Origin of the sequence: Martinezella dioscoreae, from assembly GCF_009176305.1 — a bacterium.
Classification (GTDB): domain Bacteria; phylum Pseudomonadota; class Alphaproteobacteria; order Rhizobiales; family Rhizobiaceae; genus Rhizobium; species Rhizobium dioscoreae.
In genome coordinates this window covers 1-115,343 of sequence record NZ_BLAJ01000007.1, presented here as the reverse complement: position 1 = coordinate 115,343, position 115,343 = coordinate 1, and the positions used below count along the sequence as shown (strand labels likewise).

The window sequence follows — 115,343 nt, the reverse complement described above, 5'->3', positions numbered from 1 at the left end:
GGGCACGAAAACATCGTCCTTGAAACCGCCGGGAACCTTGAGGGCCGAGGTGTCGACGCCGCTGGCATCGAAGAGGCCGGTATCCTTCGCTTCATCGATGAGATTGGTATCGAGGCCGAGAACGACATCGGCCTTGGTGCCCGTCCCTTCCAGCTTCAGGCGGGAGAGAAGCGCCACGCCATCGGTGACGGCGACATAATTGACCGTGCAGCCGCAGGTCTTCTCGAAAGCGGCCTTGACCTTGGCGCCCGGCCCCCAGTCGGCGGTGAAGCTTTCATAGGTGTAGATGGTCAGCGTCTTGTCGGCTGCTTCGGCCGTCTGGGCAGCAAAAAACGACGTTCCGGCGGCAAAGGCCAGGCCTGCGAAGAATGACAATAGCGAACGGTGTTGCATGACAGCGCCTCCTTTTTGGTTTCGTCTTGAAGGGGAAAAGGGCGCTATGATTTCGTCACGCGTCTAATCCCTCCGCCGGTGTTAGCCGGATCAGGTTCCGCGGGTTGGCCGGTGAAAGCCTCTCAGCCGAAATGTCCGAAGGACATAAGGCACCCCGTTAGAGCGTCGGCAGATTTAGCCTTGTGACGAAGGGATGACAAGGGAAATGATGCCCTTGCCGATTGCAGCATGGAGGATTTACTCGGCAGCCTCCGCGACCGCCGGGCTTTCGAATTTCTTCGTCGCCCCCGGAAGCTGCACGTTCTTCAGCATCAGCGCGGTCAAAAGGCCGAGAAGGCAGATGCCGGCGGCGGTCACGAACAGCGGGCTGAAGGCGCTCGCATAGGCATTGGCGACCGCCTCGCGGGTTGCTTCCGGCAAAGCCGCCATCATCTTCGGCGTCAGCTGCTCGATATCGGATACGCCTGATATGGAGATACCAACATTGCCGAGTTTGGCGGCGATGATGGCGCCGTAGATGGAGATGGCGATGGAGGCGCCGCCCATGCGCGAGAGCGTGACGGCACCCGTTGCCGCGCCGACGTCACGGGAAGCCGCTGCATTCTGCACGCCGATGACGGGCACCTGCTGCGCAAGGCCGATGCCGATGCCGTGCAGCAGCATCAGGCCGCCGATGATGACGATGGGCGTACCGGCAGGCAGGAAGGCAAGTGAGCCGAACGCGATGGCGCTGCAGGCAGCACTCGCGACGGCGAAGGGCTTGTAGCGCCCTCTCGCGGCAATTAGCCGGCCGGCCGATAGTGAGCCGCAGACGATGCCGCCGGTCAGGAGAATGAACAGCAGCCCGGCCATCGATGGCGAAAGGCCCGTCGTCGTCTGCAGGAAGAGCGCAAAATAGTTGACCATGCCGATGGCCACGGCGCCGCTTGTGATCGAAATGATCAGCAGAAGGCCGAATGTCGGGTTACGGAACAACGTCATCGGCACGATGGGCTCCGGTGCGCGACGCTCGATGAAGACCCAGGCGATAGCGCAGATCACGCCGAAGGCGATGATACCGAGGCACTGCGGCGACAGCAGAGATCCGAAGAGTTCGCTGCCGTCGGCGGCAAGCACGATGCTCGTCGTCGTCAGCGCAAGAACGATTGCGCCGGCATAGTCGATCTTCGGGCGTCGGGCCGGTTTGCGATAGGGAAGCATGGTAGCAAGGCCGGCCAGCACGATAAAGCCGATCGGGACGTTGACGAGGAAGATCGAACGCCAGCCGAAGAGATCGCTCATCGTGCCGCCGAGAACCGGGCCGATGGCGCCGGAAGCCATGAGCACCAGGCTCGAGTAACTCTGGTAGCGAGCGCGTTCCCGCGGCTCGAAAAGATCGGCGTTGACAGCGAAGATCGAGACCATGATGCCGCCGCCGCCGAAGCCTTGAAGGACGCGGGCGGCGATCAGCGTATCCATCGAGACGGCCAGGCCGCAGACGGCGGAGCCGATCGTGAAGATCGCGATCGCCGTCATCATCACATATTTGCGGCCGAAGAGATCGCCGAGCTTGCCGTAGACGGGCATGACGGCGGAGAGCGAAAGAAGATAGGCTGATCCGATCCAGCCGAAGCGCTCCAGATGCCCGAATTCGCCGACGATCGTCGGCAGTGCCGTCGAGACGATCTGGTTATCCAGAGTTGCCATGAACATGGCGGTCATCAGAAACAGGAAAAGAATAAGCCGCCGCTTATGATCCGCCACGAGCGGCGTGAAGCTTGTCTGCATGTCCATGGGGCAGGAAATCCGAACTTGGCCGAAACGTTGCGCGGTCGATCGAATGCGCGGGACGCCCGGTTTTCACAGTTGAGATATATGTGCCATTAGCATATAAATGTCAACAACAGGTGAATGCTGTTTGCATGTTTTATTTCTTTACCGCCTCTGATATGGTGGAAAGATGACATCTGCGACGAATACACGTGAAATTGAAGCCCAGGCTCTGACCGACGACGAGAATCTCCTGCGTATCGGCCATGCGATGACGCGCATGCGCCTACTGACAGGTCGCCGCATGATCGGCAGGCTTGCCATTCAGAGCGTCGCGCCGGGACTCGAGCTGTCTCATCTTGACGTGCTCGATGTTGTGCGGCGGGCGGAAGAGACGGGCGAAGTCACCGTCGGCACGATTGCCGAGATGCTGCGGATCGATCCGTCGCGGGCGAGCCGCATCGTTGCCGACATGGTGACGCGCGGCGTGTTGCGACGCAAGGCGTCGCAGGCGGATGCGCGGCGCATCGTGGTGGTGTTGACCGCGCTCGGGCAGCGATTGCTGTCGGAGATCCAGGCGCAGAAATATTCCGTCATCGGCAGCATCTTCGCCGATTGGACGCCGGAGGAAATCGAGAATTTCTCGCTGCTGTTCGACCGCTACGTCAGCGGCTACGAGCGGGTTTTCCAGGCGCGCATCAAGGAAACGGACGACTGAGCGGTTGTCGCGGTTGTTCTTGAGCATGGCGCTCTTCCCTAGGGATACGACTTTGCGCTATGGGCTTGCCTCATGAGCCAGTCCACCACCTTCACCATCCTGCTTGGCGGCGAGCTTCGCCTGACGGAGCGATTGCGCGATGCGGTTTCCGGCAGCCGTTTCATCGCGGCCGATGGCGGCATGCGCCATGCGCTCGCGCTCGGGGCGGAGCCGGAGCTGTGGGTCGGCGATTTCGATTCCACGCCTGCCGATCTGCAGGGGGCCTTTCCGAATGTTCCAAGGCAACCCTATCCGGCGGCGAAGGCAGCGACTGATGGCGAGATCGCCGTTTCGGAAGCGATCGATCGCGGTGCCACGAGGCTGATCCTTGCCGGTGCCATGGGCGGCGAGCGGTCGGATCACGCGATCCAGCACCTGCTTTACGGCGTGCATCTGGCCGAAAAGGGCTTCGATATCTTCCTGACCTCCGGTGACGAGGAGGCGGTGCCGCTTCCGCCGGGTGAACTCACGCTGGCGCTGCCGGCTGGCTCGCTGTTTTCGGTCCTCGGATTCAGCGACCTGACAGGTCTCTTCATCGAGAATGCCCGTTACCCCTTGCACGATTTTCATTTGCCCTTCGGCGCGTCGCGCACCATTTCCAATGTGGCGGAAGGCGACGTGCGCTTCTCGCTCGGCAGCGGGAGGGCCATCGTTCTTGCCCGCCCTTATGACCTTTCCGGAGTCTGATCTTGGCCCCTCCCATTCTGAAACTCGACGACATCTTCCTGAGCTTTGGCGGTGCGCCATTGCTCGCCGGTGCCGACCTGCAGGTGGAGCCGGGTGACAAGATCTGCCTTGTCGGACGCAATGGTTCCGGCAAGTCGACGCTCCTGAAGATCGCCGCTGGTCTTGTCGAGGCGCAATCGGGCGAAGTCTTCCGTCATCCGTCATCGACCGTGCGCTATCTCGAGCAGGCACCGGATTTTGCCGGTTACAAGACGGTTGCCGCCTATGCCGAAGCCGGCCTCGGGCCTGGTGATGATCCCTATCGCGTCACCTATCTGCTCTCTCATCTTGGTCTGACCGGCGAAGAGGATCCGAAGAATCTTTCCGGCGGGGAAGCACGCCGTGCAGCGCTTGCCCGTGTTCTGGCGCCGGAGCCGGATATCCTGCTGCTCGACGAGCCGACGAACCATCTCGACCTGCCGACCATCGAGTGGCTGGAAGGCGAACTGCAGAAGAGCCGCAGCGCACTCGTGCTGATCTCGCACGACCGTCGCTTCCTTGAAAAAGTGTCGACCGCGACCGTTTGGCTGGACCGCGGCACCTCGCGCCGGCTGGATAAGGGATTTGCCCATTTCGAGGCCTGGCGCGATCAGGTGCTGGAAGCCGAGGAGCTGGAGCAGCACAAGCTCGGCAAACAGATCGAGCGCGAGGAGCACTGGCTGCGCTACGGCGTGACGGCGCGGCGCAAGCGCAACATGCGCCGCCTCGGCGAGCTTCAGGATATGCGTTCGCGCTACCGCGGCCATAGAGGTGCTTTGGGCACCGTACAGGCGGCTGCTTCCGATGCGCAGGAAAGCGGCAAGCTGGTGATCGAGGCGGACAAGATTACCAAGGCTTATAATGAGCGGGTCATCGTCGCGCCCTTTTCGATCCGTGTGCATCGCGGCGATTGCATCGGTCTCGTCGGCCCGAACGGCGCGGGCAAGACGACGCTTCTGAAGATGCTGACGGGTCAGCTGGAGCCTGATAGCGGCACGGTGAAGCTCGGCACCAATCTGGAGATCGCGACGCTCGACCAGAAGCGCGAGGAGCTGAACCCGGAAGATACGCTCGCCAACTATCTGACCGATGGTCGCGGCGAGAACCTGCTCGTCAATGGCGAGCAGCGGCATGTGACCGGCTATATGAAGGAATTCCTCTTCCAGCCCGAACAGGCGCGCACGCCGATCAAGAACCTCTCCGGCGGCGAGCGCGCCCGGCTGATGCTGGCGCGCATCCTGTCGCGGCCCACCAATCTCCTGATCCTCGACGAACCGACGAACGATCTCGATATCGAGACGCTCGACCTGCTGCAGGAAATCGTGTCCGGCTTTGCCGGCACGGTCATCCTCGTCAGCCACGATCGTGATTTCCTCGACCGTACCGTGACCTCGACGATTGCGCCCGCCGATCCCGAAGATCCGGACGGCCGCTGGATCGAATATGCCGGCGGCTATTCCGACATGCTTGCCCAGCGGAAGGGCGCTATCGAGGAACGCAGGCGGGCTGAAAAGGCGGCCGAAAAGCCGAAGTCGGCCGAAGCTTCGGCGTCGGCTTCCGAGGCTTCGAAGGGCAAGGGCAAGCTTTCCTACAAGCAGAAATTCGCGCTCGAAAACCTGCCGAAGGAAATGGCCAAGGCGGAAGCTGAGATTGCTGCTCGCGAGAAGAAAATGGCCGATCCGAACCTCTTTTCCAAGGATCCGGCAACCTTCAACCGCCTTGCTGCGGAGATGGAAAAGCTGCGCGAAAGCCTGACCAGGATGGAAGAAGAATGGCTGGAGCTCGAAATGCTGCGCGAGGAGCTGGAGGGCTAAGGCCCATATCCGCTCATCCTATGCGCGTCTTTACTATGCAGAAAAAACAATCGGTTGCGCTCGGTCGCAGCCGGTTCATTCCCTGTTGTCGAATCCGATAAACCGTTTATACATTAACGCATGCTGCCGGACGATGGGCCGGTTGATACCCCCGGGCCGACGTGGCCCGTGGCGCATGTTGGGGAAGTCCGAAGCGGCCTGATTGGATTGCGCCTGATGGCGACAGGTTCTTCGTAGAAAGTTGCAGACAAATTTCGTGAGCGCTTACCGTGATGACGGCGCCTGATGCCGCATGCGGTTTTTCGAGGGGGCCTTCATGCCGATGCTGCCGCGTGCCGTGTTATTCAGCTGTGTTCTTGCCGTTTTTTCGGGCGCCCAGGCGCTGGCGCAGGGTGCGCCGCCGGCTCCGCCCGTCACGGTTGCCAAGCCCATCGTCCGAGATGTTGTCGACAGCGACGAGTTCATTGGGCGCTTCCAGGCGGTCGATGAAGTTTCTGTGCGCTCGCGGGTCGGCGGCTATCTGCAGGAAGTGCATTTCAAGGATGGCGCCATGGTCAAGCAGGGCGACCTGCTTTTCGTCATCGACCAGCGGCCATTCGTGACCGCACTGAACGAATCGACGGCGTCGCTGGAAGTCGCGAAGTCGTCACTGACGCTCGCCGATGCACAATTCAAGCGCGCGCAATCGCTGTCGACAACGGGCAGCCAGTCGGCGTCGACCCTCGACGACCGCCGCCGCGATCTCGTTTCCGCCGAAGCGAATGTGCGTGGCGCGCAGGCCGCTGTCGATCGCGCCAATCTCGACATGGATTTCACCAAGATCACCGCACCGCTCAGCGGCCGCATCGACCGCCGGCTGATTTCCGTCGGCAATCTCGTGCAGGCCGATCAGACCGTGCTGACGACCATCGTGTCGCTCGATCCCATCGATTTCTATTTCGACGTCGACGAGCGCCGGCTGCTCTCCTATGCCGATGAGGCTCGTAAGAACGGCAGTGCCCTCCAGCAGGGCGGCGGCGGGCTGGATGTGACCGTGACCATCGCCGATTCCCGCCAGAAGCCGTTCAAAGGCAAGCTCGATTTCGCCGAAAACCGCGTCGACAACGAAACGGGCACGATCCGTGTCCGCGCCCGCTTCCCGAACCCTGATTTCATCCTGCAGCCCGGCCTGTTCGGACGCGTTCAGGTACAAGGCTCGAACAGCTACAAGGCGATCCTGATCCCCGACGAAGCTATCGGCTCGGACCAGAATCAGCGCGTCGTCTATGTCGCCGATACCGCCGGCAATATCACGCCGAAGCCGGTGCGCCTCGGGCCGAAGCTCTATGGCTATCGCGTCATCCGTGACGGCATGACCGGCGACGAGACGATCGTCGTCAACGGGCTGATGCGGATCCGGCCCGGCGTCAAGGTGACGCCGCAGCTGATCGAGCTGCCGCAGCAGGCGACGAACGACGAGCCGCCGGCCCAGGCCGATGCACAGGGGACCAGCCAATGAGGTTTTCCCACTTCTTCGTCGATCGGCCGATTTTCGCATCGGTCCTCTCCATCGTGCTGCTGATCGTCGGCGGCATCGCTTATTTCCAATTGCCGGTAGCGCAATATCCCGAGGTCGCGCCTCCTACCATCGTCATTCGCACCTCCTATCCCGGTGCCGACGCCCAGACTATCGCCGATACGGTGGCGACGCCGATCGAGCAGGAGGTCAACGGCGTTGAGGACATGCTCTACATGTCCTCCTATTCCAGTGCCGACGGCTCCATGTCGCTGACGGTAACCTTCAAGCTCGGCACCGATCTCGACAAGGCGCAGGTGCTGGTGCAGAACCGCGTCGCCATCGCAGAGCCGCGCCTGCCCGACGACGTCCGCCGCATCGGCATTACGACAGTCAAGAGCTCGCCCGACCTGATGATGGTCGTGCATCTCTTGTCGCCGAATAATCGTTACGACCAGCTCTATATTTCCAACTATGCGCGTACGCGCATCCGCGACATTCTCGTCCGTCTGGACGGTGTTGGCGACGTGCAGCTCTTCGGCGAACGGCAATATTCGCTGCGCATCTGGCTCGATCCGGAAAAGCTCGCGGCCTACGGCATGACCGCCGGCGATATCGTGCAGGCGCTGCGGGATCAGAACGTGCAGGTTTCGGGCGGCGCGATCGGCGGGCCGCCGGTTTCGGGCACCAACGCCTTCCAATACACCGTCACGACCCAGGGGCGCTTTTCCGACGCACGGCAATTCCGCTACGTCATCGTCAAGGCAACCGGCAACGGGCGTCTCGTGCAGTTGCAGGATGTTGCGCGCATCGAGCTCGGCGCCCAGGATTACGTCACCAACAGCTATCTGAACGGCAGCCCGGCGGTGGCGCTCGGCGTCTTTGCCCGGCCCGGCACCAATGCGCTCGCCGCCGCCGCCGATATCCAGAAGACCATGGAGGACTTGTCGCAGGATTTTCCGCAGGGGCTGGAATACCGCATCATCTACAACCCGACGGAGTTCATCGCCGAGTCGATCCACGAGGTCTACAAGACGATCTTCGAGGCGGCGGTTCTCGTCGCCATCGTTGTGCTGGTTTTCCTGCAATCCTGGCGAACGGCGATCATTCCGATTGTCGCAATCCCCGTTTCGCTGATCGGCACTTTCGCCTTCCTGCTCGCCTTCGGCTTCTCGCTGAACATGCTGACACTGTTCGGCCTGGTGCTCGCCATCGGTATCGTCGTCGACGATGCGATCGTGGTGGTGGAGAATGTCGAGCGCAACCTCGCACTCGGCATGACGCCGAAAGAGGCGTCACATGTGACCATGAACGAGGTCGGTACGGCCGTGCTGGCAATCTCGCTGGTGCTGATTGCGGTCTTCGTGCCGACAGCCTTCATTCCCGGCATTTCCGGGCAGTTCTACCGGCAGTTCGCGGTGACGATCTCGGTCGCGACGGCGATTTCCTGCTTGAACTCGCTGACGCTCTCGCCGGCGATCGCCGCGATCGTCCTTCGTCCGCACAGCCACGAGAAATCCAACAATATCTTCGCGCGCTTCGGCCGTGCCCTGGGTGACGGGTTCAATCGGGGTTTCGAGCGAATGAGCCGCGGCTATTCCTGGATCGTCCGCCACCTCGTCACGACGTGGGCGGCTCTCGCCTGCGCGCTTCTCGTCTTTGCCGGGCTGCTCGCCGGCACATGGTATATGGGCCGGATCGTGCCACAGGGCTTCGTTCCCACCATGGACCAGGGCTATGCCATCGTCGTCGTGCAGCTGCCTGATGGAGCCTCGCTGGCCCGCACCAACGCCGTCATCCAGAAGGCGACCGATATCATCAATAAGACGCCCGGCATCGCCAATGCGGTTGCCTTTGCCGGCTTCAACGGTGCAACCTTCACCAATGCCTCGAATTCGGGTGTCATCTTCACGCCGTTCAAGCCATTCGAGGAGCGGTTGAAGAGCGGCGACACGGCCACCAAGATCATCGGCCAGCTCTTCGGTAGCCTGCAAGGCATCGAGGAGGCTTTCATCATCGCCATTCCGCCGCCGTCGATCCGTGGCATCGGCAATTCCGGCGGCTTCAAGATGCAGATCATGGACCGGGAAAATGCTGACATGCGCCGCATCCTGCCGCTCGCCTATCAGATGATGGGTGTTGCCGCGCAGAATAAGGGCGTCAGCGGCGTCTTCACCACCTTCTCGGCCAACAGCCCGCAATATTTCCTGGCGATCGACCGCGACAAGGCGCGGGCGCTCAACGTGCCGATCCCGAATATCTTCGAGACGCTGTCGATCAATCTCGGCACGTCCTATGTCAACGACTTCAATGCCTTCGGCCGCGTTTATCAGGTGCGGGCGCAGGCCGATCAGCAATATCGCATGGACCGCGAGGATATTCTGGCGCTGAAGGTGCGTTCGGCGACCGGAGCGCTCGTACCGCTCGGCACGCTGGTCGATATCCGGGATACGACCGGGCCGACGCTGGTGCAGCGCTATAACATGTATGTCTCGGTCCCCCTTCAAGGTAATCCGGGGCCGGGTGTCTCTACCGGCTCGGCCCTCGATATCATGGAAGGGCTGGCGAAGAACCTCCTGCCTTCGGGCACGACTTTCGAATGGACGGAGCTTGCCTATCAGGAAAAGCATACCGGCAATACCGCGATCTATATCTTCGCCCTGTCGGTCATCTTCGTCTTCCTGGCGCTGTCGGCGCAATATGAAAGCTGGATCCTGCCGCTTGCGATCATTCTCATCGTGCCGCTGGCGGTTCTGGCGGCGCTGATCGGCGTGCATCTGAGGGGGATGGACAACAATATCCTCACGCAGATCGGGCTTATCGTGCTGATAGGCCTTGCGGCCAAGAACGCGATCCTGATCGTGGAGTTTGCCCGACAAGCGCAGGCTGAGGGAAAGAGCGCCGTCGAGGCGGCCATCGAGGCCAGCCACCTGCGTCTGCGTCCGATCTTGATGACGGCCTTCGCCTTTATCTTCGGCGTCGTGCCGCTGATGATTGCCACAGGCCCCGGCGCGGAAATGCGGCAATCGCTCGGTACGGCCGTCTTTTCGGGCATGCTCGGCGTGACGCTGTTCGGTCTGTTCCTGACGCCGGTTTTCTATGTCGTTCTGCGCCGGCGGCGCAAGCAGGCGGAAGCCGCGCAGGAGCCCTCGGCCACCGATGCCGCGGCACAATGATGCCTGACCAAGCGGCTGGGTGTTTCACGGGAAACGCTCAACCGCCCTATCCCATTGTTTTTACGGGTTTCAGGCAGGAAGCTGCTGCGAGCTTTCGGGGGGGGCCTGAGAGCGTTTCAGTTTTTCACGGAATCTCTGAGCCGCTCTATCTCTTTGGCTGTACGCAATCCCGGACGGAAGACCGCTGCGCACTTTTCCTAGAATTGCTTTAGAGATGCGGGTTGCGAGGCCGGTATTTCTTGACCAGCTGCTGGTTGGTTTCCTTGGCGCCCGGCATGTTGGCGCTGAGGTAGACGGGCGGATTGCCATCCTTGCAGAGTTCGGCAGCGACATCGGCGAAGATGGCGTTCAGGACCGTCGTACCGACTGCTGTCGAGGCCGGCCCGACCTTCAGCTCCGTGCCCGGCAGATCGATCATGGCATCGCCCGGCGGCAAGCCGTTGTCCAGCACGATATCGGCGATGTCGGCCAATCTCCGGCGTCCATTGGCGATGGCGGCCGAATAGGCGAGCGATGTGATGGCGATGACCGTCGCGCCGATTTCGCGGCCATAATCGGCCGCCTCGATCGGCGCGGCGTTGACGCCGGAATTGGAGGCGATAATCAGCACGTCGCCCGGCTGCATGCCATAGCGTTCGAAGACCGGGCGGATAAGCCCTTCGGTGCGCTCATAGACCGAGCTGATAACGGCGCCTTCATGCAGCATGGCAGAGCCCACCAGCACGGGGATGGTGAAGGCGAGGCCGCCGGCGCGATAATGCACCTCCTCGGCCAGCATGTGCGAGTGGCCGGTGCCGAAGACATAGACGCGGCGATCGGCGCGTGCGGCCGCGCAAATGGCGGCCGAAGCCCTCGACATCGGCTCGGCCAGCGTTTCACGCAAGGTTTCCAGCCGGCCGATGAGGGCGGTGAAATAGCTGTCCGTGACTGCGGTCATGCCGAGCCTCCTTTTCAAATTTTAGGCCGAAGGCTGGCCGGAGATCCATGTTTCGGTGACTTCGATGGCGTCGTTGATGTGGACGAGATCGGCGCGGGTTCCCGGCGTCAGATGGCCGCGGTCGGCGAGCCGCAGGAAGCGGGCGGGATAGGACGTCGCCATGCGCAGGGCCTCAGCCAGCGGCAGCTCGAGAATATTGACGCCGTAGCGGATGGTGGAGGCCATATCGACATCGGAGCCCGCCAGCGTGCCGTCATCGAGCGTCAGCTTGGAGCAATAGCCGCCCTTGGTGCGATAGACCGTGCGGCCGTTCAGCGTAAAGCTCGGAAGATCGGTGCCGACGAGCGACATGGCATCCGTGACGAAGAACAGCCGGCCTTCACCGCGCTTTGCACGCAGCGCGACGCGTAGTGCTATCGGATCGACATGATGGCCGTCGGCGATGATGCCGCACCAGGGGGCAGGGTGATCGATCGCCGCACCGACGAGACCGGGTGCGCGATGGCCCATCTGGCTCATGGCGTTGAAAAGATGGGTAACGCCGCGCGCACCGGCATCGAAACGCGCATCGGCGGCTTCCGCCGTGCAATCGCTATGGCCGATGCTGACGATGACGCCGCCTTCGGCGAGTGCCTGCACCTGCCGCTCGGTGACCTGCTCGGCGGCAATCGTCACCAGCAAGGTGCCGATCGCCTCACGGGCGCGGATGAAGGTCCGGACGTCGTTGTCTTCGACCGGGCGCATCAGCTCGGCAAGATGCGCGCCCTTGCGGGCCGGCGCCAGATGGGGGCCTTCCAGATGCAGTCCGGCGACGCCGCGATTGGCTTTCACCGCCTCGATCGCGCCCTCGATCGCCGCCGCGCTCGCGGCCGCGACATCGGTGATCAGCGTCGGCAGTAGCGATGTCGTACCGTAGGGGCGGTGTCCTGCGGCGATCATAAACATGGAGTCGGCCGAGGGCTCGTCATTCAACATGCGGCCGCCGCCACCATTGACCTGCGCGTCGATGAAGCCGGGAGCAAGCACACCGCCGTTCAACGCGATCGTTTCGGCATTGTCGGGCACATCATTGGCACCGGTAATGGCATGGATACGGCCATTACCGATCACCAATGCGCTATCCTCGTGAAACCGATCGCCATCGAAGATGCGGGCGCCGGTAAAGACCTTGTAGTCCATCACATGGTCTCCGTTACCTTGAGGAGATTAGCCGGCTTGTCCGGGTCGAAACCCTTGCGACGCGTCACCGACTCGATGAGACGATAGTAGCACAGCAGCGACACGAGCGGATCGAGCAGGCCGTTGCCCGTCGTCGGCATGCGCAGGTTTATGCCGGCAAGCGGTGCGGTCGAGAAGGAGACGGCTGTGGCGCCGAGCTTCTGCAGGCGTTCGAGCGCCTGAGCATTGTTGGCAAAGGCAGCATCGTCGGGCGAGAAGGCGACAATCGGGAAGCCCGGCTGCACGAGGCGCATCGGGCCGTGCATGAGTTCGGCCAGCGAGAAGGCTTCGGCATGAAGGCTGGCTGTTTCCTTGGCCTTTAGAGCTGCTTCCAGCGCGATAGCGAAGGCGGGGCCGCGGCCGCCGGTATAGAGCGAGGAGGCATTGAAAAGCACATCCTCGGCAGCCTTGCCGTCGATGCCCGAGGTGGCGGCAAGCGCTTCCGGCAGTTTCGCAAGGCCGTCGATCAGGGCCTTATCCTGCGAAATCGCTGCCGTCACGCCGGCAAGGGCGGCAACCGAGGCGATGAAGGATTTTGTCGCAGCGACGCTCTGTTCCTTGCCAGCATTGAGGCCGAGCACGATGTCGGCTTCCTTGGCGAGCGGGCTGTCGGTGACGTTGACTACGGCGATCGTGGTGGCGCCGCCCTTCTTGGCAGCGGCTTGCAGGGCGATAATGTCAGGGCTGCCGCCGGACTGGGAGACGGTGAAGTGGATGCCGCCCTTCAGATGCAGTGGTGCGCCATAGACGGAGGCGATCGACGGGCCGACAGAAGCGACGGGGACGCCGCAGGAGATTTCGAAGAGATACTTGAAGAAGGTGGCGGCATGGTCCGAAGAGCCGCGCGCGGCCGTCGTGATCAGCGATGGACGACCGGTCGAGAAGAGCTTCGCGATCTCGGCGAAAGCTGGCTTTTCCTTTTCAAGCAGCGTCGCAACCACCTCGGGCGATTGGCCGGCTTCCGTCAGCATCAGGGATTGGGTTTCGCTCATAGGTCATCTCCAATTCTCAATTCAGCAACAAAATCATAGGCATCGCCGCGATAATGCGAGCGGGTATATTCAACGACGCGCTGGTCGGCCAGGCGGGAGACGCGTTCGATCAGAAGCGCCGGCGCGCCGGCCTTCACAGTTAGGATCGAGGCGGAGGTCGGGTCGAGCGTCACTGCGGTCAGCCTTTGCTGGGCACGCACCGGTTTGAAACCCTTGGCAGCAAGGGCGTCATATAGCGATCCTTCGGATATGGCATCTTCGCCCAGAAACTTGATGGGAACGACGGCGCGCTCGATAGCGAGTGGCTGGCCATCCGCCAGGCGCAGTCGGTCGAGCCGCAATACGGGCTCATCAAGGCTGAGGCCAAGCAGGAACGATTCCTCCGGCGCCGGTGCGCTGACGGTGCGTGACAGGATGCGCGCCGCCGGTTCGCGGCCGCGCGAGCGCATGTCGGCGGAGAAGGAGGAGAGGCGCCAGAGCGGTTGCTCGATGCGCTCGACATGCTGCGAGACGAAGGTGCCGCTGCCGTGGCGGGATTCGATGACGCCCGAGGCGAGGAGATCGCGATAGGCGGTACGCACCGTGACGCGGCCGATTTCCAACGCTCCGGCTAGGTCTCGCTCGCCCGGCAACGCCGTGCCCGGCTTCAGCAAACCTTCCTGGATGAGGCCGGTCAGCGCCTGCGCCAGGCGCTTGTAAAGCGGTCCGCTCGCGGTCTCGTCGCTCAAACCGCGATTATTCAATTCGAGGATCAAACTGGTTCTATCCATGGTGTTTATGTAGAACCTATTTAGAACCAATCCACAAGGTGAATCTGGTCGCATCGCAAAAAAGAATCGGCCGGGCGCTTTGGACGCCCGGCCGACTTTCAAATGAGCAGGCCATGCCCAACTCAGTTCTTGGTGAAGATGTAATCCGTTTCCTGCCGCAATACCTCGCCCGGGCGGAGCACGGCATTGGGGAAGCCTTGGTGGTTGATGGCGTCGGGCCAGACCTGCGTTTCCAGGCAGAAACCGGCAAACGGGCCGATCTTGCGGCCGTCATGGCCGGGAACCGGCACGTCCAGCTTGAAACCGGTATAAAACTGCACGCCGGGCTCGGTGGTGCGCACCTCGAGCGAGACGCCGGAATTGACGCTGCGGGCAAGGACCACGGACCGCTTGGCGGTACGCTCGGTAGAGAGGCAGAAATTGTGGTCGTAAAGCGCCTGCTCGCTTCCTTCGAAGCGCTTCATCGGCGCCATCTCGCGGAAATCGAAGGCGGTGCCTTCGACGGAGCGGATCTCACCGGTCGGCACCTGTTTGTCGTCCGTTGGCGTATAGTGATCGGCGGCGATCATGATGTCGTGGCCGAGGGCATCGTCGCGGCCGTCGAGATTGAAATAGGCGTGCTGGCAGACATTGGCGAGCGTCGGCTGGTCGGTTGTGGATTCGTAGGTGACCGACAATTCGCCGTTGCCATGGACCCAATAGGTCGCCTGTATCGTGCAATTGCCGGGATAGCCGGCGCGGCCATCGGGATCGACGATCTTCAGGACGACGCGGTCGGTACTATGCTCGACGATGGTCCAGTTGCGCTTGGCGATATTGTCCTTGCCGCCGTGCAGGTGGGTGACGCCTTTTTCATTGAGCTCCAGCTGATACTGCTTACCATCAAGCGTGAAGCGACCGGCGCCGATGCGGTTGGCGCAGCGGCCGGGCGTGGCGCCGAAATAGGAGGAATGGAGGGGATAATCGGCAAAATTGTCGAAGCCGAGCAGGAGCGAGGGCTCGTGGCCATCAAGGCGAAGGTCCTGGATGACCGCGCCCCATGACATGATATGAGCCGTCAGGCCGCCACCGACGATCTTGGCGCGATAAACGGTATCCCCATCGGCCGTCGTCCCAAAATGTTCCCGCTGCAAAGTGCTTTCCGTCATATCAGCTCATCCATTGCTTTTGAGTATGCGAGGTCAGACCCTGCCTCCATTCGCGCCGTTCCGCAACCAGTTCGATGGCGAAATTTAGGGGTAAGCAGAGGGGGATCAAGGCTCCGTCCGGCTTTCTTTCGAGACGCTACGCTGCGCCCGAAGTATGCAATGCCTATGACAGAGCGGGCGGTTTCTGTAACGGCCCCTCACCCTAACCCTCTCCCCGCTTGCGGGGAGAGGGGACGACAGAGGCAGACAGTTGCCTCTGGTTCTAGAGGATCCTTGTAGAGCCCCTCTCCCCGTCAAAACGGGGAGAGGGCCGGGGTGAGGGCTAAGCGCGGAGGAAGCCTGATGTTAGCGCGACAATTCCCTTGTCGCCTTCTCCAACCCGCCGAGCGTCAGGGGATACATGCGGTCGCTCATCAGCCGGCGGATCATCGAGATCGAGGTCGTATGGCCCCAATAGCTTTCCGGCACGGGATTGATCCAGACGCATTTGCGGAAATGACCGGTCATTCGCGCGAGCCAGGTCTCGCCGGCCTCCTTGTTCCAGTGCTCCACCGAGCCGCCTGGCTGAGTGATCTCATAGGGGCTCATGGATGCGTCGCCGACGAAGACGACGCGGTAGTCTGGACCGAAGGTGCGGATGAGATCCGTCGTCGCGGTGATATCGACGCGCCGGCGGCGATTGTCCTTCCACACGCCTTCGTAGAGGCAATTGTGGAAATAGAAATACTCCATGTGGCGGAACTCGGATCGCGCGGCGGAGAAGAGTTCCTCGACGACGCGGATATGGTCATCCATCGAGCCGCCGACATCGAAGAACATCAGAAGCTTCACCGCGTTGCGGCGTTCCGGCCGTGTCCGGACATCGAGATAGCCATGCTCCGCGGTGGAGCGGATCGTGCCGGAAAGATCAAGTTCCTCGGCTGCCCCCTCGCGAACCCAGCGGCGCAGGCGCTTCAGCGCTACCTTGATGTTGCGAGTGCCGAGCTCGACGCCGTCGTCGAGATTCCTGAAGTCGCGCCGATCCCAGACTTTTACCGCCCGGCGATGGCGCGAGGTTTCCTGGCCGATGCGCACGCCTTCCGGATTGTAGCCGTAGGCGCCGAAGGGCGAGGTGCCTGCCGTGCCGATCCATTTCGAGCCGCCCTGATGCCGGCCCTTCTGCTCGGCCAGCCGTTCGCGCAGCGTCTCCATCAGCTTGTCGAAGCCGCCGAGCGCCCCGATCTGCCGTCTTTCGTCTTCGGTCAGATGCCGCTCGGCAAGTTTGCGCAGCCATTCCTCGGGAATGGCGGTCCGCTCCATTGCTTCTCCATCGGCATTGCCGCCGATCGCCTCGACGCCGCGAAAGTAATCGGCGAAGACCTGATCGAAGCGATCGATGAAGCGTTCGTCCTTAATCAGCGTCGCGCGGGCCAAATAGTAGAAGGCCTCCACGTCGTAATCGGCAATCCCTTCTTCCATTCCCTCAAGCAGCGACAGGAATTCCCGGAGCGTCACCGGAACTTTCGCTTGCCTCAGCTTCAGGAAGAAGGGAATGAACAAGCCTCACGTCCTTTCCTGGCCAATCTCCTCCAGATCATACGGCGTGGTCTGGTAGATCTCATTGATCCAGTTGCCGAAGAACAGATGCGCATGGCTGCGCCACCGGTTCTGCGGAGGAATTTCCGGGTCGTTATGCGGGAAGTAGTTGTGCGGCATCTTGATCGGCACGCCCGCATTCACATCGCGGAAATACTCATCCGCCAGCGACGTGGAATCATACTCCACGTGATTGAACATGTAGAGCCGGTTGCAGGCTTGTTCGTGCACGAGACAGACGCCCATCTCGCTCGAGTCCATCAGTATTTCCAGGCCGGGCACTTTTTCGATGTCTGCCCGGCGCACTTCGGTCCAGCGGGACACCGGAATGGCGAAATCGTCGGAGAAGCCGTTGAGATAGACCGAAGAGGGCTTCAGGTTCTGGTGGCGATAGACGCCAAAAGCCTTCTCCGTAAGCGTATATTTCGGCACCTTGTGGAAATGGTAGATCGCCGCCATCGCCCCCCAGCAGACGTTCATCGTCGAATGGACGTTGGTGGTCGTCCAGTCTAAGATCTCCCGCATCTCGTTCCAGTAGGTGACGTCCTCATATTCCAGCAGCTCGATCGGTGCGCCGGTTATGATGAAGCCGTCGAACTTGCGGTGCTTCACTTCTTCCCACGTCTCGTAGAAAGCAAGCAGATGCTCCTGCGAGGTGTTCTTGGCCTTGTGACCGCCAACGCGCACCAGCGAAAACTCCACCTGCAGCGGCGATGCGCCGACCAGGCGCGCCATCTGGATCTCGGTCTTGATCTTGTTCGGCATGAGGTTCAGAAGCCCGATTTGAAGGGGGCGGATATCCTGTCGGAACGCCACCGTTTCGGTCATCACCCGCACACCCTCGTTCTGGAGGGTTTCAAACGCGGGGAGCGTATCGGGAATCTTGATGGGCATCGTTTCACTCGCCAAATACAAAAAAACCGGCCGCGATAAGAATCGCTACCGGTCCGCACGCGGCCCTTTAGCGACTTATTTAACGTGGCTGCAAGCCGGCCGGCCAAATCACCACGAGGGAAATTTCATAAACCCGACATCTCCGCGGGTCAATGGGGCAAGCGTCGGGGAAAGTCTGGGGTTGAGCTTGGAGGCGCGATGTGGCCTACAGATATTCAAGGAGGGCTTCCATGCCGTAACCCAGGCGATGCCTGGCAGCTTCGATCGGTAGCCAGAAGAAGCGGAAGCCGATCGGGTCGCCACCGTCGAAAGGCGTCATTTCGTAGTGAAGCCAAGTGGCAGGCGCTCGTTCGGAGATATGGCAGCGGAAATAGTGCCGTTGGTGATGGTAATCGCGGCCGTTCTTTTCGAAATGGTAGTCGTGAACGCCCAGCGAATAGAGTTCGTGTGGCGCAAAACCGGTCTCCTCCTCGAATTCGCGCGCCGCGGCCGCTACGATGTCCTCACCGGATTCGACCGTGCCGCCAGGAACCTGGATCTGGACGGCGGGAAAATCTGGCTCACCGAAAACAAGCAGATGCCCATCCCGAACGGCATAGATTAAGACCTTGACGGCATCGGGTTGCATTATCTTCCCTGCCCTCGCGCCATGAAGGCCAGCCGTTCGAAGAGATGGACATCCTGCTCGTTCTTCAGCAGTGCGCCATGCAGCTTCGGCAACGCGTTCTTCGCATCGGCGCGTAGCGTTTCGGGATCGATATCGTCTGTAACAAGCAGGCGAATCCAGTCGAGCGCTTCGGAGGTCGAAGGCTTCTTCTTCAGGCCAGGCACGTCGCGGATTTCGAAGAATTGCGTCAGTGCCGCATGAACGAGCGCCTGCTTGATGCCGGGATAATGCACCTCGACGATGCGCTTCAGCGTCTCCATGTCGGGAAAGCGGATATAGTGAAAGAAACAGCGGCGCAGGAAGGCGTCCGGCAGTTCCTTCTCGTTGTTCGAGGTGATGATGACGATCGGGCGGATCGCGGCCCGAATGGTCTCCCCGGTCTCGTAGACATGGAATTCCATGCGGTCGAGTTCCTGCAGGAGATCGTTCGGAAATTCGATATCCGCCTTGTCGATCTCGTCGATCAGCAGCACGCACTTCTTCGGCGAGGTGAAGGCCTGCCAGAGCTTGCCTTGGCGGATATAATTCCTGACATCATGAACTCTGACGTCGCCGAGTTGGCTGTCGCGCAGGCGTGAAACCGCGTCATATTCGTAGAGACCCTGCTGGGCCTTCGTCGTCGATTTGACATTCCACTCGATCAGGTCGAGACCGAGCGCGGCCGCCACCTGGCGTGCAAGTTCGGTCTTGCCCGTACCGGGTTCGCCCTTTACGAGAAGCGGACGCTCCAACCTTATGGCGGCATTGACTGCGACCATCAGATCCTTGTCGGCGATATAGTCGGCGGTTCCCTGGAATTGCATCGGAAGGCTTTCTCAATCTTTCGAGCGCAAGCTAATTGCTGACCTTATTCGGTTCAAGACGCGAAACCGTGTATATAGGAATGTGATCCCACCGATCTATTGCAAGGGTGGACATGAGGGCGGGTCATGATTAACTGACGGGACGCGTCGCAGGGAAGTGCTGATGGCAGTTGAAAAGCAAGCCAAGCCGAATATCCAGGGAAATGAACAGGTCGGATACGATTTGAGCCTTTTCTTTCGGCTGAGGATGATGTTCTCCGCTTTCTGGAATTCGGCTGTTCGCATCAAGATCATTTCCCTGACCATCGCGCTTTTCGTGATCATTCTGGTCACGGCTTATGTCCAGGTGCTGCTCAACAGCTGGAATGCGCCCTTCTACGATTCGCTGGCAAGGCGCGATATTTCCGCTTTCTTCCATCAACTCGGCGTCTTCGGCATCATCGCCGGCTCGCTGCTGGTCCTCAATGTCGTTCAGGCCTGGCTCAACCAGATGACCGCGCTCTACATGCGTGAGGGGCTGGCGCGCGATCTGGTCGATCAATGGCTGCAGGCCAAGCGTGCGCTTCGTCTTGCCTCCTCCGGCCTGATCGGCGTCAATCCCGACCAGCGGTTGCATGAGGACGCCCGCAATCTTGCCGAAAGCTCGACGGGGCTTGCCATTGGACTGGTACAGGCGACGATCCTGCTTTTGAGCTTCATCGGCGTGCTCTGGGAGCTCTCCAGCGGCATGGTCTTTCACCTCCGGGGCATGAGCTTCTCCATTCCCGGCTACATGGTCTGGGCGGCAATCCTCTATGCCGGATCCGCCTCTTTCCTCAGCCAATTTGTTGGCCGGCGTCTGGTGAGATTGAATGCAGACCGCTATTCGAAGGAAGCCGAGCTGCGCTTCGCGCTCATGCATGCCAATGAGCATATGCCGGCAATCACCATCGCCGGAGGCGAGGAGAACGAGCGCCGGCGGATCAATCTCGACATATCGGCCGTGCTTGCTGTCATCCGTCAGCTTGCCATCGCCAATACCAATCTCACCTGGGTTTCGGCCGGCTATGGCTGGCTGGTGCTGATCATTCCCATCCTCGTTGCCGCGCCCGCCTATTTCTCCGGCGGCCTGACCTTCGGTCAGCTGATGGTGGCCGTCGGCGCCTTCAATCAGGTCAATTCCGCGCTGCGCTGGTATGTCGCCAATTTCGGCCCGATTGCCGAATGGCGTGCGACGCTGATGCGCGTGACCGATTTCCGCAAGGCACTGACGGAAATGGACGATAAAATGCCGATGCCGCACACCCTCGTCTTCGAAAAGGCGGCGCCGGGCACGATGGTCTGGACCGATCTGGAGATTTCGACGAAGACCAGCGACGAGGCGACGGAAAACGGCTTCCGGATCGCGGAGGGTACGGTCACGATCAATGCCGGCGAGCATGTGATGATCAACGGCGATCACGGCGTGAATCGCAGGCTGCTGTTCGAGGTGCTGGCGCATCAATGGTATAGCGGTTCCGGCACGGTCAGCCTGCCGCCGATGGACGACATGCTGTTCGTGCCGCACACGCCCTATGTGCCGACCGGCACCCTCAGGGAGGCAATCTGTTTTCCGGACGATCGGGACGCCTATGACGATGCCGCCGTCGATGCCGTCATCGACAAGGTAGGGCTTGGCCGTCTGAAGAGCCGTCTCGATACGCAGGCTCGCTGGGATCGATTGCTCGATACCGAAGAGCAGAAAGCCGTCGGTTTTGCGCATCTGCTGCTTGCAAAGCCGAAATGGGTCGTCTTCGATGATGCCCTGGAAGGGCTGGAGGCCGAGGTTCAGGCGAAGGCCTTTGCTCTGCTGGCCGAGCTGGAAGATGCAACCTTGATCTATATCGGCCGCTCCGACGCCTTCATGCACGCCATGTCGCCGCGCGTCCTGCATCTGCAGTCTCTGGCTCCGCATGAGCACAGCACCGATATGCAAACGCCTTCCGAAACTACCGGTACGGCGCAGGTGGATGAGAAAAAGGCCAGTGCGCCGTAACCAGGTGCGCCGCAACTAGGGCGGCACGGTAAGTCTTCGCGCAGTCACTGCCCCTCCGGCTTCAATTTTCCCAAAACGCAAAACGCCCCGTCACCAGGACGAGGCGTTCTTCATGCAAGCAGGTGGCCGAGGCTCAGTCCTTGGCGCGCTCGACGTAGGAATTGTCTTCCGTTGCGATGACGACGCGGGTGCCGGCGTTGATGTGCGGCGGAACCATAGTGCGCACGCCGTTCGAGAGCATGGCGGGCTTGTAGGACGAGGACGCCGTCTGGCCCTTGACGACCGGCTCGGTCTCGGTGATCTCGAGCGTAACGTGGCGCGGCAGTTCGAGCGCCAGCGGAACGCCTTCATGGATCGACAGGATGCAGGTCATGCCTTCCTGAAGGTAGGCCTTCTGGTCGCCCATGGTTTCGGCATCGACGACGACCTGGTCGTAGGTGGCCGGGTTCATGAAGTGGAAGCCTTCGCCGTCTTCATAGAGGTACTGGAAGTTCACGTCTTCGACGAAGGCGCGCTCGACCTGCTCGGTGGTGCGCCAACGCTCGGACACCTTCACGCCGTCGACGATGCGGCGCATGTCGACCTGCGTGACCGGCGTACCCTTGCCCGGATGAAAGTTCTGTGCGGTGAGAACGACGTAGAGCTTGCCGTCGACGTCGAGAACGTTGCCCTTGCGGACCGAAGAGGCGATGACCTTGACCATAAGACTTCCTTGTAACGCTGCCTTTTGCGTCGTAGAGGGACTGTCGAAATGCTCTCCGAGACGCAGCTTTTGTTTGCTTGGGGGCGCAACTACCCTAAATCAACGGAAATAGCCACCCCCAAGGCGGCCGGTGCCCTGAAGAAAGCTAGGAATGAAGCCAAAGACGAGCAAAGCGTCCCCCTGGTGGACCCGCAATGTCCATGCGGACCGGCGGCCGTTCCTGATCGGCCGCAATGCCATCCAGGCGGCGCTGCGGACTTTCTTCACGCGCAACGACTTCATCGAGGTGGATACGGCGACGCTGCAGGTGTCGCCCGGCAACGAGGCTCATCTGCATGCTTTCGAGACCGAGGCGCTGACGACCGACGGCAAGGCATCGCCTCTTTATCTGCATACATCACCCGAATTTGCCTGCAAGAAGCTGCTTGCGGCGGGTGAAGAACGCATTGCCTGCTTTGCCCATGTCTATCGCAATCGCGAGCGTGGGCCGCTGCACCATCCGGAATTCACCATGCTGGAATGGTATCGGGCAGGAGAGAGCTACGAAATCCTGATGGTGGATTGTGCCGCGCTGCTGGCGCTGGCGGCCGAGACGGTCGGGGCGAAGAAACTCAGCTACCGCGGCGCGGAGATCGATCCATTTCTCCCGCCCGAGCGAATCAGCGTCGCGGCCGCCTTCGAACGATATGCCGGTATCGATCTCTTCGCCTCCATCGGTCTCGACGGATCGACGGATCGCGAGCGCCTGGCGGCGGATATGCGCAAGGCGGGCATTCGCGTTGCCGACGACGATCTGTGGCAGGATCTTTTCAGCCGCGTATTGGTGGAGAAGATCGAGCCGAATCTGGGCTTCGGACGCGCCACCATTCTCGACGAATATCCCGTTTCTGAGGCGGCGCTTGCGCGGCCATCGGCCAGGGATCATCGCGTTGCCGAGCGTTTCGAGCTCTATGCCTGCGGCGTCGAGCTGGCCAATGCTTTCGGCGAACTCACCAATGCCGAAGAGCAGCGTCGTCGCTTCGAGATCGAGATGGCGGAAAAGCAGCGTGTCTATGGCGAGACCTATCCGCTGGACGAGGAGTTTCTGGAGGCGCTTGCCGTCATGCCCGAGGCGAGCGGCATCGCGCTGGGCTTCGACCGGCTCGTGATGTTGGCAACCGGCGCCTCACGGATCGAGCAGGTGCTGTGGGCACCGGTCGCGGAGTATGACGCATGAATGTGGTGCGCCCGATCCGGACCATCGGAGAGCTTGAGCGCGCCAGGTTGATCAATGGCGATCAGGCGATCGCGCTCGAGGCGGTGGCGGAGCGGTATGCCGTTGCCCTGACGCCGACCGTGACGCGCCTGATCGACCCCGCAAACCCTGCCGACCCCATTGCCCGGCAGTTCGTGCCGGATGCCGCCGAACTTACCGTCACTTCGGAGGAACGCGCCGATCCGATCGGCGATCACGCGCATAGCCCGGTCGAAGGCATCGTACACCGCTATCCGGATCGCGTCTTGCTGAAAGCCGTGCATGTCTGCCCGGTCTATTGCCGCTTCTGTTTCCGCCGCGAGATGGTCGGGCCGCAGGGACTTGGGACGCTGGATGGGGATGCGTTGGACGGCGCCTTTGCCTATATCCGCGAGCACAAGGAGATCTGGGAGGTCATCCTGACCGGTGGCGATCCGCTCATTCTCTCGCCGCGCCGGCTGGAAGAGATTCTCGGGCAGCTTGCCGAGATCGACCATGTGAAGATCGTCCGCTTCCATACCCGCATCCCCGTCGTTGACCCGTCAAGGATCGATGCGGCGCTGATTGCGGCTTTGAAGGCGAGCGGCAAGACCATCTATGTGGCGCTGCATGCCAACCATCCACGCGAGCTGACGGAGGAGGCGCGCGCCGCCTGCGCCCGGCTGGTCGATGCCGGAATCGTGCTTATCAGCCAGTCGGTCCTTCTGAAGGGCGTCAACGACGATCCGGAGGTGCTGGCGGCGCTGATGAAGGCTTTCGTGGAGACGCGGGTGAAGCCCTATTACCTGCATCATCCGGACCTTGCGCCCGGAACCAGCCACTTCCGCCTTGGCATCGCCGAAGGACAGGCAATCGTTGCGGCGCTACGTGGCCGCATTTCCGGCCTTTGCCAGCCCACTTACATTCTCGATATCCCCGGTGGCTACGGCAAGGCCGATATCGGCCAGAGCTCCGTCCGTGAGCTGGGTGAAGGTTGCTACTCGATTTCAGACTACCGCGGCGGCGAGCATATCTATCCGTCGCAAAGCTAAAGTGCGTACTTATGGTCTTATATTGAACTGACGCTCTGATTGTGATTGTTATTTTCGAATAAAACGTAGTGGCGAATTTTGGTGCGTTAACCTTTTTTGATACCTCGCTCTTCCAAAAATCGACATGGCATAATATTAGAAAAATATAATATTTTTGCGGAAGTCATCCTTTATATGGCTTACGGAAGGTAAATTTTAATCAGACAAGTGTTGAATATAGCAATTTTCCACGAAGTATAAGTTGTTTGTATTTACCACGTCGCTTAGCGGAATGTTCTATTTTGCCTGTTACTTCTTGGTGAAGGATAAGACGGCGTAACTGCGGTTATGCTTACCATTGCCAGAAGGGACTAGATTATGAACAAGACGATTCGCGATTTGCTGGCCAAGTTCGGCGCGCTTCCCGTTGCTATCGATCAAATCGAAGACGATGCCGATCTTTATGCGACCGGCCTGTCTTCTTTCGCTTCCGTCCAGTTGATGCTCGGCATCGAGGAAGCCTTCGACATCGAGTTTCCCGACAACCTGCTGAACCGCAAGTCCTTCGCCAGCATTGCCGCGATCGAAAGAACCGTCGGCATGATCCTCGATAGTAGAAAGGTCGCATAATGACTGCGGCGGTCGCTTTACTCGAGGTTGGGTCGGGCGAAGGAGCGGCGGTGCGCGCCGCCCGCGTCGCAGCGATCGCCAGCCAGCACGCCGATGCCGTCGATGCCGAAGGTCGGTTCCCACGCGAAGCCGTCGACGCGATGCGCGCCGAGAAGCTGCTCTCCATTCAGATCCCCGCCGATCTCGGCGGTGAAGGCGCGTCGGTGACCGAAATCGCCGAGCTCTGCTCGATCCTTGGTCAGGCTTGCGCTGCAAGCGCCATGGTCTTCGCCATGCACCAGATCAAGCTGTCGAGCCTGGTCGAGCACGGCGTCGATAGCGATTGGCACCGTGACTTCATGCGCCGCATCGCCAGGGAACAGCTGCTGCTCGCTTCGGCGACGACCGAGGGCGGGATCGGCGGCAATCTGCGCAACAGCATCTGCGCCATCAAAGTCGAAGGCGATACCTGCACCCTCGAAAAGGATGCGACCGTCATCTCCTATGGCGCCCATGCCGACGCCATTCTGATCACCTCGCGCAGCCATGCCGAGGCGGCGTCTTCCGATCAGGTGCTGACCTGCTTTCTTAGGGATCAATACGAGATTAAGCGCACGGTCGAGTGGAACACGCTCGGCATGCGCGGCACTTGCTCCGACGGCTTCCTGTTCAAGGGCGTGGCGCCGGCCAAGCAGATCCTGCCGAAGCCGTTTGCCGAGATCGCCGCGCAATCGATGCTGGCAAGCTCGCACCTGCTCTGGAGCGGTGTGTGGTATGGCATTGCCGCCGATGCGGTTTCGCGCGCACAAGCTTTCGTTCGTGCCGCTGCCCGCAAGTCTCCCGGCGCACCGCCGCCCGGTGCGCTGCGTCTCGCCGAAGCCTCCAGCATGCTGCAGATGGTGAAATCCAATGTGGTTGCCGGGCTGAAGGCCTATGAGGAGGCGAAGCTCGATGCGGACCGCCTGTCGTCGATGGCTTTCGCCGTGGCGATGAACAACGTCAAGATCGCATCCTCGGAGATGATCCTGCCGATCATCAATCATGCGATGCTGATCTGCGGCATCATGGGCTACAAGAACGGTACGCCCTACAGCCTCGGCCGCCACCTGCGCGACGCGCACTCGGCGCAATTGATGATTTCGAATGACCGCATTCTCGGCAATACGTCGACCATGCTGCTCGTCCACAAACAAGATACCAGCCTGTTGGGGTAACCGTCATGGATATGCAAACATCGTTTCTCGACCGTCTTTTCGAATCCGGCCTGCTGATCGACACCGGCGTTGATGGCCTCTACGGGCGCAGCGGCCAGTTCGAAGATGTGATTTCCGCCTTCGAGCGGCTGATCGACAGATTCGGCGGCGCCGATGGCGCCGAAGCCATCCGCTTTCCGCCGGGCATGAACCGCGCCTTCTTTGAGACGAGCGGCTATATGAAGAGCTTCCCGCAGCTGGCCGGCACCGTGCATAGCTTCTGCGGTAACGAGCTCGACCATATGAGCTTGCTGAAGTGCATGGAAGTCGGCGACGACTGGACGAAAGACCAGCAGGCGACCGATATCGTGCTGACACCTGCCGCGTGCTATCCGCTCTATCCGACGGTTGCCAAGCGCGGCGCCATTCCGGAAGACGGCGCGCTTTACGATCTGCAATCCTATTGCTTCCGCCACGAGCCTTCCAAGGACCCGGCCCGCCAGCAGCTCTTCCGCATGCGCGAATATGTCTGCATGGGCAGCGAAAAGCATGTGACGGATTTCCGCCAGAGCTGGATGGATCGCGGTGTCGAGATGATGAAGGCCGTCGGCCTCGACGTCACCATCGATGTCGCCAACGACCCGTTCTTCGGCCGGGCCGGCAAGATGCTCGCCAACAACCAGCGCGACCAGAACCTGAAGTTCGAGCTGCTGATCCCAATCACCTCGACCGCCAAGCCGACCGCCTGCATGAGCTTCAACTACCATCAGGATGCCTTCGGCACGAAATGGGGCCTGAACTTTGCCGATGGCCGCGTCGTGCACACGGCCTGCGTGGGCTTCGGCCTGGAGCGCATCGCGCTGGCGCTGTTCCACACCCATGGTCTCGACACCAAGGAATGGCCCGAGAGCGTGCGCAAGGCACTGTGGGGCTGATCGCACCCATGGCTTCCGTGTTTCAGGGACTGGACCCCGCCGCCTACAAGCCACATGCGCTGCACGACAGTGAGCGCATGTGGCCTGAGACCAACTGCTACATCGATCTCTGGATCGAGGTGCTTTCGAGCCTGAAGCTGCCGCCCGAAGCCATGCTCGGCTTCACGGTGACACAGGATTTCGAGGGCGATCAGTTCACCTTCTTCAAGGTGCCGCTCGAGGATCTGGAAGCGCTCTATGGCGTGCGCTGCACCGAGCTTGCGATTTACGACAAGGTTGAGAACCATGTCGCCGAGCAGATCGGCCGCGGCCGGCTCTGCCTGGTGGAGATGGATTCCTTCTTCATGCCGGACACGCAAGGCGTCGGCTATCGCCGCGAACACGGCAAGACGACGGTCGCGATCAACCGGCTCGATATGGAAGGCCGCACGCTCGATTATTTCCACAATGGCGGCTTCTTCCAGCTGTCGGGCGAGGATTTCGACGGACTGTTCCAGCTGCATCTGACGGACGAGGACCTGCCCTTCCTGCCCTATACGGAATTTGCGAAATTTCCGGAGAAGGTACCCGCTGACGCTGGAATCCGCGAGACGGCGCGGCAGCTTCTGTCCTTCCATTTCCGCCGTCGCCCCAAGGCCAATCCGATCCGCGCCTTCGCCGAGGTCTTCCCGGCGCAGGTGGAGGCGATCGCCGAACGGCCTTTCGGCTTCTTCCATAAATATGCCTTCAACACGCTGCGTCAGCTCGGCGCCAATTTCGAACTGGCCGGCAGCCATTTCGATTGGCTCGCGGCTGATTTGGGTAACGCGGCTGGCGAAGCGCGGAAAATTTCCGAGACGGCAAAATCGGTGCAGTTCCAGCTTGCCCGCGCCATCACGCGCAAGAAATTCGAGCCGCTGCGCACGGCGCTTGATCCCGCCGCCGATGCGTGGGATTCCATGATGAGCGAACTTGAACGGAAGCTTTGACGGGCTTCCGTTTGATCCGCGATACGGCTGGGTTATTTCTGAACATATTGGGGCGGGGGTAATCCCCCGAAGATGTCATGGGCGGGCGCTTGGCGGATCTCGGCGGCGGAATGCGGCTGAGCGAAGGTTGGAATCTGGTACTGACGGAGGCAGGCACCTGCCTCTTACCGTCCGATGTGCCGCTGACCTCAGGTTTCATTCCCGCGCCCGTGCCGGGCACCGTGGCGGAGGCGCTGGAAAAGGCCGGGCGTTTCGACCGGACAAGGCCGCAGCCGCTTCATGATCGCGATGCCTGGTACATCTGCCGTCTGGTGGATGTGGAGGCGGGCGAGGCGGTCCTGCGACTGGAGGGGCTGGCGACGCTTTGCGAAGTCTTCCTCAACGGCCAGCAAATCCTTGTGTCCGAAAGCATGTTCGAGGCCCATGACCTTGACGTCACCCTGCTTGGCGGTGACGAGCTGGCGCTCTGCTTCCGTGCGCTGGAGCCGAAGCTTTCCGAGCCCGGGCCACGCGCCCGCTGGCGGCCGCAGATGATCACGCCCCAGGGCCTGCGCATGGTGCGCACGACATTGCTCGGCCATATGCCAGGCTGGTGTCCGGATGTTCAGGCCGTCGGTCCGTGGCGGCCGATCTCGCTGCTGCGGCCGAGCGCGCCTGTCATTCGTGATCTCTCCTTGCGGCCGGACCTGCTTGAGAATGGCGAGGGTAGGCTCTATGCCTCGCTCTCGATCGAGGGCACGGTTGAGGAGCTGCTTTTGCGCTGCGGAGAGACGGAGCAGGCCTTCGAAAAGGATAGCGCCGGCCGTTATACCGCAATCCTCAAAATTCCCGATGTGGTGCCCTGGTGGCCGCATACGCATGGCGTGCCGCAGCTCCATGATATCTCGCTCGTCGTCGATGGCGTGGAGCATGCGCTCGGAAAGACCGGTTTCCGTCGGCTGTCGGTCGATCGCGGCGCCGATGGCCAGGATTTCGCTCTTGTCGTGAATGGCGAGCGGATTTTCTGCCGCGGCGCGGTCTGGACCACTGCCGATATCGTACGCCTGCCTGATGGCCGCGACGATTATGAACCCTGGCTACGGCTGGCGGCTGAAGCCGGCATGAACATGATCCGTATCGGCGGCACCATGGCATATGAAACGCCGGAATTCTTCCGCCTGTGCGACGGACTTGGCCTGCTGGTCTGGCAGGATTTCATGTTCGCCAATTTCGACTATCCGAAGAATGACAAGGCGTTCAACGCCCATGTCGAGGCGGAGGCTTCGCAGTTCCTGAGCGGCACTCGGCTGTCGCCTTCGCTGGCCATCCTTTGCGGCGGCAGCGAGATCCATCAGCAGGCAGCCATGATGGGCCTGCCCGAACAGTTCTGGAAAAGCCCTGTTGTCGAGGAGATCATCCCGCCACTGGTGCAATCGTTGCGGCCGGATGTGCCCTATGTCGTCAACTCGCCCTCGGGCGGGCCGATGCCGTTTTCGCCAAATGCCGGCGTCACGCATTATTATGGCGTCGGGGCGTATATGCGGCCGCTTGCCGATGCGCGCCGCGCCGACGTCCGCTTCGCCGCAGAGAGCCTGGCTTTCGCGCATGTGCCGCAAGCCCGTACTCTGGGGCAGCATCTGCCGGTTCCGGCAGTCCATAGTCCGCTATGGAAAGAGCGGGTACCGCGCGATCGCGGCGCATCCTGGGATTTCGAGGATGTGCGTGATCATTATCTTCAGGAGCTTTACGGTTTCGAGCCCAACCGATTGCGGCGGGAAGACCCGGATCTCTATCTCAACCTCTCGCGGGCGGTGACCGGTGAAGTGGCCGAGGAGACCTATGCGGAGTGGCGCCGCCGAGGTTCCGGCTGCAATGGCGCGCTTGTCTGGACGCTGCAGGATCTGCTTCCCGGCGCCGGCTGGGGCGTGATCGATTCGACCGGAGAGCCGAAGCCGGTCTGGTATGGGCTGCGCCGTGCCTTCCGGCCAGTACAGGTGCTTCTGATGGATGAAGGTACGAACGGTCTCGACGTACACGTCATGAATGAGAGCGATGCAGCGCTTGACCTCACCGTCGAAGTCTCCTGCCTGCGTGACGGGCGTCAGATCGTCGTCGGTGGCGGCCGCGATCTGGTGCTCGAAGCCCGCGCCAAGCAAAAGATAGCCTGCACTGATCTGTTTGGCGCCTTCTTTGACACGACCTATGCTTTCCGTTTCGGTCCGCCATCACATGATGTCGTAGTGGCTCGGCTGACGAACTCGGTAACCGGCGCGGTGATCGCTGAGGCCTTCTACTTCCCGCTTGGCAGAACGAAAGCTTTTCACGATGCCGAGATCACTGCATCGGTTCTTCAGGAAGGTGAGGATTGGTATTTGGAGCTGATCAGCGACCGGCTGGCACAATCGGTGCAGATCGATCTAGAAGCCTATCGGGCCGAGGACGACTGGTTCCATCTTGCGCCGGGCAGCCGGCGGATTCGCCTGTACCGGCGGGAGGGCGTTCCGGCTGATGTCATTCCATCCGGTCAGATCCGCGCCATCGGCAGCCGGCGGATCGTCGAGGTGTAGTTGATGGCGGCACGAGGAGTTATCTCGCCCGCCAGGGGCGAGATAACTCTTCACACCAGCTCTCCTACAACGTCATCCCATCTGGCCCGAACAGGTGGCAGCGCTCGGGATCGATATGAATGCTAACCGTCTCGCCGGCGCGGATGGCTTGCTGATCTTCCAGCGCGACCGTCAGCGCCTGGCCGCCATGTAGCGTGACGTAGAGGATCGTCTGGCCGCCGAGATGTTCGACGAGATCGACGCGGGCATTGCCGAGCGCCAGGCCGCGATCGCCGACATTCAGGTGCTCCGGGCGGGCGCCGAGGGTTACCGGCTGTCCCGGCTGGAGGCTGCCTAGCCGGCGCGGCAGGCGCACCGTCTGGCCGGCGAGATCGATGACGGCGGAGCCGTCGTCGGAGGCGACGATTTTCGCATCGAGAAAATTCATCTTTGGCGAGCCGATAAAGCCGGCGACGAACTTGTTCTTTGGCTTGTTGTAGAGGTCGAGCGGCGCGCCGACCTGCTCGATCTTGCCGCCGTTCAGCACCACGATCTTGTCGGCCATGGTCATGGCTTCGGTCTGGTCGTGGGTGACGTAAATCATAGTGTTGCCGAGGCGCTGGTGCAGGCGGGCGATCTCGACGCGCATCTGCACGCGCAGTTCCGCGTCGAGGTTCGAAAGCGGCTCGTCGAAGAGGAAGATGTTGGGCTCGCGCACGATGGCGCGGCCAATCGCGACGCGCTGGCGCTGGCCGCCGGAAAGCTGCTTCGGCTTGCGCTGCAGCAGCTGCTTGATCTGCAGGATCTCGGCCGCCTTTTCGACGCGCGGCTGGATGTCCTGCTTCTTCATGCCGGCCGTTTCCAGGCCGAAGGCGAGATTCTTGTAAACGGTCATATGCGGATAGAGCGCATAGGACTGGAAGACCATGGCGATGCCGCGCTTGGAGGCGGGGACATCGTTCATGCGGCTGCCGTCGAGATAGAGGCCACCGCCGGAAATCGGCTCGAGGCCGGCGATCATGCGCAGGAGCGTGGACTTGCCGCAGCCGGAGGGCCCGACGAAAACGGTGAACTCCCCCGGCTCGATCTCCAGGTCGATCCCGTGAACCACCTGAAGCTCGCCGTAGCGCTTGATAACCTTCTGCAGCGATACGCTTGTCGCCATAGGCGCTCCCTCCTTGTTAGTCCTGATGGCTCGCGGGGCAACGTTCATGACGGCCTCCAACTCTTGTATTTCTTGGCTTCCGGCCCGACGGGGAAGCGGACTTCGGTGCGCGTTTCCGACGATTCATAGAATGCCGTGACCAGTTCCAGTGCCTGGCGGGCATCGGCCGTCGTCACCGGCAGCGGTCCGCCGGACACTAGCGCGTCGTGGAACAGCCTCATCTGCGTGTTGAAACGGTTGGGAATAGGCGACCAGTCGGCGAGCAGCGCATCGATCTTCGCGCCGATCTCGTCATTGGCGGGGACGATCTTCCAGGGGTCCTGGCCGGGGCTGTAGGGCTCGTGATTGCTTTCGATCAGGACGTTTTCGAAGGCGAGGCGCAGGCGGCTGATCTGCTCCTGCGAGCCGAGCGTTGCGCTGATGGTGGCGAGCGCGCCGTTTTCCATCAACAGGCTGGCGCTGGCGCAGTCCTCCACCTCAATATCGTTGACGCGGGTGGCGACGCGGCCGAAGAGGCCCGCGATCGGCCCCATCAGATAGGTCAGCATGTCGTGCAGATGGATAGAGTGCGTCATCAGCACGCCGCCGAGTTCGGTATCCCACTTGCCGCGCCAGGGAACCGCATAATAATCGGCGCCGCGCACCCAATGCGTCTCCGACGTGGCGACATAGGGCTTGCCGGCAATACCCGAAGCGATGATGCGCTTGGCCTTCTGGATGCCGTCGCCATAGCGATACTGGAATATCGGCATCAGCCGGCCCTTGGCGGTCTTTTCGGCCGCGATGACCGCATCGACATCGGCGAGCGATCCCACAAGCGGCTTTTCGCAGACCACGTGTTTGCCGGCGGCAAGCGCCTGCATGATGAGCTGGAAATGCGAACCGGGCGGGGTGCAGATGTCGATGATGTCGATAGCGGGCATGTTGAGGACTTCCGAGAAGTCCTTGAGGCGTCTCGCGATGCCGAATTCGTCGCCGACGGCGTTCAGGCGTTCCTCGTTGAGATCGCAGAGGACGGCGACTTCGAAGCGATCCGGATGCGGCAGATAACCTTCGACGATGTGGGAGCGGCCGATGCCGAGGCCGATGATCGCGACTTTCTTGATGTCGGACATGACGCAGTTACCTCTGAGCGTTCTTGAGCGATGTAGCCTCGGCAAGCGCCTGCGCCTTCAGCGCCAGCTCCATGGCCTTGAAGCAATGTTCCTGGCCCATAGCCGTCTCGGTACGGTCTCTGATGTCGGCTACAAGCTGGCGGCCATAGGGCAGCTCCACTCCGCTGCAGTCGATATGCTGCATGCCCTTGCGATCGGTGAGGAAGAGGTGATCGGTGCCGGGCCGGCCGGCGACGTCGATATATTTGCGCAGCTCGATTGTCCCTTCCGTGCCGACGATGAAGAGGCGGCCGTCGCCCCATGTCGACAGACCATCCGGCGTGAACCAGTCGACGCGGACATAGCCCGTGACGTCAGGCGTCCTCACATGGAAATCGCCATAATCCTGCAGGCCCGGCGTTTCCGGATTGGCGCGGTTGGACACCGTCGCCGACAGCACCTCGGCTTCCAGCGAGTCCGCGAAGAACAGAAACTGCTCGCACTGATGCGAGGCGATGTCGGCGATGATGCCGCCATAGCGCTTACGGTCGAAGAACCAGTCCGGCCGGGTGGGTTTGCGGAGCCGATGGGGGCCGAGGCCGGTCGTGTGGATGACCTTGCCGATGGCGCCCGCCTTGACCAATTCGCCGGCCTTGACCGTCGATGCCGTCTCGAAATGTTCGGAATAGAGGATGGAGACGATGCGCTTGGTCTCGGCCTGCACTTTTCGCACTTCAGCGAGCTGATCCAGCGTCACCATGCCGGGCTTGTCGAGCATCACGTCCTTGCCGTGGCGCATGGCCTCGATAGCGAGATCGGCGCGCTCACTGGAAATCGCGGCGCTAACGATCAGCGCGATGGAGTGGTCCTCCAGGATTTCGCGCTTGTCAGCGATGCGTTTCGCTTGCGGGAAGCGTTCGGCAAAGGTGGCGGCGAGATCGTTCTCCACCGCATGGAAGGCGACGAGTTCGGCGCCGGCCCGCAGCATGACGTTGACCTGGCCGTAGATATGATCGTGATTAAGGCCGATGGCGGCGAAGCGCAGCGCGCTCATGCGACATTTCCTTTCGTGGTTTTGTTGGTTCGCAGTCCCAAACCTTGGGTATTCGGGACTGCGGGGTTCATAATCAGCGTTTGAGGCCGGCGGTCGCGATGCCGTCGATCAGCAGCCTCTGAAAGAAGAGGAAGATCAGGAAGACCGGGATCAGCGACAGGCTCGACATGGCAAACAGGCTGCTCCAGTCGGAACTTCCGGTGGAGTCGACGAAGGAGCGCAGGCCGAGCTGTACCGTGTAGGTGTTGATGTCCGAGAGGTAGATCAGCGGCCCGAAGAAATCATCCCAGGTCCAGATGAAGGAGAAGATGGCGGCCGTCGCCAGAACGGGAAGCGACAGCGGCAGCATGATCCGCCAGTAGATGCGCCATGGGCTGCAGCCGTCCATCATGGCGGCCTCGTCCAGCTCGCGTGGAATGCCGCGGAAGAACTGCACCATCAGGAAGATGAAGAAGGCATCGACGGCCAGGAATTTCGGTACGACGAGCGGCAGCATGGTCTTCACCCAGCCGAGCTTGAGGAAGAGGATATATTGCGGGATCAGCGTGACGTGATAGGGCAGCATCAGCGTGCCCAGCATCAGCGCGAACCAGAAATTCTTGCCCCAGAAGTTCAGCCGCGCGAAGGCGTAAGCCGCCAGCGAGCAGGAAATGACGTTGCCGATGACCGAAAGCACGGCGATGACGGCCGAATTCCAGACGAATTTGCCGAAGGTGACCTGGCCGCCGAACCAGCCGCGGGCATAGGAGCTGAAATCGAATTGCGAGGGGATCAGCGAGGCCGTGCCGAAGATCTCGTTCTGGTCCTTGATCGAGCCGGACAGCATCCACAGCAGCGGATAGAGCATCACGATCGACGCGGCGATGAGAGCGACATGGATGAGGACGGAGAGGAACCACGGGCGCTCGCGCGGCGGCTTCATGTCCTCGGCAAAATGGGTGAGCTTCGCGTCAGTCATCGTAGTGGACCCAATAACGAGCGGAGAGGAAGGAGAAGGCGGTGAAGATCGCGATGATGATCACCAGGATCCAGGCGAGTGCGGCGGCATAGCCCATGCGGAAATAGCCGAAGGCTTCCTGGTAGAGATAGAGCGTGTAGAACAGCGTCGAATCGATCGGCCCGCCGGTGCCGGAGGAAATGACGTAGGCCGGCGTGAAGGCTTTGAAGGCATCAATCGTCTGGACGACGGCGTTGAAGAAGATCACGGGCGTCAGAAGCGGCAGGGTGATCTTGAAGAAAATCCGTGCCTTGGAGGCGCCGTCGAGGCTGGCGGCTTCATAAAGATCGGTCGGGATCTGGCGCAGGCCTGCGAGGAAGATGATCATCGGCGAACCGAACTGCCAGATGGCGAGAATGACGAGCGTATAGAGCGAGTAATCGGGATTGGAGATCCAGCTCGGCCCGTTGATGCCGAAGGCGTACCAGAGCAGGGTATTGACGATACCGTCAGCATCGAAGATCTGCCGCCACAGCACGGCGATGGCGACGCTGGAGCCGAGCAGTGACGGCAGATAGAAGATGGCGCGATAGACCGGCAGGCCCTTGATGCCGCGGTTGAGCAGCAGCGCCACCAGCAGCGCGAAGGCGAGCTTCAGCGGCACGGAGCAGACGACATAAAACAGCGTCACCTTCATCGACGACAGGAATTTGTCGTCCGCCGTCGCGATCCGCACATAGTTGTCTATGCCGACGAGATTGGGAGACTGCAGCAGATTGTAGTCGGTAAAGGATAGATAGAGCGAGGCGATCGCCGGTCCGAGGGTTAGTCCGAAGAAGCCGATGAACCACGGCAGAAGAAAGAGATAGCCGGGTGCGTTGCGCGCGAATGCGCTCGGCGCCTTGTAGGAGGTCTCCACGCGCAACGGCGCGCGCGCGCCGACGGCCAAGCCGCCGGCAACGCTCTTGCTGTTTGTACCCACGGTATCAGCCTCGCGTAATGTTTGCTGCTGCCTGTTCGGTGAACTTCGTTCCAGCGTCCTGTGCGCTGGTTTTGCCGAAGGCCACCTCCTCGGCGATCTTCTTCAACAGGAATGCATTCTCGCCGGCGCCGTTCGGTGGGGATGGCGGCAGCGCTCCGACGTGCGGCGTCAGCCGGCCGATATAGTCGACCACCTGCTTGCTGACGGGATCCAGATCCGGCGTCAGGAGGTCGCGGATCTTTTTTGAAGGCGGAACGCCGCGCTCGACTCCGAGTGCCTTCGTGCCTTCTGGGTCTTCGACCAGATAATTGACGAAGGCGACGGCGGCATCCTTGTTTGCTGACGTCGCCGAAACCGACATCAGCATCGACGGCTTCAGATACTGGCCGGGCTTGCTGTCGGCATTGGCCGGATAGGAGACGATATCGAGCTTTTCCTTGTTCAGACCTTGAATGGCAACGAACTGGTTGGAATGGGCGAAGCTCATCGCTGCTTTTTTGGTGACAAGCATATCGGTTTCGAGCGTCTGCTGATCGAGCGCCTGCACGTCGGCCGGAACACAGGCGCCAATCTTGCGCATGTGACCCCACAGATCGAACCATTCGGTCGCGTCCTTCGCTTCGAAGGCGAGCTTGCCGTCCGTCGTATACAGCGCCTTGCCGCGCTGGCGCAGCCAGCATTCGAGCGCCGGCTCCCCGCCGCTTGCGTCGGCCGTGCCGTAGAAACCGCGACGCTTCTTGGCAGCCGTGACCTTGGCGCAGGCATCGCCGATCTGCTCCCATGTCATGGCGTCATGTGGCGGTTCGACGCCGGCCTCGGTCCAGGCGGCCGTGTTGACGACGACCATGAAGGAGTTCACGCCGAGGCTGACACCGTAGATCTTGTTGTCGACCTTGCCGGAATCGATGTTGGCCGGGCCGAAATCCTCGATCGCCAAGCTCTTGCCGAGATAGGGCGTCATGTCGAGCAGCGCGCCGCGGCGGGCATATTCGAAGATGTAACGATAATCCATCTGGATGAGGTCGGGCGCGTTGCCGCCGCCGGTCTGGGTGGCCAAGCGCGTCCAATAGCTGTCCCAACCGAAGGATTCGCCGGCGATGGTGATATCCGGGTTCTTGGCCTGATAGGCCTTTACCGCCGCAAATGTCCGGTCGCTACGCTCCTTCGATCCCCACCAAAGAAGGCGCATCGCGGTTGCCGCATTGGCGCGTGAAAGTCCCATACCGCTGAATGCAAGCGTGGCTGCCATGCCGGCTAGCAACTGCCGGCGATCGATCGTCAACGTCATCCTGGTCTCCTCCCCAGTGAACCGATGATTTACGAACTGCTTTGCATGATATAACTATTTGGTTACAAGTTGGATAGAAACGCGACCGCTGTCAAGCGCCAATCGTGCGGCAATCAAAACGATGCATGCCGGAACCGGCAGCATCCGTCGCTAATGCTACCGTTCGGAAGGAGATCGTCCATGGCGGTCAGGGCGAGACAAGAGCCTGAAAATAAAGCGCAAGCGGATGCCGGCAAGACCTTGGGCAAGCGGTCGAGAAAAGCGTCTCGCAATCCGCAGCGCACCCATGCCACGATCCTGGACGCGGCGACGGAGGAATTTGCCGCGCATGGCTTCGGTGGCGCCAGGGTGGATGCGATTGCAGCGCGGGCACAAACGAACAAGCGGATGCTCTATCATTATTTCGGCGACAAGGAGGGGCTCTATCTCGCCGTGCTGGAGGCGACATATGCGACGATCCGTAATGCAGAAAAGCAGCTGGATCTGGCGCATCGTCATCCGGAAGAGGGGATGCGGGAGCTGGCCTTGTTCACCTGGCGGCATTTTCTAGCGCATCCTGAGTTTCTGAGCCTGCTTGCCACCGAAAACCTGCATCATGCGCATTATCTGCAGCGCTCCGACAAAGTCTCGGCCATGCATTCGCATCTGATCGACGAACTTGCAGACGTGCTGCGCCGTGGGGAGGCGCTTGGCATTTTCCGGCCGGCGGTCGATCCCATATCAGTCTATCTCACGATCGCGGCACTCGGCTTTTTCTATCTGTCGAACCGGCACACCTTGTCGACGATTTTCGCGCGGAAGCTGATGGCACCGGATGCGCTAAATGAGTGGGGTGAGCATATCGTTGCCGTCACGCTCGCTTCGATCCGCGCGTAGTGTTCGGCAGTGCGGCGGTTCGAGAAATTTTCAAAAGGTGATTGACAACGCCGGAGGTAACGCGCGATCTTGTAACCATATGGTTACATTGCTTGGGCGACTAAGCATTTGCTTTCCTGGTTCTGGAGGGAATCGGGCATGGAGGAGATAGCGTGTGCCTGTCGTTACAATGCGGCGTGGCCGGAGATTTGAAGAACCGCTTCTGCAATGAACTGAATAGCCCCTCACCCCAGCCCTCTCCCCGTTGAGGCGGAGAGAGGGGGCGACAGAGCAAACCAGCTGGCCGTTACTGGTTTCGTGCTGGTCATGGGCTTGAAAACTCCTTCTCCCCGCAGGCGGGGAGAGGGCTGGGTGAGGGGCCACGCATATTGGTGCCCTATGCAAATAGACTTGCCTGACCATCACAGGAGCCGACCAGCATCATGACCGAACCATTGACCATCAGGCTTGTCGAGGCCGAGACATTCGAGCGGCCGGTCAAGCTGCGGCTTCCTTTCCGTTTCGGTGCAGCAACCTTGCGCGAGGCGCGGCAGATCTTTCTGCGCGTGCGAATCGTGGATGTGCAAGGGCGCTCGGCCGAGGGTATGGCCGCCGAGTTGATGGTGCCGAAATGGTTCGATAAATCGCCCGATCTTTCCAATGCCGACAATGAAAACCAGCTGCGGCGTTCGCTGGTCCTGGCGCTTAATTCCTTAAGAGGTGCTGGTGCGGGAACGGCTTTCGGCCTGCATGCCGCCGTCGAGGCCTCACATCATGCCCAAGCGGCGGCGGAGAAGCTGAACGGGCTTGTCGCATCATTCGGCCTGGCACTTGCCAACCGGGCTATTCTCGATGCGCTCTGCCGGCTGGAGGGATTGACCGTCGCGGAAGCGATCAAGGCGAACCGCCCCGGCATCGATACCTCCACAGCACGTGATCTCTCGGGCTTCGATCTCTCCGGTTTCCTCTCGACATTGGAGCCTTCGGCAAGCCTTGCCGCGCGCCACACTGTCGGTCTGGTGGATGCGATCGTGCGCGCCGATATCCCGGCAAGCGAGCGGCTGAACGACGGCCTGCCGGAAAGTTTCGAAGAGGCGATCGACGCCTATGGGCTGACGTTCTTCAAAGTGAAGGTGTCGGGCGTTCCCGACGCGGATATCGACCGCCTTTGCCGCGTCGCTGCCGTCATCGATGCCAAGGTGCCGAACTATTCTGTGACGCTCGACGGCAACGAGCAATTTGCCTCTGCAGAGGCTGTTGCCGATCTGCTTTCCCGGGTGAAGGAAGAGCCGAGGCTGGCAAGATTTGCCTCTTCGATCCTATTCGTTGAGCAGCCGATCGCCCGCGCCCATGCCTTCGAGAAGCCGGTGAAGGCGCTTGCTGCCTTCAAGCCGGTGGAGATCGACGAATCCGATGCCGATATCGATGCCTTCGTCACGGCGAGGGGGCTTGGCTATACCGGCATCTCCTCGAAATCCTGCAAAGGCTTCTATCGCTCGCTATTGAACCGCGCGCGCGTCGCCAAATGGAGTGCCGAGGACGGCATTCCCTATTTCATGTCGGCCGAGGATCTGACGACGCAAGGAGGCCTTGCCGTGCAGCAGGATCTGGCGCTCGCATCGCTCATCGGCATGACGCATATCGAGCGCAACGGTCATCATTATGTCGACGGCATGGCCGGCGCGCCGGAGGCGGAGCAGGCCGCTTTCGCCGACGTGCATTCCGATCTCTACCGCATCAGCAATGGCCGCACGCGGTTGCGGATCGAAGCGGGGCAGCTTGCGATCGGCTCCGTCATCGGTGCCGTCGGCCTTGGCTCGTCGGTCGAGCCGGATTGGGCGGCGATGGAAAGGTCGTTGACATAGGATTTTGCGTCCGACGCCTTGTCGCGCTTGGCCCCTCACCCCAACCCTCTCCCCGCTAGCGGGGAGAGGGTTGGGGTGAGGGGCACGCCGCCGAAATGAATTCAGGCCGCCGAGGCCTCATTATCGCTATTTGCAGATTGTGGAGGAGCAGATGCAGTCATCGAAGAAACGCTATGTTCTGGTCGGGACGGGTCATCGCGGCACGACTATGTGGGGCAAGGATCTGGTCGAGCGTTGGAGCAACGAGGTCGAGCTCGTGGCGGTCTGCGATCTCAATGCCATGCGGGCAAAGCGGGCTCTGGAGTATATCGGCGCATCGGTGCCCATCTATACCGACTTCGACGAATTGCTGCGGACGGAAAAGCCGGATCTTGTCATCGTCTGCACCCGCGATTCCACCCATGACGATCTGATCGTCAAGGCGATGGAGGCTGGCGCCGATGTCATCAGCGAGAAGCCGATGACGACGACCGTCGACAAGATCAAGCGCATTCTCAATGCCGAGGCGCGTACCGGCAAACGGCTTGATATTTCCTTCAATTACCGCTTCGCGCCGACCGCTGCAAAGATCAAGGAGCTGATCAATTCAGGCATCATCGGCGATGTCACCTCGGTCGACTTCCATTGGTATCTCGACACCAGCCATGGCGCCGATTACTTCCGCCGCTGGCATGCTTATGTCGAAAATTCCGGCAGCCTTTTCGTTCATAAGGCGACGCATCATTTCGACCTTCTGAATTGGTATCTGGATTCCGATCCGGAAACGGTCGCCGCCTTTGCCGATCTCAAGCATTACGGCCGCAAAGGCCCGTTCCGCGGCGAGCGCTGTCGCACCTGTCGTTACAAGGGCGAGTGCGACTATTATCTCGACATCAGCGCAACGCCGCTGCTCGAGAGCCTCTATGAAGACCCCTCATCCGTCGATGGGTATGTGCGCGACGCCTGCGTCTTCCGCGAGGATATTGACATCCCCGATACGATGGTCGCCTCCATCCGCTATCGCAGTGGTGTCAACGTCTCCTATTCCCTGAATACCTATATGCCGATCGAAGGTCATCACATCGCCTTCAACGGACACAAGGGCCGCATCGAGCTGCGCCAATACGAGAAGCAGAACTGGACAACGCCGCCGGCCGACGAGATCGTCGTGATGAAGAATTTCGGCGATGTCGAGCGCATATGGGTGCCGCACTCCTCCGGCGGGCACTATGGCGGCGACGACCGGCTGCGTAACATGCTGCTGCGCTCCGGCCCGAATGACGAACTCAAGCAGCGAGCAGGTTCGCGGGCAGGGGCGATGTCGGTCCTCTGTGGCATTGCCGCGCTACAGAGCAGCCAGACCGGCCAGCAGGTGTCGGTTGCCGATATCTGGGGCGAAGATGGCGGGTTGAATTTGCTGGAGCCGCGGCCTTAGGGCCGCGGTATTGAGCTTTCGGGTTTCGAGATCAGCTGCAGCTCGGCAGCTGCTGCGCGTAGATCCGCGTCATGCCGTTGAAGCGCTTGGCGCCGGCAAGAGCGGTTCCATTGCCGCGCCACGCTCCCTGCAGATAACCCTTGGCGCCGGAATAATAGGCGAGATAGAGATCGTAGGAATCGTTCAGGGCAATGCCGGTCTGCAGGTGCGTCTGGTAGTGATACCAGCCGACGAAGTCGATGGCGTCGGCGAAATTGGTGCGGCTTGCCGTCCAATTGCCGGTTTCGCGCTTGTATTTGTCCCAAGTACCGTCGAGCGCCTGCGAATAGCCGTAAGCCGTCGTCGGGCGTTTCCAGGGAATGAAGCCGAGCAAATAGCGCCGCGGCGGGCGGGCGCGCGGCCGGAAGCCGGATTCGGTATAGATCGTCGCCATCAGGATCGGCACCGGCACGCCGTATTTGCGTTCCGTGCGTTCGGCAGCGCGCTGCCAATTGTTGAACCAGCCATCGCGCTGATCGAAGATCGCGCAGATGTTGCGGGTATGGCGGGGTGCGGTGGCGCAGCCCGCCAGCACGCCGAGCAGCATTACGGCCAGAATGGAAAGAACGCGGGTACGCATTACTAGAACCTCTTCATTGCTGCGCCGTGCGTCTTTCAAAAGCACGAGATATGCAGCAACAACCTACCGGCGCATGATCCTTTCCAAAAGTTCGAGGCAGAGCTTTTGGCGGACCGACGCTCATGAGATTGCTAGCGCGGAATGATTAAAAACGGGTTGTTTGCCTGTGCCGAAATGGGGCGATTTCAGGGTGTTTTCATGGATTTGCTGCGCCGCATCATGCCATCAGCGCCATATCCTCGCGGCGGATTTCATAGAGGAGCGGCTTGCCCTCGATAAAGCGGATGGCTTCATCCACCGCCATCTCACCGAGGCGGGTCCGCTCCAGCCCGACGGCACCGGCAATATGCGGCGTCAGGAAGACGTTCGGCAGCTCGTAAAACGCCGAGGCGGCTTCTGGAATTTCCGGATCGGTGACGTCGATGATCGCGTCGATATGGCCAGTTTTCAGCACGGCGATCAGGGCCGCTTCATCGACCAGTGCGCCGCGCGCCGTATTGATGAACGTTGCGCCCTTCTTCATCAGCGATAGGCGTTGCGCATTAATCATATGGCGTGTGGCGGGCAGCGAGGGTGCATGCAGCGAGACGATGTCGGCCGATGCCATCAGTGCATCCAGCTCGGCTTTTTCAACACCGAGGCGCGTCGCTTCGGCCGCATTGACCATCGGGTCATAGAGCAGGACGCGGTAGTTGAAGGGCGCCAGAAGTTCGATCACCCGCCGGCCGATCCGCGAGGCGCCGATGATGCCGATGGTGCGGCCGTAATTGCCGATGGCGTCGGCCTGCATTGGTACCGTCCGGTTGCGGTTGCGGTCGGCGACGTAGAAATCGCGAAAGCGGAAGACCTTCTTGCCGGCGAAGATGATGGCGGCAAGCGTGAATTCGGCAACCGGCAGGGCATTGGCCTGTGCCGCGTGGCTCACCAGGATACCGCGATCGAATAGGCTGTCGCCCACTAGTCCTTTCACCGTGCCTGCGGCATGAACCACCAGCTTGAGATGCGGCGCCTGTGCGAGCGCGGCACCATCGATCGTCGGCGCCCCCCAGCCGGTGATCAGAATTTCGGTTTCCGCGAGCAGCTTGGCCGCACGCGAATCGTCGAAGCTTTGCATCGGTGCGGCATCGAGTACGCGGCCGATAGAATCGAGGCGCTGAATGAGCGCCTCGGGCAGGACGTGCTGTGTGCGCGACGGTAGCATGGCGAATGATATCGCGGGGCGGCCGGAGAGGGATGGCGTCATGGCAGGCGGCCCGGCGCCTCAATGGCGCTGACCGTAACGCCCTTGTCTCTGATGAGGGCGCGCAGTGCGTCGATATCGGGTTTGGCTGGCGGCCTGCTCCAGGCGTGATCGACGGCAGCTGGGTCTTTCTCCGCAAGTACGGCTGAGACGAGAATGGTCTCGCCAGCAGGAATCGTGCCCCGCAATTGCGGCACCAGCGTTTTGGAAACGATGAGGTTGGTGTTTGGGGGCGCTTTCTGCGCGATGCCTTCACGTGTGATCGTCGAGCCGAGGTCGAGAATGCCGCTGAAATCCTCTTCGCCGACGGCATAAGCGGCACCGGTTGCGGAGGAAAGCGTGTCGGCTTCGAAGTCGCGCCGGGCACTGGCAAAGCCGCCTTCTGCCGTCTGTAGCGGCCGCGGCGTAGTGATCCTGTGCAGGCGGATGTGCCAGGGCGTTGCGGGGATAAGCCAGGTCTCCACCGTCACATCCAGATAGGGCGACCACTTGGCGTAAAGCGTATCGTCGGCGAGCTTCGCCTCTTCATTGGTTTCGCGCACGCGGTAGTGCAGGCCATCGTCGCTGAAGGCGAGCATGCTGTCGAAGGCGCCGCCGGCAAAGATGCGCTCATCGCTTTCGACGCTAAAGCCGTAGCGGGCGGAATAGGCGAATTTCGAGTATTTCTCGGCGCCGAAGCGCATCTGCTGGTTTTCCTGTCCGGAGGAGAGTGCAACGACATTATTCTTGCCGCGCATCAGGACCATGCCGGGGTGTCTTTGTGGGATGATAGCCGGCTCACTCTCTGGTGGCTTTTCTTCCGCAGTCCAGAACGGATGCGTTTCGGGAAGTGCCAGCGGCAGGAAGGCCTTGAAGGCCCAATAGGGTGAGCCGGCGGAATTGTAATTCTCCGACATCAGCAGGTTGGGATAGGCAAAGCCGATCGGCAGGGTGCCGTCGCGATGGGCGATCGGCTTGTCGGACCACCAACGCAGGTGCCGGAGGCACAGGCCCTTGATTTCGCCCCAAGGCAGCGCCTCGACATCAGCAAAAGCGAGCGCCGACCAGAAGCCGGCACATGCGAAGCGATAGGTCAGGCTGCGGCCGAAGGGGATCGTAGCACCATCGGGCGCGAACCAATGGCGGAAATCCCTCGCGAACAGGATGGCGCGCTCGCGGTAGCGCTCGGAGCGGTCGTCATTGACGAGCTTAGAATAGATCAGCCCGTAAAAGTGCATGGCGAAGGGAATGTAATGATCGATACGGCGGACATTGCCGTCGCGATACCAGCCGTCACCGATGTAGAAACCGTCGAGCTCGTTGAGGTAGCTTTCCGTCAGGCTGCGGTCGAAGGTGGCGCCGAGCCGGTCGAGCGCGATATCGACGAAGATGCGGAAGAACTTCCAATTGTTGTCGGCGTAGTCGAAGGTGCGGGCGTGCTTAAGGTAGGCGATCAAATTGTCACGAGCACGTTGGTCGAGCGGCTCCCAAATCTTCTCCGGCACGAGCGCCAGCGCGAAGCCGAGGGCGGCCAGTTCGACCATGCGCTGGTCGCGGCCGTTGACCGTGCCCCAATATTCCGGATGCTTCGGGTCGACGCCATTGGCGAGGCCTTCAGCGTAGCGGCCCCAGTGGCTGAAGTCGCCACTACCGGCGCCGAGCGGCGCCAACCCCCAGAGAGGGCGGGCGAAACCTTCGAGATCGGCGGCTGCCCGGTCGAAATGGGCGCCTGCGCCATCGATGCGGACGCGGGCATTGCCCTCGGAAAAATAAGGCAGCAACGGATCGAACAGGTCGGTCAGCGCGCGGCGCATGTCCGTAAGGGTCTTCAGCGGGTTGCCGGCAAGCGGATTGGCGCTGGCGGGGTCATAGATCATCGGTTCGGCCTTCTCGATCGTTTCCGCGGCGGGATTGAGTTTCAGGTTTCGGGTGGCAGCGTGCCGCCGGCGATCGGCGGGACGCCGTGGCAGATGTGGCGGGCCGGCGCATCGCGGTCGCGGAAGCGTGCGATCATTAGGCCGATGGCTTCCCGGCCGAGGGCTGCGCGATCGACGCGCATGGTTGCCAGCCGCGGATTGGTCATCAGGGCACAGGGAAGATCGTCGAAGCCCACAATGGCGAAATCCTCCGGCACCCGCAGGCCGGCTTCGGTGACGGCGTCCAGCACGCCGACGGCGATGAAATCGTTCATACAGAAGGCGGCGGTATAGCCTTCGCCTGCGGCAAGGATCTCGGCGGTTTTGTCATGGGCTTCCTGGCTGGAGCTGCCGCGAAAATTCATCGGCACGATGCGGCCTTCAGCGCCTTCCACCGAAGCGATCGCCGCCTCGAAGCCGCGGATGCGCTCGCGGATCGTCTGGCGATGCGAGCCGGTCAGATGCAGGATGCGGCGGTGGCCGGCATCGAGGAGGCGCCGGGTGGCGTTGTAGGCGCCGAAGAAATTCGAGGGTGAAACGCCGTCGAAGCGCAGCTTCGGGTCGGTGCCGTTGACGAGCACGGTCGGCGTGCCGCTGGTCTCGAGCCACCGGCAGAGCTCTTCCGAGGGGTCGATGCCGACGAGAAAGAGGCCCTCGGCACCGGCGGTCTGCAGATATTCCTTCACCAGTTCCGGTTCCGTCCTTGCCTCCCGAATGAGACGGATGTCGAAGCGCATGCCGCGCTCGGCAGCGCACGCCCTCAGGCCCTCCAGAATACCCTCATAGAAGACGCTCAAGCCGCCGGTGACGCTGTCGCTGGCGATCAATGCAAGGCCGCCGGCCGCCGTCTCGGCTGCGGTCTTCAGCGGGTAGCCGAGATCGCTTGCCACCTTGAAGATGTGCTGGCGGATCGTCTCGCTGATGCCGGGTTCATTGGTGAGGACCCGCGACACCGTCGAGACGGAGACGCCGGCGGCAGTGGCGATGTCGGCCTGCCTGATGCGTTTGGAGCGAATATCGTTCATGTCGCAAACGCTATGCAAACTTATGCAAATTTGCAATAGAAAGATTTTTTATTGCACAGTGCAATGAAGTTGCATATCGTCGCGTTGACTTGTCCGCTGAAGGCGTCGGGGAGATCGCCGCGGATGACAACGCAAGAGAAGGAGGAATCTCATGCGCATGAATCGTCGTTCTTTCATGATCGGAGCTGCCGGAACCGCAGCTGGCCTTGCCCTTGGGGGAAGCGCAATGCCCGCCTTTGCCGACGCGACGCAGCTCCGGGCGATGTGGTGGGGTTCGCCCGATCGCGGCAAGCGCACGGTCGCTGTTGCCGAACTGTTTCACAGCAAGAACCCCGATCTGTCCGTCATCGGCGAGAGCATCAGCGGCGACGGCTATTGGGCGAAGCTTGCCACCGGCATGGCCAGCCAGAACATCGCCGATGTCTTCCAGCTCGAGCCAAGCACGATCTCCGACTATTCCAAGCGCGGCGCCTGCATGCCGCTCGACCAATTCGTGCCCTCGACACTGAATGTCGACAGTTTCGGCAAGGACGTGCTGAAGCTGACCACGGTCGACAACAAGCTTTATGGTGTCGGTCTCGGGCTGAATTCCTTCGCAATGTTCTATGACGAGGACATGTTCAAGAAGACGGGGCTCACGCCGCCCGGTCCGACGACGACATGGGCCGAATATGCCGATCTCGCCGTGGAAATGACCAAGGCTGCCGGCAAGCGCGGCTATTGGGGCGGTCCTTATGGCGCACGCTATAATTATGTGCTCGATGTCTGGCTGCGCCAGCGCGGCAAGAGCCTCTTTACGGAAGAGGGCGGGCTCGGCTTCGGTGTCGACGATGCCAAGGAATGGTACAGCTACTGGGAAGAGCTGCGCAAACGCGGCGGTACGGTCTCCGCCGATGTCCAGACGCTCGACCAGAACGTTATCGAGAGCAATTGCCTGGCGCTCGGCAAATCGGCCATCGGCATGGCTTATTCCAACCAGCTCGTCGGCTATCAGCTTGTTGTCAAGAGCAAGCTCGCCGTCACCATGCTGCCACGCGAGAAGAAAGATGGTCCCTCCGGCCATTATTACCGTCCGGCGCTGATCTGGAGCGTCGGTGCCACCAGCAAGAATGGCGAAGCGGCCGCCAAGTTCATCAATTTCTTCGTCAATGATGTCGATGCTGGCAAGATCCTCGGCGTCGAACGCGGCGTGCCGATGTCGCCCGCCGTACGCGCCGCCATCCTGCCGACGCTCAATCCGGTGGAGCAGCAGACGGTGCACTATATCGAGCTGTTGAAGGATCAGGTCGGCACCTATCCCGTGCCGGCGCCGCTCGGCTCCCAGGAATTCGACGCGAACGTCGCCCGCCCCGTCGCCGACCAGCTCGCCTTCGGTAAGATCACGGTCGCCGAGGCGGCGAAGCGGCTGGTGGAAGAAGGTGCGGCGAAATTGAAGCGGAAGGGTTGATTGAAGCTCATCGGAGGCTTTCCTGTAACGGGAGAGGCTGTACCCCCCTCTGTCGCTATCGCGACATCTCCCCCACAAGGGGGGGAGATTGTTTGGAGTTTGCCGCCGCTTTTATCCAAGCAGTTCATTTCGATTTCAGCGGGCGTGATATTAGCTTGAGGCAGGTTAGAATTCCGCGCGACCAATCTCCCTCCTTGTGGGGGAGATGTCACGAAGTGACAGAGGGGGGTGCGGACCCTCCTCAACCTCCACTGCCAATGTTTACTTCCCATCCCAGGGCTTCAGTGCATCCTGCTTCATCCTGCGCTGTTCTTCCGGCGCAAGCTTGTAATCCCCCTTATAGGGTGCGCTTTCGAACGAGCCATAGGTCGGATTGGCGATGGCTATCCAGTCGTGGCCGAAATGCGCGGCATTGGCCTCGAAGACCTTCTGGCGCTCTTCGACCGTACCCTTGTAGTCGTCAGTGAAGTCGCCGAAATTGTCGCCGAACATCAGGAGAATGCGATAGTTCTTGGCGATGAAGGCGCGGCGCGTGCCCTTGGCAGAACCCCAGTCCGGCTGCTCCTTGGCGCTCAGGAAAGTGTCGACATTGTCGCCCATCGGAAAACCGAAGCGCTTCATTTCTTCAACGGTCGGACCTTCCTCATCGGCGGTGCGGTTGGTGACGTAGAAGACCTTTACGCCTTTTGATGCTGCATATTGGGTGAATTCCACCGCGCCGGGAATCGGCTTGTCCTGTTGGGCATTCACATACTGCGTCCAGGTTTCCGGCTTGAAGCTCGTACCCGCCGTGACATTACGCGCCTGATAAGGCGACGTATTGAGCACGGTATCATCGACATCGAGGATGATGGCGGGCGGAAAGTCCTGGAAATTACCTGTTTGCTCGACCGGAGCTGCGGTCCAGTTCTTGTCGGCCAGCGCTTCGTCGAGCCTGATACGGCCGAGCGCATAGGCACCAAGCGCGTTGGCCTGCGCCTCCACCGACGTCTGATCCCAAAGAACGGCATTGAGATTGTCGTCGGGCATGGCGGCCGGCAGATCGGCGGCCAAAGCCGGCAAGGCAGACGCGAGGCCGATCACGAATGTCAGGCGCCCTAGATATCTATTTTCCACTCCGTTCTCCTTTATGAAATTCCGGAAATCAACTCGTCGCATTAACGATTTTAAACAGGCATCAAAGTCTTGACCCGGGTAAGGATAGTTTGCGCGTAGACGGAATGTGTCAAGTATATGACAGCTGGCGGATCGGGTTCAGTTGATTTTGATTTGCGGTCCCTGCCTGTGCCAAGCGCCTCCATGCGGCGGCGTTTTTGACAAAGGTCATGCTGGAGCTCTGAAACGATAAAATGCCGGGATCCTTTCAGACCCCGGCACCGCCGCATCTCCAAGTGCGGTTGCTTATTTCTTCGCGTCGGCCCAGCTCTTGACCAGTTCGTCATAATTGACGGTGATCGGCTTTTCCTTTTCGTTGGCGATCTTCAGCTGCGGAGCGAGATGGCCGTTCTTGACGGCATCGGCGTTCCAGTAGGCAAGATCGTGCTCTTCGGCGAGCTTCGGTCCGATGTCGCCCTGAACGCCTGCGCGTTCCAGGCGCTGCATGACACGTTCCTGATCGGCGCAAAGTGCATCCATGGCTCCTTGCGCATCCTTGGCGCCGGAAGCGGCATCGCCGATCGCCTGCCACCAGAGCTGTGCGAGCTTCGGATAGTCAGGAACGTTCGTGCCGGTCGGTGACCATTGCACGCGGGCCGGCGAGCGGTAGAACTCGATCAGGCCGCCGAGCTCCGGCGCGCGCTTGGTGAAGCTCTTATCGCGGATGGTGGATTCGCGGATAAAGGTGAGGCCGACATGGCTCTTCTTCACGTCCACCGTCTTCGAGGTGACGAACTGCGCATAGAGCCATGCGGCCTTGGCGCGGTCGACCGGGGTCGACTTCATCAGCGTCCAGGAGCCGACGTCCTGATAGCCGAGCTTCATGCCGTCCTTCCAGTAGACGCCATGCGGCGACGGCGCCATGCGCCACTTCGGCGTGCCATCCGAATTCATGACCGGCAGGCCGGGCTTGACCATGTCGGCGGTGAAGGCCGTGTACCAGAAGATCTGCTGGGCGATATTGCCCTGTGCTGGAACCGGGCCGGATTCCGAGAAGGTCATGCCTTGGGCTTCCGCCGGAGCGTATGCCTTCAGCCAATCGAGATATTTCTGGATCGAGTAGACGGCGGCCGGTCCGTTGGTATCGCCGCCGCGGGCAACGCAGGAGCCGACAGGACGGGAATTGGCATCGACCTTGATGCCCCATTCGTCAACCGGCAGACCGTTCGGCAGGCCCTTGTCGCCGTTGCCGGCCATGGAGAGCCAGGCGTCGGTGAAGCGCCAGCCGAGCGACGGGTCCTTCTTGCCATAGTCCATATGGCCGAAGACCTTCTTGCCGTCGACATCGCGACCGGTGAAGAACTGGGCGATATCCTCATAGGCCGACCAGTTGACCGGTACGCCGAGCTCATAGCCATACTTGGCCTTGAAATCGGCCTTGTTCTTCGGGTCGTTGAACCAGTCGTAACGGAACCAGTAGAGGTTGGCGAACTGCTGGTCGGGGAGCTGATAAAGCTTCTTGTCGGGAGCAGTCGTAAAGCTGGTGCCGATGAAATCGGCGATATCGATGCCCGGATTGGTGACGTCCTTGCCCTCGCCAGCCATCCAGTCGGTCAGGTTGCGAACCTGCTTGTAGCGCCAATGCGTGCCGATCAGGTCGGAATCGTTCACCCAGCCGTCATAGAGGTTCTGGCCGGTCTGCATCTGCGTCTGGATCTTTTCGACGACGTCGCCTTCCTGGATGACGTCGTGGGTGACCTTGATGCCTGTTATGGCGGTGAAGGCCGGGGCCAGAACCTGCGATTCATACTGGTGTGTCGTCAGGGTTTCCGACACGACCTTGATTTCCATGCCCTGGAAAGGCTTGGCCGCATCGATGAACCACTGCATTTCCTTTTCCTGGTCGGCGCGCGAGAGCGTCGAGAGATCGCCGATCTCCTTGTCCAGGAATGCCTTGGCTTCGTTCATGCCGGCATGCGCCGTGCCGGCGAGCGCCAGCAAGGCAACTGCCGTTGTCGTCAAGAGATGCCGTCGCATATATTCCTCCCTACAGGTTGCGAGTGCATTGTCAGCCAGCCGGATTTCCGGCCATCTGTATCGATTTGCCTTACTGCTCCGCATGACCGGATGGGCAACGGGGCGGTAACGGTTTGAATTTCCGCGTCAGACCAGACGGAAGACGCCGATGGCGTAGATCACGGAAAGAGCAAGAGCCCACCACAGGCTTGGGCCTCCCAGACCCAGCCAGGCGAGATGGATGAAGGCGGCGCCGAGCAGCGAAATGAACAGCCGGTCGCCACGCGTCGTTTCGAAGCGCAGGATGCCGAGGCGCGGATGGCCGCCGGGCGAAACATACTCCCACACAGCCATGCCGATCAGCAGCAGCAGGATCGTCGCGAAAAACAGCGCCGTCGGCAGCGTCCAGGCCATCCAGGAAAAGTCTGTATTCATGGCGGTTTTCCTTTAGACGCGGCCGAGCGCGAAGCCCTTGGCGATGTAGTTGCGGACGAAATAGATGACGAGCGCGCCGGGAACCAAGGTCAGGACACCGGCGGCGGCAAGCAGGCCCCAATCCATGCCGGCGGCCGAGACGGTGCGCGTCATGATGGCGGCGATCGGCTTGGCGTCGGTCGTGGTCAAGGTGCGGGCGATCAGCAGTTCCACCCAGGAGAACATGAAGCAGAAGAAGGCGGCGACGCCGATGCCGCTTGCGATCAGGGGAATGAAGATCTTGATGAAGAAGCGCGGGAACGAATAGCCGTCGATATAGGCCGTCTCGTCGATTTCCTTCGGCACGCCGGACATGAAGCCTTCGAGGATCCAGACCGCCAGCGGCACGTTGAAGAGGCAGTGCGCCAGCGCGACGGCGATATGGGTATCGATCAATCCGAAGGCCGAATAGAGCTGGAAGAAGGGCAGTGCAAAGACCGCCGGCGGCGCCATGCGGTTCGTCAGCAGCCAGAAGAAGACGTGCTTGTCGCCGAGGAAGCGGTAGCGCGAGAAGGCATAGGCTGCGGGAAGGGCGCAGGCGACCGAGATCACCATGTTCATGACGACATAGGTGATCGAGTTGATGTAGCCCTTGTACCAGGACGGATCGGTGAAGATGATCGTGTAGTTGCGCAGCGTCGGCTGGTGCGGATAGAGCGTTAGGCCGCTGACGATCTCCTCATTGGTCTTGAAGCTCATATTGACGAGCCAGTAGATCGGTAACAGCAGGAAGACGATATAAAGCGTCGGCACAAGCCACGCCCACCGCCCCTTTTCGCCGTGACGGCGGGCAACCCGCGCGCTTGTCGCAGCAGTCGCGTTCGCGGCGGCGTCGGAAGCGGCCATCTTGTGCATCGCGGCGTTATCGGCCGTGGTGGAGAGGGGTTTGCCGCTCATCGGCTTTCTCCCGCATCGTAATTGGTCATGACGGTGTAGAAGACCCAGGACAGTAGGAGCACGATCAGGAAATAGATCAGCGACATGGCCGCGGCCGGGCCGAGGTCGAACTGGCCGAGCGCCATCTTCACGAGATCGATCGACAGGAAGGTCGTGGAATTGCCGGGGCCGCCGCCCGTCACGACGAAGGGTTCGGTGTAGATCATGAAACTATCCATGAAGCGCAGCAGCACGGCGATCAGCAACACGCGGTTCATCTTCGGCAGCTGAATGTAGCGGAAGACGGACCAGCGCGAGGCGCCGTCGATCTTGGCCGCCTGGTAGAAGGCATCCGGAATGGAGGCGAGGCCGGCATAGCAAAGCAGCACGACGAGGCTCGTCCAGTGCCAGACGTCCATGATGATGATCGTCGCCCAGGCGTCCGCCGGATCGGAGACGTAATTGTAGTCGATGCCGAGATTGACGAGGACATAGCCCATCAAGCCAATGTCGCTGCGGCCGAAGACCTGCCAGATCGTGCCGACGACGTTCCAGGGGATCAGCAGCGGCAAGGCCATCAGCACGAGGCAGACGGGAACGCCGATGCCCTTCTTCGGCATGTTGAGCGCGATGAAGATGCCGAGCGGCACCTCGATCGCCAGGATGACGAAGGAGAAGATCAGGTTGCGGATCATCGAATCCCAGAAACGACCGGAATGGAGGATCTCTTCGAACCACTGTGTGCCCGCCCAGAAGAATTGATTGTTTCCGAAGGTGTCCTGCACCGAATAGTTAACGACGGTCATCAGCGGAATGACGGCGGAAAAGCCGACGAGCAGCAGAACCGGAATGAGCATGAACCAGGCTTTGTTGTTCCAGGTCTTGTCCATCGTCAGGCTCCCATCTCGATGCGCCAGGAGTCGGCGTAGATATTGATGCCGGCGGGATCGAAGGCGATGTGCGGCTCGGCCGGCACCGTCTGGTCCTCGCCGATGACCGCCACGATCTCCTGGCCGTCGAGTTTGGCGCGGACCACCTTGCGGCGGCCGAGATCCTCGACCTTGGTAACTGTGGCGGGCATGCCCTCGCGGCCGATGCGGACGAATTCGGGGCGAATGCCGAGTTCGGAACGGCCGGCCCGCTTTTCTTTCGGCGCGCCGGGCAGCGCGATCATACGGTTGCCGATACGCGCGCTATTGCCTTCGATTTCGACAGGCATGACGTTCATGCCGGGCGAACCGATGAAATAACCGACGAAAGTATGGCGCGGGCGCTCGAAGAGATCGTTTGGCGTGCCGATCTGCACCACTTCGCCATTGTACATGACCACGACCTTGTCGGCGAAGGTCAGCGCTTCCGTCTGGTCATGGGTGACATAGACCATCGTGAAGCCGAAGCGGCGGTGAAGCTGCTTCAGCTGCGAGCGCAGCACCCACTTCATATGCGGGTCGATGACGGTCAGCGGCTCGTCGAACAGGATGGCGTTGACATCCGAGCGCACTAGACCGCGGCCGAGCGAGATCTTCTGCTTGGCATCGGCCGTCAGGCCGCGCGCCTTGCGGTGGGCGCTGTCGGAAAGGCCGATCATCTCGATGATCTCATCGACCTTGCGCTTGACCTCTGTCTCCGGGACATGCCGGTTGCGCAGCGGGAAGGCAAGATTGTCGTAGACCGTCATCGTGTCGTAGACGACCGGGAACTGGAAGACCTGCGCAATGTTGCGCTCCTGGGTCGACAGCCGCGTCACATCCTTGCCGTCGAAGAGGATGCGGCCTTCGGAAGCCTGCACCAGGCCCGAAACAATGTTGAGAAGCGTGGTCTTGCCGCAGCCGGAAGGGCCGAGCAGCGCATAGGCGCTGCCGTCCTCCCAACTGTGGTTCACTTCCTTCAGCGCATAGTCGGCGTCGGATTTAGGATGATCGTTGTAGGCGTGCCTGATGTGGTCAAGATCGATGCGGGCCATAGTCTCTCCTCAGGCGGCTTGTTGCAGGGCGGGGGTGACGGCGGCGCCATCGGTGTCGAAGACCATGATGTGGCGCGGATCGATGTAGACATCGATCGCATCGTCGACATCGATATCTTGCACGCCCTGTGTCAGCATCACCCAGCGCTGACCGGCAAAATCGATATGAATGAAGCTCTCCGAGCCGGTGATTTCGGTCACCATGACACGCGCCGGGGCGGCGACGGCTTCCGGCGTCTGCGGCGCGAGCGCGAGATGATGCGGCTGAAAGGCGATTGTGTAGCGGCCATCCGGCCGATCCTCCAAGCCCCTTGGTACGGGCAGGCGAATATTGCTGTCGAGCAGGAATTCCCGGCCGCGTTTATCGAGCGCGATTGTATTTAGCGGCGGATCAGCAAAGGTGGTGGCGGTAATCAGGTCGCGAGGATTGCGGAAGACATCGATCGTCGGCCCGAATTGCGTGATGCGGCCTTCCGCCAGGGTCGCCGTATTGCCGCCAAGGAGCAACGCTTCGGAGGGTTCAGTGGTGGCGTAGACGAAGATGGCACCGGATTCGGCGAAGATTTTCGGCAATTCGGCGCGCAGCTCCTCACGCAGCTTGTAGTCGAGATTGGCGAGCGGCTCGTCGAGCAGCACGAGGCCGGCATTCTTGACGATGGCGCGGGCAAGTGCCGTACGCTGTTGCTGGCCGCCGGAAAGGCTCAAGGGGAGGCGATCAAGGAAGGGGCCGAGGCGCAAAAGATCGGCTGCCTTTTTTACTTCCTTGTCGATGGACGCCGCGCTCTTGCCGCTCAACCGCATCGGCGAGGCGATGTTGTCATAAACGGTCATGGCGGGATAGTTGATGAATTGCTGGTAGACCATGGCGACGTTGCGGCGCTGCACCGGCTGGCCGGTGACATCCTTGCCATCGACGTGGATCGTGCCAGTGGTCGGCTTATCGAGGCCGGCCATCAGCCGCATCAGCGACGTTTTGCCAGACAGCGTTGGCCCCAGAAGCACGTTCAACGTGCCGCGCTGCAGCGTCAGATTTGTTTCGGCAATATGGGTTTCGCCGCCGACAGACTTCGATACGCCCCTGAGTTCAAGCACGATAGATTCCTTCCATGCGCCGCATATCGATGCTGCCGCGAGGATCGCGAAGAGACTGATCCGTCCGGAAATGCCGTCGCCGGGCGGTGTCTATTGCTGAGATTATGGTTGTCGGGAGGTGGATTGTGCCGATCTGCCTGCGGAAACATCGCATCGACTTGAATGGTGCCGCGCGAGGTCAATGGAGGTGCGGCCGATGCCGCAAACCAAGCCGTTTTCCGTATTGATCTGATTTTCGGACAATTATTCCTCCCCTTGTTTCGATTTGCATCCCTCACGCGAAAACCGAAACAAGAATGACGATAAATGAAGATAAAGGAATGTCAAACGAAAACTGACCGCGTTTCAGTTTCGCTTCATGAATCTCATCTCTGGCGTGCTTTAGCGATTTATTCTCAATCCGGTAAGCAATTGATTGGAATTGCAAATGGAGGCTGCTGTCCCTTTCGATGCGTCCACTCGCATCATGGCCGGCCGGAGCCTGATCGCCCGTCCGAACAGTCGTGCGTTTCGGAGCCTGGCACTGAGTGCGAGGCAGGATCTGCAATATCCGGCGGTGAATAGGGAAGGTGATCGATGGCAGGATGCGGGATGGAGCTCATGCCCAAGCTCCATTCACGGGCGTCTGCCCTGCCTGCTTATCATTTGCTCGAAGCGATGAAATCTGCCATGTGCGCGCTCGCGCCGTCATCGTTTACCGACGCAGAACCGCCCCTCAAGCATTATGAGGAGCGGCAGTTTTCGAAATGGACGGGACTTAGCGCGCCGCCCAGTTGGCGCCGCGGCGGAAGATGGTCTTCATCTGCGGGACGTCGAATTCCTTGGCCTGATGGCCGAGCGAGGAATAGAAAGCGCGGCCCTGGCCGTATTTGCGCTTCCATGCGACCGGCATGACGACGCCGTCGATCCAGTAGGCATGATCGCCGGTGAAGGTGGTGGTCGCCAGCACCTCGTTCGAGGGGTCGACATGCATGTAATATTGCTCCGACGTGTAGGGGAAATCGGTAATCCCCTCCATGATCGGATCGTCCGGGCGGGTGATATTGACCGTATAGTCGATGATATTGCCGGGATGGGCGACCCATTGGCCGCCGATGATGAACTGGTACTCGACGCTCTCGCGGAAACTATCGCCAGCACCGCCATGATAGCCGGCTATGCCGACGCCGCTTTCGATCGCAGCGGCGAGGTTCTTCACCTCCTCCTTCTCGATCTTCGACATGGTGACGATCGGCACGATCAGGCTAAGATCATGGATCGAAGGGTCGGCAAAGGCCTCGGTGCTGTTTTCGAGATAGACCTTGAAACCGTCCTCTTCCAGCATGTCGCGGATGATGTGGGCGCATTCCTGCGGTTCGTGGCCGCTCCAGCCGCCCCAGACGATAAGTGCTTCACGCATGATAATCCTCCTGAAATTACTTGGTTAGCGGCCGATCTGCCCATCCACCAGGGATTCGGACAGAGGGGCGGGACGCTCCGTTTGCGTCGTGATGGCGACCGTGCGACCCGTATCGGAAGCCGTCTGGAAGGCTTCCATGACCTCGAGCACATGCAGCGCGAGGCTGCCATTGGCGCGGTGGGGACGGTTCGAGCGGATGGCGTGCGCCAGATCGGCGACGCCGAGCGAACGGTAATTGCCGTCGGCATAGGGCGCGGTGATCTCGCGCTCGGCAAATTCGCCGCCCTTCTTCAAAAACTCCACCGGGCCGCCGAAGCGGTTGGGATCGGGCACGATTAGCGTGCCTTCGGTGCCGTAGACTTCGAGTGGAACATGCTTGTGGCCGGCGACATCGAAGCTCATGCCGATCTGGACGACCGCGCCATTGGCAAAGGCCATGACACCGGCGACGTGTGTCGGCACATGCACGGGGATGCGTTCCCCATTACGAGGTTCGCTGGTGATGATGCGTTCCTTGCGCGGCGTGACGGCAAAGCCTGCGACTTGGGAAACGGGACCGAGCAGATTGACGAGATCGGTGATGTAATAGGGACCCATATCGAGCATCGGGCCGCCACCGACTTCATAATAGAAAGCCGGATTCGGATGCCAGCGCTCATGGCCGGGGCACATGAAGGTGGCGGTGCCACCGACCGGGATGCCGATCGCGCCCTCGTCGATGATGGCGCGCGCCGCCTGGTGACCGCCGCCGAGGAAGGTATCGGGGGCAGCGCCGATGCGCAGCCCCTTGGCGGCAGCGGCATCCGCCAGCTTCTTGCCTTCGGCGAAATTGATGCCGAGCGGCTTTTCCGAATAGGTGTGTTTGCCGGCTTCGAGCGCCTGCAGGCCGACGGCGACATGCGCCTTCGGAATAGTCAGGTTGACGATGATCTCGATCGATGGGTCCGCCAGCAACGTGGCGATGTCGACCGCTTTCAAGCTGAATTCAGCGGCCTTTGCCTCGGCGAGCTCGCGATTGAGGTCGGCGACACCTTTGATGTCGAGAATGGGAAAGGATTTCATGGCGGTGAGATAGGCGCCGGAAATGTTCCCGCAGCCGATGATGCCGATGCCGACCTTGTTCATAAGATTCCTCCAGATGAATTGTCTTTGCTGTCTTGCGAAATCACAGGGCCGGTGCCGGCCCCGTCGTTCCCCAGGGCGATTCGTAGAGTTCGCGCAGTGCCACGACGGCGGCGCCCTGCGCCCAGGTCTCGTCGGTCGACTGGTCGAAAACCAGTTCGGTCACACCCCTGATCGACGGTGGAATAGCCAGTGAATAGGCCTCCCGCAGGCTGTCGAGGAAGGGCTGGCCGAGCGCCAGGCTCGAACCCACGAGAATGACGCGCGGCGGGGCAAACAGCGTGACGATGTTGGCGAGCGCCATGCCGCAGGCCTCGCCGGCACGAATGGCCGCGCTGATGAGCGAGACATCCTCGGCATCGATCAGCGTCTTGGCATGCGCCATTCCGCGTCCGAGGCGGATGGCTTCGGCAAAACGGCCGCTCGGCTGATCGCCGAGAATGGCGCTCTCGCCGGCAAGGCTTGCCAAACGAATGATGCCCTGTGGTCCCATGCCGAGAACGAGGTCGCCAAGGTTATGGCTGAGGCCGCCGGCGCCGCGAAAGAGCTGGCCGCCATGCAGAACACCCAGGCCCAGCGTCTGCTCTAGCGATACCAGTACCATGTCGTCCAGGTCTCTCGCCTTGCCGAACCAGTGGTGCGCGAGCGTGATGGCATGTGCATCGCTTTCGACGATGGTGGTCACGCCCAGCCGCTCCGACATTTCCTTGGCGAAATCGACGCCGGCTTCTCGGAAGATCGGGCTGGTGCGGACATGGCCGGTGCGGTGCTCGACGACACCGGGCAGGCCGAGGCAGACGGAATCGATCTCGTCCAGCGCCAGATTGGCGTCAACGACGCAGCGGCGCACGCCATCCTCGAGGAGATCGGCGATAACGCCGATCGGTTGGCGGTCGACGCGCAGCGCCAGTGTCAGCGTCGAGAGAACCTCGCCGCAAAAGTCCGTCACGACGAAGACCATGCGATTGGCGGCGATTTTCGCACCGACGACGCGCGCGGCATCCGGGTTGAGCTCCAGCATGACGCGGGGCCGGCCGCGGCTGGCCGCCTCGCGCAGGTCGCCTTCGGTGCGGGCCAGGATCAGCCCGTCATCCAGCAGCGAGGCCGTGATTGCCGAGACTGTGGTCGTGGAAAGCTGGGTGCGGTCGCTGATTTCGATACGTGCGATGGAGCCCGCCCGCCGGATCGTATCCAGCACATTGAAGCGGTTTATCGCCCGCATAAGCTCGGGATCTGCTGTTTTCATGAGAATGGCGCCGAATGACGGACCCGCTCGGCTGCGGCCTGATATTTTTAACGGAATGCGAATTAAATAGCCTATGGCCATTGCCCAATGTCAAGCCATTTTGCAGACGGTCTGCCGAAAATTTAGCGTTGGCGGTTGACATTTCAGCAAAGCTCCGTTGAATTATTCCGCATAAGGGAAAAAATATCTGAGGCTCTTGGTTCCCTTGGGAGGAGAAAATCATGATCCATCTACGCGGGGCCAAAGCCCTTCGCATCGCGGCTGTCGCCGCCACGACTGGACTGGCGATTCTCGCCGGCGCGACGGGCGCTGCTGCCGATACCGTCGTCAAATGGCTGCATCTGGAAACCGATCCGAATTATGTCGCCGTCTGGCGCAAGATCGCGGATCAGTATGAGGCCAAGCATCCCGGCACAAAGATAGAGATGCAGTTCCTGGCCAATGAGGCGTTCAAGGCGAAGCTGCCGACATTGCTGCAATCGAAGGACGCGCCCGATTTCTTCTTCAGCTGGGGCGGTGGTGTCTTGAAGCAGCAGCAGCAGACCGGCGCGCTGCTGGATCTGACTTCGGCAATGAACGCCAAGGATGGCGCTTGGCTCAAGAGCTACAATCAGGCGGCCATCAAGGGCCTGACCTTCGACGGCAAAATCAGCGCCGTTCCGTATAAGCTCGGCACGGTTTCCTTCTTCTATAACAAGGCGCTGTTCGCCAAGGCTGGCGTCGATGCGAGCTCTATCAAGACCTGGGACGATTATCTGGCCGCAGTCAAGAAGATCAAGGCTGCCGGTATTGCGCCGATCGCCGGCGGCGGCGGAGAGAAATGGCCGATCCATTTCTACTGGAGCTATCTGGTGATGCGCGACGGCGGTCAGCAGGTCTTCAACGACGCCAAGAACGGCAAGGGCAACGGCTTCAACGATCCGGCTATCATCAAGGCCGGCGAACAGCTTGCAGAGCTCGGCAAGCTCGAACCTTTCCAGCCCGGCTATCTCGGCACCACCTGGCCGCAGGCGCTCGGCGTCTTCGGCGACGGCAAGGCTGCAATGATCCTCGGCTTCGAAAATACCGTTGCCAACCAGCGCACCAATTCCGGTGACGGCAAGGGTCTGGCGGATGACAATATCGGCCGCTTCGCCTTCCCGGCCGTGACCGGCGGTGCCGGCCTTCCGACTGATACGCTCGGCGGGCTGAACGGCTGGGCTGTCACCAAGAAAGCCCCGCCCGAGGCGCTCGATTTCCTCGCTTATCTCACCAATGCCGAAAACGAGCGCACCATGGCGCAAGCCGGCATGATCATCCCGGTTGCCGTCGGTGCGGAAGATGGCGTCAAGGGTCCGCTGATGCACGAGGCTGCCGACCAGCTGGCGCATTCGACTTGGCATCAGAACTTCTTCGACCAGGATCTCGGCCCCTCGGTCGGCCGCGTCGTCAACGATGTGGCCGTCGGCATCGTCTCCGGCCAGATTTCGCCGAAGGATGGCGCGCAGCAGGTCCAGGATGCCTTCGAGCAGGACCAGCTCTAGCGCCCTCCGGCGCCGGCCTCTCCCTTGTGCCGGCGCCGGTTCTTCTTTGAATTGCAACTGTCGAGACTGCCCATGACCGATGTCAGCGCCACGACCGCCATGCCTTCCGTCGCAAGAGTAAGACCCGCAGCGAAACGAAAGTCGCCGGCGGCGCGTGGCCGCCTGCCCGTCATTCTGCTGTTCCTGCCACCGGCGCTGCTGCTTTTCACCATTTTCGTCATCCTGCCGATGGGTGAAGCTGCCTGGTACAGCCTCTATCGCTGGAACGGCTACGGCCCGCCGACCGAGTTCGTCGGGCTGCGCAATTTCCAGGTTCTCTTCAAGAATGGCGCCTTTCTGACGTCGCTCAAGAACAATGCGCTGATCATCGTCGTGTCGATCGCCATCCAGGTGCCGCTTGCCATTTGGCTCGCGACGATGCTGGCGCACCGCATTCGCGGCGTAGTGCTTTTCCGGCTGATCTTCTTTCTGCCTTACGTGCTGGCCGAAGTGGCTGCCGGTCTGATCTGGCGCTTCGTCTATGACGGCGACTACGGCCTGTTCGCCGCGATCGCGCATTTCCTCGGCACGCCGACGCCCTACGTGCTCGCCGATAAGGATCTCGCGATGTATGCCGTGCTCGGCGTGATCGTGTGGAAATATTTCGGTTTTCACATGATGCTCTTCATCGCCGGTATGCAGTCGCTGGACAAGAGCGTGCTCGAGGCGGCCGAGATCGACGGCGCTACCGGCTGGCAGAAATTCCGCTACGTGACGCTGCCGCTGCTCGGCTCGACGCTGCGTCTTTCTGTCTTCTTCGCTGTCGTAGGATCGCTGCAGCTCTTCGACATGATCATGCCGCTCACCGGCGGCGGCCCGTTCAACTCGACCCAGACGATGGTGACCTTCCTCTACAATTTCGGCGTCACCCGCATGCAGGTCGGACTCGGCAGCGCCGTCGGCGTCGTTCTGTTCGTGATCTGCGTCACCCTCGCCTTCGGCTATAAACGGATATTTATGCGCAATGACTGATCTGGCCTCATCCGTTCGACTGACCACCGGCACAAAGATCTATCTCTATGTGTCGCTGACCATCATTGCCGCGATCGTGCTGATCCCGCTGCTGACGACGGCGCTCGGCGGCTTCAAGACGCTCGGCGATCTCCGCACCAACCCGTTTGGTCTGCCGGCCGAGTGGCATTTCGAGAATTATACCGGCATTCTGTTCGGCGACCGCTACTGGCGGCAGATGATGAATTCTCTGATCATCGCCGTGCTGACAGTGTTCCTGACGCTGTCGGTCTCGGCCATGGCCGCCTTCGCTTTCGCGCATGTGAAATTCTTCGGCTCGAATTTCCTGCTGAACTATTTCCTCATTGGCCTGATGTTTCCGGCCGCCACCGCCATCCTGCCGCTCTTCATCCGCATCCGCGATCTCGGCCTGCTCAACACCTATTGGGGCGTCGTGCTGCCGCAGGTGGCGTTCGGCCTCGGTATGAGCATCCTGCTCTTCCGGAATTATTTTCGAAACCTTCCGGAAGAATTGTTCCAGGCGGCCTTTGTCGACGGTTGCGGCTATATCCGTTTCTTCTGGCATATCTCGCTGCCGCTTTCGCGGCCGATCATCGCGACCGTCAGCATCATCTCCTTCGTCGGCAGCTGGAACAGCTATATCCTGCCGCTGATCATGCTGAACTCGGATTCGATCTATCCCTGGCCGCTCGGCATGATGGTCTATAGCGGCGAATTCGGCACGGAATGGGAGCTGGTGCTCGCCTTCATCACGCTGACCATCCTGCCCACGGTCATCGTCTTCTTCCTGGCGCAGAAGCACATCATTGCCGGTCTGACTGCCGGCGCCGTGAAATCCTGAGCCTTACTGGAGCGCAAACAACATGGCATCCGTCGAACTGCATAACATCCACAAGGCCTATGGGGCGCTGACCGTCATCCACGATATCTCGCTTTCGATCGAGGACGGAGAGTTCATCGCGCTCGTCGGCCCCTCCGGTTGCGGCAAATCCACGCTTCTGCGGATGATCGCCGGATTGGAGGAAATCACCGATGGCGATGTGTCGATCGGCGGGCAGGTGGTCAACTCGATGACGCCGCGCGAGCGTAACATCGCCATGGTCTTTCAATCCTACGCGCTTTATCCGCATATGACGGTCGCCGAGAATATGGGCTTCAACCTGAAGCTTTCGGGCGAGACCAAGCAGGTGATCGAACAGCGGGTCAATGAAGCCGCACGCATGCTCGATCTCACCAAGCTGCTCGACCGCAAGCCGGCGCAGCTTTCCGGTGGTCAACGCCAGCGCGTCGCCATGGGCCGCGCCATCGTGCGCAATCCCGCCGTCTTCCTGTTCGACGAGCCGCTCTCCAACCTCGATGCGAAGCTGCGCGTGCAGATGCGCTCCGAGATCAAGGCACTGCATCAGAAGGTGCAGACGACCTCGATCTACGTCACCCATGACCAGATCGAGGCGATGACGCTGGCCGACCGGATCGTGGTGTTGAACCAGGGCCGCATCGAGCAGCAAGGCACGCCAATCGAACTTTATCGCAAGCCGGCCAATCTCTTCGTCGCCGGCTTCATCGGCTCGCCGGCCATGAATTTTCTCGATGGCGTGGTCGAAGGCGTCGAGGGCGTTCCTGCCGTGCGGCTGAAGGACAGCACGCCGATCCGCATCGCTGGGGAACGCAAGGTGAAGGCGGGCCAGAGCGTGAAGGTTGGTTTGAGGCCCGAGCATCTGAGCCTTGCAAGTGCCGGTTCGCCCCTTACCGGTCAGACGCTGTTGGTCGAGCCGACCGGCGCCCAGACACACGTGCTCTTCGACCTTGCCGGCGAACAGGTGACGGCTGTTGTCGATGGCGAGGCGCCGGTGCGCTATGGGCAGCCGCTGAATGTCTCGGTGAGCCCGGAGCAGGTCTATGTCTTCGACGCCGCGAGCGGCCTGGCTCTTTAGGTTCTCACATCGATGGAATCGACGCGATCGGCATAGAAGGCCATGTAATCCTTGATCCGGCTGACGGATGGATAGGGGTTTTCATAGCTCCATATGGCATTAACCGAGCGCTCGCCGCCGGCCGGAATGCTGTAATAGGAGCATTCGCCCTTGTAGGGGCAGTAGGTTTCGTGGCTGGTCTTTTCCAGCGAGGACATGTCGACATCCCTGCGCGGGATATAGATGACGGCTGGATAGGATGCTTCCTTGAGCGAAAGGGCCTCATGCGTATCGGCGATCACCTTGCCGGCGACGGAGACGATGACATGGGCCTGCTTTTCCTCGATCGTGATTGGATGATCGGGACCGGGGATCTTGACTGCTCTTTCGGACATTCTGGCTCTCCTCAACTTTGGTGAATGTCAGATGAGTTTGGTTCTGCTGCCGCTTATGTGGTCTACCCCTCACCCTAGCCCTCTCCCCGCGATGCGGGGCCATGCACGAAACTGCAGCAGAACCAAACTCGCCTGACAATCTCAGTTCAAAGGGATATAGGAAGCATCCTGCCGATTATCAGGTCCCTTGCGACCCCGGCGTTTTCAAGGCCCCCCAGCGTAGGCCATCCATGAGGAGGCGTACGAGGCGGCGGGATCGGTCATACCATTCCGGTGAATCGGGCATGGAATAGGTGCCGGAAAGTGCCTGCAGCACGTCGGTACTGTCGACGTCGGTGCGGATCGCGCCGGCGGCGACTGCGCGGTCGATGAGACTTGCGAGCGCGACCGGCACCTTGCCGTAACTGTCGGCGAAGAGCTTGGAATTGCTGTTGAAAAGGATGCGCAGACTGTCGGCCATGCCCCGCTTCGTCGCGATGTAACCGACGAAGCGATGCATCCATTCCTCCAGAGCTTCATCCGGTGGGCGCTCGCGTGAAAGTTCTTCGGCGGCATCGCACAGTGCTTCGACTTCGTGATGATAAACCGCTTCCACCAGGTGTTCCCGGCTCGGAAAATGGCGATAGAGCGTGCCAATGCCGACATCCGCGCGGCGAGCTATGTCTTCCAGGGAGGCGGCGGTGCCATGGCTGGCGAAAGCTTGTGCTGCAACTTCGATCAACTTGCCATAGTTGCGTCGCGCATCTGCGCGCAGACGCCTGCTTTCATTCGGCAGCATGGGTTTTGGTTCCGGCAACGGCTTGCGCGCCAATTTCTGCTCCTTGCAGGTTACCATGTGAGGATATCCGGCATCGCGTCAGATGGCGCGCGGCGATATCTTCTCCATGGCGAAATACAGAAGGATTGTTATCGCATTCGTCATCGAGGCGCCATTGCCGCCCGCGGGAATCGGGTTTGCAAGGATCGGGAAGGACGTTCGTGCGGATTTCTGGCTGGCTTATGGAGACGGCGCGCCGAAATGGCTCGGCCCAAAGCCCGGTCCCAAATTCGGTCCGAAATCCGATCCTGAATTTGGCCCGAAGCTCGGCCCCTGCTCGAAGTTGGCGAAGGGGGCGGAGGGATTGCCGCGAGCCGGCGGAACGTCGAGGTAGCTCATGATGTTCTCGACGTGGTTGACCTGTGAGCGCAGGCTGTCGAGCGACTTGCCGGTCAGATTGGTGCCGGCGGGCAATTGCGCTGTCAGCGGATTTTCGTAACGGCCGTTGACGCGCAGTTCGTAATAGAGATGCGGGCCGGTGGAGTAGCCCGTCGAGCCGACATAGGCGATGACCTGGCCCTGGGTGACGCGCTGGCCGACACGAAGATCCGACGGCGTTGCTGAAATATGGGCATAGGTGGTCTCGTAGCCGCCGTCGTGGCGGATGCGGACATATTTGCCGTAGCCGGTTTCCCAGGAGATCTTTTCGACGACGCCGTCGCCGGCGGCCTGGATGGGGCTTCCCATCGGCGCACGGAAATCGACGCCGTTGTGGAATTTCTTCACACCGAGAATGGGATGGATGCGCCAGGCAAAGCCGTCACCAAGCGTGCCATTCGGCACGGGCCGGTGCACAAGCGACTTCGCGATCGAGTGGCCGCTCTCGTCGTAGAATTCCGAGGGGCCTTCGCCTTCATTCTTATGCAGATAGAAACGATGCGTGTCGCCGTCGGCATGGAATTCGATGAACATCAGTTCGGTGCGGCCATCTTCCGCCTTGCGGAAGAGCAGGTCGACGCTGTCGGGAGCATCGTCGATGCTGGTGAGCGAAATGCCCTTGGCCTTGGCGAGCTTGATGAGCTGCGAGGCATATTCCTTGGTGAGGCCGGCTCTTTCGAGCTTGTCGCTGACTGCCCGCTCGTCGCTCTCGTCGACACCCTTCAAATCGACCGCGGCGACCTCCGTCGAGGATGGAGCTTCGGCCTGGCTTTCGCTGTAGAGCGTGGAAAACAGCCTGTCATTGGCCATCGGAACAAAGCCATTGGCATCATCGCGGGCAACGACGCGCTCTGGCGTCTTGTCGCCGCTGAGGCGCGCCATGATCAGCTTCGGGCGGGCATTGGGGCCTTTTTTCTCAAGCAGCAGTTCCAGGCTGTCGCCGGGGGAAACGGTATCGGTCTCCAGGGCGCGCTGCAGCTCGTCGCCGGCGTCGCTGCCGAGGCCGGCAGACGCCAGGATATCCTGAAGATCCTGCTTGTCCTTCGGCATGGATACGAGCCTGTGGAACTCGCGCCCGGCTTCGCCGGTCGTCGCGCGCGCTACGCTGACGTTCAGCGGCACGCCGCGAACCGGAAAGCGAGAGCGGCGCACGGCATCGTAATGCGTGGTCTGCGGATAGATGCCGTGGCGGATATCGGAAAGCGAAGGCGGCGAAAATGCCACATTGTCGGCGCGTTCGTCGCCATAGGAGGCACTCATGGCGCCCCCGCCGTCACGTGCCAGGGCGGTTTCGTCGGATTTGAAGACCAGCGTCGTGCGATGATAGGTGAAAATGCGGGTTTCGCCGCTGGATAATTTTTCGGCCACCTGCGCAAAGCGGGCGCCGTCGAAGCGCTGTTTTGCAGCCAGCCGGCTGGCTTTGCGCATGGCTGGTTGAGAGCGCGCGAGCTGGGCCGTGCGCACCGGCGTCGCCCGTTCGATCGTGTGACGCGCCAGCAGGGGATAGAGCACGGTGGCGAGCAGGCCGAAGGAGGCAGTGCCTGCGAGACCGATGACGATCAGGTGGCGAAGATGGGCAGAGCGCGGCAGAAAGGGAATATGAAAATCGTGATGCGGCCGCGCCTGGATCGCAGCCTCTGCAGGAAATTGAACGCGCAATGGACTTTCGGCCATGAAGTGAGGAACCCTGCAGATTGCGGTGGGCCCAAACTAGGGCAAATCATGGCAAAATCTAGGCAAATATTACGAGTCGGTTAACTGCCGTGATCATCCACAGGGCGAGATTTGCGCGTTCAAGATGATTCGTCAACCGAAGATGGTGTCGTAGAGCAGTTTGAAGTTCAGTGCCAGGATGATCGCGGCAACTATCCACGAGAGAACCGCGACGCTTCTGGGGATGACGAAACTGCCCATTTTCTCGCGATTCGTGGCAAATTGGACCAGTGGAATGACGGCAAAGGGCAATTGCATTGATAGCACGACCTGGCTCAGCACGAGCAGGTTCGCAGTGCCCTTTTCACCATAAATGGCGGTCACGCACACAACCGGAATAATTGCGAGGCCGCGGGTCAAAAGTCGCCTTGCCCAGTGCGGAATCCTGAGCCGGAGAAAGCCTTCCATCACGATCTGGCCGGCAAGCGTCGCCGTTACGGTCGAGTTGAGGCCGGATGCGAGCAACGCGATCGCAAAAAGGGTGGAGGCGATACCGAGGCCGAGCAGCGGCGACAACAGCTCGTAGGCCTGACCGATCTCGGCGACGTCGGAATGGCCGCTGGTGTGGAAGGCGGCAGCTGCGACGATCAGGATCGCGGCATTGACGAAGAGCGCCAGCATGAGGGCGACGGTGCTGTCGATGGTTGCCCATTTGATCGCATCGCGACGGCCCTCTTCAGTGCGTTTGTAGGCGCGGGTCTGGACGATGGAGGAATGCAGATAGAGATTGTGCGGCATGACCGTCGCGCCGATGATGCCCATGGCGATATAGAGCATCTCGTGATTGGTGACGATTTCGGGCGAGGGGATGAAGCCTTGGAGGATCGCGGCCACCGGCGGTGCGGCCGCGGCGATCTGGATGGCAAAACAGATGGCGATGACGGTCAGCAGCGCGATGACGAAAGCTTCGAGGTAGCGGAAGCCCTTGCTCATCAGCAGCAGCAACAAAAATGCGTCGAGCGCGGTGATCAGCGCGCCGCCGATCAGCGGAATTCCGAAGAGCAGCTGCAATGCGATCGCCGTACCGATGACTTCGGCAAGATCGCAGGCAATGATGGCGAGCTCGCAGGCGAACCACAGTGCCAGATTGACCGGCCGTGGATAGTGATCGCGACAGGCTTGGGCGAGATCACGGCCGGTGGCGATGCCGAGCCTTGCGGAAAGCGCTTGCAGCAGGATCGCCATCAGGTTCGACAGCATGATGACGGTGAGAAGCGTATAACCGAACTGCGCGCCGCCGGCGAGATCGGTCGCCCAATTGCCGGGGTCCATATAGCCGACGGAGATCATGTAACCGGGGCCGACGAAAGCAATCAGGCGCCGAATCCAGCTGCCGCCATGAGGAACCTTAACCGTGGCATTGACTTCGGGAAGGCTCGGACGATCGTCCTCGTCGCGGCTGGCAAACTGCCATGCGCGCCCCTGTACTGCAGCTTCCTGAACTTGCGTCATGCGGGGCTCCGGGAGGATCGTGCTATGAGACCACTAAATAAATATGACCGATAACAAAATTATGCAATAGGCTATATTTCAATGGTCATTGCATCGCTTCCAGCCGAGGCTGTGGCCTGCCGGTCGTTTGCCTAAAGCATGTCGCGCAAAAGTGTGCAGCGGTTTTGCGACAACGACATGCACAAAATCAAAAACCTAAAGCGCGGGAAACGACTCTGAAAGATCGCGACGCGCTTTAGGAGACGGGTGTCGGGGTGGGCGGCGCTGGTAATGCCTGCGTCTGTGAAGGGAAGGTTGGATCAACCAGGAGGTTGCGAGCGGCGAGACGGTGTCTTTTGCCCATGGCGGGCCGATGCGTCTTAGAGCGTGAGTGCTGAGGCTTGGCGCAGCTCGCTTAATCTTGTCCGGGCGGCCCTCCGCCACCGAAGCGGCGGAAGACGGTCGCCGGTCAGAACCTATTCGGCCGCGTCGTGCTTGGAAATGGAATCGCGGACGACGCCATATTGGCCACCCCAGCGATCGGTCATTTCGTGGCGAATATCCCACAGATCGGGGAAGAAGCGATGGCGCGTGCCGGCCTGTAGCAGCTCCACGGGACGACCTTTCAACGATTTAGAGCCGAGGCCGATGGAGCGCTGAATCAGATAGATGTGATTGGCGCGGAATTTCTGGAACAGTTCGTCATACTCGACCAGCGCTTCGGCCACCACGTAGCTGTCGCCGTGATCGTATTTATCGTCATAGATATCCGCGACCGTCAGGCCGGCGGCATCGAGATAGTTCGCCTTGAAGGCGTGCCAGAGATCCGGTGGCATGCGCAGCAGAAACCCGAAGCCGGGCGATTCCTGGCCGCTGCCATTGCCGAGCTGCAGGCGGATCTGCTGATATTCCTTCGGGGACATGGTTTCCAGAAGATCGAGCTGGGTCGTCATCATGCGCATGATCCGGTGCACGCGGCCCATAAGGGTCACGACGCGATGCGTGTTGCGCTCCTCCATGAAGCCGATGACATCGACCAGCGTATAGGCCATCAGCTTCATCCAGAGTTCTTCGACCTGATGGACGATCTGGAACTGCAGTTCGTCGCCGTTGACCATGCCGTTCAACGGCTTTTGACAGGCGAGCAGCTTGTCGCACTGTAGGTAGACGCCGTAGTCGCGCATTTCGGGCGCCTCGATGCGCGCGTAATAGTCTTTCTTCTGCATCTTCGTCCCCTTTGTTCCGGCCTTCGGCCGTCCAGCATATTTGCTCGCTTTCAAGGATACGAAATTCAGCTTGAACATTGTTCCTATTTGTCATCCATTTTGGAAAAAATAGAGTACGATCGATCATCTTTGTGGCTATGGAGAGAACGATGGAGTTGGATGCCGTAGATCGTAAGATCATTACCGCGCTGGAGGCTGATGCCCGCCTCTCCTTTGCTGCGCTTGCCGATCTGGCCGGTCTCAGCAAGACGCCATGCTGGAAGCGCGTAAAAGCGCTGGAGGAAGCGGGTATGATCCGGGGATACAGGACGCTTCTCGACCCGGCCAAGCTCGGCTTCGGGCTGGAGGCTTTCGTGCAGGTGTCGATCGATGTCGAGCGCTTCGATGCCTTCGAAGCCGCCGTACGCCGCCATCCGCTGATCTGGCGCTGTCATGCGACAACGGGCGAGGCGGATTATCTCCTGCATATTCTGGCGACCGATATGGCGGCGCTCGACCGGTTGCTTCGGCAGGAGCTCAACCGGCTGCCGGGCGTCCGGCATACCGTGACGTCGATGTCGACGCGGGAGATCAAGTCGGACATTTCGTTGGCCGAGGCCATGCTGCATGTCGGCGAATAACTATCGGCCGTCGTCATATGGCGTCGAGCCGACGACACGGCGTATCAGTCGTTCGCCGACATCGACAAGGGAAAAGGAGTTACTGGATCGGAGCGATCACATCGGCGGCACGGTGCCGTTGAGGCCGACGGCAACCCGGTCGGCGGAGACGGTGGTTTCGCCGGTTTGCTCGCCGGTGATGAAGACGCCGGCACCGGGCTTCAGATCTGCTTTCGTTGCCGATGTCAGTGTTACTACGGGCGTGCCATCCGGAATCTTGATCTTGCGTTCGCCGCCCTTGTAGGTGAGGGTCAATGTCGGGCCGCTGACGGACGTTACGGCATTGGCGACCGTGGCGTTGGTCATCGAGCTGTTCGGCGCTGAATCCCAGGGGCGATCGCCTTCGCCGGTTCCCTTCATCGAGGCCGGGAAGATGACGACTTCGATCGCGCCATTGATGCCGCTGTCGGTCGGCTGCGAGGCGATGCCGACGAAGTCGCCGGGCTTGATGTCGCTGACGGCGGCCTTGACGACGCCGCCGACGTTCCAGCCGGATCTCAGCGCGACTGTCACGTCCTTGCCGTCGCGGGACTTGACCTTGAGCGTGTCGCCATCGAGGCTTTCCACGGTGCCACGCACCCTTACACGCTCGGCAGCCTCGGCGCTTTGCAACGCGGCAAGCATGGGGACGGAGAGCATCAGCGCAGCCGCGATCAGACGTTTGCGATCCATGGGTGGGGTCTCCCTTGAAATATCGGCCGCGCGATGCGCCGGTCGTGCTTGGTAAGAAGGTTGGAATTGGTCGACGGAAGCCGCGGGGCGGCTTCGAAGCCATCTACATCGCGATCCTATGCGCCGCTTCCATCACCCGCCATTCAAACAAGCGTGAGATTGCTATCCCGTTCGGCGCGGGCAGAAATTCCTGGAAAAAGCCCATTTTTTCGCAGAACATCAAGCATTGCTTAACGTTTACCGTTAGACTGCGCTGGTTATCTCGAATTCCCTATCGCGCTTGTCGCTGGGCTGGGGAGATTGGAGAACGAAATGACCGCGATTCGTCCGCTTTTGATCGGAATCCTCCTGATTCTGGCACTGGTTCTGATTGCGCTCAGTATCCTGCTGGTCGATCCTGCCCAGCCTGTCCGGCAATCCGATAGCCTCATTCCGCCGCCGACAGAGTCGCCGCAGCGCCCCTAAGTTGGCGCCGGGAATGGTCAGCTTGCGGGCGTAAAGCGCGCCACAAGGCTGTGACGATCACCGGGATAGGTGAGGCGGACATGGGTTATCGGACCGGCGGCGCTCCAGGTGCGCCGTTCGACGACGAGGCATGCCGCACCCTTCTGGATATCGAGATTGGCGGCGGCGTCGCCTTCGGCCGATATGGCACGGATCTGATGTTCGGCGGTGCTCCACGGCACCTGGTTGAGGAGCCAGGGGCCTGGCGGCAGCGTTTCGAAGTCTGCCTTCGCCGCTTCCGGCACCGCGTCGAGATTGATGACGCGATTTTCCAGGCAGAAGGGGCGCGGACCGGCATAGTGGATGCAGGTGATCTCTATCACCGGGATAGAGCCGACGAACTGCAGCCTGCGCGCGTCCTCCGGCCGCCCACGCCGCTCGGCACGCTTTATCAGCCTGTGCGAGTAGGGCAGATTGAGTGACAGGACCTCGGACTTGATGTCGTGAATCTCAAGCACGGCGGATTGTGCCTGCGGATGCGTGACGAAGCTGCCCGAGCGCTTTCGCCGCTCGATCAAGCCGGCACGCGCAAGCTGGGTCAGCACCTTGTTTACCGTCATGCGCGAGCAGTCATACTGCTCCGCCAGGTCCATCTCGAACGGGATGCGATGCCCTGGAGGCCAGGCGCCGGAAACGATCCGGCCTTCGATATCGCTCAAGATGCGCTGATGGAGGGTCGCCTCTTTGCTCGTGGTCATGCCACCCATCTGTTCCGTGTGAGACATGGGATTTCCCGCAAGTTATTTAGGGGTCAATCGATGGGAGGAAAAGCGGTTTTTAACCGATAAGTTCAGCCATCGCCTTGCGGAATCGCGTGGTGATTGCCTCTCTCCTCAGATGTCGGCCCTCGTCCACCTGCTTTTTACCCAGGGCCCACACGCCGTCCACGGTGACGCCGCCGGCGAAGGTCCAGTGATCGAGAATACGGTCGCCGGAGAGATAGGGTACCGCACTTACATCGAGCGAAACGATATCGGCGTGATTACCGACGGCGAGGCCGGCCGGTGCCTTGAGAGCCGCGCCACCGCCCGCCAGAGTGCCGTCGAACAGCATGCGGGCGGTCGAACCGCCCGTCGTGGCAATGACGTTGCGGGCGCGTAGCGCCAGGCGCTGCGAATATTCGAGCTGCCGCAACTCCTCCGGCACGGAGATGAGAATATTGGAATCGGAACCGACGCCGTAGTGGCCGCCTTCCTCCAAGAATAGCGGTGCCGGGAACACGCCATCGCCGAGATTGGCTTCGGTGATCGGGCAAAGGCCGGCGATCGCGCCGCTTCTAGCCATGCGCCGCGTCTCATCCTCGGTCATGTGCGTGGCATGGATCAGGCACCAGCGCTCATTGACGGGCGCATTGTCGAGCAGCCATTGCACCGGCCGGGCACCCGACCAGGCGATGCAATCCTCCACTTCTTTCACCTGCTCGGCGACATGGATGTGGATCGGCCCATCGCCGGCGATCGGCACGAGCTTTGCCAGCTCTTCCGGTGTCACGGCCCGCAGGCTGTGCGGCGCGATGCCGAGTTCGGCGCCAGGCAGGCGGCTCGTGACCGGGCGGCAGCCGGCCATAAGGGCTTCGAAGCTCTCGATCGAATTGATAAAGCGGCGCTGGCCGTCGATGGGAGCGGCACCGCCGAAGCCGGAATGAGCGTAGAAGACGGGCAGCAGCGTCAGCGCAATGCCGGTTTCGGAGCTGGCGGCGCCAATGCGCTCGGCCAGCTCGGCGATATTGGCATAATGGCTGCCATCCTTGTCATGATGCAAATAGTGGAATTCACCGACGCGGGAGAAGCCGGCTTCGAGCATTTCCATATAGAGCTGTGCGGCGACGGCCTCGACATGGTCCGGCGTCATCGACAAAGCGAATCTGTACATGACGGTGCGCCAGCTCCAGAAGCTGTCATTGGCCGGGCCGCGGACTTCGGCAAGGCCGGCCATGGCGCGCTGGAAGGCGTGGCTGTGCAGGTTCGGCATCGCCGGAACCAGAACATCCTGCCTGTCGTCGCCGGCTTCGGGAGCGACATCGGTCGCGATCTCGGCGATGCGGCCGCCTTCGAGGGTCAGCCTTACATCCTCGTGCCATCCGTCGCCAAGCAGTGCCGAGCGTGCATGAAGTCTCGTCATGGTCTCACCCTTTCCTTTCGGACATGGAGTCCAAAATCCCTCTTGTCAGCCTTTCGATTATGTATATACATTATGAGCCAACGAGGAAAGGCGTAAAGCTGATGGGTGGGAATAATTTTTCCGAAGATGGCAAGGACGGCGATACGGCAAGCCGCGTCTGGCGCAACGCTCGCCTTGCAACCTTGAAAGAGGGCGAGGCCCGGCTCGGTACTATCGAGAAGGGCGCGATCCTGACCAAGGGCGGCCGTATCGTCTTTGCCGGCAGCGAAGCCGATCTGCCCGATACATCGGGCGCCGAAAGCATCGACCTCGAAGGGCGCTGGGTGACACCCGGGCTCGTGGATTGCCATACGCATATCGTTTATGGCGGCAATCGCGCCCGCGAATTCGAAATGCGGTTGGAAGGCGCGAGCTACGAAGAAATCGCCCGTGCCGGCGGCGGTATCGTCTCCTCCGTCAATGCAACGCGGGCGCTGTCGGTGGATGAGCTTGTCGCTGTGGCCTTGCCGCGCCTCGATACGCTGCTATCCGAAGGCCTAACGACAATCGAAGTAAAGTCAGGTTACGGCCTCAACATTGAATCCGAACTGAAGATGCTGCGGGCCGCGCGCAAGCTGGAGACAGTCCGCCCGGTTCGCGTCGTCACCTCGTATCTCGGCGCGCATGCGGCGCCAGCGGAGTATAAAGGTCGTAATGGCGACTATATCACTGACGTCGTGCTGCCGGGCCTCAGCCAGGCCCATGCCGAAGGTCTTGTCGATGCCGTCGACGGCTTCTGCGAAGGCATCGCCTTTTCGACGGCGGAAATCGCGCGCGTCTTCGATCTTGCCAAGTCGCTCGGTATTCCGGTGAAGCTGCATGCCGAACAGCTTTCCAATCTCGGCGGTGCCAAGCTTGCCGCCTCCTATGGTGCTTTATCAGCCGATCACGTCGAATATCTCGATGAGGATGGCGTCAAGGCGATGGCTGCGGCGGGTACGGTTGCCGTGCTGCTGCCCGGCGCCTTCTATGCCATCAACGAGAAACAGAAGCCGCCGGTTCAGGCCCTGCGTGAAGCGGGCGTCTCGATCGCCATTGCGACCGACTCCAATCCCGGCACTTCGCCGCTGACCTCGCTGCTGCTGACCATGAACATGGCGGCCACCCTTTTCCGCCTGACGGTCGAGGAATGCATCGCCGGCGCCACCCGCGAAGGCGCGCGTGCCCTTGGTCTTCTGAGCGAAACGGGGACGCTCGAGGCCGGCAAGTCGGCCGATTTTGCCATCTGGGATGTCGAAAGCCTGGCGGAGCTGGTCTACCGCATCGGCTTCAATCCCCTCCATGCACATGTCTTTAAGGGAAAGAGGTTCAACCGATGACTGTCGTTCTCCATCCGGGTTCCGTCTCGCTGCAGCAGCTGGCGACGATCTATTGGAGCGGTGAGCCGGCTAAGCTCGATGCGTCCTTCGATGCCGGCATCGCCAAGGCGGCCGCCCGTATTGCCGAAATCGCTGCCGGCAATGCGCCGGTTTACGGCATCAACACTGGCTTCGGCAAACTGGCATCGATCAAGATCGACAGCGCCGATGTCGCGACGCTCCAGCGCAATCTCATCCTCTCGCATTGCTGCGGCGTCGGTCAGCCGCTGCCTGAAAACGTCGTTCGCCTCATCATGGCGCTGAAGCTCATTTCGCTCGGGCGCGGTGCCTCCGGCGTGCGGCTGGAGTTGGTGCGGCTGATCGAAGGCATGCTCGAAAAGGGCGTCGTCCCCGTCATTCCCGAAAAGGGTTCCGTCGGTGCTTCGGGCGATCTCGCGCCGCTCGCGCATATGACCGCCGTCATGATGGGGCATGGGGAAGCCTTTTATGCCGGCGAGCGGCTTTCCGGCGCGGCGGCGCTCGAAAAGGCCGGCCTGACGCCGGTCGTGCTCGCCGCCAAGGAAGGGCTGGCGCTGATCAACGGTACGCAAGTCTCGACCGGTCTTGCGCTTGCGGGTCTCTTCCGCGCCCATCGTGCCGCCCAGGCCGCCCTCATCACCGGCGCGATGTCGACGGATGCTGCGATGGGCTCCTCCGCCCCATTCCATCCCGATATTCATACGCTGCGCGGCCATAAGGGTCAGATCGATACCGCCGCAGCCCTTCGCGGGCTGCTGGCCGGTTCCGTGATCCGCGAAAGCCATATCGAAGGCGACGAGCGTGTGCAGGATCCCTATTGCATCCGCTGCCAGCCTCAGGTCGATGGCGCCTGCCTCGACCTCCTGCGCTCTGTCGGCCGCACGCTTGAAGTCGAGGCCAATGCCGTCACCGACAATCCGCTTGTCCTGTCTGACAATTCTGTCGTTTCCGGCGGCAATTTCCATGCCGAGCCGGTTGCCTTTGCTGCCGACCAGATTGCGATCGCCGTTTGCGAAATCGGCGCGATCGCACAGCGCCGCATTGCGCTGCTCGTCGATCCCGCGCTCAGCTACGGCCTGCCGGCCTTCCTCGCCAAGAAGCCAGGCCTGAACTCGGGCCTGATGATTGCCGAAGTGACCTCGGCGGCGCTGATGTCCGAAAACAAGCAGATGTCGCATCCGGCCTCCGTCGACTCGACCCCGACCTCCGCCAACCAGGAAGACCATGTTTCCATGGCCTGTCATGGCGCGCGCCGCCTGCTGCAAATGACCGAAAACCTCTTCGGCATCATCGGCATCGAGGCGCTGACCGCCGCCCAAGGCGTCGAGCTGCGCGCGCCGCTGACGACCAGCCCGGAACTGACCCTTGCCATTGCTTCGATCCGCGCCGCCGTGCCGTCGCTGGAAGAGGACCGCTACATGGCGAACGACCTGAAAGCCGCCAGCGAGCTTATCGGCTCCGGCGTGCTCAATGCCTCGATTTCAACCAACATCCTGCCCTCCTTGGAGATGTGACATGACCAACCCACGCCATAATATCCGCGAAATCCGCGCGCCTCGTGGTCCGGAGCTCAACGCCAAGAGCTGGCTGACCGAAGCGCCGCTGCGCATGCTGATGAACAATCTCGATCCGGACGTTGCGGAAAACCCGAACGAGCTGGTCGTCTACGGCGGCATCGGCCGCGCCGCCCGCACCTGGGACGACTTCGACCGTATCGCCGCGACGCTGAAGACGCTCAACGAAGACGAGACGCTGCTGGTGCAGTCCGGCAAGCCGGTTGCCGTGTTCCGCACCCACAAGGATGCGCCGCGCGTGCTGATCGCCAACTCCAACCTCGTGCCGCATTGGGCGACCTGGGATCACTTCAACGAGCTGGATAAGAAGGGCCTTGCCATGTATGGCCAGATGACGGCCGGCTCGTGGATCTATATCGGCACGCAGGGCATCGTGCAGGGCACTTACGAAACCTTCGTCGAAGCCGGTCGCCAGCACTATAACGGCAATCTCAAGGGCAAGTGGATCCTGACGGGTGGTCTCGGCGGCATGGGCGGGGCACAGCCGCTGGCGGCCGTCATGGCCGGCGCCTGCTGCCTTGCCGTCGAATCAGACGAAACCCGCATCGATTTCCGCCTGCGCACCCGTTATGTCGACGAGAAGGCAAAGACGCTCGACGAAGCGCTTGCTTTGATCGACAAGTGGACGAAGGCTGGTGAAGCCAAGTCCGTCGGCCTGCTCGGCAATGCCGCCGAGATCTTCCCTGAGTTGGTGAAGCGCATGAAGGCCGGTGGCCCGCGCCCGGATATCGTCACCGACCAGACCTCCGCTCACGACCCGCTGAACGGCTATCTGCCGATCGGCTGGACGGTCGCCGAACACAAGGCCAAGCGCGAGAGCGATCCGAAGGCCGTCGAAGCTGCCGCCCGTGCCTCTATGAAGGTGCATGTCGAAGCCATGGTCGCCTTCTGGGATGCCGGCGTGCCGACGCTCGACTACGGCAACAACATCCGCCAGGTCGCCAAGGAAGAGGGTTTCGAAAACGCCTTCGCTTTCCCGGGCTTCGTGCCGGCCTATATCCGCCCGCTTTTCTGCCGCGGCATCGGCCCCTTCCGCTGGGCTGCCCTTTCGGGTGATCCGGAAGATATCTACAAGACTGATGCCAAGGTGAAGGAGCTGCTGCCCGACAACAAACATCTGCACAATTGGCTCGACATGGCGCGCGAGCGCATTTCCTTCCAGGGTCTGCCGGCGCGCATTTGCTGGGTCGGTCTCGGCGATCGCCACCGCCTCGGACTTGCCTTCAACGAAATGGTCAGGAACGGCGAGCTGAAGGCGCCCGTCGTCATCGGCCGCGACCATCTCGACTCCGGCTCGGTCGCCTCGCCGAACCGCGAAACGGAAGCCATGAAGGACGGCTCGGATGCCGTTTCCGACTGGCCGCTCCTGAACGCCCTGCTCAACACCGCGTCCGGCGCCACCTGGGTATCGCTGCATCATGGCGGCGGCGTCGGCATGGGCTTTTCCCAGCACTCCGGCATGGTCATCTGCGCCGACGGCACGGATGATGCGGCCAAGCGCCTGGAGCGCGTTCTCTGGAACGACCCGGCGACCGGCGTCATGCGCCACGCCGATGCCGGTTACGACATCGCGCTCGACTGGGCCAAGAAGCAGGGCCTGCGCCTGCCGGCCATCCTGGGGAACTAAGATGAAGCTGCTGCGCGCCAGTGACCACAAGCGCATGCCCTGGAAAAACGGCGGCGGCGAAACGGTGGAGATCGCCGTTTCGCCCGACGGCGCCGGGCTTGCCGACTTCGACTGGCGCGTCAGCATGGCGACTGTTGCCACAGATGGGCCGTTCTCGGTCTTTCCCGGCATTGATCGCACACTATCCATTCTCGAGGGTGAGGGCATGACACTCTTCATTGAGGGGCGCGCGCCCGAGCGTCTGACGCAGGCGAGCGAGCCGCTGCCCTTTGCTGCCGATGCGCCGACTTCGGCGACGCTGATCGACGGCACGATTACCGATCTCAATGTGATGACGCGGCGGGGCCGTTTTACGCATTCCGTGCGGCGGGTTGCTATAGATGAACATAGGGAGGTCGCTTTCGAGACCGGGACCAATCTGGTTCTTTGCCATCGCGGCAATGCCGAAATCGATGGCATGGCGCTTGATGCTGGCGATTGCCTTTTGATTTCCAACGACAGCGCCGGGGGGCACTCGATCTCGGGTAAGGCGCAGCTGTTCCATATCGCCATCGCGGCAATATAGTCAGCTATCTGCCGTTCCTTGACTTGACACCTGTCCAGCTCGGTCATCCTATTTCTATCTAGTAGAAAGAGGATAGCTGCATGAGCGACGATCAGATCCCCGCCGATAGCAAGCTTACGACTTCCAAGCGCCGCTGGGCGGCGGAGGGCAAGTTTCTGACGGGGCGTATCAGCCGGCCGGAGACGGAGCGGCTGCCGCCGGGGCAGCATCTCGTGAAGAACTGGCCGGTGCTGGATCTCGGCGTGCAGCCGCAAATTTCTCTGTCGAGTTGGCGGCTCGATGTAATCGGCTTCGTGGAAAATCGACTCAGCCTCGATTGGGCCGCTTTCCAGGCGATAGAGCAAAGCACCCGTGTCAGCGATATCCACTGCGTGACGACCTGGTCACGCTACGACAATCGCTGGGAAGGGGTTTCTACACGCGATCTCCTCGATCTCGCCATGCCGACGGCGGAGGCGCAGCATGTGCTGCTGACGAGCTATGACGGCTATACTACTAATCTGCCGCTTGCGGATTTCGCGGCTGAGGATGCGATTCTGGCCACCGCCTGGGAGGGCCAGCCGCTGACCGGCGAGCATGGCGGCCCGATGCGTCTCGTCGTGCCGCATCTTTACTTCTGGAAGAGCGCCAAGTGGCTGAACCGCATCGAGCTCATCGGTGCCGACAGGGCCGGCTTCTGGGAGAAGAACGGCTATCACATGTATGGCGATCCCTGGCGGGAGCAGCGTTACTCGGACGATTGACGCTCTCGGCGCTTTGCGGGTGAGTACCCTGCACTGGCCCTCCCGAATCGCGGTTCTTATGTCACCGTGGCAATTTTTGATGGCGACGTCTGGGTTTGTGGCTTTGCAAGCCGCCATGATGGGCGTATTCAATGATCGTATGATTGTTGCCGGGAGTACTCGGCTTCCTTGAACGCCAATATCCGAAATTTCATCTCATGACCGTTGCCAGGACCATAGAAGAGCCTTCCGAAGCAAGTTTCGGCCGGCAGTCCCGCATCATCGCCTTCGTCGTCGCCGTCTCCTTCTTCATGCAGATCCTGGACGGCACCATTGTCACCACCTCGCTGCCGCAGATGGCGACAACTTTTGGAGTCGAGCCGGTGTCGATGAGCATCGGCATCACGGTCTATCTTCTCACCATGGCCGCCTTCGTGCCGCTGGCCGGCTGGGCCGGCGATCGCTATGGTGCACGGCGGGTGTTCCTGGCGTCAATCACCATCTTCACCGTGGCATCGCTGTTCTGCGGTCTTTCGGGGAATTTGACCGAGTTCATCATTGCCCGCGCCGTGCAGGGTGTCGGCAGCGCGCTGATGACGCCGGTCGGCCGCATCATCGTGCTGAAAAACGCGCGCAAGTCCGATCTGGTGCATGCGATGTCGATGATCACCTGGCCGGCGCTGACGGCGCCTGTCATCGGCCCCGTCCTCGGCAGCTTCATCACCACCTATCTCAGCTGGCATTGGAACTTCCTGATCAATATCCCCATCGGCATTATCGGTCTGGGTCTCGTCCTGCGCTTCGTGCCGGATCAGCGGGAGGAAAAGGTCGCCCGCCTCGATTTCGTCGGCTTCCTGCAATCGGCGGCAGGGCTGACATTCTTGCTTGCCGGCCTTGAATTCGTGGTGCAGGGCACGACGGGGCTGGCGCCCAGCATAGGGTTGATCGCTGCAGGCGTGGTGTTTTCCATCATCGCCACCCGGCATTTTATGACGGTTGATGCGCCCTTGCTCGATCTCTCCGCCTTCAAGGTGCAGACCTTCGCCATGTCGACGCTTTCGGCCGGCACGGCGAGCCGTGTGGCGATCAACGCCACGCCGTTCCTGATCCCGCTGCTCTTCCAGGTCGGCTTCGGGCGCACGGCGATCGATGCCGGCACCTATCTGCTCTTCTATTTCGCCGGCAATCTCGGCATGAAGGCGATCACCACGCAGATGTTGAGAATCTTCGGCTTCCGCAACGTGCTCGTGGTCAACGGTCTGATCTCGTCGGCCAGCATTGCCGGATGCGCGTTTCTGTCTCCGTCGACGCCGGAGTTATTGATATATTGTCTGCTATTCATCGCCGGGCTTTCGCGGTCGATGAATTTCACGGCGCTGAATACGCTGGGGTTTGCCGATATCCATGCCGCGCAGCGCAGCTCCGCCTCCACATTGTCGAGCATGCTGCAGCAGGTTTCACTGCTGCTTGGCGTTGCCGTCGCTGCTGCGGTTCTCAATCTCTCGCGCACGATTCATGGTGGGGAAACGCTTTCGCTTGTCGATTTTCGCTGGGCTTTCCTCATCGTTGGCCTTATCGGTGGCATCTCCGCATTGCGTTTTATCAGCCTGCCGCACGATGCCGGTGCAGAGGTATCCCGCCATAAAGTGAAGACCTGATCAAAACCTTCAAATTCTTAACGATATTGACAGGCAAGCCGCTGTAATGTGGGCTGCCAGTTCCCATATGCAATCCGCGTCAACTCCCACAGGAGGCAGTCCCATGCTGCTCAGAACCCTCGCCATCTCCGCTCTCGTCCTCGGCATGTCCAGCGCCGCCATGGCGGAGCAGGCTCACAAGCATCATCCCAAGCGCGTCAATGTCGAGGCGTTCCAGGCCGATGTTGGCAATGTCGACCATTCCAAGGACGCAATTCTCCCGGACGGCACCATCAACACCGATCCGTCGGTGACAGGTCCGATCCGCGCCGGCGACTCCATTTCCCGCCTGCAATGCGCTGCTGCCCCTAACTCCGTCGGCGCTCGTTCGAGCACCTATAGTGCAGGCTCCGCTTCGCTTTGCCCGTAACGGCGTGATGGCTCGAGCTGGTCTTAAGCCAGCTCGATATCCGTCTGCTTGAACCGGTCGCTTTTCGACAATAGCGGCTGGCGATAATAGCGAGCGCAGGCATAGGTCATGCAATCGTCAAGGCTGAGGCGCGCCATATGGTCGCCTTGGCCATAGCGCTCGTAGGCTTCCGTCGCCAAGGTGGCGGCGCGGGGCGGCACAGCAAGCAGCTGAACGTTCATAAGCTGCAGAAACGTGCGGACAGCTTCGCCGGCCTCGGTCGGCGACAATCCCAAAGTATCGGAGACAAGGATTGCGGCATTCGCCGCGACAAGCGGCGAAGTCATTCGCGCTGTTGCCGGCTGCATGCGGATGGCGAAGGCACGCGCCTCCTCCTCGTCGGTCATCATCGCCGACAGCACTGAAGCGTCGATAAACATCAAATCTCTTCCGCTATGCCGGCGCTTTCGCTTTTGGCGATGGCCTTCTGTTTGAGATTGCGGCAGAAAGTGACCGCGACGTCGGCAAGCGCCGGCTTGGTCAGCTCCTCATCCAGCGCCTTCTGCAAGGCAAGCCGCACGGCTTCCGTCTTGGTCGTGGCCTTGGTCAGCGCCTGATAGCGCCGCGCCAATCGATCAATGGCATCGTCCTTGATGTAAAGCGGCATGGAATATCCCTTTAAATTCTACGGATATCCTTAAGCTCTCTGCGCGAGGAAGGCAATCATGTGCGCCGTTGGCTGTATCCTATTTTCTGCGATATTTAGATGACGATCATCATCTAACGTGATAGGAATGGTCCGAAGATATGGTTTGCTGTCCGTGAGGAGATGTCATGTCCGCTACCGATCCCATCGTCATCGTTTCCGCTACCCGCACGCCGCTGGGCCGTTTCCAGGGAGATCTCTCGCCCTTGCAGGCGCACGAGCTTGGCGCGCATGTCATCCGCGCGGCGCTGACGCGTGCCGGTCTTTCGGCGGAGAAAGTGGATGAAGTTCTGTTTGGCTGCGTCCTGCCTGCGGGGCAGGGACAGGCGCCGGCCCGACAGGCTGCGCGCGGGGCCGGCCTGCCGAATGCCGTCGGCGCCACCACGATCAACAAGGTCTGCGGTTCCGGCATGAAGGCCACCATGCTGGCGCATGACCTACTTCTCGCTGGTTCGGCCTCGATCGCCGTTGCCGGCGGCATGGAATCCATGTCGAATGCGCCGTATCTGCTGGCCAAGGCTCGCGGCGGCTATCGCATGGGCCATGACCGCATCTTCGATCACATGATGCTCGACGGGCTCGAGGACGCCTACGAGAAGGGCCGTTCCATGGGCGATTTCGGCGAACTGGCGGTTGAGGCCTATCAGTTCAGCCGCGACGATCAGGATGCCTATGCGGTCGAGACCTTATCGCGCGCCCGTGCCGCAACGGAGAACGGCGCCTTCGAAGCCGAAATCACCCCGGTTTCCATCATGGCGAAGGGCGGCCCCATTACCATTGCCAAGGACGAGCATCCGCAAAAGGTCTCGCCGGAAAAAATCCCGACACTGAAGCCCGCCTTCCGCAAGGATGGCACGATTACGGCGGCCAGCGCCTCAGCCAATGCCGATGGTGCGGCCGCGCTTATCCTGACACGCCGCTCGGTTGCCGAGCGCGAGGGATTGCCCATTCTTGCCGAGATCAAGGCGCATGCGACGCATTCCCAGGAGCCGGCCTGGTACACCACCGCGCCGATCCCGGCGATCCGCAAGCTGCTCGATAAGACCGGATGGAAGATCGGCGATGTCGATCTCTTCGAGATCAACGAGGCCTTCGCCGTTGTCGCCATGGCAGCTGCCAAGGAGCTCGGCATTGCTCGCGATCGTCTCAATGTCAACGGTGGCGCCTGCGCGCTCGGCCATCCCATCGGTGCCACCGGTGCGCGGCTGATCGTGACGCTGCTGCATGCGCTCGAGCGTCAGGGTGCAAGGAAGGGCGTCGCAGCCCTTTGCATCGGCGGCGGCGAGGCAACGGCGATTGCTGTGGAGCGGGTTGGGTAAGCGAATTCGGGCAAGTCAGGTGCATCTGCCGATGCCGCGCCTGCGAGTATGCCCCTCATCCTAGCCTTCTCCCCGCTTGGCGGGGAGAAGGGACGACCGCGCCAGACGGCGAATTTGCAGGCAGATCGTAGGCTATTAGATCAAAGCCCCCTCTCCCCGCTGGCGGGGAGAGGGCAGGGGTGAGGGGCCGCGTGGGTGCGGAGAAGGCGAACAAACGCGGTCGATGTCCTCATTTCACCAACCGCAGCCGGAGTGCGTTGGCGATTACCGAGACCGAGGACAGGCTCATCGCCGCTGCAGCGATCATCGGCGACAGAAGCAGGCCGAAGACCGGATAGAGCACGCCGGCTGCGAGCGGCACGCCGAGCGCATTGTAGCCAAAGGCGAAGGCAAGGTTCTGCTTGATGTTGCGGATGGTCGCTTCCGAGAGGTGGCGCGCCCGCACGATGCCGTTGAGATCGCCCTTCACCAGCGTGATGCCGGCGCTTTCCATGGCGACGTCGGCGCCCGTGCCCATGGCGATGCCAACATCGGCTGATGCAAGCGCGGGAGCGTCGTTGACGCCGTCGCCGGCCATGGCAACGATGCGGCCTTTGGCGCGTAGTTCGTCGATCAGTGCCTTCTTGCCTTCCGGCAGCATGTCGGCGCGTACTTCGTCGATGCCGAGCTGCTTCGCGACGGCAGCGGCGGTCTTGCCGTTGTCGCCGGTTGCCATGACGATGGTCAAGCCGCTCTCATGCAGCGCCTTGATGGCGGCGGCAGTGGTCGGCTTGATCCGGTCGGCGACGGCGACGAGGCCGGCAAGCTTCCTGTCGACGGCGACGAACATGACGGTCTTGCCTTCGCCGCGCAAGCGCTCCGTCTCGGCCTTCAAGGCCTCGATCGAGACGCCAAGATCGGACATCATCGCCGCGTTGCCGAGGGCGATCGCGGCTTCGCCGGTGTGGCCCTCGACGCCTTTGCCTGTCACCGCCGCAAAGCCGGAGATCTCGACGAATCGCGCCTTGCGCTCCTCGGCGCCGGCGACGATCGCTTCGGCAAGCGGGTGTTCTGAGCCGCGCTCCAGGCTGGCAGCAAGCGAGAGCAGGCGGGCCTCGTCTGTGCCTGTCGCGGGGACGATGTCGGTCAGATTCGGCTTGCCCTCGGTCAGCGTGCCTGTCTTGTCGACGATCAGCGTGTCCACCTTGGCGAAGCGTTCCAGCGCCTCGGCATCGCGCACCAGTACGCCCTCATGTGCGCCTCGGCCCGTGGCGATCATGATCGACATAGGCGTTGCCAGCCCCAGCGCACAGGGGCAGGCGATGATCAGCACGGCGACGGCGGCAAGCAGCGCATGCGCCAGCCTCGGCTCCGGCCCGACAAAGGCCCAGACGGCGAAGGCGATAATGGCGGCCGCGACCACAGCCGGCACGAAAACGGCGGAGACGCGATCGACCATCGTCTGGATTGGCGCGCGCGAGCGCTGCGCCTTGGCGACAAGCTCGACGATGCGCGAGAGGGTGGTCTCGGCGCCGACCTTTTCGGCTTGCATGATGAGTCCGCCGTTCCTGTTGATGGTGCCGCCGGTCACGGCGTCGCCCTTGGCCTTTTCGACTGGCAGAGGTTCGCCCGTAATCATCGATTCGTCGACAGTTGATTGCCCTTCGATGACGGAGCCATCCACAGGGACGCGCTCGCCTGGGCGCACGCGTAGCCGGTCGCCGGCCTGGATTTCGTCGACAGGCACATCGGTTTCGCTGCCATCGGCGCCGATGCGCCGTGCTGTTTTCGGGGCGAGATCGAGAAGCGCGCGAATGGCCGAGCCGGTGCGTTCGCGGGCCTTCAGCTCGAGTACCTGGCCGACGAAGACCAATGCGACGATGACGGAAGCCGCCTCGAAATAGACGGGGACGCTCTCACCATGGCCTCGGAAGCTCATGGGAAACAGGCCGGGGGCGAGCGTGGCGATGACGCTATAGAGATAGGCGGTGCCGACGCCGAGACCGATCAGCGTCCACATATTGGGGCTGCGATTGACGAGCGAATTCCAGGCGCGGCGGAAGAAGGGCAGCGCCGCCCAAAGCACGACCGGCGTCGCGAGCAGAAGTTCGACCCATGTGGCAAGAGGTTCGCCGATCCAGTCGCGAATGGGCAAGCCGATCATCGGACCCATGCTGATAACAAGCAGCGGCAGTGATAGGGCAGCGCTGATCCAGAACCGGCGAGTGAAATCGGCAAGCTCCGGGTTCGGGCCGTGATCGGCGGCGGGAACACCCATCGGCTCCAGCGCCATGCCGCATTTCGGGCAGTCGCCGGGATGGTCGCTGATGACCTCGGGGTGCATCGGGCAGGTATAGAGCGTGCCCTTCGGCACCGGCTTTGGCGCCGGTTTGTTACCGTCGAGATAGGAGGCTGGATTTGCCTCGAACTTTGCCTTGCAACTGGCCGAGCAGAAATAGAATTTTTCGCCCTCGTGCTTTAGGAAGTGGCGGGCGGTGGCACGGTCCACCGGCATGCCGCAGACCGGGTCTTTCGCCGTGAGGTAGTTTTCCGGTGCAGCCTGGAACTTTGTACGGCAGCCGTCACTGCAGAAGTGGAAAGTACGGCCGCGATAATCCAGCGATGGCTTGCCAGCATCGGGATCGACGGTCATGCCGCAGACGGGATCGCGGATCACCACATCCTGAATGTCGGCATCATGATGATGGTGATGACCGTGGCCATGATGGCCGTGATCGTGCTCGTTGTGCTGTGCCATGTCTTACTCCTTTGCCCGAAAGGGCGTCGGAAAGCCTTATGAACCTTCCCATCGCTGGAAGGTCAAGACGGAAAATAGTAATTGCCATCCACAGTTCACAGGGTTGCCTTCCTATCTCGCCGCGGACGGCGATGATAAGTTCCGTTAGATCGATGCAATGATGTGATTCCAATGCGATATGATCTGACCACGCTGCAACTTGCCACGCTTCTGCCTGCCATCGTCAAGGCGGAGGATATGTTGGCGCGGCTGGATGAGCGTGTCTTGAGGCATGCGGTGGCGGATGGTTTTCGCGAGCGGGGGCACTTTTTCGATGCCGCTGGTGCGCTCTGGGTCGGCGGCGAACTCGTGCATGTGGAGGATCTCGTCCTGCATGATGCGCGCATGGATACGCGCACACCGACGCACGAGTTGACCATCGCCCATGCGGTGCTGCGTAGCAGGCGCCGCCTTTGGACCGCCGATCCTTCCTGGGGCCTGGAGGCGGCGGGTCTTGCCGTCCTGCGCGGTGACGTCGGCGAAACCGAAGACATCATTGCGCCGCGTTCGACGCCTGCCCCGGCCATGGAGCCGGACGAGCCGGTGGATGGGGAAGACGATTTCGGCGTTGATTTCGCCGAGATCGACGCGATCCTCGCCCGATCCGACAAGATCCTGAATGGCGGCGTTCCGGAAGCTCGGCAGCCGACCGTTGACGTTGACGATCCCCTTGCACTCATCCGTGATGAGGATTGGGATGAGGATGAACGGCTGGAGAGCTGGCGCGCTGTCATTCGCGAGGCGGATCTGCTGCCGCCCGCTCTCGGCGCGGCGGTGCTTTTCGATGCCTGGGAGCGAATAGAGCCACTGCGGCGGCAGCATTGGCTCGGCGGCTTGCTGGTCAGCGCCTATCTGCGCAGCCGGGGCAAGGTCACATCCCATCTCTTTTGCCTGAATGTCGGCCTGAAAGCCGTCCGTCACGACCGCCGGCGTGCGCCGGATCGCACCACGCGGCTGACAGCCTTTCTCGAAGCCATGGCACTTTCGGCCGATTCAGGTCTGAAGGAGCTCGATCGCCTTTCGCTTGCCCGGCTGCAGATGGAGCTCCGGCTCAAGGATCGGCGGTCCAACAGCAGCTTGCCCGAAGTCATCGATATCGTGCTGTCGCGGCCCATCGTTTCGGCGAAGATGATCGCGCGTCATGTCGGCGTCACCTCCAGAGGTGCGCTCAATCTGGTGGCCGAACTCGGCCTGCGCGAGATGACAGGCCGTGGTCGCTACCGTGGCTGGGGCGTGCTTTGAGGCGCTGCAGCGGCTTGTGCGGGTAGATGCATCCACCTTGCAACCACAACCCTAGTTTTTCGTCCAATGTTACAGTTTGTTACGCTAAGTGGCGCTAAAATGGACAAAATTTAATGGCCATACCAAATTCCTAAGCGGCGCGATGCAAGCTAAGGTCGCGCCATGAATATCGGGGGATCGTCGATCACCCCGAGCTTTGAAGGAAGGTGCGTGAATGGCTCGGACGTTTCGGGTCGTCGTGTGGTTGGCTGTGATTGGCGTGGTTGGGTACGGCGCCTATGCGATCCGCGATCGTTGGCTTGGGCCGGCAGAGAAGCTGCTCGGCTATCAGAGCGCGGCTGCGCCAGGCGAGCAAGCCCAGGGTGAGCGCCGCGGCGGCCAGGGGCAGGGCGGCGGCAGCGGCAGACGGCGCGGCATGTCGCAGTTCGGCGGACCGGTTCCCGTACTTGCTGCCGATGCGACGACCGCCGATGTCCCCGTCTACATCAACGGCGTTGGGTCGGTGAAGGCGCTGAATACAGTGACAGTGCGCCCGCAGGTCAGCGGACGAATTGTCGAAATCAATTTCGTCGAGGGCCAGGACATCAAGAAGGGCGACGTCATCGCCCGCATCGACGATTCCGTCTATAAGGCACAGCTCGATCAGGCAATCGCCAAGAAGGCGCAGGACGAAGCTTTGCTCGCGGGTGCGCAGCGCGATCTAGCCCGCTACCAGATGATGGTGAAGAGCGCATCCGGTACGCAGCAACAGGTCGATACGCAGACTTCGCTGGTGGCCCAATATACCGCACAGGTCCAGGCGGATGTGGCTGCTATCGAGAGTGCGCAAGCAACGCTCGATTATACGACGATCAGGGCAGCCTTCGATGGGCGCACCGGCATCCGCAACGTCGATGTCGGCAATCTCGTCAGTTCGTCCGATGCGACCGGCATCGTAACGCTCTCGCAGATCAAGCCGATCTCCGTGCTGTTTTCCATTCCGCAGCAACAGCTTGCCCGCGTCAATGCGGCCAGTGCGGCCGGAACGCTTTCCGTTCAGGCTTTGGGCAACGATGGCGAGACGGTAGTCGACAATGGTTCGCTTGGAGTGGTCGACAATCAGGTCGATCCCACCACCGGCACGGTCAAGCTGAAGGCGAATTTCCCCAACGACAAGCTGGCGTTGTGGCCCGGTGCCTTCGTCAATGCCCGCCTGCTTGTGGAGACGCTGAAGGGCGTTACCGTCATTCCGAGCGGCGCCGTGCAGCGCGGACCGAACGGAACCTTCGTCTATATCATCGGCCAGGATCAGACTGTTGCGATGAAGCCGGTGAAAGTGCGCCAGCAGGACGATACGCTTGCGGTCATCGCCGATGGCGTGACGCGCGGCGACAAGGTGGTGACGACCGGTTTCGCGCGGCTTCAGAATGGGTCGAAGGTGCAGATTTCGGCCAATCCGGATCAGGCGTCGCCGGCTGCTCCGTCAACCGACAATAGCGGGCAGCCTGTTGCAGAGAACGACCAACAGAATGCTGCTCCAGGCACCGCAAACGCGGGCGAACGTCCGCATCGCCGCCACAATGGCCAGGGTGGTCAAGGTGGGCAGGGCGGTGCCGGCGGTAATAATGGCCATCGCGGCCAGGATGGTCAGCCTGGCGCCGCTGGCGAACAGGGTGCGGATACGGGCGGCGGCTCGGCCTCCAACAATTCCTCCGCTACGCCGACGCAGCAACAATGAACGTCTCGTCGCTCTTCATCTCCCGACCGATCGCCACCTCGCTCCTCGGGGTGGCGGTGCTGTTGGGCGGCATTCTCGGCTTTCTCTTCCTGCCGGTCGCGCCCTTACCGCAAGTGGATTTTCCGACGATACAGGTGACGACGCAGCTTCCAGGTGCCGATCCCGATACGATGGCGGCGCTTGTGACGGCGCCGCTGGAGCGGCCGCTCGGCCAAATCCCGTCGCTGGCTTCGATGACCTCGTCGAGCGCCTTTGGCATCAGCCAGATCACGCTCCAGTTCGATCTCGGCCGCGATATCGATGGCGCGGCGCAGGATGTTCAGGCGGCCATCAATGCCGCCGGATCGACCTTGCCGCGCACGCTTCCCTATCCGCCGACCTATTCGAAGGTGAACCCCGCCGATACGCCGATCGTGACACTGGCTCTGCGCTCCAACAGCTATTCGATCCGCGAGCTCAGCGATTTTGCCGATACCATGATGGCGCAGCGCCTGAGCGAAGTGTCGGGGGTCGGCGACGTCAATATCCAGGGTGGCGTCAAGCCTGCCATCCGCATCCAGGCGGATCTGCCGCGTCTTGCCTCCTATGGACTTGCCCTGGAGGACATCCGTACGGCGATCACCAATGCCAGCGTTGCCGGTGCGAAGGGTTCGCTCGACGGCACGCAGCAAAGCTTCACGCTTGCCGCCAACGACCAGATCGTCGATCCGAACGTCTATAAATCGGTCATCGTTGCCTACCGCAACAGCGCGCCGGTGCAATTGAAGGACGTCGCAACCGTCGTCGAAGGACTGGAAAACAACCGTGTCGGCGCCTGGTATCAGGGCCAGCCCGCCGTCATTCTCGATATCATGCGCCAGCCGGGCGCCAACGTTATCCAGACGGTCGAGAATGTGCTGAAGCAGATCCCGAAGCTGAAGCAGGCGATGCCGGCCGGCGTCTCCCTTGATATCGTCAATGATCGCACCGAGACCATCCGCGCTTCGATCCATGATGTGCAATGGACGCTGGTCATCAGTATCGGTCTCGTCATCCTCGTCGTCCTGCTCTTCCTGCGGACGATGACGGCGACCTTCATTGCCGGCGTCGCGCTGCCGCTGTCGCTGATTGCCACTTTCGGCGTCATGTGGTTCGCCGGCTTCAGTCTCGACAATCTCTCGCTGATGGCACTGACCATCGGCACCGGCTTCGTCGTCGACGACGCCATCGTGATGATCGAGAACATCGCGCGCCATATCGAAGAGGGCGAAAATCCGATGCAGGCGGCGCTGAAGGGTGCCGGCGAAATCGGCTTCACGATCATTTCGCTGACCGTCTCGCTGGTTGCGGTCTTCATTCCACTGCTGTTCATGACTGGCATCGTCGGGCGCATGTTCCGCGAATTCGCGCTGACGCTCACCATTGCCGTCGTCGTATCGGCCGTGGTCTCGCTGACGCTCACGCCGATGATGTGCGCGCGCATCCTGCGCAAGCCAAAAGAGCATCAGGGCGGCTTTCTGGCCGGTGCCGACCGTTTCACCGACTGGATGGTTGAAGGCTATCGGCGCAGCCTTGTCTGGGCGGTGGATCGCAGCCCTCTCATGCTGCTGATGACGGTGGTGACGCTGGCTGCGACGATCGCGCTTTATGTCGTCATCCCCAAGGGCTTTCTGCCGGCGCAGGACACGGGCCTCATCACCGCCGTCGTCGAAGCCGAGCCGACGACCTCCTTCGAAACCATGAAGCAGATCCAGGCTGATGTGACCGACCGGCTGCGCAAGGATCCGGATGTTGCTGGCGTCGTTGCCGTCATAGGCGCCAGCGCGAGCAATCTGACGCTCAACACCGGCAATCTCAGTCTCGTGCTGAAGCCGCGGAGTGAGCGTAACGCGTCCGCCGATAATATCATCGAGAGGATGCGCGGCGAGGTGACGGGCTTGCCCGGCATCCACGTCACCTTCCAGAGCGTGCGCGACATCTCGATCAGCACCAGGGCCAGCCGTGCGCCCTACCAATATACCCTTACGGGCACGGACACGAATACGGTGGTCGACTGGGCGCAGAAGCTTGTCCAGCGGCTGCAGGAAAGCCCGAAGCTGACGGATGTCGCCTCCGAAGTGGAGATGGGCGGCGGGCGTATCTTCGTCGATGTCAATCGCGAGACTGCTTCGCGGCTCGGTGTATCGATGCAGGCTGTCAGCGATACTTTGAATGATGCATTCGGCCAGCGGCAGATCGCGACGATCTACGGCCAGGCCAACCAGTATCGCGTCATCCTGGAGGCGGCACCGCTATTTCAGTCGGATCCGAAATCTCTCGACAAACTCTATGTCGCCGGCGCCAGCGACACGCAGGTGCCGCTCAACGCCTTCACGACGGCGAGTTTCACGACCGCGCCACTGGTCATCAGCCATGATGAGCAGTTCCCGGCTGTGACGCTCAGCTTCGATCTCGCCAAGGGGGCGTCGCTCAGCGATGCCGTCGCCGAGATCAAGGTGGCGGAGCGAGATATCGAGATGCCCGATAATATCCAGCGCAAATATTCGGGCGATGCCGAAGAATTTGCATCCTCGCTTGCGGGTGAACCCTGGCTGATCCTGGCGGCGGTCGTGACGATCTATATCGTGCTCGGCCTGCTCTATGAGAGCGCCGTGCATCCGGTGACGATCCTGTCGACGCTGCCTTCGGCCGGTGTCGGCGCGCTGCTGGCGCTGATGCTGTTCGGGCAGGATCTGTCGATTATCGCGCTCATCGGCATCGTGCTCCTGATGGGTATCGTCAAGAAGAACGCGATCATGATGATCGACTTCGCGTTGGAGGCGGAGCGCAAGGAAGGCCTGGAGCCGCGCGAGGCCATTCTGAAAGCCTCGATCCTGCGTTTCCGGCCGATCATGATGACCACGCTCGCGGCACTCTTCGGCGCGCTGCCGCTGGCACTCGCCCAGGGCACGGGGGCGGAGCTGCGCATTCCGCTTGGGATCACCATCATCGGCGGTCTCGTGTTGTCACAGCTCCTGACGCTCTATACGACGCCGGTGATCTATCTCGCCTTCGAGCGCCTGCGCGCCAAGATCGTCGGCCGCACTAGTGGCATGCCGAGCGCCGAGATGAAAGAACTGGCGGGTGGCGAGAGATGAACATCTCCGAGCCGTTTATCAAACGCCCTGTCGGGACGACGCTTCTGGCGATCGGGCTGATGATCCTCGGCATCGTTGCCTATCGCTTTCTGCCGGTCGCGAGCCTGCCGACCGTCGATCTGCCGACAATCGTCGTTTCCTCAAGCCGCCCAGGGGCCGATCCGGCCAGTATGGCGGCGAGCGTGGCCGCCCCACTGGAGCGTCATCTCGGGACCATTGCCGGCGTTACGCAATTGACGTCCGTCAGCTCGCTCGGCTCGAGCACGATCATCGTCCAGTTCGATCTCTCGCGTAGCGTCGATGGTGCGGCGCAGGATGTGCAGGCGGCGTTGAACGCGGCTGCGACGGACCTGCCCGGCGATCTGCCCACTCTCCCGTCCTTCCGCAAGATCAACCCGGCGGCGGCCCCGGTTCTTATTCTGGCGCTGACCTCAGACAATGTCTCTCCGAGCGCTATTTATGATGCGGCGGATACAGTTGTGGTGCAGCGCATCTCGCAGGTCGATGGCGTCGGCGGGGTGACCGTGAGCGGCGCCGACCAGCCCGCCATCCGCGTCCGGCTGGATCCGGACCGGCTTTCTGCGATGGGCCTGTCGCTCGATGCCGTTCGCACGGCGATCGTCAACGCCAACGTGCTCGGGCCTTTCGGTTCGATCGACGGTGCCGGTGGCGCTTTCTCCGTTGCCGTCAACAGCCAGTTGAAGACGCCGGAAGCCTACGGACGGATCATCGTACAGAGCGGGGATGGCACCGCCGCTCGCCTCTCCGACATCGCCACTGTCGAGCCTGGGGTGCGCAACAGCCGCTCGGATGCCTGGTATGACGGCAAGCCAGCCGTGCTGCTCAACATCACCAAGCAGGCGGATGCGAACGTCATCGCCACCGTCGATGGCGTCAAGCAGCTGATCCCCGAACTGCAGCGGCTCATTCCTGCCGGTGTGAATATCTCGATCCTTTCCGATCGCACCACCACGATCCATGCCAGCGTCAACGACATGCAGTGGACGCTGCTTGCCACCATTTGTCTGGTCATGGCCGTCGTCTTCGTGTTCCTGCGGCGCACTACCCCCACAGTCGCTGCCGGCGTCACTGTGCCGCTATCGCTCGCCGGCACTTTTGCCGCGATGTGGCTCTTCGGGCTGTCGATCGACAATCTCTCGCTGATGGCGCTTGCCGTATCCGTCGGCTTCGTCGTCGACGATGCCATTGTCATGATCGAGAATATCTATGCCAATCTGGAAACGGGCATGAAGCCGATGCGGGCAGCGCTCGAAGGCGCCAAGCAGATCGGCTTTACCGTCATCTCGATCAGCCTGTCGTTGCTTGCCGCCTTCATTCCACTATTTTTCATGGGCGGCATCGTCGGCCGCTTCTTCCAGACCTTCTCGCTGACGCTCGGCTTTACCATCGTCGTTTCGACGCTCGTGTCCCTGACGCTGACGCCGATGATCTGCGGCCATCGCCTGCGCCAGCACGATATCGATGCCCGGCCTGGCCTGTTCGGCCGCATCGTCGAGGGCACGCTGGGTGCGATTACCGGCTTTTATGGCCGGACGCTGCGGGCGGTGCTGCACCACCGTTTCCTTTCCGTGGTCGTCATCATCGCTTGCGTGGTCATGTCGGGCTATCTCTACGTCAAGGTTCCGAAGGGCTTCATTCCGCAGGATGACACGGGTTTCATCCAAGGCGGTACGCAGGCTGCGACCGATATTTCCTATCCCGCCATGGTCAAGCTGCAGCAACAGGCGGCGGATATCGCTTCGAAGGATCCCGCCGTTTCCGGTATTGGCTCTTCCGTCGGCGGTGGCGGCTTTTCCAGCTCCATCAATCGCGGCCAGCTTTTCATCTCGCTGAAGCCGGAACCGGAGCGTGCGCCAACGGCCGAGGTCATAGACAGGCTGCGCAAGCAGCTGATGGCTGTTCCCGGCCTCAGCACTTTCCTGTTTTCGCCGGGCGATATCCGCGCCGGCGCGCGGCAGTCCCAATCGCAGTATCAGTTCACGCTCTGGGGCGCGAATTACGACGAGTTGGTGGAATGGGCGCCCAAGGTGCTGGAGCGGATGCAGGCCCTGCCGGGATTGACCGATGTCGCGACCGACAGGCAGCCCAACGGCCTGCAGGCGACGGTCAATATCGACCGCAGTCTCGCTTCCCAGCTCGGCGTCAACATCCAGTCTATCGATTCCGCGCTCAACAATGCCTTCGCGCAGCGGCAGATCTCGACGATCTACACGCAGCGCAACCAGTATCGCGTCGTGCTGGAGGCGGACCCGAACTATGCGCTCGATCCGCATGACATTTCGAAGCTCTACGTGCCCGCCTCCGGCGGTACGCAGGTGCCGTTGAGCGCAGTGGCGTCGATCGACCGCACGCTGGCGCCGCTGGTGGTCAATCACCAGGGTCAATATCCCTCCGTCACCATCTCCTACAATCTGGCGCTCAACACGCCGCTGCAGGTCGCCAACGATGCCATCCAGAAGGCGGTGCTGGACATGCACCTGCCCGACACGCTGCATGCGGATTTCGCCGGCGATGCGGCGAGCGTCACCCAATCTTCCGGCAGCCAGCCGCTCTTGCTGCTGGCGGCACTGCTGACGGTCTATATCGTCCTCGGCATCCTCTATGAGAGCCTGGCGCATCCGCTGACGATCATCTCGACGCTGCCGTCCGCCGGCCTCGGCGCGCTGCTGGCGCTTGCGATCAGCGGTACCGAGCTGACGATCATCGCCTTCATCGGCATCATCCTGCTGATCGGCATCGTCAAGAAGAACGGCATCATGATGGTGGACTTCGCGCTGCAGGGCGAGCGCATACTCGGCCTGTCTTCGGAAGAGGCTATCTATCAGGCATGCCTGAAGCGTTTCCGGCCGATCCTGATGACGACGCTGGCAGCATTGATGGGCGCCATCCCGCTGATCATCGCCACCGGCCCCGGTTCGGAGCTGCGACGCCCGCTCGGGATCACCATCGTCGGCGGCCTCGTCGTGTCGCAGGTGCTGACGCTCTATACCACGCCGATCATCTATCTGATGCTTGCCAAGCTGCATGCGAAATGGTCGCCGAAGGCGCAAGCTTCGGCACCGCCAATATCGCCGCAATCAACTTGAGGGGTTAGAGCGTGATGCCGAAAAGCGTCATGGGATTTCGGACGACAGGTCTTAGGTCGACTCGACCTAAAATCATCCGGCTCCAGGTGCATGGATGGACCGGATCAGCCCTTATAGTCCCACGGATCGACGATAGTTATTCCGGTATCCAGGAAATCGGACACATTGCGGGTGGCACGGCTTGCTCTTCGCGACGCTACAATTGCGGCGATCTGAGCATCGAATTGGCTGATCGGCTTGCCGGCCCGACGCCGCGATGTTGCAATGAAGGAATAAGCTCCCGCGGCTTCGCTATCGAAGGGAAGAACTCTTCCGGCGAAATCCTCTTCGAATATGGGGAGAATAGCAGCTTCCAATTCGCTTCGGCGTCGGCCCGCAGGCAACAGCCGGAGACTGTAAAGGATTTCCGCCTGCGTCGTTGCCGTCGTAAAGACGGCGAGAGGAGGCTGGGCGGCGAGCCTCGCTTCAACCATGGGCGATGGTGACGGTGCCAATAGGTCAGAAATGACATTTGTGTCGAGAACGATCATGGATCGATATCGACCGGCCGGATTGGTTCACGTGGAGCCATAATCCAGCACGACCCCACCACTTGCAGCCATGCGGCGACGGATAGTCTCGGCCAAATTGGGTTGACGCTTTTCTTCCGCCGACAAGGCCGCCCGCAGAATGTCTCGCGCCTCATCCTCCATCGATCGCCCATGTGCGGCGGCGCGAATGCGGAGCCGGGTCTTTAAATGATCGTCGATGTTGCGGATCGTCATACTGGCCATAGAAATACCCTGTCATCAATGATTGCACATTAATCATTGATAACAAATTTGGTAATTCAAGACGACACATCCGGTGCCTGATCGAGATCTCCACTCGCTCTCTTTCGAGAGAGAGCGAGTGGAGAGGCCTTAATGCGCCACGTCAGGGTTGGTGGCCTCCGGAGCTGCCGTCGACCGAACATTGCCCTTGAAGACACGGCGGACGGAGACGAAGAGCAGCGGGATGAAGAAGATGCCGAGCACGGTTGCCGAGATCATGCCGCCCATGACGCCGATGCCGATCGAGTTCTGGCTGCCGGAACCGGCCCCGTTGGCGACCGCCAGCGGCAGCACGCCGAGGATGAAGGCAAGCGAGGTCATCAGGATCGGTCGCAAGCGCTGGCGGGATGCTTCCAGCGTTGCGTCGATCAGGCTTTTGCCCTGGTTCTGCTGCTCGATGGCGAATTCGACGATCAGGATGGCGTTCTTTGCCGCCAGACCGATTGTTGTCAGCAGGCCCACCTTGAAGTAGACGTCGTTCGACTGACCGAAGATGGTTGCGGCCAGCAGCGCGCCGAAGATGCCGATCGGGACCGACAGCATGACGGCAAGCGGGATCGACCAGCTCTCGTAAAGGGCGGCAAGCGCCAGGAAGACGACCAGGATCGAAATCGCGTAGAGCTGGCTTGCCTGGTTACCCGAAAGCTTTTCCTGAGCGGACAGGCTGGTCCATTCGTGGCTGAAGCCCGGCGGCAGGCTTGCCATGATCTTGTCGATCTCGTTCATGGCGTCGCCCGAGGAGACGCCAGGCGCCGCGGAGCCGAGGATTTCGACCGCGGACGAGCCGTTATAGCGCTCCAGACGCGGTGAACCGTAGGTCCATTCGCCGCTCGAGAAAGCGGAGAATGGCACCATGTCGCCGCCGGAATTGCGCACATACCAGCGGCCCAGGTCTTCGGGCTGCATGCGGAAATCCTTGTCGGCCTGGACATACACCTTCTTGACGCGGCCGCGGTCGATGAAGTCGTTGACGTAGGTGCCGCCCCAGGCCGTCGATAGCGTCGTGTCGATATCCGAAAGGCCGATGTTCAGTGCGCTCGCCTTTTCCTGATCGATATTCACGGAATATTGCGGCGTGTCTTCCTGGCCGTTCGGGCGCGTTCCGAGCAGCTTATGGTTCTGTGCGGCTGCCCCAAGCAGCTGATTGCGGGCTGCTATGAGCGCATCATGGCCAGCGCCATTGATATCCTTGATGAAGAAATCGAAGCCGCTCGAGCTGCCGAAGCCGGGGATTGCCGGCGGTGCCAGCGCGAAGACGCTACCGTCCTTGATCTTGGAAAAGGCTCCCATGGCGCGACCGGCGATGGCTTGTGCCTTCGACTGCGGTGTCTTGCGCTGATCGAAATCCTTCAACCTGACGAAGACGAGGCCGACATTCTGGCCCTGACCGCTGAATCCGAATCCGGCGACCGCGAATGCGCCCTCGACGTAGTCCTTCTCGTTGTTGAGATAATAATCTCTCACCTGGTCGAGCACCGCCCAGGTACGGGAATCCGTGGCGCCCGGAGGCAGCTGGATCGCGGTCAGCAGAATGCCCTGGTCTTCCTCCGGAAGGAAGGAGCTCGGCAGGCGGTTGAACAGGACGGCTACCGCGCCGCCGATCAAGACGAACACCAGCAGGAAGACGATGCTCAGCCGGATCATGCCGTGCACGCCGCGCTGATAACCTCTCGTTCCCCGCTCGAAATTGCGGTTGAACCAGCCGAACACGCCCTTTTCCTTCGCACCATGTTTGGGCTGCCTGAGAATGGTGGCGCACAGGGCCGGCGTGAGGATAAGAGCGACGATGACGGACAGCACCATCGCCGAGACGATCGTCACCGAGAACTGCCGGTAGATGATACCGACCGAACCGGAGAAGAAGGCCATCGGGATGAACACGGCCGACAAGACCGTGGCGATGCCGATCAGCGCGCCGGTGATTTCCTGCATCGACTTGATCGTCGCCTCGCGCGGCGACAACCCCTCTTCCTCCATCACGCGCTCGACATTTTCGACGACGACGATGGCGTCGTCGACCAGAAGGCCGATCGCCAGCACCATGCCGAACATGGTCAATGTGTTGATGGAATAGCCGAACATCGCCAGCACACCGAAGGTGCCGAGCAGGACGACCGGGACGGCGAGCGTCGGGATCAGCGTGGCGCGCAGGTTCTGCAGGAAGACGAACATGACGATGAAGACGAGCACGATGGCTTCGAACAGCGTCTTGACCACGTCCTCGATCGACAGCTTCACGAAGGGCGTCGTATCGTAGGGATAGACGATCTCCACGTTCGGCGGCAGGGTCTCGCTCATATTGCCGATGGCTGTCCGCACCGCTTCGGCCGTATTGATGGCGTTGGCGCCGGAGGCGAGCATCACCGCGAGACCGGCGGAGGGATGACCGTTATAGGTGGTCGACGTCGTATAGCTGTCTGCTCCGAGTTCCACGGTGGCGACATCGTTGATGCGCACCAGCGAGCCGTCGGACTGGCTTTTCAGGATGATGTTTTCGAACTGCTGCGGCGTCTGCAGGCGGCTCTTTGCGGTGACCGTCGCATTGAGCTGCTGGCCCTTGCGCTGCGGCAAGGCACCCAGCTGGCCAGCCGAGACCTGAGAGTTCTGGGCCTGGATTGCGCTCGTTACGTCGCTCACCATCAGCTGATATTTGGCAAGCTTGTCCGGATCCACCCAGATGCGCATGGCATAGCCGGCACCGAAGATCTGCGTATTGCCGACGCCTTCGATGCGCTTCAGCGTGTCGTTCAGGGTGCTGGAGACGTAATCGGCAAGATCGTTCGAGTTGAGCTTGCCATCCGTCGACACGAAGCCGACGACCATCAGAAAGTTCGAGGTCGATTTCGAAACGGTGATGCCGGTATTTTGAACGGTCTGCGGCAGCTGGGCGGTGACGAGCTGCAGCTTGTTCTGCACCTGCATCTGCGCGACGTCAGGATCGGCCTTGTTGGTGAAGGTCAACGAGATCGAGGCCTGACCCGTCGAGGTCGAGGTCGATGTCATGTAGTCGAGATTGTCGATGCCGGTCATGCCCTGCTCGATGACCTTGGTCACCGAGTTTTCGACGGTTGCGGCGTCAGCCCCGGAATAGGTGGCGCTGATGCTGACTGTCGTCGGGGCGATCTGCGGATATTGCGAAATCGACAGCGTGAAGATCGAAAGTGTGCCCGCCAGCATGATGACGATAGCGATCACCCAGGCGAAGATCGGCCTGTCGATGAAAAAACGAGACATCGTCTAACCTCACTTCTGGACGCCGGAGGCGGCTTTCATATCGGTCTTTTCCAGGCCGGCCTGCTCCGCGGACGGCTTGCTATCGGCGGCAGCCTGCTTCACTTCGCCGGTCGCATCGTCAATCGTTACCGGAGAAACGGTGACTTCCTGACCGTCGCGAACACGCTGGACGCCTTCGACGATCACGCGATCGCCATCGGCAACGCCCTGGTTGACAAGCCAGCTGTTGCCGATGCTGCGTTCCACCTTCAACACCCGCTGCTGCACCTTGCCCTCGGCGGTCACGAACATGGCGATCGGCTCGCCCTTCGTGTTGCGGGTCACGGCACGCTGCGGCACGAGGAAGCTGTTTTCGGCAATGCCTTCCTGAATGGTGGCGCGCACATACATGCCCGGCAGCAGGATGCGATCCGGATTGGGGAAGACGGCGCGCACGGTGATGGTGCCGACCGTTTCCGCAACGGAGGATTCGGCAAATTCCAGTTTGCCGGTTTCCTTGTATTGGCTGCCGTCCTCAAGCGTCAGATGCACGGAAACGTTGTCGCCGCTCGTTTTCAGCCGGCCGTCCGCGACGGCGCGGCGGAATTCGAGCAGGTTGGTGCTCGACTGCGTGACATCGACATTGATTGGATCGAGCTGGCGAATGGTGGTCAGCGCCGTGGTCTGATCGGCAGTGACGAGCGCGCCGACGGTGACGGTGGAGGCATCGACGCGGCCGGAGATCGGCGCTCTCATCTTGGTATAATCGAGATTGATCCGTGCGGTCTCGAGCGCCGCCTTGGCAGAGGCGACATCGGCCTGTGCCTGGACGAGCGTGGACTGCGCGTCATCGAAATCCTGCTTGCTGACCGCGTTCTGGGCGCTCAGGCCCTTGTAGCGGTCGAGCTTGGCCTGGGCGCTGGGCACGGCGCCCTCTGCCTTCTGCAACGAGGCTGCGGCGCTGTCATACGATGCCTGATAAGAGGACGGATCGATCTCATAGAGCACATCGCCTTCCCGGACCTCGCTGCCCTCCTTGAAGTTGCGGCTGCGGATGATGCCGCCAACCTGCGGCCGCACTTCGGCGACGAGGTAGGCGCTGGTGCGGCCAGGCAGTTCGGCGGTGATGGCAACGGATTGCGGATGCAGCGACATCGCGCTCACTTCCGTCTTGACGGCGGGAGCAGTGCTCTGGGCGGAATTCTGCTGGTTGCAGCCCACCAGCAACATCGCGGCGACAATTCCGACGGCGGTCAGCGAGCCGCGGCCAACCGGAAGGCGGGCTGATATCACCGGATATGCGGGTACAGAAGTGGGAGGGGCGAGCTTTCGCACGTTGCTATTTCCTGTTGCCTTATTTATAGTACCAAGTCGTACAGAAAATATTTGTACTGCTTCAAATGTCAATCGTATTCGACTGTTGGGGTCAAGACGGTGTGCTGACAAAGGAACGAGCAGCCAAGGCCGACCAGGTTGCCAAGCGCCGCCCGCGCGGCCGGCCGAAAACCGTGAACGACGATGCGCGCCGCGCGGAGATCGTCGCGGAGGCGCGCGCAACCTTCTATGAGCTGGGTTACGGCGGCACAACCATGGATCTGGTTGCTGCCCGGTGCCGGATTTCGAAGCAGACCCTCTACAGGTTGTTTCCGAGCAAGACCGATCTCTTCGCGGCCATCATCGCCGAGCATCGCGCATCGATGCTGGCCCTGCCGCGGCCTGCAGACGAGAATTTGCCGTTCGACAAGGCGCTCGAACTGATATTCATGATCGACATCGATGAAGATCAGGAGCGCGAACGGGACGCCTTCATTCAACTTGCCATCAGTGAGTCGCAGCAATCTCCGGAAATCGCCAGGCTGCTACATACTTATGGCGCCAGACAATCACAGCAGTTGCTGGCGGATTGGCTTATCGAGCAGCAGCGGCGCGGCTTGATCGAAATTGCCGATGCGGCAAGCGGAGCGCGCATGCTTATGAGCATGATCTTCGATGCGATGATTTCGAGGCCGGGTCGTCCGAAGGATTGGCCGGATCGCGAAACGCGGTTGCGCCATTTGCGCCATTGCATCGGGATTTTTACCGCTGGCGTCCAGCCGCGCAAAGGTGGCTGCTGAAGCGCCGCGATCTTTTGAATTCGCTTCTTTCGTGGGGTTTTGATTTTATGGAGGTCATTGTTGCAAAGCCGCTGCAGGCTTCTGCGCGACATGCTTTTGGTCGGCTGTCCCCGACGATCTTGGTTCACGAAGAAAAATGCCGACATGGCCTGCTGAGCCATACCGGCATCATTCCGTATCCGGCAAAGGCCGGGATTACTTTAATTCAGTGTGCCACCACGTTTGCCGTGTCCGTTCCCTCTTCGAACAAGGGATTGGGCAAGCCATTTTCATACATTTCCTGCAGCACGGCCCCAAGCGCCAAGTCCAGGCACCAGACCGGGAATTCCGCATTCAGGTTTTTGGCGCTTTGCCGTGCATAAGTGATGAGCCGAGCGATTGAGGCCAGTTCCTTGAGCGAGTCGGGATCCTGGTATGCTGCGTCGATCGGAAGTGCTGCTGTCATTTCGTACCCTCTATTGCCCCCGTTCCCGGCAGACGAATCGTGTCTGGCCGGAAACATGAGCAAACCGTAACGGATGTTTTGCAGCTTGGCGCGTGACATGCAGCGTGACACGATGCGTGATTGCTGCAAAATTTTGCTTTTGCAATTTCAAGGCGTGAAATACGGCATGCAAGGAGTAGGGGGCGCTTCGCGTCGACCATTTGCGCGCAAAATCCGCTATGCTTCCACCATCAGCGTGATTTTGGTGCCGCCTGGATGTCAATCTTGGCGGCCCGCTTCGCGCCGATGCCAGGCTAGACGGACTGGAATTTTCGGGGAGAGTTCAGGACCCAAAGAGAGTCGCGATCCTTCGGATTCGCTCCTTGCGCTTAAGGGCCTTGATCTCGCGCATGTCGTCCTCGCAAAACCGCTGCGCACTTTTGCGCAAAATGCTTTAGTTGCGCAAGCCGACCGATGCGTTCGTTGCGCGCGGAAGGTGGTCCGGCAGCGCATCGGAAGTACTTGCCAGCGATTTGATCAATGTCAGCACGGACTGGCGAATGCTTGGATCGTTGATTTTCATGAACGCCTTGTTGAGGCTCAAGCCTTCTTTGGACGTCAGGAAATCCGACAGATCCTCCAGCCCGTTGATTGCGCCGAGGCCGTCGGTGTTCAGCGGCTGCGAATTGTCTTGCTGGAAGAAGAAGGCAACCGGTACGGCGAGCACGCCGGCAATGGCCTGCAGTCGGCTGGCACCGATGCGATTGGTGCCTTTTTCGTATTTTTGCACCTGCTGAAACGTCACGCCGATCTGTTCGGCAAGCCGCTCCTGGCTCATGCCAAGCATAAGACGGCGCGTGCGGACGCGAGAGCCTACATAGGCGTCGATCGGGTTCGGTACTTTTGCACTCACTGCGCAATCTCCTTATTCAAATAGGGCTGGCGGATTACACCATACTTTGGCCCTTAACGACAAAGGGCGCGTGCTCTATCTGCCCGCGAAATGTGCGTTAAATGTGGGTGGAGCTCAACTAAAAGTCTTTTTATATTACGTTTTGTGACTCCGTACACGCATAAACCGCAGAAAAGCTGATTCGCGTCAATGCGGATTGAAGACCGAGGACGGCTTGCAATTATAGACAGGACAGGCCGGGTTATCTTTCGTCGGGACGTAGCTGCGGCTGGCATAGTCGGAGATGTCGCATTGCCCGCGGCCAGCCACATAGCGGTCGTAGAGAACGGGGCCGCCACGGGACGATGGATAGCGCAATATCACCGCGCGTTCGGCGGCAATCAGTTGCTGCACCGATGCGCAAGTCTTGCCGAGCGACTCATAGCGGGAAATTGCCGATGCCGGCCCGGCTATCGCCATCACCGTCAGAATAAGGGCTGCGGCAATGATCCTCATCGATGGTTCCTCTCAGCGAAAGCGCTGAATCTAAAATAGTCGCGATACGAGAAATGCCAAGATGCAATGACGCTTCCCGTTGTGCGGCTGTCTGCTTTTACATTGTTCGGGTGCCGGCAGTCGCAGCCGTCCTGAAGTAAATTGCCAAATGGGGCGACGAGTTGCTTTCAGCTCAATGAAAGGTTGGGCGTGCATGTCTTTTCCGCTTCAGGAGGAAGCGCGTGCCGTGCCGTTATCAATCGGCGCCGGTACACAAATGGAGAGGAGGACTTCATGCGTGCATCCAGCATTCTCAGATATTCCGCGATTTTTTCCCTTGCGATGGCTGCAGCCGGATTTGCTGCCACTGTGGCCAATGCCGCTGACAAGATTTCCATCATGGTGGGCGGCTATGAGAAGCAGATCTATCTGCCGGCCAAGCTTGCCGAAGGGCTTGGCTATTTCAAGGAACAGGGGCTGACCGTCGAACTTCTCAATGAGCCTGCAGGCGTCGATGCGGAAAACGAAATGCTGGCAGGCGCCGTTCAGGGCGTCGTCGGCTTCTACGATCATTGCATCGACCTTCAGGGCAAGGGCAAATTCGTCGAATCCGTGGTGCAGTTCAGCCAGGCACCGGGCGAAGTCGAGCTGGTGTCGGCCAAGCATCCGGAAATCAAATCTGCCGCCGATTTCAAGGGCAAGAGTCTGGGCGTCACCGGCCTCGGTTCGTCGACCAATTTCCTGACGCAGTATTTGGCCATCAAGGCCGGCCTGAAGCTGGGCGAATTCACCTCCGTTCCGGTCGGTGCCGGTCAGACATTCATCGCTGCCATGCAGCAGGATGCCATTCAGGCCGGCATGACGACCGAGCCGACGGTCTCGCGTCTCTTGAAGACCGGCGAGGCCAAGGTTTTGATCGATATGCGCACGATGGACGGAACAAGAGCCGCTCTGGGTGGGACCTATCCTGCCGCGTCCCTCTATATGCAGGAGTCGTGGGTCAAGGATCACAAGGCGGAGGTGCAGAAGCTTGCGAACGCTTTCGTCAAGACGCTGCATTTCATCAACACCCATTCGGCCGCTGAGATCGCCGACAAGATGCCGAAAGATTTCTATGTCGGCGATAAGGACGGCTATGTGAAGGCGCTCGAAAACGGCAAGGCCATGTTCACCGCCGATGGTGTGATGCCCGAAGATGGCCCGAAAACCGTTCTTGCTGTACTTTCCGAATTCTCGAAGAATGTGCAGGGCAAGTCGATCGATCTGTCGAAGACCTATACGACCGAGTTCGTCAAGAACGCTAAATAGCGCGCGATAGCGTTTCCGGCGCCGGCGGTATAGTCCAGCCGCCGGCATCCGCGTTCATAAAATCACAATGTTCCCTCGCAGGGTTGCGCACTGAAAGCTGACTGAAAGGTTGCCCGCGCTAGTCTCGCTGAGCTTCGTGGAGGAAGCGCCTTTCCAGAGCGTCGTGTGGCGCAAGAATAAAACAGGAGGAGACATTGATGCGTCCATCGCGCACCTTTTTTCATACCGTAGCCCTTTCCCTCGTCATGACTGCTGCTTCGCTTGCAGCCACGGCCGCCAATGCTGCCGACAAGATTTCCATCATGGTGGGCGGCTACGAAAAGCAGATCTATCTGCCGGCCAAGCTCGCCGAATCCCTCGGCTACTTCAAGGATGAAGGCCTCGAGGTCGAGCTTCTCAACGAATCCGCCGGCGTCGACGCCGAAAACCAGCTGCTGGCAGGTGCCGTTCAGGGCGTCGTCGGCTTCTACGATCACTGTGTCGACCTGCAGGCCAAGGGCAAGTTCATCAAGTCCGTCGTGCAGTTCAGCCAGGCACCGGGCGAAGTCGAGCTGGTTTCGGCCAAATATCCGGATATCAAGTCCTTTGCCGACCTGAAGGGCAAGCGTGCTGGCGTCACCGGCCTCGGCTCGTCCACCAACTTCCTGACGCTCTATATGGCGTCGAAGGCGGGCCTCTCCCCGGCTGACATCACGCCGGTTCCGGTCGGTGCCGGCCAGACCTTCATCGCCGCCATGCAGCAGGATGCCATCCAGGTGGGCATGACCACCGAGCCGACGATCTCGCGCCTGCTGAAGACCGGCGAAGCCAAGATCCTCGTTGATCTGCGCACGCTGAAGGGTACCGAGGAAGCGCTCGGCGGTACCTATCCGGCTGCTTCGCTCTATATGGATGCCGCATGGGTCGACGCCCATAAGGAAGAAGTGCAGAAGCTTGCGAACGCCTTCGTCAAGACGCTGCGCTTCATCCATACGCATTCCGCCGCTGAAATTGCCGAGAAGATGCCGAAGGACTTCTACGTCGGCGACAAGGAAGGCTACATCAAGGCTCTCGACGCCGGCAAGGAAATGTTCACGGCCGACGGCGTGATGCCGGAAGATGGTCCGAAGACGGTTCTCGCCGTGCTCTCGCAGTTCTCCAAGAACGTCAAGGGCAAGACGATCGACCTGTCGAAGACCTACACGACGGAGTTCGTGAAGAACGTCAAGTAAGCAGTCATGACGCCGCTTCCGGCAGTTTCCGGAAGCGGCGGTCTAAGAGACTTCGCAGTTCACTGGGCTTTGCGTGCACGCCCTAAAGGCACGCGTCAGGATCAGCACCATGCAACAGGATGAACGCCGTACCCCGGCGATCGAACTCATCAATGTCAGCCGCCGTTTCGTATCGCCGACCGGCAAGTCGCTGACCGCACTGCGCGATTTCAATATGACCGTCGAGCGCGGCGAATTCGTCGCGGTTGTCGGGCCGACGGGCTGCGGCAAGTCGACGACGCTCAATCTCGTCACTGGCCTTGCCAAGCCGAGCGCGGGCGAAGTCCGCCTGATGGGCGGCCCGGTCGACGGCATCGACCGGCGCGTCGGTTTCGCCTTCCAGACGGATGCGCTCTTTCCCTGGCAGAATGTCATCGAAAACGTCATGGCCGGCCCGCTGTTCCGCGGCAAGTCGAAGGCCGAGGCTGAGAAGATGGCCAAGGACTGGCTCGCCCGCGTCGGCCTTTCAAAGTTCCTGCACCACTATCCGCATCAGCTGTCGGGCGGCATGCGCAAGCGCGTCTCGCTGGCGCAGACCTTCATCAATGAGCCGGAAATCCTGCTGATGGACGAGCCTTTCTCGGCGCTTGACGTACAGACGCGCACGGTCATGCATGAGGAGCTGCTGAAGCTCTGGGCCGAGCGCCAGGCCTCGGTCGTCTTCGTGACACACGATCTCGAAGAGGCTGTCGCGCTCGCCGACAAGGTCTATGTCCTGACGGCCGGGCCGGCGACGGTGAAATCGGTCTACACGATCGACCTGCCGCGCCCGCGCGTCGTCTCGGAAATCCGTTACGAGCAGAACTTCATCGATTATTGCAAGACGATCTGGGACGACCTGCGCGAAGAAGTCGAAACCAGCTATCGCCGTGCCGCGGAAGCGGCATAAGGGAGGATTGATCATGGCAAACACAGCTCTCGAAGCAGGCAATGCCCCGATCTTCCGCGCCGGCACCTCGGACGCGGAAATCGAAGCCGCAGCACTGAAGGCGCTCGCTCGTCGCAAGTATGTCGTCAAGGCATGGCAGATCGGCATTTTGCTTGCCATCCTCGGCCTCTGGCAGCTCGCCTCCGACCTGCACTGGATCGATCCGTTCTTCTATTCTAGCCCCTATGGCATCGCGCTGCGCCTCTGGGAGTGGATCGTCGACGGCACCGAGAGCGGCTCGCTCTGGTATCACCTCGGTGTCACCATGGAAGAAGCGCTGATCGGCTTTATCATCGGCTCTGTGACCGGCGTCCTTGTCGGCGTCGCCCTTGGCCGCAACAAGCTCGCTTCCGATATCCTCTCGATCTACATCAAGGCGATCAACTCGATCCCGCGCGTCGTTCTCGCGCCGATCTTCGTGATGATCATGGGTCTCGGCCTGGCGTCGAAGGTGGCGCTGGCCTTCATCATGGTGTTCTTCGTCGTGTTCGCCAATGCCTTTCAGGGCGTTCGCGAAGCCGACCGCAACATGATTGCTAATGCCCGCATTCTCGGTGCTTCCAACTGGCAGGTCACCCGCAAGGTGATTTTGCCGTCGGCGATGAGCTGGATTTTTGCAAGCCTGCACATCTCCTTCTCCTTTGCCATCATCGGCGCAATCGTCGGTGAGTTCGTCGGATCGCTGGCCGGCATCGGCTACCTGATCTCGATTGCCAAGGGCACCTATGACGCAGCCGGCCTCTATGCCGCGATCATCCTGGTGATGATCGTCACGCTCGGCGCCGAATATGTGATGACGCTCATCGAAAACCGCATCACCCGCTGGCGTCCGCAGCAGAGCCTCGACACGCATTAAGTGTTGCTTTTCTGGCACCTCCCAAGGCCAGGGGCCGGGCGTTTCGCCCGGCCTTTTTTGTTGTGCCGATGTAGGAACTCTCTCTCCCCGCTCGCGGCAGGGCTATCGCATATGGAGGCGGGCGAGCACCATAAGCTCCTTCTCCCCTTGGGGAGAAGGTGGCCCGAAGGGTCGGATGAGGGGGTTATCGATTTGAATTCATGGATTTTGGTGGTCTTGGCAGGCACCCCCTCATCCGCCTGTCGGCACTTTCTCCCCGATGGGGAGAAGAAGGACGGCGGCGATCTCCGCTCATATGCAATACCCCTGCCGCTTGCGGGGAGAGGGGACTATCCCGCCGTCAGCGCCGCCCGCACTTTCAAACAGCCGGCAGCCGCACGCTGACCAGCAGCCCGCCGCCGGGTGCGTCATCTAGCCTGACCGCGCCGCCCGCGCCATCGACGACTTCGCGGACGATGGCGAGGCCGAGGCCGCTGCCCTCCGGTTCGGTACCCATGATGCGATAGAAGCGTTCGAAAACCTGCGTGCGTTCGGCTTCCGGGATGCCCGGCCCGTTGTCTTCGACCCATAGCAGAGCCGTATCGCCTTCCCGACTGACGCCGACCGTCACGCGGCCGCCCGGCTGCGTGTAGCGCAGCGCATTGTCGACGAGATTGACCAGCATTTCGCGCAGCATGGTGCCGTCGCCTTCGATATGGACCGCCGTTTCATCCGCCTCGAGTCCAAGGTCGATATTGCGCCGCAGGGCTTCCTCGGCGAGCGTTTCCAGCACGCGCCGGGCCGTTTCCGCCAGATCGATCGTATCGCTTCGTGGCCGGCGGCTGCCGGGCTCAGCGCGTGAAAGCGTCAGGAGCTGGCTGGCAAGCCGCGTCACCTGCCGGGTGCTGGACCGCAATGCCGTCAGCGCCTCGTCGCGCCTGACATTGTCGGTTTCACGGGCAGCAAAGCTTGCCTGCGTCGAGATCAGGGCGAGCGGTGTCCGCAGCTGGTGAGCGGCATTCGAGACGAAGCGACGCTGCGCCGCCATCTGGTTCTGCACCCGCTCCATGTGGTCGTTGAGGGCGTGGACGAGCGGCCGAAGCTCATTCTGCACCATGTGAGGGTCCAGCGGATCGAGGCGCTGCCGTCCGCGTTCGCGCACGGCATCACGCAGCCGAAGCACGGGAGCAAGCCCGCGCTGCAAGCCGATGATGGTCACCAGCCCGGCAAGCAGGACAAGCGCGAGCTGTTTGGTGAAATCCGACAGCCACAGCCTGCGGCGCATGGCATACTGGCTGTTATGGGTAACGGCAACGGTGACGGAAATCGTGCTGTCCTGATCGAGGCCAACAACCGGGTGGCTCAGCATGAGTACGCGGACGCCATCGGTCCGAAATGTCATGTCCTCGCCGCTAAAATCCCGTTTCGGCCGTGGCAGATCGGGAAAACCGGCGATGAGGTTCCCCCACGCCGTGACCACCTGATAGAAGACGCGGTCGCCATAGCCGGTGTCGAACATTTCCAGCGCTGCCGGGGGAATATCGATCTGCACGGTGCCGCTGCCGTCGACATGCGTCGCTTCCGCGATGACGCGGGCCGAGGCGAGCAGCGTGCGGTCGGTGACAAGATCGGCCGTCGCATCGGCCGAACGGAAGCTTAGATAAAGGTTGATGCAGATCGCGCCGATCAGGGTCAATACGACCCAGGCAAACAGCTGCGCGCGCAGGCTCGTCGTCAGCGCGCGAAGGCTGCGGCCGACGATTCTCTTCGACGCGGGGGCTTCATCATTGCGCATGGCGAAGGAGGTAACCCAAGCCGCGCAGTGTCGCGATCTGCACAGAGCTGCCTTCGAGCTTCTTTCGGACGCGATGCACATAGATCTCGATGGCGCTGGTATCGGCGAGATCGTCGAAGCCGAAGACGCTTTCCGAGAGCGTCGCCTTGGTGACGGTCGTGCCGGCTTTCATGACGAGATGTTCGAGCACTGCATGTTCGCGCGGCGTCAGCGCCAGCGATTCGCCGGCCAGATAGAATTGCCGCGTGCCGCCATCGAACACCAAGTCGCCGACGGCGATCTCCGGCGCGGCGCGATCGTGGCCGCGGCGGACGGCCGCGCGTATGCGGGCTTCCAGCTCGGCAATCTCGAAAGGCTTGGCGAGGTAGTCGTCGGCGCCGCTGTCGAGGCCGGCGACCCGGCCGTCGAGACTGGCATTGGCCGTCAGGATGATGACCGGCACCTTGTTGCCGCTCTGGCGCAGCCGCTTGAGCAGCGTCAGCCCGTCCATTTTCGGTAGCGACAGATCGAGGATGACAACGGCGTAGGCCGCCACTTTCAGCATGTGCTCGGCATCCTCGCCATCATAAGCGATGTCGACGACATACTGCGCCTGACGCAGCGCCTTGCCGAGCCAGGACGCCAGTTCGCGGTTGTCTTCGACGATCAGGAGCCTCATGAAGCGACTATACAGCAAGTGTCGGATATGGCGAACAATTCCGGCGGTTTTCCAGTCAGTGGATCATCGGTTGGCGAGCCTTAGGCCCATCTCACGGACCTCCGTCAGATAGACCTTGCGCGCATAGGGCGGGGTCAGATTGTGGTCGGCTTCGGGAATGATGGTGAGGCGTATATCCGGAAAATGCTTCAGGCCCGCGCCGTTTTCGCCGAACTCGTCATGCAGGTGATCGAGGCCGATATCATGGGCGCTGTAGATCAGGGACATGTCGACGCCGCGTTTGGTAAGCGTTCGGAAACCACCCAGCACAGGTCCTTGAGCCGCAGCAAAGATGGGGAACGTACCGAGCAGGTGGCGAGCCGTCCGTATCGCCCGCCGTCCGAGCCCGGTCGCCATGTTGCATATGGCGCTCCTTGCATCGATCTGGCCGCCGAAGAGCCGCTTCAGCGTTTCCATCTGCAGGAGTTTGCGCCCGTAGGTTTCGAGCGATCGGGGAGCGAAGCGCAGCGCTTCATCGACCGATCGACTCTCGTCCCAATGGAAGCTGTAGGGATTGACCGTGATGAGGCCGCGGCAGCGCACATCGCGTAACGCTGCCTGAAAGGCGAGATAGCCGCCGCTGCAGCGTCCTACCACATAGGCTGGCAGCAAGCCCCGCTTCTCCAGAAAGTCCAATGCCTCAATAACATCGAGATGCTGGTCGCGGGAATAGAGCACCTGCTCGGGTGCCCCGGAAAGCGGCGGGCTGTCGCCGACATTGGCCGTATCGAAACGCAGCGAGGCAATGCCGTCCTGGGCAAGCGCACGTGCCATGGTGACCGACATCCGGCCCCAGCCCGCATGTCGGTCATAGGCTGTCGTCAGGAGCAGGGCGGTCGCGCCCGTTCGGGCACCCTGCGGCTCGCAGAGAATGCCGAACAGTCGATTGTCCGCGCCGAAACGCAGCGGCGTCTCGCGAAAGCCTTCGCCGATGAGAGGTTCCGCGACCGGCGGCGTAAGATCGGGCGATGCGATTTCAGTGGTGTTGCCCGCGATCGACCGCACCCATTCGGCTATTTTCCGGCGGGCCGCCGTCGGCATGGTGGCGATGGTCGGGTTCGAGACGAGATCGTCGTAACCATCAAAGGAGGCCTGCGTGACCCGGGGGCCGAGCGTTTCGAGATGACGCGCGAAATCGTCGTCTCCCGGGCGGCCCGGGCGTGTCAGTATCAAGCAATTCGGCGTGGCCAGTCGATCAAGCGTCATGAGGTTCAGCTTCCTGACCGCATCGGCGGCGCTATCGGGCATGCGCAGGCTGGCGACGGTGACGCCCTCGGTCTGACGCTGCGCTTCGGAAAGCCCCATGCTTTCATCGATCATCTTCGACCAGACGGTCAGTTCGCGCAGATAGGCGCGGCCAGAGATGACGGGCGCGAGAAAGGCTATGCCGTCGATGCCGGCAAGCCGCTCGGCGAGAGCAGTGGCGATGGTCCCGCCGAGACCCTGGCTGACGAGCATCAGCCGCTCACAGCCGGAAAGCGCTTTCAACTGTGTAGCGGCGGCCAGCGCGGTTTCATGCCACGGCGACAGACCTTCGCCCGCATCGACGATATCGAGCGCATCGCCGGTGCCGGCATAATCGAAGCGCAGACTGGCGACGCCGATCTCGGCAAGATCCTCGGCCAGAATCCGCCAGAACTTGCGCACGCACATTTCCTCGAAGCCCCAGGGGCTGAGAAACAGGGCGGCGGTGTTGCGCGAAGGTGCCATGGCCGATGTGAACAGGCCGACCGTTCCGGCGAATGTTACCGGGGCCGCTGCCGATCTCGACTGCCTTCCTTTGTCTTCTTCCTCGGCGGCTCCCCAACCAGCCATGCTAGTCTCCTCACATTCGGCGTGGGGCCAATAGGGCCAGAGCCTGAGTGGCAATCGGATTGATACGTGCAGGCAACCGCGTCGCGATCTTCTGCATGACCTCGATATCTTCGGCTGGAACGGCTTTCAGCATTCTGAGCGCAATGCCATAGGCCAGAGCGCCGGCGATGATGGCGCCCACGAGACCTGCGACACCGGTCAGCGCCTGAACGAAACCATAGGCTGCAACCGCGCATAGAATGGCAGCAACCGTAACTTTTGCAAGGTTGATGAGCATACCGCGCGTCGATCCTTCGAATTCCATGCGGCATACCGTCATCAGGCACAGGGCGACAAAGGCGAGCAGACGAACCAGCGCCGCACCCTCGCCTCCGAAAAAGGGTACGGCGATGACGCAGCCGATGACCATGATGACGCTGGCGATGACGCCGAGGACGGTGCGTTCGCGCACGCGATCCAGCGAATAAAGATATTGCGTGCAAATCTGCATGAAGACATAGGGCACCGCGGTCAGGGACAGCAGCGCCACCATGCCGCCGCTCGGCGCAAAGGCCGGGCCGAAGATCGTCACGACAAGCTCCGGCGAAATGGCGGCAAGTCCGAAGCTCATCGGCAGGGTGATATAGGCTATGCTGCGCGCCACGCCGGCAAAGACCTCGACCGGCAGCTTGTCCGATGCCCGGGCATGCATCTGTTCGGAATAATAGGGCAGAAGGCTGCCGCTTAATTGTACGGGCAGCTGCAGTGCGAGATTGGCGAGCGAGAGGCCGACGGCATAAAAGCCGACCGCTTCGATGCCCCAGTAGCGCTGCAGGAAGACGAGTTCGATACGATTGAGAAAAATCGAGCTGTTGATGAGTTCGATCGAGAGGATGAGCGACGAGCCGATGAGAGCGGAAAGGCCGACGCCGCAGCTGTTCTTGCGCGCGATCGCAATCCTGAGCGTCGCGATGAACATCGGCAGCTGCCCAATCGCATAGCCGGCGAGCGCGCCGCTGACGCCGAAGAAGATCGCTCCCGCAAGGACGGTAACGAGCTGCAGCGCCGAACTTATTATGGTGATGCGCAGGAACGCGCCGACTTGCTGCTCGCCGATCAGATAGTTCTTGCTGTAGGCGCCGAGAGACTGAAGAACGAAGAATACGCCCGTGATCACAATGACTTCGGATGCATCGCCCGCCCAATGCAGCCGCCCCGTATCCCAATAATAGGCGGCGTAGCCTGCAAGCAGGATCACGGTTGCGAGAATCGTCGGCTGCAGAAGATACGCGGCAAAACCAAGCCGTTCTTCGGTAGAATAGCCGTTCCCCTTCAGCTGGGGCAGAATGCGCAGCAGGGTAACGCCGGCGCCGAGCTCGGCGATCAGTGCTCCCGTCGTCGTCAGCCACAGAGAAAAGGCGATGATGCCGTTGGCCTCGGGGCCCAGCAGGCGCGCCGCTATGATCGAACATGCAAAGCCGGTCGCAAGCAGGGTCAATCCCGCCGCCGCGTTCAAAACCGAATTTGCCATTATGCTCTTCGTCATGAAGATAGACCGCTCCTCAAACTGCCGGAACCTACCGCACATGTCCGGCTTTTCGTGGGGATAGCGTCAGCTCTATTTCATATGCCTTAATATTTAGGGTTTAATGCTGCGCTAAGTTCATTTTTTACTTCGGCTAATATTCTTTCTCTCTGATATTGGCCGCTCGAGGGCTTGTGCGGAGGGTTTCATTGTTCAGCCTTATCGTCTGCACGATCGATCGTTTCGATCAGCTGGAGCGGCTATTCCGTTCGCTGGTGGGGCAGAGTCATAAGGATTTCGAGGTCATCGTCGTCGATCAGAACCTCGACGACCGGCTGCGCGAGCTTATCGACCGCTTTTCCCCCTCCTTCCTCATTCGTCACGTCCGTTCGCCGAAGGGACTTTCGCGGGCGCGCAACAAAGGCATGGCGGTTGCGGAGGGCGATTACGTCTGTTTTCCCGACGATGACTGCTGGTACGAGGCCGATACGCTTTCGACGGCCGCGACTTTGTTTGCCGAGCACCCCGACCTCGCTATCGTCACCGGCCGAACGCTTGATGCCCAAGGTCTTGCCTCCGTCAGCCCGACGGGTGAGACGCAGCTTGCCCTGACCCGGTGGAACTATCTGAGGTGCGGCAATTCCAATGGCATCTTCGTGCGCCGTGCGGCCCTGGTCGATATCGGTGGTTTCGACGAGGATCTCGGCGTCGGCTCGGAATCGCCGTTCCAGAGCGGCGAAGAGGCGGATTTCCTGCTTCGCGCGCTTGGCGCCGGCAGACAAGCGATGTTCTTTCCCGAGCTCATCGTCCATCACGATCAGGTCACGAGCGAATACGGGCCGCGGCAGGTGGAGCGTGCGCGCAAATATGGACGCGGCTTCGGCGCGCTGATGCGCAAGCAGGCCTTTCCCTTGTATTATGTCAGCTATCGCCTGTTTCGCCCGGTCGCCGGCTGGCTGGCGGCGCTGGCGCGATTCAACTTTGATGCGGCCCGCTACAAGCGCGCCTGGCTGGTGGGGATTCTGGAAGGTTACGCTGCCTGGCCGCGCTGGCGCAGGAACTGAGGCGACTTGCCTTTCGGCGTCAGGGTTTCCGCATAAATATCCATATAGCGCTGGGCGACCTCGTCCCAGGCATAGGCACGGGCATCGCGCAACAGCTCCTGTCGCAGGCTCAGGTCGTCGCCCTGTAGGCGCTCAAAGGCGGCGGTCAGCGCATCGGCGGCAGCTTCCGGATTGGAGAAATCCGAGAGCATGAGGGCCGGGTGGGTTTCGGCCATCGCCTTATAGGCCTCGTTGGCGTTCAGCACCGGCAGCAGGCCGGCGCTCATCGCTTCGATCGCCACGAGACCGAAGCCTTCGTACTCGGAGGCCGAGGCGAAGAGCGATGCGCGGGCGATGATGTTGCGGATCGAGCCTTCGTCGATCGAGACATGCAGCGCGACATTGCGCTCCAGATTGCGAACGGCAATTTCCTTTTCCAGCATTGCCCGGTCGAGATCCGATTCGGCGCCGATAATGTCGAGATGCCAGTCGTCATGGCGGCCTGCCAGCACCTTCATGACGTCAAGCAGATGATCGAGTCGCTTGTTGATCGAGAAACGGCCTATCGTGACGATGCGGCGACGTGCTTCCAAAGCGGCGCAATTGGAAAACTTGCCGACATCGGCGCCGTTTTCGATCAGGTGCACGCGGCTTTCGGCAATCTGCGCAAAGAGCCGCGCGTCGGACTGGCTGCAGCAGATGAGAGAGGCATAACCGAGCGCGGAAAGCCGCGTTGCCGTGTTGAACCAGACCTTCTTGATGGCCGCATATTTCTGCGTGTGGAAGAAGCCGCCATGGGTGGTGGCGACCATGGGCCGTCCGTGCATCAGCTTGCCCCAGGCCAGCGCATCGAAGAAGAAATCGACGGCGTGGACATGAACGAGGTCGGCATCGGCCAGATGGCGGAAAACCTTGGGCGCCAGCGGATATCGGCTGGAGCCGGACCAGGGAATGCGGACGATTTCGATGCCGTCGATCGTTTCGCCTTCAGGCAGTTGGCGGTCGGGATCGGAAAACAGGCTGTTGCAGGTAACGACGCGCACGCGATAGCCGCGAGAAACCAGCTGGCGGCACAGATTGGCAACGACATCTTCAAGGCCGCCCTTGTTCGGCAGGAACTGACGCACGACATGCACGATCAGCGGCCCGGCCTGCTTGTTTGCCTGAATATCCGCAACAGCCGATGTCATCGATCCACCCTCGACCCCAATGCCGCGCCATGCACCGGCAATCCGGCGCTGCAGCGCGCCGCCCGTTGATCAGTTGGCAAAGCAGATCATCGGGTCGGTTAAAAAGGGTTTAATTCTGCGCAGAAAGCCGAGCGGTTTCGGACAAGAGGGTTAATGTCGGGCCGATTTGCGGAGTGGGAGGAGCTTGTCTGGTGGATGTGCGGTGGCGCGACACCATGATTGTCGGTTGCTCCTGTGACCTGCCTCTCACTCCCGCCCTCTCCCCGCTTGCGGCAGGGCTATCGCATATGGAGGCGGACGAGCACCATAAGCTTCTTCTCCCCTT

At 61.0% G+C, this 115,343-nt stretch carries 95 protein-coding genes, 1 pseudogene and 2 riboswitches (1 of these 98 running past the window's edge); of the genes and pseudogenes, 41 read left to right on the top strand and 55 right to left on the bottom strand.

Annotated features, from left to right (window positions below; translation table 11 throughout):
- Both thiB and GDN47_RS24460 read right to left on the bottom strand, forming a co-directional pair.
- On the bottom strand, positions 1 to 393 hold the start of the coding sequence (gene thiB, locus GDN47_RS24465) for a thiamine ABC transporter substrate binding subunit (RefSeq protein WP_113421228.1). The gene continues 636 nt to the left of window position 1, outside the view; the window shows 393 of its 1,029 coding nt (coding positions 1-393); the start codon lies at positions 391 to 393; the stop codon falls past the left edge of the window.
- 50 nt (positions 394 to 443) lie between these two features.
- Positions 444 to 560: riboswitch (TPP riboswitch) on the bottom strand.
- 70 nt (positions 561 to 630) lie between these two features.
- Positions 631 to 2,166: an MDR family MFS transporter gene (locus GDN47_RS24460; protein WP_113389785.1), complete on the bottom strand. Its 1,536-nt coding sequence runs from the start codon at positions 2,164 to 2,166 to the stop codon at positions 631 to 633.
- A gap of 166 nt (positions 2,167 to 2,332) precedes the next feature.
- On the opposite strand from GDN47_RS24460, the gene GDN47_RS24455 reads away from it, so the two are divergent.
- From GDN47_RS24455 to GDN47_RS24435, 5 genes are all read left to right on the top strand, one after another.
- The gene (locus GDN47_RS24455) at positions 2,333 to 2,860 is read left to right on the top strand and encodes a MarR family winged helix-turn-helix transcriptional regulator (RefSeq protein ID WP_113331467.1); all 528 of its coding nucleotides are present in this window, start codon (positions 2,333 to 2,335) and stop codon (positions 2,858 to 2,860) included.
- Positions 2,861 to 2,932: 72 nt separating this feature from the next.
- Positions 2,933 to 3,586 (top strand): thiamine diphosphokinase, encoded by a 654-nt coding sequence (locus tag GDN47_RS24450; protein ID WP_113352716.1) that lies wholly within the window; start codon positions 2,933 to 2,935, stop codon positions 3,584 to 3,586.
- Positions 3,587 to 3,588: 2 nt separating this feature from the next.
- Positions 3,589 to 5,418: an ABC-F family ATP-binding cassette domain-containing protein gene (locus GDN47_RS24445; RefSeq protein WP_113421226.1), complete on the top strand. Its 1,830-nt coding sequence runs from the start codon at positions 3,589 to 3,591 to the stop codon at positions 5,416 to 5,418.
- Positions 5,419 to 5,740: 322 nt separating this feature from the next.
- Positions 5,741 to 6,916: an efflux RND transporter periplasmic adaptor subunit gene (locus tag GDN47_RS24440; protein WP_173002563.1), complete on the top strand. Its 1,176-nt coding sequence runs from the start codon at positions 5,741 to 5,743 to the stop codon at positions 6,914 to 6,916.
- A complete protein-coding gene (locus tag GDN47_RS24435) occupies positions 6,913 to 10,089 on the top strand; it encodes an efflux RND transporter permease subunit (RefSeq protein WP_113352714.1) in 3,177 nt (1,058 codons plus the stop codon). Before GDN47_RS24440 ends, GDN47_RS24435 begins: the two co-directional genes overlap by 4 nt.
- 208 nt (positions 10,090 to 10,297) lie before the next feature.
- On the opposite strand, the gene GDN47_RS24430 is transcribed toward GDN47_RS24435, so the two are convergent.
- The 9 genes from GDN47_RS24430 to GDN47_RS24390 form a co-directional block, all read right to left on the bottom strand.
- Positions 10,298 to 11,026, bottom strand: a complete 729-nt coding sequence (locus GDN47_RS24430; protein ID WP_113352713.1) for an SIS domain-containing protein — start codon at positions 11,024 to 11,026, stop codon at positions 10,298 to 10,300.
- A gap of 21 nt (positions 11,027 to 11,047) precedes the next feature.
- The gene (gene nagA / locus GDN47_RS24425) at positions 11,048 to 12,205 is read right to left on the bottom strand and encodes an N-acetylglucosamine-6-phosphate deacetylase (protein WP_113421224.1); all 1,158 of its coding nucleotides are present in this window, start codon (positions 12,203 to 12,205) and stop codon (positions 11,048 to 11,050) included.
- A complete protein-coding gene (locus tag GDN47_RS24420; RefSeq protein ID WP_113421223.1) occupies positions 12,205 to 13,236 on the bottom strand; it encodes an SIS domain-containing protein in 1,032 nt (343 codons plus the stop codon). The genes nagA and GDN47_RS24420 overlap by 1 nt, the downstream gene beginning before the upstream one ends.
- Positions 13,233 to 14,006: a GntR family transcriptional regulator gene (locus GDN47_RS24415; protein WP_112724171.1), complete on the bottom strand. Its 774-nt coding sequence runs from the start codon at positions 14,004 to 14,006 to the stop codon at positions 13,233 to 13,235. The genes GDN47_RS24420 and GDN47_RS24415 overlap by 4 nt, the downstream gene beginning before the upstream one ends.
- Before the next feature lie 122 nt (positions 14,007 to 14,128).
- Positions 14,129 to 15,154, bottom strand: coding sequence for an aldose epimerase family protein (locus tag GDN47_RS24410; RefSeq protein WP_113389790.1), 1,026 nt, complete (start codon positions 15,152 to 15,154; stop codon positions 14,129 to 14,131).
- Positions 15,155 to 15,499: 345 nt separating this feature from the next.
- Positions 15,500 to 16,693: a vWA domain-containing protein gene (locus GDN47_RS24405; protein ID WP_113389791.1), complete on the bottom strand. Its 1,194-nt coding sequence runs from the start codon at positions 16,691 to 16,693 to the stop codon at positions 15,500 to 15,502.
- A 3-nt stretch (positions 16,694 to 16,696) separates the two neighbouring features.
- Positions 16,697 to 17,623, bottom strand: coding sequence for a homoserine O-acetyltransferase MetA (gene metA, locus GDN47_RS24400; RefSeq protein WP_152094437.1), 927 nt, complete (start codon positions 17,621 to 17,623; stop codon positions 16,697 to 16,699).
- Between the two features lie 47 nt (positions 17,624 to 17,670).
- Positions 17,671 to 17,748, bottom strand: a riboswitch (SAM riboswitch).
- Between the two features lie 80 nt (positions 17,749 to 17,828).
- Complete coding sequence (locus tag GDN47_RS24395) at positions 17,829 to 18,251, bottom strand: NUDIX domain-containing protein (RefSeq protein WP_113389792.1); 423 nt, start codon at positions 18,249 to 18,251, stop codon at positions 17,829 to 17,831.
- Positions 18,251 to 19,093, bottom strand: coding sequence for an AAA family ATPase (locus GDN47_RS24390; protein ID WP_113389793.1), 843 nt, complete (start codon positions 19,091 to 19,093; stop codon positions 18,251 to 18,253). Before GDN47_RS24390 ends, GDN47_RS24395 begins: the two co-directional genes overlap by 1 nt.
- Positions 19,094 to 19,256: 163 nt before the next feature.
- Between GDN47_RS24390 and GDN47_RS24385 the strand changes: the two genes are divergently transcribed.
- Entirely contained in the window at positions 19,257 to 21,107 is a 1,851-nt protein-coding gene (locus GDN47_RS24385) for an ABC transporter ATP-binding protein/permease (protein ID WP_152094436.1), read from the top strand.
- Positions 21,108 to 21,240: 133 nt separating this feature from the next.
- Here the strand turns inward: GDN47_RS24385 and efp are convergent, their stop codons facing one another.
- Complete coding sequence (efp, locus tag GDN47_RS24380; protein WP_069611558.1) at positions 21,241 to 21,810, bottom strand: elongation factor P; 570 nt, start codon at positions 21,808 to 21,810, stop codon at positions 21,241 to 21,243.
- Positions 21,811 to 21,961: 151 nt separating this feature from the next.
- Here efp and epmA point away from each other — a divergent pair, with 151 nt between their 5' ends.
- The 7 genes from epmA to GDN47_RS24345 all read left to right on the top strand — a co-directional run bounded on the left by epmA (position 21,962) and on the right by GDN47_RS24345 (position 30,305).
- Positions 21,962 to 23,026: an EF-P lysine aminoacylase EpmA gene (gene epmA, locus GDN47_RS24375; protein ID WP_152094435.1), complete on the top strand. Its 1,065-nt coding sequence runs from the start codon at positions 21,962 to 21,964 to the stop codon at positions 23,024 to 23,026.
- A complete protein-coding gene (locus GDN47_RS24370) occupies positions 23,023 to 24,075 on the top strand; it encodes a lysine-2,3-aminomutase-like protein (protein ID WP_152094434.1) in 1,053 nt (350 codons plus the stop codon). The genes epmA and GDN47_RS24370 overlap by 4 nt, the downstream gene beginning before the upstream one ends.
- A 357-nt stretch (positions 24,076 to 24,432) precedes the next feature.
- Positions 24,433 to 24,684 (top strand): acyl carrier protein, encoded by a 252-nt coding sequence (locus GDN47_RS24365; RefSeq protein WP_075853503.1) that lies wholly within the window; start codon positions 24,433 to 24,435, stop codon positions 24,682 to 24,684.
- Positions 24,684 to 25,877: an acyl-CoA dehydrogenase family protein gene (locus GDN47_RS24360; protein ID WP_113389797.1), complete on the top strand. Its 1,194-nt coding sequence runs from the start codon at positions 24,684 to 24,686 to the stop codon at positions 25,875 to 25,877. The genes GDN47_RS24365 and GDN47_RS24360 overlap by 1 nt, the downstream gene beginning before the upstream one ends.
- Positions 25,878 to 25,882: 5 nt before the next feature.
- The gene (locus tag GDN47_RS24355) at positions 25,883 to 26,791 is read left to right on the top strand and encodes an amino acid--[acyl-carrier-protein] ligase (RefSeq protein WP_152094433.1); all 909 of its coding nucleotides are present in this window, start codon (positions 25,883 to 25,885) and stop codon (positions 26,789 to 26,791) included.
- Between the two features lie 8 nt (positions 26,792 to 26,799).
- On the top strand, positions 26,800 to 27,759 hold the full coding sequence (locus GDN47_RS24350; protein WP_145635486.1) for a DUF1839 family protein: 960 nt from the start codon (positions 26,800 to 26,802) through the stop codon (positions 27,757 to 27,759).
- Between the two features lie 77 nt (positions 27,760 to 27,836).
- Positions 27,837 to 30,305, top strand: coding sequence for a glycoside hydrolase family 2 protein (locus GDN47_RS24345; RefSeq protein ID WP_152094432.1), 2,469 nt, complete (start codon positions 27,837 to 27,839; stop codon positions 30,303 to 30,305).
- 64 nt (positions 30,306 to 30,369) lie between these two features.
- Here GDN47_RS24345 and GDN47_RS24340 read toward each other — a convergent pair whose 3' ends face one another.
- From GDN47_RS24340 to GDN47_RS24315, 6 genes are all read right to left on the bottom strand, one after another.
- The gene (locus GDN47_RS24340; RefSeq protein WP_113421266.1) at positions 30,370 to 31,449 is read right to left on the bottom strand and encodes an ABC transporter ATP-binding protein; all 1,080 of its coding nucleotides are present in this window, start codon (positions 31,447 to 31,449) and stop codon (positions 30,370 to 30,372) included.
- 44 nt (positions 31,450 to 31,493) lie between these two features.
- Complete coding sequence (locus GDN47_RS24335; RefSeq protein ID WP_152094431.1) at positions 31,494 to 32,564, bottom strand: Gfo/Idh/MocA family protein; 1,071 nt, start codon at positions 32,562 to 32,564, stop codon at positions 31,494 to 31,496.
- Positions 32,565 to 32,571: 7 nt separating this feature from the next.
- Positions 32,572 to 33,597: a Gfo/Idh/MocA family protein gene (locus GDN47_RS24330; protein WP_152094430.1), complete on the bottom strand. Its 1,026-nt coding sequence runs from the start codon at positions 33,595 to 33,597 to the stop codon at positions 32,572 to 32,574.
- 73 nt (positions 33,598 to 33,670) lie between these two features.
- Positions 33,671 to 34,519 (bottom strand): carbohydrate ABC transporter permease, encoded by an 849-nt coding sequence (locus GDN47_RS24325; RefSeq protein ID WP_173002562.1) that lies wholly within the window; start codon positions 34,517 to 34,519, stop codon positions 33,671 to 33,673.
- Between the two features lie 28 nt (positions 34,520 to 34,547).
- A complete protein-coding gene (locus tag GDN47_RS24320; RefSeq protein ID WP_371864875.1) occupies positions 34,548 to 35,483 on the bottom strand; it encodes a carbohydrate ABC transporter permease in 936 nt (311 codons plus the stop codon).
- Positions 35,484 to 35,520: 37 nt separating this feature from the next.
- Positions 35,521 to 36,804 (bottom strand): ABC transporter substrate-binding protein, encoded by a 1,284-nt coding sequence (locus tag GDN47_RS24315; protein ID WP_113389801.1) that lies wholly within the window; start codon positions 36,802 to 36,804, stop codon positions 35,521 to 35,523.
- A gap of 180 nt (positions 36,805 to 36,984) precedes the next feature.
- Between GDN47_RS24315 and GDN47_RS24310 the strand changes: the two genes are divergently transcribed.
- The 3 genes from GDN47_RS24310 (at position 36,985) to GDN47_RS24300 (ending at position 40,938) form a co-directional block, all read left to right on the top strand.
- Positions 36,985 to 37,680: a TetR/AcrR family transcriptional regulator gene (locus GDN47_RS24310; RefSeq protein ID WP_113352696.1), complete on the top strand. Its 696-nt coding sequence runs from the start codon at positions 36,985 to 36,987 to the stop codon at positions 37,678 to 37,680.
- A gap of 422 nt (positions 37,681 to 38,102) precedes the next feature.
- Entirely contained in the window at positions 38,103 to 39,524 is a 1,422-nt protein-coding gene (locus GDN47_RS24305; protein ID WP_152094429.1) for an enolase-like domain-containing protein, read from the top strand.
- A gap of 151 nt (positions 39,525 to 39,675) precedes the next feature.
- Entirely contained in the window at positions 39,676 to 40,938 is a 1,263-nt protein-coding gene (locus GDN47_RS24300) for a Gfo/Idh/MocA family protein (RefSeq protein WP_113331522.1), read from the top strand.
- Positions 40,939 to 40,969: 31 nt separating this feature from the next.
- Here the strand turns inward: GDN47_RS24300 and GDN47_RS24295 are convergent, their stop codons facing one another.
- The 4 genes from GDN47_RS24295 to GDN47_RS24280 form a co-directional block, all read right to left on the bottom strand.
- Entirely contained in the window at positions 40,970 to 41,557 is a 588-nt protein-coding gene (locus GDN47_RS24295) for a transglycosylase SLT domain-containing protein (RefSeq protein WP_113331524.1), read from the bottom strand.
- A gap of 217 nt (positions 41,558 to 41,774) precedes the next feature.
- On the bottom strand, positions 41,775 to 42,800 hold the full coding sequence (locus GDN47_RS24290) for a hydroxyacid dehydrogenase (RefSeq protein WP_152094428.1): 1,026 nt from the start codon (positions 42,798 to 42,800) through the stop codon (positions 41,775 to 41,777).
- On the bottom strand, positions 42,797 to 44,653 hold the full coding sequence (locus GDN47_RS24285) for a DUF2264 domain-containing protein (protein WP_152094427.1): 1,857 nt from the start codon (positions 44,651 to 44,653) through the stop codon (positions 42,797 to 42,799). Before GDN47_RS24285 ends, GDN47_RS24290 begins: the two co-directional genes overlap by 4 nt.
- Before the next feature lie 41 nt (positions 44,654 to 44,694).
- Entirely contained in the window at positions 44,695 to 45,717 is a 1,023-nt protein-coding gene (locus tag GDN47_RS24280) for a LacI family DNA-binding transcriptional regulator (protein ID WP_152094426.1), read from the bottom strand.
- A gap of 151 nt (positions 45,718 to 45,868) precedes the next feature.
- Here GDN47_RS24280 and GDN47_RS24275 point away from each other — a divergent pair, with 151 nt between their 5' ends.
- On the top strand, positions 45,869 to 47,164 hold the full coding sequence (locus GDN47_RS24275; RefSeq protein ID WP_113421210.1) for an ABC transporter substrate-binding protein: 1,296 nt from the start codon (positions 45,869 to 45,871) through the stop codon (positions 47,162 to 47,164).
- Between the two features lie 261 nt (positions 47,165 to 47,425).
- Here the strand turns inward: GDN47_RS24275 and GDN47_RS24270 are convergent, their stop codons facing one another.
- The 10 genes from GDN47_RS24270 to GDN47_RS24225 form a co-directional block, all read right to left on the bottom strand.
- Positions 47,426 to 48,280 (bottom strand): 5'-nucleotidase, lipoprotein e(P4) family, encoded by an 855-nt coding sequence (locus tag GDN47_RS24270; protein WP_113421209.1) that lies wholly within the window; start codon positions 48,278 to 48,280, stop codon positions 47,426 to 47,428.
- A gap of 285 nt (positions 48,281 to 48,565) precedes the next feature.
- Positions 48,566 to 50,296: an ABC transporter substrate-binding protein gene (locus tag GDN47_RS24265; RefSeq protein WP_113331538.1), complete on the bottom strand. Its 1,731-nt coding sequence runs from the start codon at positions 50,294 to 50,296 to the stop codon at positions 48,566 to 48,568.
- 126 nt (positions 50,297 to 50,422) lie between these two features.
- Positions 50,423 to 50,710, bottom strand: a complete 288-nt coding sequence (locus GDN47_RS24260) for a DUF2160 domain-containing protein (RefSeq protein WP_113331541.1) — start codon at positions 50,708 to 50,710, stop codon at positions 50,423 to 50,425.
- Between the two features lie 12 nt (positions 50,711 to 50,722).
- Positions 50,723 to 51,595, bottom strand: coding sequence for a carbohydrate ABC transporter permease (locus GDN47_RS24255; protein ID WP_233788642.1), 873 nt, complete (start codon positions 51,593 to 51,595; stop codon positions 50,723 to 50,725).
- A 47-nt stretch (positions 51,596 to 51,642) separates the two neighbouring features.
- Positions 51,643 to 52,515, bottom strand: a complete 873-nt coding sequence (locus GDN47_RS24250; RefSeq protein ID WP_113331545.1) for a carbohydrate ABC transporter permease — start codon at positions 52,513 to 52,515, stop codon at positions 51,643 to 51,645.
- Positions 52,516 to 52,517: 2 nt separating this feature from the next.
- Positions 52,518 to 53,588 carry an ABC transporter ATP-binding protein gene (locus GDN47_RS24245; RefSeq protein ID WP_113421208.1) on the bottom strand — a complete coding sequence of 357 codons (1,071 nt, stop codon included), beginning with the start codon at positions 53,586 to 53,588 and terminating at the stop codon, positions 52,518 to 52,520.
- Positions 53,589 to 53,597: 9 nt separating this feature from the next.
- On the bottom strand, positions 53,598 to 54,680 hold the full coding sequence (locus GDN47_RS24240) for an ABC transporter ATP-binding protein (RefSeq protein ID WP_113353766.1): 1,083 nt from the start codon (positions 54,678 to 54,680) through the stop codon (positions 53,598 to 53,600).
- Between the two features lie 757 nt (positions 54,681 to 55,437).
- Entirely contained in the window at positions 55,438 to 56,079 is a 642-nt protein-coding gene (locus GDN47_RS24235; protein ID WP_152094425.1) for a ThuA domain-containing protein, read from the bottom strand.
- A gap of 24 nt (positions 56,080 to 56,103) precedes the next feature.
- The gene (locus GDN47_RS24230) at positions 56,104 to 57,204 is read right to left on the bottom strand and encodes a Gfo/Idh/MocA family protein (protein WP_152094424.1); all 1,101 of its coding nucleotides are present in this window, start codon (positions 57,202 to 57,204) and stop codon (positions 56,104 to 56,106) included.
- A 40-nt stretch (positions 57,205 to 57,244) separates the two neighbouring features.
- A complete protein-coding gene (locus tag GDN47_RS24225; protein ID WP_113353764.1) occupies positions 57,245 to 58,447 on the bottom strand; it encodes an ROK family transcriptional regulator in 1,203 nt (400 codons plus the stop codon).
- A gap of 221 nt (positions 58,448 to 58,668) precedes the next feature.
- Here GDN47_RS24225 and GDN47_RS24220 point away from each other — a divergent pair, with 221 nt between their 5' ends.
- From GDN47_RS24220 to GDN47_RS24205, 4 genes are all read left to right on the top strand, one after another.
- Positions 58,669 to 59,970, top strand: a complete 1,302-nt coding sequence (locus GDN47_RS24220) for an ABC transporter substrate-binding protein (RefSeq protein WP_145321946.1) — start codon at positions 58,669 to 58,671, stop codon at positions 59,968 to 59,970.
- 72 nt (positions 59,971 to 60,042) lie between these two features.
- Positions 60,043 to 60,981, top strand: coding sequence for a carbohydrate ABC transporter permease (locus GDN47_RS24215; RefSeq protein WP_113331556.1), 939 nt, complete (start codon positions 60,043 to 60,045; stop codon positions 60,979 to 60,981).
- Positions 60,974 to 61,822 carry a carbohydrate ABC transporter permease gene (locus GDN47_RS24210; protein ID WP_015341575.1) on the top strand — a complete coding sequence of 283 codons (849 nt, stop codon included), beginning with the start codon at positions 60,974 to 60,976 and terminating at the stop codon, positions 61,820 to 61,822. The genes GDN47_RS24215 and GDN47_RS24210 overlap by 8 nt, the downstream gene beginning before the upstream one ends.
- A 22-nt stretch (positions 61,823 to 61,844) precedes the next feature.
- Positions 61,845 to 62,915, top strand: coding sequence for an ABC transporter ATP-binding protein (locus tag GDN47_RS24205; RefSeq protein WP_113331557.1), 1,071 nt, complete (start codon positions 61,845 to 61,847; stop codon positions 62,913 to 62,915).
- On the opposite strand, the gene GDN47_RS24200 is transcribed toward GDN47_RS24205, so the two are convergent.
- The 5 genes from GDN47_RS24200 to GDN47_RS24180 all read right to left on the bottom strand — a co-directional run bounded on the left by GDN47_RS24200 (position 62,912) and on the right by GDN47_RS24180 (position 68,854).
- Positions 62,912 to 63,289: a DUF427 domain-containing protein gene (locus tag GDN47_RS24200; protein WP_113421202.1), complete on the bottom strand. Its 378-nt coding sequence runs from the start codon at positions 63,287 to 63,289 to the stop codon at positions 62,912 to 62,914. The genes GDN47_RS24205 and GDN47_RS24200 overlap by 4 nt on opposite strands.
- Positions 63,290 to 63,467: 178 nt before the next feature.
- Positions 63,468 to 64,124 (bottom strand): TetR/AcrR family transcriptional regulator, encoded by a 657-nt coding sequence (locus GDN47_RS24195; protein WP_113353759.1) that lies wholly within the window; start codon positions 64,122 to 64,124, stop codon positions 63,468 to 63,470.
- Between the two features lie 162 nt (positions 64,125 to 64,286).
- Complete coding sequence (locus tag GDN47_RS24190; protein WP_113421201.1) at positions 64,287 to 66,158, bottom strand: M23 family metallopeptidase; 1,872 nt, start codon at positions 66,156 to 66,158, stop codon at positions 64,287 to 64,289.
- 132 nt (positions 66,159 to 66,290) lie between these two features.
- Positions 66,291 to 67,649: an Nramp family divalent metal transporter gene (locus GDN47_RS24185; RefSeq protein WP_113421200.1), complete on the bottom strand. Its 1,359-nt coding sequence runs from the start codon at positions 67,647 to 67,649 to the stop codon at positions 66,291 to 66,293.
- Positions 67,650 to 68,104: 455 nt separating this feature from the next.
- Positions 68,105 to 68,854 carry a tryptophan 2,3-dioxygenase family protein gene (locus tag GDN47_RS24180; RefSeq protein WP_069611656.1) on the bottom strand — a complete coding sequence of 250 codons (750 nt, stop codon included), beginning with the start codon at positions 68,852 to 68,854 and terminating at the stop codon, positions 68,105 to 68,107.
- A 149-nt stretch (positions 68,855 to 69,003) separates the two neighbouring features.
- Between GDN47_RS24180 and GDN47_RS24175 the strand changes: the two genes are divergently transcribed.
- Positions 69,004 to 69,474, top strand: coding sequence for an Lrp/AsnC family transcriptional regulator (locus GDN47_RS24175; protein WP_113331562.1), 471 nt, complete (start codon positions 69,004 to 69,006; stop codon positions 69,472 to 69,474).
- A gap of 96 nt (positions 69,475 to 69,570) precedes the next feature.
- On the opposite strand, the gene GDN47_RS24170 is transcribed toward GDN47_RS24175, so the two are convergent.
- Entirely contained in the window at positions 69,571 to 70,185 is a 615-nt protein-coding gene (locus tag GDN47_RS24170) for a single stranded DNA-binding domain-containing protein (protein WP_113331563.1), read from the bottom strand.
- Positions 70,186 to 70,497: 312 nt separating this feature from the next.
- Between GDN47_RS24170 and GDN47_RS32115 the strand changes: the two genes are divergently transcribed.
- Positions 70,498 to 70,650, top strand: a complete 153-nt coding sequence (locus tag GDN47_RS32115) for a hypothetical protein (protein ID WP_173002556.1) — start codon at positions 70,498 to 70,500, stop codon at positions 70,648 to 70,650.
- A 17-nt stretch (positions 70,651 to 70,667) separates the two neighbouring features.
- Here GDN47_RS32115 and hutC read toward each other — a convergent pair whose 3' ends face one another.
- Together hutC and GDN47_RS24160 are read right to left on the bottom strand one after the other, a co-directional pair.
- Positions 70,668 to 71,387, bottom strand: a complete 720-nt coding sequence (hutC, locus tag GDN47_RS24165) for a histidine utilization transcriptional repressor HutC (protein WP_113331602.1) — start codon at positions 71,385 to 71,387, stop codon at positions 70,668 to 70,670.
- Positions 71,388 to 71,466: 79 nt separating this feature from the next.
- Positions 71,467 to 72,810 (bottom strand): formimidoylglutamate deiminase, encoded by a 1,344-nt coding sequence (locus GDN47_RS24160; RefSeq protein ID WP_152094423.1) that lies wholly within the window; start codon positions 72,808 to 72,810, stop codon positions 71,467 to 71,469.
- Between the two features lie 101 nt (positions 72,811 to 72,911).
- Between GDN47_RS24160 and hutI the strand changes: the two genes are divergently transcribed.
- The 7 genes from hutI to GDN47_RS24125 all read left to right on the top strand — a co-directional run bounded on the left by hutI (position 72,912) and on the right by GDN47_RS24125 (position 80,741).
- Positions 72,912 to 74,168 carry an imidazolonepropionase gene (gene hutI, locus GDN47_RS24155; RefSeq protein WP_113331565.1) on the top strand — a complete coding sequence of 419 codons (1,257 nt, stop codon included), beginning with the start codon at positions 72,912 to 72,914 and terminating at the stop codon, positions 74,166 to 74,168.
- On the top strand, positions 74,165 to 75,700 hold the full coding sequence (gene hutH / locus GDN47_RS24150) for a histidine ammonia-lyase (RefSeq protein WP_113331566.1): 1,536 nt from the start codon (positions 74,165 to 74,167) through the stop codon (positions 75,698 to 75,700). The genes hutI and hutH overlap by 4 nt, the downstream gene beginning before the upstream one ends.
- Before the next feature lies 1 nt (position 75,701).
- The gene (gene hutU / locus GDN47_RS24145; RefSeq protein ID WP_152094422.1) at positions 75,702 to 77,387 is read left to right on the top strand and encodes a urocanate hydratase; all 1,686 of its coding nucleotides are present in this window, start codon (positions 75,702 to 75,704) and stop codon (positions 77,385 to 77,387) included.
- Position 77,388: 1 nt separating this feature from the next.
- Positions 77,389 to 77,952: a HutD/Ves family protein gene (locus tag GDN47_RS24140; RefSeq protein WP_113331568.1), complete on the top strand. Its 564-nt coding sequence runs from the start codon at positions 77,389 to 77,391 to the stop codon at positions 77,950 to 77,952.
- A gap of 80 nt (positions 77,953 to 78,032) precedes the next feature.
- Complete coding sequence (locus GDN47_RS24135; protein ID WP_113353753.1) at positions 78,033 to 78,695, top strand: sulfite oxidase-like oxidoreductase; 663 nt, start codon at positions 78,033 to 78,035, stop codon at positions 78,693 to 78,695.
- A gap of 197 nt (positions 78,696 to 78,892) precedes the next feature.
- Entirely contained in the window at positions 78,893 to 80,332 is a 1,440-nt protein-coding gene (locus tag GDN47_RS24130; protein ID WP_113353752.1) for an MFS transporter, read from the top strand.
- 103 nt (positions 80,333 to 80,435) lie between these two features.
- Positions 80,436 to 80,741, top strand: a complete 306-nt coding sequence (locus GDN47_RS24125) for a hypothetical protein (protein WP_112341489.1) — start codon at positions 80,436 to 80,438, stop codon at positions 80,739 to 80,741.
- 23 nt (positions 80,742 to 80,764) lie between these two features.
- On the opposite strand, the gene GDN47_RS24120 is transcribed toward GDN47_RS24125, so the two are convergent.
- Both GDN47_RS24120 and GDN47_RS24115 read right to left on the bottom strand, forming a co-directional pair.
- Complete coding sequence (locus GDN47_RS24120; RefSeq protein WP_113353751.1) at positions 80,765 to 81,160, bottom strand: type II toxin-antitoxin system VapC family toxin; 396 nt, start codon at positions 81,158 to 81,160, stop codon at positions 80,765 to 80,767.
- Positions 81,160 to 81,387 (bottom strand): type II toxin-antitoxin system VapB family antitoxin, encoded by a 228-nt coding sequence (locus tag GDN47_RS24115; RefSeq protein WP_152094421.1) that lies wholly within the window; start codon positions 81,385 to 81,387, stop codon positions 81,160 to 81,162. The genes GDN47_RS24120 and GDN47_RS24115 overlap by 1 nt, the downstream gene beginning before the upstream one ends.
- 167 nt (positions 81,388 to 81,554) lie before the next feature.
- On the opposite strand from GDN47_RS24115, the gene GDN47_RS24110 reads away from it, so the two are divergent.
- Positions 81,555 to 82,745, top strand: a complete 1,191-nt coding sequence (locus GDN47_RS24110) for an acetyl-CoA C-acyltransferase (RefSeq protein WP_152094420.1) — start codon at positions 81,555 to 81,557, stop codon at positions 82,743 to 82,745.
- A 229-nt stretch (positions 82,746 to 82,974) separates the two neighbouring features.
- On the opposite strand, the gene GDN47_RS24105 is transcribed toward GDN47_RS24110, so the two are convergent.
- A complete protein-coding gene (locus GDN47_RS24105; RefSeq protein WP_152094419.1) occupies positions 82,975 to 85,482 on the bottom strand; it encodes a heavy metal translocating P-type ATPase in 2,508 nt (835 codons plus the stop codon).
- Between the two features lie 171 nt (positions 85,483 to 85,653).
- Here GDN47_RS24105 and GDN47_RS24100 point away from each other — a divergent pair, with 171 nt between their 5' ends.
- From GDN47_RS24100 to GDN47_RS24085, 4 genes are all read left to right on the top strand, one after another.
- On the top strand, positions 85,654 to 86,763 hold the full coding sequence (locus GDN47_RS24100) for an RHE_PE00001 family protein (RefSeq protein WP_113353747.1): 1,110 nt from the start codon (positions 85,654 to 85,656) through the stop codon (positions 86,761 to 86,763).
- Between the two features lie 214 nt (positions 86,764 to 86,977).
- Positions 86,978 to 88,480, top strand: a complete 1,503-nt coding sequence (locus GDN47_RS24095; protein WP_152094418.1) for an efflux RND transporter periplasmic adaptor subunit — start codon at positions 86,978 to 86,980, stop codon at positions 88,478 to 88,480.
- Positions 88,477 to 91,596 (top strand): efflux RND transporter permease subunit, encoded by a 3,120-nt coding sequence (locus tag GDN47_RS24090; RefSeq protein WP_152094417.1) that lies wholly within the window; start codon positions 88,477 to 88,479, stop codon positions 91,594 to 91,596. Before GDN47_RS24095 ends, GDN47_RS24090 begins: the two co-directional genes overlap by 4 nt.
- Entirely contained in the window at positions 91,593 to 94,703 is a 3,111-nt protein-coding gene (locus tag GDN47_RS24085; protein WP_152094416.1) for an efflux RND transporter permease subunit, read from the top strand. The genes GDN47_RS24090 and GDN47_RS24085 overlap by 4 nt, the downstream gene beginning before the upstream one ends.
- Before the next feature lie 104 nt (positions 94,704 to 94,807).
- Here GDN47_RS24085 and GDN47_RS24080 read toward each other — a convergent pair whose 3' ends face one another.
- The 4 genes and pseudogenes from GDN47_RS24080 to GDN47_RS24065 all read right to left on the bottom strand — a co-directional run bounded on the left by GDN47_RS24080 (position 94,808) and on the right by GDN47_RS24065 (position 100,063).
- Positions 94,808 to 95,233 carry a type II toxin-antitoxin system VapC family toxin gene (locus GDN47_RS24080; protein WP_152094415.1) on the bottom strand — a complete coding sequence of 142 codons (426 nt, stop codon included), beginning with the start codon at positions 95,231 to 95,233 and terminating at the stop codon, positions 94,808 to 94,810.
- A pseudogene (locus tag GDN47_RS24075) lies at positions 95,230 to 95,476 on the bottom strand (FitA-like ribbon-helix-helix domain-containing protein). Before GDN47_RS24075 ends, GDN47_RS24080 begins: the two are co-directional and overlap by 4 nt.
- A gap of 129 nt (positions 95,477 to 95,605) precedes the next feature.
- Complete coding sequence (locus tag GDN47_RS24070) at positions 95,606 to 98,749, bottom strand: efflux RND transporter permease subunit (RefSeq protein ID WP_145635868.1); 3,144 nt, start codon at positions 98,747 to 98,749, stop codon at positions 95,606 to 95,608.
- A 9-nt stretch (positions 98,750 to 98,758) separates the two neighbouring features.
- Positions 98,759 to 100,063 carry an efflux RND transporter periplasmic adaptor subunit gene (locus GDN47_RS24065; protein ID WP_113331583.1) on the bottom strand — a complete coding sequence of 435 codons (1,305 nt, stop codon included), beginning with the start codon at positions 100,061 to 100,063 and terminating at the stop codon, positions 98,759 to 98,761.
- A gap of 101 nt (positions 100,064 to 100,164) precedes the next feature.
- On the opposite strand from GDN47_RS24065, the gene GDN47_RS24060 reads away from it, so the two are divergent.
- Positions 100,165 to 100,842, top strand: coding sequence for a TetR/AcrR family transcriptional regulator (locus GDN47_RS24060; RefSeq protein WP_233788632.1), 678 nt, complete (start codon positions 100,165 to 100,167; stop codon positions 100,840 to 100,842).
- A 205-nt stretch (positions 100,843 to 101,047) separates the two neighbouring features.
- On the opposite strand, the gene GDN47_RS24055 is transcribed toward GDN47_RS24060, so the two are convergent.
- The 3 genes from GDN47_RS24055 to GDN47_RS24045 all read right to left on the bottom strand — a co-directional run bounded on the left by GDN47_RS24055 (position 101,048) and on the right by GDN47_RS24045 (position 102,674).
- A complete protein-coding gene (locus GDN47_RS24055; protein WP_092719326.1) occupies positions 101,048 to 101,287 on the bottom strand; it encodes a hypothetical protein in 240 nt (79 codons plus the stop codon).
- 433 nt (positions 101,288 to 101,720) lie between these two features.
- Positions 101,721 to 102,179 (bottom strand): helix-turn-helix domain-containing protein, encoded by a 459-nt coding sequence (locus tag GDN47_RS24050; RefSeq protein ID WP_113331585.1) that lies wholly within the window; start codon positions 102,177 to 102,179, stop codon positions 101,721 to 101,723.
- Between the two features lie 186 nt (positions 102,180 to 102,365).
- Positions 102,366 to 102,674 (bottom strand): hypothetical protein, encoded by a 309-nt coding sequence (locus GDN47_RS24045; RefSeq protein WP_113331586.1) that lies wholly within the window; start codon positions 102,672 to 102,674, stop codon positions 102,366 to 102,368.
- A gap of 273 nt (positions 102,675 to 102,947) precedes the next feature.
- Between GDN47_RS24045 and GDN47_RS24040 the strand changes: the two genes are divergently transcribed.
- The 4 genes from GDN47_RS24040 to GDN47_RS24025 all read left to right on the top strand — a co-directional run bounded on the left by GDN47_RS24040 (position 102,948) and on the right by GDN47_RS24025 (position 106,995).
- Entirely contained in the window at positions 102,948 to 103,961 is a 1,014-nt protein-coding gene (locus GDN47_RS24040; RefSeq protein WP_152094414.1) for an ABC transporter substrate-binding protein, read from the top strand.
- A gap of 197 nt (positions 103,962 to 104,158) precedes the next feature.
- On the top strand, positions 104,159 to 105,172 hold the full coding sequence (locus GDN47_RS24035) for an ABC transporter substrate-binding protein (protein ID WP_069611619.1): 1,014 nt from the start codon (positions 104,159 to 104,161) through the stop codon (positions 105,170 to 105,172).
- A gap of 109 nt (positions 105,173 to 105,281) precedes the next feature.
- Positions 105,282 to 106,100, top strand: a complete 819-nt coding sequence (locus GDN47_RS24030; RefSeq protein WP_113249660.1) for an ABC transporter ATP-binding protein — start codon at positions 105,282 to 105,284, stop codon at positions 106,098 to 106,100.
- A 13-nt stretch (positions 106,101 to 106,113) separates the two neighbouring features.
- Positions 106,114 to 106,995, top strand: coding sequence for an ABC transporter permease (locus GDN47_RS24025; RefSeq protein WP_113352962.1), 882 nt, complete (start codon positions 106,114 to 106,116; stop codon positions 106,993 to 106,995).
- Positions 106,996 to 107,353: 358 nt separating this feature from the next.
- Here the strand turns inward: GDN47_RS24025 and GDN47_RS24020 are convergent, their stop codons facing one another.
- From GDN47_RS24020 to GDN47_RS24005, 4 genes are all read right to left on the bottom strand, one after another.
- Positions 107,354 to 108,769 (bottom strand): sensor histidine kinase, encoded by a 1,416-nt coding sequence (locus GDN47_RS24020; RefSeq protein WP_113420402.1) that lies wholly within the window; start codon positions 108,767 to 108,769, stop codon positions 107,354 to 107,356.
- Positions 108,759 to 109,427 carry a response regulator gene (locus GDN47_RS24015; protein WP_152094413.1) on the bottom strand — a complete coding sequence of 223 codons (669 nt, stop codon included), beginning with the start codon at positions 109,425 to 109,427 and terminating at the stop codon, positions 108,759 to 108,761. Before GDN47_RS24015 ends, GDN47_RS24020 begins: the two co-directional genes overlap by 11 nt.
- 63 nt (positions 109,428 to 109,490) lie before the next feature.
- The gene (locus GDN47_RS24010) at positions 109,491 to 111,281 is read right to left on the bottom strand and encodes an alpha/beta fold hydrolase (protein WP_152094412.1); all 1,791 of its coding nucleotides are present in this window, start codon (positions 111,279 to 111,281) and stop codon (positions 109,491 to 109,493) included.
- A gap of 10 nt (positions 111,282 to 111,291) precedes the next feature.
- On the bottom strand, positions 111,292 to 112,806 hold the full coding sequence (locus GDN47_RS24005; RefSeq protein WP_152094411.1) for a lipopolysaccharide biosynthesis protein: 1,515 nt from the start codon (positions 112,804 to 112,806) through the stop codon (positions 111,292 to 111,294).
- A 188-nt stretch (positions 112,807 to 112,994) separates the two neighbouring features.
- Between GDN47_RS24005 and GDN47_RS24000 the strand changes: the two genes are divergently transcribed.
- Positions 112,995 to 113,849: a glycosyltransferase family 2 protein gene (locus GDN47_RS24000; RefSeq protein ID WP_152094410.1), complete on the top strand. Its 855-nt coding sequence runs from the start codon at positions 112,995 to 112,997 to the stop codon at positions 113,847 to 113,849.
- Here the strand turns inward: GDN47_RS24000 and GDN47_RS23995 are convergent.
- A complete protein-coding gene (locus GDN47_RS23995; protein ID WP_152094409.1) occupies positions 113,816 to 115,018 on the bottom strand; it encodes a glycosyltransferase family 4 protein in 1,203 nt (400 codons plus the stop codon). The two genes, GDN47_RS24000 and GDN47_RS23995, sit on opposite strands and share 34 nt — an antisense overlap.
- Positions 115,019 to 115,343 lie beyond the last annotated feature (325 nt).

Coding starts and splice junctions, on each gene's coding strand:
- GDN47_RS24140 (WP_113331568.1), top strand. CDS start 77,389: ATGAAGCTGCTGCGCGCCAGTGACCACAAGCGCATGCCCTGGAAAAAC.
- GDN47_RS24175 (WP_113331562.1), top strand. CDS start 69,004: ATGGAGTTGGATGCCGTAGATCGTAAGATCATTACCGCGCTGGAGGCT.
- GDN47_RS24395 (WP_113389792.1), bottom strand. CDS start 18,251: ATGCAACCCGATGCCGTCAAGGTCTTAATCTATGCCGTTCGGGATGGG.
- GDN47_RS24200 (WP_113421202.1), bottom strand. CDS start 63,289: ATGTCCGAAAGAGCAGTCAAGATCCCCGGTCCCGATCATCCAATCACG.
- GDN47_RS24135 (WP_113353753.1), top strand. CDS start 78,033: ATGAGCGACGATCAGATCCCCGCCGATAGCAAGCTTACGACTTCCAAG.
- GDN47_RS24460 (WP_113389785.1), bottom strand. CDS start 2,166: ATGGACATGCAGACAAGCTTCACGCCGCTCGTGGCGGATCATAAGCGG.
- hutI (WP_113331565.1), top strand. CDS start 72,912: ATGGGTGGGAATAATTTTTCCGAAGATGGCAAGGACGGCGATACGGCA.
- GDN47_RS24205 (WP_113331557.1), top strand. CDS start 61,845: ATGGCATCCGTCGAACTGCATAACATCCACAAGGCCTATGGGGCGCTG.
- GDN47_RS24235 (WP_152094425.1), bottom strand. CDS start 56,079: ATGCGTGAAGCACTTATCGTCTGGGGCGGCTGGAGCGGCCACGAACCG.
- GDN47_RS24305 (WP_152094429.1), top strand. CDS start 38,103: ATGACCGAACCATTGACCATCAGGCTTGTCGAGGCCGAGACATTCGAG.
- GDN47_RS24300 (WP_113331522.1), top strand. CDS start 39,676: ATGCAGTCATCGAAGAAACGCTATGTTCTGGTCGGGACGGGTCATCGC.
- nagA (WP_113421224.1), bottom strand. CDS start 12,205: ATGGACTACAAGGTCTTTACCGGCGCCCGCATCTTCGATGGCGATCGG.
- GDN47_RS24055 (WP_092719326.1), bottom strand. CDS start 101,287: ATGACAGCAGCACTTCCGATCGACGCAGCATACCAGGATCCCGACTCG.
- GDN47_RS24385 (WP_152094436.1), top strand. CDS start 19,257: ATGGCAGTTGAAAAGCAAGCCAAGCCGAATATCCAGGGAAATGAACAG.
- GDN47_RS24310 (WP_113352696.1), top strand. CDS start 36,985: ATGGCGGTCAGGGCGAGACAAGAGCCTGAAAATAAAGCGCAAGCGGAT.
- GDN47_RS23995 (WP_152094409.1), bottom strand. CDS start 115,018: ATGACATCGGCTGTTGCGGATATTCAGGCAAACAAGCAGGCCGGGCCG.
- GDN47_RS24290 (WP_152094428.1), bottom strand. CDS start 42,800: ATGACGCCATCCCTCTCCGGCCGCCCCGCGATATCATTCGCCATGCTA.
- GDN47_RS24365 (WP_075853503.1), top strand. CDS start 24,433: ATGAACAAGACGATTCGCGATTTGCTGGCCAAGTTCGGCGCGCTTCCC.
- GDN47_RS24360 (WP_113389797.1), top strand. CDS start 24,684: ATGACTGCGGCGGTCGCTTTACTCGAGGTTGGGTCGGGCGAAGGAGCG.
- GDN47_RS24230 (WP_152094424.1), bottom strand. CDS start 57,204: ATGAACAAGGTCGGCATCGGCATCATCGGCTGCGGGAACATTTCCGGC.
- hutH (WP_113331566.1), top strand. CDS start 74,165: ATGACTGTCGTTCTCCATCCGGGTTCCGTCTCGCTGCAGCAGCTGGCG.
- GDN47_RS24195 (WP_113353759.1), bottom strand. CDS start 64,124: ATGGTAACCTGCAAGGAGCAGAAATTGGCGCGCAAGCCGTTGCCGGAA.
- GDN47_RS24085 (WP_152094416.1), top strand. CDS start 91,593: ATGAACATCTCCGAGCCGTTTATCAAACGCCCTGTCGGGACGACGCTT.
- GDN47_RS24035 (WP_069611619.1), top strand. CDS start 104,159: ATGCGTCCATCGCGCACCTTTTTTCATACCGTAGCCCTTTCCCTCGTC.
- GDN47_RS24190 (WP_113421201.1), bottom strand. CDS start 66,158: ATGGCCGAAAGTCCATTGCGCGTTCAATTTCCTGCAGAGGCTGCGATC.
- GDN47_RS24215 (WP_113331556.1), top strand. CDS start 60,043: ATGACCGATGTCAGCGCCACGACCGCCATGCCTTCCGTCGCAAGAGTA.
- GDN47_RS24040 (WP_152094414.1), top strand. CDS start 102,948: ATGCGTGCATCCAGCATTCTCAGATATTCCGCGATTTTTTCCCTTGCG.
- GDN47_RS24105 (WP_152094419.1), bottom strand. CDS start 85,482: ATGGCACAGCACAACGAGCACGATCACGGCCATCATGGCCACGGTCAT.
- hutU (WP_152094422.1), top strand. CDS start 75,702: ATGACCAACCCACGCCATAATATCCGCGAAATCCGCGCGCCTCGTGGT.
- GDN47_RS24350 (WP_145635486.1), top strand. CDS start 26,800: ATGGCTTCCGTGTTTCAGGGACTGGACCCCGCCGCCTACAAGCCACAT.
- GDN47_RS24415 (WP_112724171.1), bottom strand. CDS start 14,006: ATGGATAGAACCAGTTTGATCCTCGAATTGAATAATCGCGGTTTGAGC.
- GDN47_RS24045 (WP_113331586.1), bottom strand. CDS start 102,674: ATGAGGATCATTGCCGCAGCCCTTATTCTGACGGTGATGGCGATAGCC.
- GDN47_RS24325 (WP_173002562.1), bottom strand. CDS start 34,519: ATGAAGCCGCCGCGCGAGCGCCCGTGGTTCCTCTCCGTCCTCATCCAT.
- hutC (WP_113331602.1), bottom strand. CDS start 71,387: ATGACCACGAGCAAAGAGGCGACCCTCCATCAGCGCATCTTGAGCGAT.
- GDN47_RS24340 (WP_113421266.1), bottom strand. CDS start 31,449: ATGGCGACAAGCGTATCGCTGCAGAAGGTTATCAAGCGCTACGGCGAG.
- GDN47_RS24030 (WP_113249660.1), top strand. CDS start 105,282: ATGCAACAGGATGAACGCCGTACCCCGGCGATCGAACTCATCAATGTC.
- GDN47_RS24220 (WP_145321946.1), top strand. CDS start 58,669: ATGATCCATCTACGCGGGGCCAAAGCCCTTCGCATCGCGGCTGTCGCC.
- GDN47_RS24130 (WP_113353752.1), top strand. CDS start 78,893: ATGACCGTTGCCAGGACCATAGAAGAGCCTTCCGAAGCAAGTTTCGGC.
- GDN47_RS24285 (WP_152094427.1), bottom strand. CDS start 44,653: ATGATCTATGACCCCGCCAGCGCCAATCCGCTTGCCGGCAACCCGCTG.
- GDN47_RS24280 (WP_152094426.1), bottom strand. CDS start 45,717: ATGAACGATATTCGCTCCAAACGCATCAGGCAGGCCGACATCGCCACT.
- GDN47_RS24020 (WP_113420402.1), bottom strand. CDS start 108,769: ATGCGCAATGATGAAGCCCCCGCGTCGAAGAGAATCGTCGGCCGCAGC.
- metA (WP_152094437.1), bottom strand. CDS start 17,623: ATGCCCATCAAGATTCCCGATACGCTCCCCGCGTTTGAAACCCTCCAG.
- GDN47_RS24070 (WP_145635868.1), bottom strand. CDS start 98,749: ATGTCTCGTTTTTTCATCGACAGGCCGATCTTCGCCTGGGTGATCGCT.
- GDN47_RS24080 (WP_152094415.1), bottom strand. CDS start 95,233: ATGATCGTTCTCGACACAAATGTCATTTCTGACCTATTGGCACCGTCA.
- GDN47_RS24430 (WP_113352713.1), bottom strand. CDS start 11,026: ATGACCGCAGTCACGGACAGCTATTTCACCGCCCTCATCGGCCGGCTG.
- efp (WP_069611558.1), bottom strand. CDS start 21,810: ATGGTCAAGGTCATCGCCTCTTCGGTCCGCAAGGGCAACGTTCTCGAC.
- GDN47_RS24370 (WP_152094434.1), top strand. CDS start 23,023: ATGAATGTGGTGCGCCCGATCCGGACCATCGGAGAGCTTGAGCGCGCC.
- GDN47_RS24265 (WP_113331538.1), bottom strand. CDS start 50,296: ATGCGACGGCATCTCTTGACGACAACGGCAGTTGCCTTGCTGGCGCTC.
- GDN47_RS24355 (WP_152094433.1), top strand. CDS start 25,883: ATGGATATGCAAACATCGTTTCTCGACCGTCTTTTCGAATCCGGCCTG.
- GDN47_RS24420 (WP_113421223.1), bottom strand. CDS start 13,236: ATGAGCGAAACCCAATCCCTGATGCTGACGGAAGCCGGCCAATCGCCC.
- GDN47_RS24295 (WP_113331524.1), bottom strand. CDS start 41,557: ATGCGTACCCGCGTTCTTTCCATTCTGGCCGTAATGCTGCTCGGCGTG.
- GDN47_RS32115 (WP_173002556.1), top strand. CDS start 70,498: ATGACCGCGATTCGTCCGCTTTTGATCGGAATCCTCCTGATTCTGGCA.
- GDN47_RS24185 (WP_113421200.1), bottom strand. CDS start 67,649: ATGACGCAAGTTCAGGAAGCTGCAGTACAGGGGCGCGCATGGCAGTTT.
- GDN47_RS24315 (WP_113389801.1), bottom strand. CDS start 36,804: ATGACGTTGACGATCGATCGCCGGCAGTTGCTAGCCGGCATGGCAGCC.
- GDN47_RS24095 (WP_152094418.1), top strand. CDS start 86,978: ATGGCTCGGACGTTTCGGGTCGTCGTGTGGTTGGCTGTGATTGGCGTG.
- GDN47_RS24115 (WP_152094421.1), bottom strand. CDS start 81,387: ATGCCGCTTTACATCAAGGACGATGCCATTGATCGATTGGCGCGGCGC.
- GDN47_RS24255 (WP_233788642.1), bottom strand. CDS start 51,595: ATGGCCGCTTCCGACGCCGCCGCGAACGCGACTGCTGCGACAAGCGCG.
- GDN47_RS24260 (WP_113331541.1), bottom strand. CDS start 50,710: ATGAATACAGACTTTTCCTGGATGGCCTGGACGCTGCCGACGGCGCTG.
- GDN47_RS24390 (WP_113389793.1), bottom strand. CDS start 19,093: ATGCAATTCCAGGGAACCGCCGACTATATCGCCGACAAGGATCTGATG.
- GDN47_RS24005 (WP_152094411.1), bottom strand. CDS start 112,806: ATGACGAAGAGCATAATGGCAAATTCGGTTTTGAACGCGGCGGCGGGA.
- GDN47_RS24450 (WP_113352716.1), top strand. CDS start 2,933: ATGAGCCAGTCCACCACCTTCACCATCCTGCTTGGCGGCGAGCTTCGC.
- GDN47_RS24410 (WP_113389790.1), bottom strand. CDS start 15,154: ATGACGGAAAGCACTTTGCAGCGGGAACATTTTGGGACGACGGCCGAT.
- GDN47_RS24275 (WP_113421210.1), top strand. CDS start 45,869: ATGCGCATGAATCGTCGTTCTTTCATGATCGGAGCTGCCGGAACCGCA.
- GDN47_RS24330 (WP_152094430.1), bottom strand. CDS start 33,597: ATGAGCGCGCTGCGCTTCGCCGCCATCGGCCTTAATCACGATCATATC.
- GDN47_RS24125 (WP_112341489.1), top strand. CDS start 80,436: ATGCTGCTCAGAACCCTCGCCATCTCCGCTCTCGTCCTCGGCATGTCC.
- GDN47_RS24250 (WP_113331545.1), bottom strand. CDS start 52,515: ATGGACAAGACCTGGAACAACAAAGCCTGGTTCATGCTCATTCCGGTT.
- GDN47_RS24090 (WP_152094417.1), top strand. CDS start 88,477: ATGAACGTCTCGTCGCTCTTCATCTCCCGACCGATCGCCACCTCGCTC.
- GDN47_RS24435 (WP_113352714.1), top strand. CDS start 6,913: ATGAGGTTTTCCCACTTCTTCGTCGATCGGCCGATTTTCGCATCGGTC.
- GDN47_RS24345 (WP_152094432.1), top strand. CDS start 27,837: ATGGGCGGGCGCTTGGCGGATCTCGGCGGCGGAATGCGGCTGAGCGAA.
- GDN47_RS24110 (WP_152094420.1), top strand. CDS start 81,555: ATGTCCGCTACCGATCCCATCGTCATCGTTTCCGCTACCCGCACGCCG.
- GDN47_RS24440 (WP_173002563.1), top strand. CDS start 5,741: ATGCTGCCGCGTGCCGTGTTATTCAGCTGTGTTCTTGCCGTTTTTTCG.
- GDN47_RS24170 (WP_113331563.1), bottom strand. CDS start 70,185: ATGGATCGCAAACGTCTGATCGCGGCTGCGCTGATGCTCTCCGTCCCC.
- GDN47_RS24015 (WP_152094413.1), bottom strand. CDS start 109,427: ATGAGGCTCCTGATCGTCGAAGACAACCGCGAACTGGCGTCCTGGCTC.
- GDN47_RS24010 (WP_152094412.1), bottom strand. CDS start 111,281: ATGGCTGGTTGGGGAGCCGCCGAGGAAGAAGACAAAGGAAGGCAGTCG.
- epmA (WP_152094435.1), top strand. CDS start 21,962: ATGAAGCCAAAGACGAGCAAAGCGTCCCCCTGGTGGACCCGCAATGTC.
- GDN47_RS24335 (WP_152094431.1), bottom strand. CDS start 32,564: ATGTCCGACATCAAGAAAGTCGCGATCATCGGCCTCGGCATCGGCCGC.
- GDN47_RS24160 (WP_152094423.1), bottom strand. CDS start 72,810: ATGACGAGACTTCATGCACGCTCGGCACTGCTTGGCGACGGATGGCAC.
- GDN47_RS24210 (WP_015341575.1), top strand. CDS start 60,974: ATGACTGATCTGGCCTCATCCGTTCGACTGACCACCGGCACAAAGATC.
- GDN47_RS24100 (WP_113353747.1), top strand. CDS start 85,654: ATGCGATATGATCTGACCACGCTGCAACTTGCCACGCTTCTGCCTGCC.
- GDN47_RS24225 (WP_113353764.1), bottom strand. CDS start 58,447: ATGAAAACAGCAGATCCCGAGCTTATGCGGGCGATAAACCGCTTCAAT.
- GDN47_RS24120 (WP_113353751.1), bottom strand. CDS start 81,160: ATGTTTATCGACGCTTCAGTGCTGTCGGCGATGATGACCGACGAGGAG.
- GDN47_RS24180 (WP_069611656.1), bottom strand. CDS start 68,854: ATGCAGAAGAAAGACTATTACGCGCGCATCGAGGCGCCCGAAATGCGC.
- GDN47_RS24455 (WP_113331467.1), top strand. CDS start 2,333: ATGACATCTGCGACGAATACACGTGAAATTGAAGCCCAGGCTCTGACC.
- GDN47_RS24245 (WP_113421208.1), bottom strand. CDS start 53,588: ATGGCCCGCATCGATCTTGACCACATCAGGCACGCCTACAACGATCAT.
- GDN47_RS24025 (WP_113352962.1), top strand. CDS start 106,114: ATGGCAAACACAGCTCTCGAAGCAGGCAATGCCCCGATCTTCCGCGCC.